This is a genomic window from Geodermatophilus sp. SYSU D00867 (assembly GCF_054050315.1).
In genome coordinates this window covers 220,649-335,991 of sequence record NZ_JBJGZC010000001.1, presented here as the reverse complement: position 1 = coordinate 335,991, position 115,343 = coordinate 220,649, and the positions used below count along the sequence as shown (strand labels likewise).

91 protein-coding genes and 1 pseudogene (2 of these 92 running past the window's edge) are annotated in these 115,343 nt (G+C 75.9%); 30 read left to right on the top strand and 62 right to left on the bottom strand.

The window, feature by feature from the left end:
* From ACI8AK_RS01660 to ACI8AK_RS01645, 4 genes are all read right to left on the bottom strand, one after another.
* Positions 1-81 carry the 5' end (the start) of a DNA-3-methyladenine glycosylase family protein gene (locus ACI8AK_RS01660; protein ID WP_456954915.1) on the bottom strand. Its footprint begins 888 nt before the window's first position, so only the first 81 of its 969 coding nucleotides appear in the window; its start codon is at positions 79-81; the stop codon falls past the left edge of the window.
* A 16-nt stretch (positions 82-97) separates the two neighbouring features.
* A complete protein-coding gene (locus tag ACI8AK_RS01655; RefSeq protein ID WP_387991463.1) occupies positions 98-868 on the bottom strand; it encodes an SDR family NAD(P)-dependent oxidoreductase in 771 nt (256 codons plus the stop codon).
* Positions 869-964: 96 nt separating this feature from the next.
* The gene (locus ACI8AK_RS01650) at positions 965-2,062 is read right to left on the bottom strand and encodes a mannose-1-phosphate guanylyltransferase (RefSeq protein ID WP_456954914.1); all 1,098 of its coding nucleotides are present in this window, start codon (positions 2,060-2,062) and stop codon (positions 965-967) included.
* Positions 2,059-2,985 carry a glycosyltransferase family 2 protein gene (locus ACI8AK_RS01645; protein WP_456903299.1) on the bottom strand — a complete coding sequence of 309 codons (927 nt, stop codon included), beginning with the start codon at positions 2,983-2,985 and terminating at the stop codon, positions 2,059-2,061. Before ACI8AK_RS01645 ends, ACI8AK_RS01650 begins: the two co-directional genes overlap by 4 nt.
* A 149-nt stretch (positions 2,986-3,134) precedes the next feature.
* Here ACI8AK_RS01645 and ACI8AK_RS01640 point away from each other — a divergent pair, with 149 nt between their 5' ends.
* Both ACI8AK_RS01640 and ACI8AK_RS01635 read left to right on the top strand, forming a co-directional pair.
* Positions 3,135-3,686: a hypothetical protein gene (locus tag ACI8AK_RS01640; protein ID WP_456954913.1), complete on the top strand. Its 552-nt coding sequence runs from the start codon at positions 3,135-3,137 to the stop codon at positions 3,684-3,686.
* Positions 3,683-6,106, top strand: a complete 2,424-nt coding sequence (locus ACI8AK_RS01635) for a hypothetical protein (RefSeq protein WP_456954912.1) — start codon at positions 3,683-3,685, stop codon at positions 6,104-6,106. The genes ACI8AK_RS01640 and ACI8AK_RS01635 overlap by 4 nt, the downstream gene beginning before the upstream one ends.
* 117 nt (positions 6,107-6,223) lie before the next feature.
* Here ACI8AK_RS01635 and ACI8AK_RS01630 read toward each other — a convergent pair whose 3' ends face one another.
* From ACI8AK_RS01630 to ACI8AK_RS01590, 9 genes are read right to left on the bottom strand one after another with little or no spacing between them, the layout of a single operon-like run.
* The gene (locus ACI8AK_RS01630; protein WP_456954911.1) at positions 6,224-8,578 is read right to left on the bottom strand and encodes a hypothetical protein; all 2,355 of its coding nucleotides are present in this window, start codon (positions 8,576-8,578) and stop codon (positions 6,224-6,226) included.
* Positions 8,575-10,959 (bottom strand): hypothetical protein, encoded by a 2,385-nt coding sequence (locus tag ACI8AK_RS01625; RefSeq protein ID WP_387991446.1) that lies wholly within the window; start codon positions 10,957-10,959, stop codon positions 8,575-8,577. The genes ACI8AK_RS01630 and ACI8AK_RS01625 overlap by 4 nt, the downstream gene beginning before the upstream one ends.
* The gene (locus ACI8AK_RS01620) at positions 10,956-11,705 is read right to left on the bottom strand and encodes an HAD family hydrolase (RefSeq protein ID WP_456903304.1); all 750 of its coding nucleotides are present in this window, start codon (positions 11,703-11,705) and stop codon (positions 10,956-10,958) included. The genes ACI8AK_RS01625 and ACI8AK_RS01620 overlap by 4 nt, the downstream gene beginning before the upstream one ends.
* Positions 11,702-13,795, bottom strand: coding sequence for a hypothetical protein (locus ACI8AK_RS01615; RefSeq protein ID WP_456903305.1), 2,094 nt, complete (start codon positions 13,793-13,795; stop codon positions 11,702-11,704). Before ACI8AK_RS01615 ends, ACI8AK_RS01620 begins: the two co-directional genes overlap by 4 nt.
* A complete protein-coding gene (locus ACI8AK_RS01610; protein WP_456903306.1) occupies positions 13,786-14,376 on the bottom strand; it encodes a hypothetical protein in 591 nt (196 codons plus the stop codon). Before ACI8AK_RS01610 ends, ACI8AK_RS01615 begins: the two co-directional genes overlap by 10 nt.
* Positions 14,373-15,092 (bottom strand): glycosyltransferase family 2 protein, encoded by a 720-nt coding sequence (locus ACI8AK_RS01605; RefSeq protein WP_456903307.1) that lies wholly within the window; start codon positions 15,090-15,092, stop codon positions 14,373-14,375. The genes ACI8AK_RS01610 and ACI8AK_RS01605 overlap by 4 nt, the downstream gene beginning before the upstream one ends.
* Positions 15,085-15,507 carry a GtrA family protein gene (locus ACI8AK_RS01600; RefSeq protein ID WP_387991432.1) on the bottom strand — a complete coding sequence of 141 codons (423 nt, stop codon included), beginning with the start codon at positions 15,505-15,507 and terminating at the stop codon, positions 15,085-15,087. Before ACI8AK_RS01600 ends, ACI8AK_RS01605 begins: the two co-directional genes overlap by 8 nt.
* Before the next feature lie 37 nt (positions 15,508-15,544).
* Positions 15,545-17,227 (bottom strand): NTP transferase domain-containing protein, encoded by a 1,683-nt coding sequence (locus ACI8AK_RS01595; protein ID WP_456954910.1) that lies wholly within the window; start codon positions 17,225-17,227, stop codon positions 15,545-15,547.
* On the bottom strand, positions 17,224-18,168 hold the full coding sequence (locus ACI8AK_RS01590) for a class II aldolase/adducin family protein (protein ID WP_456954909.1): 945 nt from the start codon (positions 18,166-18,168) through the stop codon (positions 17,224-17,226). The genes ACI8AK_RS01595 and ACI8AK_RS01590 overlap by 4 nt, the downstream gene beginning before the upstream one ends.
* 154 nt (positions 18,169-18,322) lie before the next feature.
* Here ACI8AK_RS01590 and glf point away from each other — a divergent pair, with 154 nt between their 5' ends.
* Positions 18,323-19,510, top strand: a complete 1,188-nt coding sequence (gene glf / locus ACI8AK_RS01585; protein WP_456903308.1) for a UDP-galactopyranose mutase — start codon at positions 18,323-18,325, stop codon at positions 19,508-19,510.
* Between the two features lie 19 nt (positions 19,511-19,529).
* Positions 19,530-21,497, top strand: a complete 1,968-nt coding sequence (locus ACI8AK_RS01580; protein WP_387991422.1) for a glycosyltransferase — start codon at positions 19,530-19,532, stop codon at positions 21,495-21,497.
* A gap of 69 nt (positions 21,498-21,566) precedes the next feature.
* On the opposite strand, the gene glfT1 is transcribed toward ACI8AK_RS01580, so the two are convergent.
* The 4 genes from glfT1 to ACI8AK_RS01560 form a co-directional block, all read right to left on the bottom strand.
* Positions 21,567-22,475, bottom strand: coding sequence for a galactofuranosyltransferase GlfT1 (gene glfT1 / locus ACI8AK_RS01575; protein WP_456954908.1), 909 nt, complete (start codon positions 22,473-22,475; stop codon positions 21,567-21,569).
* Entirely contained in the window at positions 22,472-23,254 is a 783-nt protein-coding gene (wzt, locus tag ACI8AK_RS01570; RefSeq protein WP_456903309.1) for a galactan export ABC transporter ATP-binding subunit Wzt/RfbE, read from the bottom strand. The genes glfT1 and wzt overlap by 4 nt, the downstream gene beginning before the upstream one ends.
* Complete coding sequence (wzm, locus tag ACI8AK_RS01565; RefSeq protein WP_387991416.1) at positions 23,251-24,084, bottom strand: galactan export ABC transporter permease subunit Wzm/RfbD; 834 nt, start codon at positions 24,082-24,084, stop codon at positions 23,251-23,253. The genes wzt and wzm overlap by 4 nt, the downstream gene beginning before the upstream one ends.
* Positions 24,085-24,180: 96 nt before the next feature.
* Positions 24,181-27,135 (bottom strand): N-acetylmuramoyl-L-alanine amidase, encoded by a 2,955-nt coding sequence (locus ACI8AK_RS01560; protein WP_456954907.1) that lies wholly within the window; start codon positions 27,133-27,135, stop codon positions 24,181-24,183.
* A gap of 244 nt (positions 27,136-27,379) precedes the next feature.
* Here ACI8AK_RS01560 and ACI8AK_RS01555 point away from each other — a divergent pair, with 244 nt between their 5' ends.
* The 6 genes from ACI8AK_RS01555 to ACI8AK_RS01530 all read left to right on the top strand — a co-directional run bounded on the left by ACI8AK_RS01555 (position 27,380) and on the right by ACI8AK_RS01530 (position 34,602).
* Positions 27,380-28,939 (top strand): LCP family protein, encoded by a 1,560-nt coding sequence (locus ACI8AK_RS01555; protein ID WP_387991410.1) that lies wholly within the window; start codon positions 27,380-27,382, stop codon positions 28,937-28,939.
* Positions 28,940-29,253: 314 nt separating this feature from the next.
* Complete coding sequence (locus tag ACI8AK_RS01550) at positions 29,254-31,452, top strand: acyltransferase family protein (RefSeq protein ID WP_456954906.1); 2,199 nt, start codon at positions 29,254-29,256, stop codon at positions 31,450-31,452.
* On the top strand, positions 31,449-32,234 hold the full coding sequence (locus ACI8AK_RS01545) for a TIGR03089 family protein (RefSeq protein ID WP_387991405.1): 786 nt from the start codon (positions 31,449-31,451) through the stop codon (positions 32,232-32,234). The genes ACI8AK_RS01550 and ACI8AK_RS01545 overlap by 4 nt, the downstream gene beginning before the upstream one ends.
* Positions 32,235-32,277: 43 nt before the next feature.
* Positions 32,278-33,096, top strand: a complete 819-nt coding sequence (locus tag ACI8AK_RS01540) for a CoA transferase subunit A (protein ID WP_456954905.1) — start codon at positions 32,278-32,280, stop codon at positions 33,094-33,096.
* Positions 33,093-33,761, top strand: coding sequence for a CoA transferase subunit B (locus tag ACI8AK_RS01535; RefSeq protein WP_387991399.1), 669 nt, complete (start codon positions 33,093-33,095; stop codon positions 33,759-33,761). The genes ACI8AK_RS01540 and ACI8AK_RS01535 overlap by 4 nt, the downstream gene beginning before the upstream one ends.
* Before the next feature lie 19 nt (positions 33,762-33,780).
* Entirely contained in the window at positions 33,781-34,602 is an 822-nt protein-coding gene (locus ACI8AK_RS01530) for a DUF1028 domain-containing protein (protein ID WP_387991396.1), read from the top strand.
* Positions 34,603-34,611: 9 nt separating this feature from the next.
* Here the strand turns inward: ACI8AK_RS01530 and ACI8AK_RS01525 are convergent, their stop codons facing one another.
* A complete protein-coding gene (locus ACI8AK_RS01525) occupies positions 34,612-35,604 on the bottom strand; it encodes a decaprenyl-phosphate phosphoribosyltransferase (RefSeq protein ID WP_387991393.1) in 993 nt (330 codons plus the stop codon).
* Positions 35,605-35,745: 141 nt separating this feature from the next.
* A complete protein-coding gene (locus tag ACI8AK_RS01520) occupies positions 35,746-38,868 on the bottom strand; it encodes an arabinosyltransferase domain-containing protein (RefSeq protein WP_456954904.1) in 3,123 nt (1,040 codons plus the stop codon).
* A 124-nt stretch (positions 38,869-38,992) separates the two neighbouring features.
* Between ACI8AK_RS01520 and ACI8AK_RS01515 the strand changes: the two genes are divergently transcribed.
* Together ACI8AK_RS01515 and ACI8AK_RS01510 are read left to right on the top strand one after the other, a co-directional pair.
* Complete coding sequence (locus ACI8AK_RS01515) at positions 38,993-40,288, top strand: hypothetical protein (RefSeq protein ID WP_387991387.1); 1,296 nt, start codon at positions 38,993-38,995, stop codon at positions 40,286-40,288.
* Positions 40,285-41,442: a glycosyltransferase family 4 protein gene (locus tag ACI8AK_RS01510; RefSeq protein ID WP_387991385.1), complete on the top strand. Its 1,158-nt coding sequence runs from the start codon at positions 40,285-40,287 to the stop codon at positions 41,440-41,442. Before ACI8AK_RS01515 ends, ACI8AK_RS01510 begins: the two co-directional genes overlap by 4 nt.
* On the opposite strand, the gene ACI8AK_RS01505 is transcribed toward ACI8AK_RS01510, so the two are convergent.
* The 5 genes from ACI8AK_RS01505 to ACI8AK_RS01485 form a co-directional block, all read right to left on the bottom strand.
* Positions 41,390-42,202 carry an alpha/beta fold hydrolase gene (locus ACI8AK_RS01505; RefSeq protein ID WP_387991382.1) on the bottom strand — a complete coding sequence of 271 codons (813 nt, stop codon included), beginning with the start codon at positions 42,200-42,202 and terminating at the stop codon, positions 41,390-41,392. The genes ACI8AK_RS01510 and ACI8AK_RS01505 overlap by 53 nt on opposite strands.
* Positions 42,203-42,335: 133 nt before the next feature.
* Complete coding sequence (locus ACI8AK_RS01500) at positions 42,336-43,505, bottom strand: acyl-CoA dehydrogenase family protein (RefSeq protein WP_456954903.1); 1,170 nt, start codon at positions 43,503-43,505, stop codon at positions 42,336-42,338.
* 9 nt (positions 43,506-43,514) lie between these two features.
* Positions 43,515-44,039, bottom strand: coding sequence for a 5-(carboxyamino)imidazole ribonucleotide mutase (gene purE, locus ACI8AK_RS01495; protein WP_456901334.1), 525 nt, complete (start codon positions 44,037-44,039; stop codon positions 43,515-43,517).
* Between the two features lies 1 nt (position 44,040).
* Positions 44,041-45,300, bottom strand: coding sequence for a 5-(carboxyamino)imidazole ribonucleotide synthase (locus tag ACI8AK_RS01490; RefSeq protein WP_456954902.1), 1,260 nt, complete (start codon positions 45,298-45,300; stop codon positions 44,041-44,043).
* Positions 45,301-45,331: 31 nt separating this feature from the next.
* The gene (locus tag ACI8AK_RS01485) at positions 45,332-45,994 is read right to left on the bottom strand and encodes an SGNH/GDSL hydrolase family protein (RefSeq protein WP_456954901.1); all 663 of its coding nucleotides are present in this window, start codon (positions 45,992-45,994) and stop codon (positions 45,332-45,334) included.
* Between the two features lie 121 nt (positions 45,995-46,115).
* Here ACI8AK_RS01485 and ACI8AK_RS01480 point away from each other — a divergent pair, with 121 nt between their 5' ends.
* Both ACI8AK_RS01480 and ACI8AK_RS01475 read left to right on the top strand, forming a co-directional pair.
* Entirely contained in the window at positions 46,116-46,634 is a 519-nt protein-coding gene (locus ACI8AK_RS01480; RefSeq protein WP_387991371.1) for a GtrA family protein, read from the top strand.
* Between the two features lie 106 nt (positions 46,635-46,740).
* A complete protein-coding gene (locus tag ACI8AK_RS01475; protein WP_456901337.1) occupies positions 46,741-47,223 on the top strand; it encodes a hypothetical protein in 483 nt (160 codons plus the stop codon).
* A 39-nt stretch (positions 47,224-47,262) separates the two neighbouring features.
* Here the strand turns inward: ACI8AK_RS01475 and ACI8AK_RS01470 are convergent, their stop codons facing one another.
* The 4 genes from ACI8AK_RS01470 to ACI8AK_RS01455 form a co-directional block, all read right to left on the bottom strand.
* Positions 47,263-50,223 carry an AAA family ATPase gene (locus ACI8AK_RS01470; protein WP_456954900.1) on the bottom strand — a complete coding sequence of 987 codons (2,961 nt, stop codon included), beginning with the start codon at positions 50,221-50,223 and terminating at the stop codon, positions 47,263-47,265.
* Complete coding sequence (locus ACI8AK_RS01465; protein WP_456901339.1) at positions 50,220-51,371, bottom strand: exonuclease SbcCD subunit D; 1,152 nt, start codon at positions 51,369-51,371, stop codon at positions 50,220-50,222. The genes ACI8AK_RS01470 and ACI8AK_RS01465 overlap by 4 nt, the downstream gene beginning before the upstream one ends.
* Before the next feature lie 61 nt (positions 51,372-51,432).
* Positions 51,433-51,981 carry a PH domain-containing protein gene (locus ACI8AK_RS01460; protein WP_387994349.1) on the bottom strand — a complete coding sequence of 183 codons (549 nt, stop codon included), beginning with the start codon at positions 51,979-51,981 and terminating at the stop codon, positions 51,433-51,435.
* 31 nt (positions 51,982-52,012) lie between these two features.
* The gene (locus ACI8AK_RS01455; RefSeq protein ID WP_456954899.1) at positions 52,013-52,867 is read right to left on the bottom strand and encodes a biotin--[acetyl-CoA-carboxylase] ligase; all 855 of its coding nucleotides are present in this window, start codon (positions 52,865-52,867) and stop codon (positions 52,013-52,015) included.
* An 18-nt stretch (positions 52,868-52,885) separates the two neighbouring features.
* Between ACI8AK_RS01455 and ACI8AK_RS01450 the strand changes: the two genes are divergently transcribed.
* The 5 genes from ACI8AK_RS01450 to ACI8AK_RS01430 all read left to right on the top strand — a co-directional run bounded on the left by ACI8AK_RS01450 (position 52,886) and on the right by ACI8AK_RS01430 (position 58,066).
* Positions 52,886-54,511: an acyl-CoA carboxylase subunit beta gene (locus ACI8AK_RS01450; RefSeq protein ID WP_456901341.1), complete on the top strand. Its 1,626-nt coding sequence runs from the start codon at positions 52,886-52,888 to the stop codon at positions 54,509-54,511.
* 14 nt (positions 54,512-54,525) lie between these two features.
* On the top strand, positions 54,526-54,741 hold the full coding sequence (locus tag ACI8AK_RS01445; RefSeq protein WP_387994340.1) for an acyl-CoA carboxylase subunit epsilon: 216 nt from the start codon (positions 54,526-54,528) through the stop codon (positions 54,739-54,741).
* 73 nt (positions 54,742-54,814) lie between these two features.
* Positions 54,815-55,423 (top strand): Maf family protein, encoded by a 609-nt coding sequence (locus tag ACI8AK_RS01440; protein ID WP_387994337.1) that lies wholly within the window; start codon positions 54,815-54,817, stop codon positions 55,421-55,423.
* A 56-nt stretch (positions 55,424-55,479) separates the two neighbouring features.
* Positions 55,480-56,214, top strand: a complete 735-nt coding sequence (locus tag ACI8AK_RS01435) for a class I SAM-dependent methyltransferase (protein WP_387994335.1) — start codon at positions 55,480-55,482, stop codon at positions 56,212-56,214.
* An 88-nt stretch (positions 56,215-56,302) separates the two neighbouring features.
* Positions 56,303-58,066, top strand: a complete 1,764-nt coding sequence (locus tag ACI8AK_RS01430; RefSeq protein ID WP_456954898.1) for an acetyl/propionyl/methylcrotonyl-CoA carboxylase subunit alpha — start codon at positions 56,303-56,305, stop codon at positions 58,064-58,066.
* Between the two features lie 16 nt (positions 58,067-58,082).
* Here the strand turns inward: ACI8AK_RS01430 and ACI8AK_RS01425 are convergent, their stop codons facing one another.
* The 4 genes from ACI8AK_RS01425 to ACI8AK_RS01410 all read right to left on the bottom strand — a co-directional run bounded on the left by ACI8AK_RS01425 (position 58,083) and on the right by ACI8AK_RS01410 (position 67,544).
* Positions 58,083-61,514 carry a S8 family serine peptidase gene (locus ACI8AK_RS01425; protein WP_456954897.1) on the bottom strand — a complete coding sequence of 1,144 codons (3,432 nt, stop codon included), beginning with the start codon at positions 61,512-61,514 and terminating at the stop codon, positions 58,083-58,085.
* 65 nt (positions 61,515-61,579) lie between these two features.
* The gene (locus tag ACI8AK_RS01420) at positions 61,580-64,240 is read right to left on the bottom strand and encodes a reprolysin-like metallopeptidase (protein ID WP_456954896.1); all 2,661 of its coding nucleotides are present in this window, start codon (positions 64,238-64,240) and stop codon (positions 61,580-61,582) included.
* A gap of 49 nt (positions 64,241-64,289) precedes the next feature.
* The gene (locus ACI8AK_RS01415) at positions 64,290-65,984 is read right to left on the bottom strand and encodes a reprolysin-like metallopeptidase (protein ID WP_456954895.1); all 1,695 of its coding nucleotides are present in this window, start codon (positions 65,982-65,984) and stop codon (positions 64,290-64,292) included.
* Between the two features lie 105 nt (positions 65,985-66,089).
* A complete protein-coding gene (locus ACI8AK_RS01410; protein ID WP_456954953.1) occupies positions 66,090-67,544 on the bottom strand; it encodes an NAD(P)H-quinone dehydrogenase in 1,455 nt (484 codons plus the stop codon).
* A gap of 68 nt (positions 67,545-67,612) precedes the next feature.
* Here ACI8AK_RS01410 and ACI8AK_RS01405 point away from each other — a divergent pair, with 68 nt between their 5' ends.
* Positions 67,613-68,071 carry a gamma-glutamylcyclotransferase family protein gene (locus ACI8AK_RS01405; RefSeq protein ID WP_387987518.1) on the top strand — a complete coding sequence of 153 codons (459 nt, stop codon included), beginning with the start codon at positions 67,613-67,615 and terminating at the stop codon, positions 68,069-68,071.
* A 100-nt stretch (positions 68,072-68,171) separates the two neighbouring features.
* Here the strand turns inward: ACI8AK_RS01405 and ACI8AK_RS01400 are convergent, their stop codons facing one another.
* The 6 genes from ACI8AK_RS01400 to ACI8AK_RS01375 all read right to left on the bottom strand — a co-directional run bounded on the left by ACI8AK_RS01400 (position 68,172) and on the right by ACI8AK_RS01375 (position 76,860).
* The gene (locus ACI8AK_RS01400) at positions 68,172-69,071 is read right to left on the bottom strand and encodes a hypothetical protein (RefSeq protein WP_456954894.1); all 900 of its coding nucleotides are present in this window, start codon (positions 69,069-69,071) and stop codon (positions 68,172-68,174) included.
* Positions 69,072-69,236: 165 nt separating this feature from the next.
* A complete protein-coding gene (meaB, locus tag ACI8AK_RS01395; RefSeq protein WP_456954893.1) occupies positions 69,237-70,226 on the bottom strand; it encodes a methylmalonyl Co-A mutase-associated GTPase MeaB in 990 nt (329 codons plus the stop codon).
* A gap of 14 nt (positions 70,227-70,240) precedes the next feature.
* Positions 70,241-72,448, bottom strand: coding sequence for a methylmalonyl-CoA mutase (scpA, locus tag ACI8AK_RS01390; protein ID WP_387987522.1), 2,208 nt, complete (start codon positions 72,446-72,448; stop codon positions 70,241-70,243).
* Positions 72,445-74,358 (bottom strand): methylmalonyl-CoA mutase subunit beta, encoded by a 1,914-nt coding sequence (locus tag ACI8AK_RS01385; RefSeq protein ID WP_456954892.1) that lies wholly within the window; start codon positions 74,356-74,358, stop codon positions 72,445-72,447. The genes scpA and ACI8AK_RS01385 overlap by 4 nt, the downstream gene beginning before the upstream one ends.
* 40 nt (positions 74,359-74,398) lie before the next feature.
* Positions 74,399-75,658 carry an amidohydrolase gene (locus ACI8AK_RS01380; protein ID WP_387987526.1) on the bottom strand — a complete coding sequence of 420 codons (1,260 nt, stop codon included), beginning with the start codon at positions 75,656-75,658 and terminating at the stop codon, positions 74,399-74,401.
* Entirely contained in the window at positions 75,655-76,860 is a 1,206-nt protein-coding gene (locus ACI8AK_RS01375; protein ID WP_387987528.1) for a glutamate--cysteine ligase, read from the bottom strand. The genes ACI8AK_RS01380 and ACI8AK_RS01375 overlap by 4 nt, the downstream gene beginning before the upstream one ends.
* A 174-nt stretch (positions 76,861-77,034) precedes the next feature.
* Here ACI8AK_RS01375 and ACI8AK_RS01370 point away from each other — a divergent pair, with 174 nt between their 5' ends.
* Entirely contained in the window at positions 77,035-77,286 is a 252-nt protein-coding gene (locus ACI8AK_RS01370) for a hypothetical protein (RefSeq protein ID WP_456954891.1), read from the top strand.
* Positions 77,287-77,352: 66 nt separating this feature from the next.
* Here the strand turns inward: ACI8AK_RS01370 and ACI8AK_RS01365 are convergent, their stop codons facing one another.
* Both ACI8AK_RS01365 and ACI8AK_RS01360 read right to left on the bottom strand, forming a co-directional pair.
* Positions 77,353-81,702, bottom strand: coding sequence for an nSTAND1 domain-containing NTPase (locus ACI8AK_RS01365; RefSeq protein WP_456954890.1), 4,350 nt, complete (start codon positions 81,700-81,702; stop codon positions 77,353-77,355).
* Positions 81,703-81,860: 158 nt separating this feature from the next.
* Positions 81,861-83,342 carry a hypothetical protein gene (locus ACI8AK_RS01360; RefSeq protein WP_456954889.1) on the bottom strand — a complete coding sequence of 494 codons (1,482 nt, stop codon included), beginning with the start codon at positions 83,340-83,342 and terminating at the stop codon, positions 81,861-81,863.
* Between the two features lie 159 nt (positions 83,343-83,501).
* Here ACI8AK_RS01360 and ACI8AK_RS01355 point away from each other — a divergent pair, with 159 nt between their 5' ends.
* The 3 genes from ACI8AK_RS01355 to ACI8AK_RS01345 are packed head-to-tail and all read left to right on the top strand — an operon-like array spanning position 83,502 to position 86,625.
* Entirely contained in the window at positions 83,502-84,302 is an 801-nt protein-coding gene (locus ACI8AK_RS01355; protein WP_387987536.1) for a purine-nucleoside phosphorylase, read from the top strand.
* Positions 84,299-85,930: a phospho-sugar mutase gene (locus ACI8AK_RS01350; RefSeq protein WP_387987538.1), complete on the top strand. Its 1,632-nt coding sequence runs from the start codon at positions 84,299-84,301 to the stop codon at positions 85,928-85,930. The genes ACI8AK_RS01355 and ACI8AK_RS01350 overlap by 4 nt, the downstream gene beginning before the upstream one ends.
* A 2-nt stretch (positions 85,931-85,932) precedes the next feature.
* Positions 85,933-86,625, top strand: a complete 693-nt coding sequence (locus ACI8AK_RS01345) for a haloacid dehalogenase type II (protein WP_456954888.1) — start codon at positions 85,933-85,935, stop codon at positions 86,623-86,625.
* A gap of 6 nt (positions 86,626-86,631) precedes the next feature.
* On the opposite strand, the gene ACI8AK_RS01340 is transcribed toward ACI8AK_RS01345, so the two are convergent.
* The 6 genes from ACI8AK_RS01340 to ACI8AK_RS01315 all read right to left on the bottom strand — a co-directional run bounded on the left by ACI8AK_RS01340 (position 86,632) and on the right by ACI8AK_RS01315 (position 90,328).
* A complete protein-coding gene (locus ACI8AK_RS01340; protein ID WP_456954887.1) occupies positions 86,632-86,895 on the bottom strand; it encodes a hypothetical protein in 264 nt (87 codons plus the stop codon).
* Between the two features lie 25 nt (positions 86,896-86,920).
* On the bottom strand, positions 86,921-87,058 hold the full coding sequence (locus tag ACI8AK_RS01335; RefSeq protein WP_387987544.1) for a hypothetical protein: 138 nt from the start codon (positions 87,056-87,058) through the stop codon (positions 86,921-86,923).
* Positions 87,059-87,096: 38 nt separating this feature from the next.
* Positions 87,097-87,576 (bottom strand): DUF805 domain-containing protein, encoded by a 480-nt coding sequence (locus ACI8AK_RS01330; protein ID WP_387987546.1) that lies wholly within the window; start codon positions 87,574-87,576, stop codon positions 87,097-87,099.
* Positions 87,577-87,690: 114 nt separating this feature from the next.
* Positions 87,691-88,581 carry a Gfo/Idh/MocA family protein gene (locus tag ACI8AK_RS01325; RefSeq protein ID WP_387987548.1) on the bottom strand — a complete coding sequence of 297 codons (891 nt, stop codon included), beginning with the start codon at positions 88,579-88,581 and terminating at the stop codon, positions 87,691-87,693.
* A gap of 2 nt (positions 88,582-88,583) precedes the next feature.
* Positions 88,584-89,207: a uracil phosphoribosyltransferase gene (upp, locus tag ACI8AK_RS01320; RefSeq protein WP_387987549.1), complete on the bottom strand. Its 624-nt coding sequence runs from the start codon at positions 89,205-89,207 to the stop codon at positions 88,584-88,586.
* 17 nt (positions 89,208-89,224) lie between these two features.
* Complete coding sequence (locus ACI8AK_RS01315) at positions 89,225-90,328, bottom strand: calcium:proton antiporter (RefSeq protein WP_387987551.1); 1,104 nt, start codon at positions 90,326-90,328, stop codon at positions 89,225-89,227.
* 81 nt (positions 90,329-90,409) lie between these two features.
* Between ACI8AK_RS01315 and deoC the strand changes: the two genes are divergently transcribed.
* The 4 genes from deoC to ACI8AK_RS01295 are packed head-to-tail and all read left to right on the top strand — an operon-like array spanning position 90,410 to position 95,287.
* Complete coding sequence (gene deoC / locus ACI8AK_RS01310; RefSeq protein WP_387987553.1) at positions 90,410-91,405, top strand: deoxyribose-phosphate aldolase; 996 nt, start codon at positions 90,410-90,412, stop codon at positions 91,403-91,405.
* Complete coding sequence (locus ACI8AK_RS01305; protein ID WP_387987555.1) at positions 91,405-92,856, top strand: aldehyde dehydrogenase family protein; 1,452 nt, start codon at positions 91,405-91,407, stop codon at positions 92,854-92,856. Before deoC ends, ACI8AK_RS01305 begins: the two co-directional genes overlap by 1 nt.
* On the top strand, positions 92,853-93,719 hold the full coding sequence (locus ACI8AK_RS01300; protein WP_456954886.1) for an aldehyde dehydrogenase family protein: 867 nt from the start codon (positions 92,853-92,855) through the stop codon (positions 93,717-93,719). The genes ACI8AK_RS01305 and ACI8AK_RS01300 overlap by 4 nt, the downstream gene beginning before the upstream one ends.
* A gap of 44 nt (positions 93,720-93,763) precedes the next feature.
* On the top strand, positions 93,764-95,287 hold the full coding sequence (locus ACI8AK_RS01295; protein ID WP_456954885.1) for a hypothetical protein: 1,524 nt from the start codon (positions 93,764-93,766) through the stop codon (positions 95,285-95,287).
* 288 nt (positions 95,288-95,575) lie between these two features.
* On the opposite strand, the gene ACI8AK_RS01290 is transcribed toward ACI8AK_RS01295, so the two are convergent.
* From ACI8AK_RS01290 to ACI8AK_RS01245, 10 genes are all read right to left on the bottom strand, one after another.
* Positions 95,576-97,021 carry a DEAD/DEAH box helicase gene (locus ACI8AK_RS01290; RefSeq protein ID WP_456954884.1) on the bottom strand — a complete coding sequence of 482 codons (1,446 nt, stop codon included), beginning with the start codon at positions 97,019-97,021 and terminating at the stop codon, positions 95,576-95,578.
* 225 nt (positions 97,022-97,246) lie between these two features.
* Positions 97,247-98,323 carry an adenosine deaminase gene (locus ACI8AK_RS01285; RefSeq protein ID WP_456954883.1) on the bottom strand — a complete coding sequence of 359 codons (1,077 nt, stop codon included), beginning with the start codon at positions 98,321-98,323 and terminating at the stop codon, positions 97,247-97,249.
* 9 nt (positions 98,324-98,332) lie between these two features.
* Entirely contained in the window at positions 98,333-99,160 is an 828-nt protein-coding gene (locus tag ACI8AK_RS01280; protein WP_387987564.1) for an ABC transporter permease, read from the bottom strand.
* Positions 99,157-100,065, bottom strand: coding sequence for an ABC transporter ATP-binding protein (locus ACI8AK_RS01275; RefSeq protein ID WP_387987566.1), 909 nt, complete (start codon positions 100,063-100,065; stop codon positions 99,157-99,159). Before ACI8AK_RS01275 ends, ACI8AK_RS01280 begins: the two co-directional genes overlap by 4 nt.
* A gap of 155 nt (positions 100,066-100,220) precedes the next feature.
* Positions 100,221-101,501 (bottom strand): thymidine phosphorylase, encoded by a 1,281-nt coding sequence (locus ACI8AK_RS01270; RefSeq protein WP_456954882.1) that lies wholly within the window; start codon positions 101,499-101,501, stop codon positions 100,221-100,223.
* Positions 101,501-101,917, bottom strand: a complete 417-nt coding sequence (locus tag ACI8AK_RS01265) for a cytidine deaminase (RefSeq protein WP_387987570.1) — start codon at positions 101,915-101,917, stop codon at positions 101,501-101,503. The genes ACI8AK_RS01270 and ACI8AK_RS01265 overlap by 1 nt, the downstream gene beginning before the upstream one ends.
* Positions 101,918-103,195, bottom strand: coding sequence for an ABC transporter permease (locus ACI8AK_RS01260; protein WP_387987572.1), 1,278 nt, complete (start codon positions 103,193-103,195; stop codon positions 101,918-101,920).
* The gene (locus tag ACI8AK_RS01255) at positions 103,192-104,403 is read right to left on the bottom strand and encodes an ABC transporter permease (protein ID WP_456954881.1); all 1,212 of its coding nucleotides are present in this window, start codon (positions 104,401-104,403) and stop codon (positions 103,192-103,194) included. The genes ACI8AK_RS01260 and ACI8AK_RS01255 overlap by 4 nt, the downstream gene beginning before the upstream one ends.
* Positions 104,400-105,968: an ABC transporter ATP-binding protein gene (locus tag ACI8AK_RS01250; protein WP_387987576.1), complete on the bottom strand. Its 1,569-nt coding sequence runs from the start codon at positions 105,966-105,968 to the stop codon at positions 104,400-104,402. Before ACI8AK_RS01250 ends, ACI8AK_RS01255 begins: the two co-directional genes overlap by 4 nt.
* Before the next feature lie 234 nt (positions 105,969-106,202).
* Positions 106,203-107,267, bottom strand: a complete 1,065-nt coding sequence (locus ACI8AK_RS01245; RefSeq protein ID WP_387987578.1) for a BMP family lipoprotein — start codon at positions 107,265-107,267, stop codon at positions 106,203-106,205.
* A gap of 247 nt (positions 107,268-107,514) precedes the next feature.
* On the opposite strand from ACI8AK_RS01245, the gene ACI8AK_RS01240 reads away from it, so the two are divergent.
* Positions 107,515-108,846, top strand: a complete 1,332-nt coding sequence (locus tag ACI8AK_RS01240; RefSeq protein WP_456901359.1) for a D-alanyl-D-alanine carboxypeptidase family protein — start codon at positions 107,515-107,517, stop codon at positions 108,844-108,846.
* A 31-nt stretch (positions 108,847-108,877) separates the two neighbouring features.
* On the opposite strand, the pseudogene ACI8AK_RS01235 reads toward ACI8AK_RS01240, so the two are convergent.
* From ACI8AK_RS01235 to hisC, 4 genes and pseudogenes are all read right to left on the bottom strand, one after another.
* Positions 108,878-109,567, bottom strand: a pseudogene (locus ACI8AK_RS01235) (YihY/virulence factor BrkB family protein); the annotation flags it as partial.
* 222 nt (positions 109,568-109,789) lie between these two features.
* Positions 109,790-110,359 (bottom strand): 2'-5' RNA ligase family protein, encoded by a 570-nt coding sequence (locus tag ACI8AK_RS01230; RefSeq protein WP_456954880.1) that lies wholly within the window; start codon positions 110,357-110,359, stop codon positions 109,790-109,792.
* Positions 110,356-111,375: a tryptophan--tRNA ligase gene (gene trpS, locus ACI8AK_RS01225; RefSeq protein ID WP_456901360.1), complete on the bottom strand. Its 1,020-nt coding sequence runs from the start codon at positions 111,373-111,375 to the stop codon at positions 110,356-110,358. Before trpS ends, ACI8AK_RS01230 begins: the two co-directional genes overlap by 4 nt.
* Before the next feature lie 15 nt (positions 111,376-111,390).
* On the bottom strand, positions 111,391-112,527 hold the full coding sequence (gene hisC / locus ACI8AK_RS01220) for a histidinol-phosphate transaminase (protein ID WP_387987586.1): 1,137 nt from the start codon (positions 112,525-112,527) through the stop codon (positions 111,391-111,393).
* Between the two features lie 42 nt (positions 112,528-112,569).
* On the opposite strand from hisC, the gene galE reads away from it, so the two are divergent.
* A complete protein-coding gene (galE, locus tag ACI8AK_RS01215; RefSeq protein ID WP_387987588.1) occupies positions 112,570-113,526 on the top strand; it encodes a UDP-glucose 4-epimerase GalE in 957 nt (318 codons plus the stop codon).
* A gap of 6 nt (positions 113,527-113,532) precedes the next feature.
* On the opposite strand, the gene ACI8AK_RS01210 is transcribed toward galE, so the two are convergent.
* Both ACI8AK_RS01210 and ACI8AK_RS01205 read right to left on the bottom strand, forming a co-directional pair.
* Positions 113,533-114,852 (bottom strand): hemolysin family protein, encoded by a 1,320-nt coding sequence (locus ACI8AK_RS01210; RefSeq protein WP_387987590.1) that lies wholly within the window; start codon positions 114,850-114,852, stop codon positions 113,533-113,535.
* A 131-nt stretch (positions 114,853-114,983) separates the two neighbouring features.
* On the bottom strand, positions 114,984-115,343 hold the 3' portion of the coding sequence (locus ACI8AK_RS01205; protein WP_456954879.1) for a hypothetical protein. Its footprint extends 483 nt past the window's final position; only the last 360 of its 843 coding nucleotides appear in the window; its start codon lies off the right edge, out of view — the gene reads right to left on this strand; its stop codon occupies positions 114,984-114,986.

The window sequence follows — 115,343 nt, the reverse complement described above, 5'->3', positions numbered from 1 at the left end:
GCAGTCGGTGAAGTCGGCGCCGGCGAGGACGGCGGGGGGTGCGGGTGCCGGCGGGGTCGGGGCCGGCGGTGCAGCGGTCACGCGGGTCTCCGGGGAGTCAGCGGGGGGCCATGCGCAGCGCGCCGTCCATCCGGATGACCTCGCCGTTGAGGTAGCCGTGCTCGACGATGGCGAGCGCCAGCTGGGCGAAGTCGTCGGGGCGGCCGAGCCGCTTGGGGAACGGGATGCCGTTGGCCAGCGCGGTGCGGGCCTCCTCGGGCAGGCCGCCGAGCAGCGGGGTGTCGACCAGGCCGGGGGCGATGGTGCACACCCGCACGCCGACGCTGGACAGGTCCCGCGCGGCCGGCAGCGTCATGCCGACGATGCCGCCCTTGGAGGCGCTGTAGGCCACCTGGCCGATCTGGCCGTCGTAGGCGGCGATCGAGGCGGTGTTGACGACGACGCCGCGCTCCCCGTCCTCCTCCGGCTCGGTGGCGGCCATGGCGGCGGCGGCCAGGCGCAGCACGTTGAAGGTGCCGACCAGGTTGACCATCACCGTGCGGAGGAACGGGTCGAGGTCGTGCGGGGTGTTGCCCTTGCCGACCGTGCGCTGCGCCCAGCCGATGCCCGCGCAGTTGACCGCGACGCGCAGCGGCCGGTCCTTGCCGGTGGCGTCCTCGATCGCGGCGGCCACCTGGGACTCGTCGGTGACGTCGGTGCGGACGAAGGTGGTGTGCCCGCCGAGCTCGTCGGCCAGCGCCTTCCCGCGCTCCTCGTTGAGGTCGACGATGGTGACCGCGGCACCGCGCGCGGCGAGCGCGCGGGAGGTGGCCTCCCCGAGACCGGAGGCCCCACCGGACACGACAGCTGCGACGTCGAAGTTCTTCATGACCGGCATCACACCACGCACACGGTGACGTGCTGGACCGGCCCTCCTGCAGGGGCCCGCCGCGAGCCCCCGAGCGGTGGGGGGCAGGAGGGTCCTTCAGCTGAAGCGGGCACCGTGCCGCTCCTCCACGGCGGACAGCAGCTGCTTGACCCGCTCGGCGTCGGACACCGGGCAGACCATCGTGACGTCGGCGGTGGCCACGACGACGCTGTCGCGGACCCCGACCAGCGCCACGAGGTGCTCCGGGTCGTCGCTGAAGACGATGTTGGCCGCGCTGTCGAGGGTCACCGCGAGCCCGCCCACGGCGTTGCCGTCGGCGGCGGCCAGCGTCTGCGCCAGCGCCGGCCACGAGCCGACGTCGAGCCACTCGACGTCGAGGTCGGCGACCAGCACCCGGCCGGGCTCGGTGGCCGCGGGCTCGAGGACGGCGTAGTCGACGCTGGTCTTCGGCAGCGTCGGGAACACCTCGGCGAGGACGGCGTCGCGCTCCGCGCCGGCCGGCGCGGCCACGATCCGCGCCAGCCCCTCCGCCGACGCCGGCAGGTGGTCGGCCAGCGCGTCGAGGACGGTGCGGGCCCGCCAGACGAACATGCCGGAGTTCCACAGGTACTCACCCGACGCCAGGTAGGCCTCGGCGGTGGCGCGGTCGGGCTTCTCCTTGAACGCGGCGGCCTCGGCGACCCCGGGCACCTCGGTGGCCGGGCCGCGGCGGACGTAGCCGAAGCCGGTCGCCGGGGCGGTCGGCGTGATGCCGAGGGTGACCAGCGCCCGCGGCCGCGCGGTCACGGCGTCGAAGGCGGTGGTCAGCGTGGCGGCGAACCGCTCGACCGGGCGGATCACGTGGTCGGCGCTCACGACGGCCAGCTCGGCGTCGGGGTCGGCCTCGGCGACCAGGGCGGCGGCCAGCCCGACGGCGTTGGCGGTGTCGCGGGCGACCGGCTCGAGCACCAGCCGGTCCGGTCGCAGCCGCGGCAGGGCCGCCCGCACCTGGGCGCCGTAGCGGGCCGCGGTGCAGACCCAGATCCGCTCGGCCGGGAGCACGGCCTCCAGCCGGGTGAAGGCCTCGGCCAGCAGGCTGTGCGGAGGGCCGTCGCCGTCCTGGAGCACGTCGAGCAGCTGCTTGGGCCGGGCGGCGCGCGACAGCGGCCACAACCGGGTCCCGGAGCCTCCCGCCATGACCACCGCGTGCCTCATGCCGCACCTCCTCGACGGGCCCGGCCGACGTCGTCGGCGCGGCGCTGGAAGCGGGCCCCGGCGGCGACCCGCCCGCTGACGTAGGACACGAGCATCCGGCCGCCGAGGCCGGCCCGGAGCGCGGCCCGCAGCGGGGCGTTGCGGGGGCCGGGGTACTGGCCGGACAGGTACCGCAGCGCGCTGGTGTGGTGCACCCGCTGCATGCGGTGCGGCTCCCGGCGGGTGGCGTGCCCGCCCTCGTGGACGACGACGGCGCTCGGCGCGTAGACGTGCAGCCAGCCCGCACGCCCCAGCCGCCGGCCGAGGTCGACGTCCTCGAAGTACATGAAGTAGCCGGGGTCGAAGCCGCCCACCGCCCGGAACGCCTCGAGGTCGACGAGGAAGCAGGAGCCCGACAGCCAGCCGGCGGTGCGCTCGCGCGGCGCCTCGCGCTCGCGGCGGTAGCGCGCCGTCCACGGGTTGCCCGGCCACGCCCAGCCCACCAGCGCGTGGCCGGCGCCGGTGGACAGCCGCGGCAGCTCGCGCGCCGACGGGTAGAGCTCGCCCTCGGGGGTGCGGATGGCCGGGCCGACGGTGGCCGCGCGCGGCCAGCGGGCGGCGACGGCGAGCAGCTCGTCGACCGACCCGGGCTCGAAGCGGACGTCGGGGTTGGCCACCAGCGCGTACCGGCCCGGGGCCCCGGCCAGGCCGGCGTTGACCGCCGCGCCGTAGCCGACGTTGCCGCCCGTGCGCAGCAGCCGCACGTGCGGGTGCGCGGCGGCGACCCGCTCCGGGACGCCGTCGGTGGACCCGTTGTCGGCCAGCACCACCTCGACGGGCCGGGTCGTCGCCTCGGCCAGCGAGGACACGAAGCCCTCGAGCGCCTCGCCGGGCGAGTAGGTGACCGCCACGACGCGCAGGGGTCCCGACGGCGGTGCGCTCACGCCTCCCAACCTAGATGCGCCTCCCCGCGGACCTCCGCGCGAGGGAGGCGACCGGGGTGGGTGAGGCGTCCGGGACGACTGTGACGGGACGTTCCCACCCCGCCGCCGAGGTCCCCGGGACTCAAGGACCGGCTCCCTACGGTCGATGGGTGTCTGTGCGCAAGTACCTCCTCACCCACCGTTGCGCCGCCGTCCCGCTCGCGCTGACCTGTGGCCTGCTCGTGCTCGGCGGCTGCAGCACCGGCGGGACCCAGGCGGACACGACCACCACCGCCGACGGGACGACCTCCGCCGGCGCCACCGGCTCCCCGGCCGACCCCACCGCCGGCACGCCCGCGACGGACGGCTCGCCGGCGGTGGACACCGACGCCGTGCAGACCGACGCCCCCGTGGACTCCGCCTCGCTGGTGCTGGCCCGCGCCGAGTGGTCGCCCGGCCTGCCCGGCATCGAGGCCGCCGCGTTCGTCCAGGGCCTGGTCGAGACCGGCGGCGAGTGCACCGCCGTCGCCGAGCCCGCGGACGGCGGCGACGCGGTGTCCAGCGAGGCCACCGAGGCCGAGCCGGGCCCGGCGACCACCGAGTGCGGCGCGCTCGCCGTCGTCCTGCCCGAGGGCAGCACCGGCGCGTGGGCGGTCACCGTGACCTACACGTCCGGCTCGACGGAGCTGGAGTCCGAGACGGTGACGGTGGACGTCCCGTGAGCGGCCGCTCCGTCCCCCGGCGGGCGCGGCTGCTGCTGGCGCTCGCCTGCGTGCTGGCGTCCCTGGCCGGCCTCGGCGTCGTGCAGGTGACCACCGCTGCGCCCGCGCAGGCGGCCAGCGCCGCGGACTTCCGCGCCGGCAACATCATCAGCGACGCCGTCTTCTGGGACGCCTCCACGATGGCGCCCTGGGACGTGCAGGCCTTCCTCAACGGCAAGGTCTCGTCCTGCCAGGCCGGCTACACCTGCCTGAAGGACTACCGGGAGAACACCTGGACCCGGCCGGCCGACGCCCAGTGCGCCCAGTACAACGGCGTCGCGGGGCAGACGGCCGCCGACATCATCTGGAACGTCGCCCAGGCCTGCCAGGTCAACCCGCGGGTGCTGCTGGTCCTCCTGCAGAAGGAGACCAGCCTGGTCACCAAGACCAACCCGACGTGGGACAACGCCTACAAGAAGGCCACCGGCTACGGCTGCCCGGACACCGCCCCGTGCGACGCGCAGTACTACGGCTTCTACAACCAGGTCTACAAGGCCGCCTGGCAGTACCGGCGGTACGCGGTGAACTGGAGGAACTACTCGTACCAGGCCGGCCGCTGGAACACGATCCAGTGGCACCCGAACGCCGCCTGCGGGACGACGTCGGTCTACATCGAGAACCAGGCCACGGCCGGGCTGTACATCTACACGCCCTACCCGCCCAACCAGGCGGCGATGAACAACCTCTACGGCACCGGCGACGGCTGCTCGTCCTACGGCAACCGCAACTTCTGGCGGATGTTCACCGACTGGTTCGGCAGCACGCAGTACTCGGTGGTCGGCGAGATCGACGCCCTCTGGCAGCGGATGGGCGGGGTCGGCGGCGCCCTCGGCGCGCCGGTGGGCGCGCGGTACCCGACGTGGGGCAACGGCTGGACGCAGGGCTTCCAGAACGGCCGCATCCACTACTCGCCGGCGACCGGCGCGCAGGCGGTGCTGGCGCCGATCTCGTGGGCCTACGACCCGCTGATGGGCGAGTCCGGCCCGCTCGGCTACCCCGTCGGCCCGCGCTACGCGACGTGGGGCAACGGCTGGACGCAGGGCTTCCAGAACGGCCGCATCCACTACTCCCCCACCACCGGCGCGCACGCGGTCCTGGCGCCGATCTCCGCCGCCTACGACGCGCTGCTCGGCGAGTCCGGCCCGCTCGGCTACCCGGTCGGCGACCGCTACCAGACGGCGGGCAACGGCTGGGTGCAGGGCTTCCAGAACGGCCGCATCCACTGGTCCCCCACGACCGGCGCGCACGCCGTCCTGGCGCCGATCTCCCCGGCCTACGACGAGCTCCTGGGCGAGTCCGGGCCGCTCGGCTACCCGGTCGGCGGCCGCTACCAGACGGTGAACAGCGGCTGGGTGCAGGGCTTCGAGAAAGGCCGGATCCACTACTCGCCGGCCACCGGGGCGCACGCCGTCATCGGCGGCATCTCCACGGCCTACGACACGCTGCTCGGCGAGTCGGGCCCGCTGGGCTACCCGACGGGCGACCGCTACCCGACGCCGGGCAACGGGTTCACCCAGACCTTCCAGAACGGGCGGATCCACTGGTCGCCGGCCACCGGCGGGCACGCGGTCGTGGCGCCGATCGCGGCGACCTACGACACGCTGACCGGCGAGTCCGGCCCGCTGGGCTACCCGGTCGGGTCGCGCTACGCGACGCCCGGCGGCGGGTGGACCCAGGCGTTCCAGAACGGCCGCATCCACTCCTCCCCGGCCAGCGGCACGTTCGCGGTGCTCAGCCCGATCTCGACGGCCTACGACCCGCTGCTCGGCGAGTCCGGCCCGCTCGGGTACCCGGTCGGCGCGCGCTACCGGACGTGGAACGACGGCTGGACCCAGGCCTTCCAGAACGGCCGCATCCACTACTCCCCCACCACCGGCGCGCACGCCGTCCTGGCGCCGATCTCGGCGACCTACGACGCGCTGCTCGGCGAGTCCGGGCCCCTCGGCTACCCGGTCGGCGACCGGTACCAGACGGCCGGCGGCGGGTGGACCCAGGCGTTCCAGAACGGGCGCATCCACTGGTCCCCCACCACCGGCGCGCACGCCGTCCTGGCGCCCCTCTCCCCGGCCTACGACGCGCTGCTCGGCGAGTCCGGTCCCCTCGGCTACCCGACGGCGGACCGGGCACGGGCGGCCGGGAGCGGCTGGGTGCAGGTGTTCGAGAACGGCCGGATCTACTGGTCCTCCACCACCGGTGCGCACGCCGTCCGGGGGCCGGTGGCGCAGGCCTACGCCGCCGCCGGGGCCGAGTCCGGCGAGCTGGGCTACCCGACCGGGGACCTGGTGACCGAGCCCGACGGGGCGCAGCGCCAGGACTTCCAGCACGGCTCGATCCGCTGGACCAGCGCCGACGGGGCGACGGTGACGCTCACGACCGACTGACCGGCGCGCGGTACGACGCGGACGGCCCCGGGACACCACGGTGTCCCGGGGCCGTCCGTCGTCCGGGGCCCGCCGGTCGGGCGGTGGGGCCGGGTGGCGCGTGCCGGGCGGTGCCGGTCAGGCGGTGCGGCGGCGCCGGACGACGACTTCGACGGCCACCGCCAGCGCGAGCAGGAGCACCCCGGCGCCGGCGGCGGGCACCAGCAGCCGGTCGGCCAGCGGGTCGAAGTACAGGTCCACCCGGGCGTCGTCGAGGTCCCCGGGGAGCTCGATCGTCAGCAGCGTGTCCTCCACCGAGCCGACCTCGACCGCGGTGCCGTCCACCTCGGCCCGGAAGCCCGGCCAGGCGGGGATCCGCAGCACCAGCCGGCCGCCGTCAGCGGGCGTGGAGACCCGCAGGGACTCCCCCGGCTCGCCGCTGCGGAAGGCCGCGGCCGTGTCCCCCGCGGCATCGTCCCCGGCGGCCTCGACGGAGACGCCGTCGGAGGCCCAGGTGACCCGGCCGGGCAGGCCGTCGTCGCGGACGAAGCGGCCGTAGACGCCGGCCAGGCCCGCCTCGGTCCACGCGCCTCCGTCGCGGAAGTGCTCCTCGACGGCGTCCGGGGCGTACGGCGAGAGCAGCACCTGGTCCGAGGAGAGGGCGTCGATCCACCGCAGGTCGGTGCCGGGCACGCGCTCGAGCAGCCCGTCGGTGCACTCCTCGGTGGACTGCACCTGACCGAACAGGTCCTGGCACAGCCGCTCGGTCCACGCGTCGTGGCCGACCGCCACGTAGCCGAAACCCGGGCGCAGGCCGGCGACGAGGTTCGCGTTGCCGGGGAGCACGCCCCAGTCCCAGCCCTGGTCCTGGACCTCGCGGCCGACGTCGTCGAACCCGCCGAAGACGTACACGGTGAGCGCGGTGTCCGTCGCCACCGAGCGGTCGCGGAAGGCGGCGACGTCGTCCCCCCAGGCCGGGCGCAGCGCCATGTTGCGGAACGGCAGCCCGGTGGCCGGCAGCTCCGCCTGCTCGTCGGCCCGCGCCTGCGCCAGCGTGGTCGAGCCGACCGGGGCGAGGTCGGCCGCGACCGCCAGCGCCACCAGCACCGGACCGGCCACCCGCGGCAGCCAGGCGCGCAGCGCTCCCCCGGCCGCGGCGGTGCGCCGGCGCAGCAGGAGCGCCAGCGCCGCCACCGCCGCCGCGGCCAGCACCGCGGCGAGCAGGTGCCACGCCCACAGGGCCGGCGAGCGCACCAGGGCGAGCCCCAGCTGGGCACCGACCAGGCCGAGGGCGGCGAGGACGCGGCGGCGCGTGGGCCGGGCGACGGCGGTCAGCGCGACGGCGGCGAGCACGGCCAGGGCCGGGCCGGACACGGCGAGGTAGCGGAACGGGTAGCGCAGCTGGCCGACGTCGGTCGGCATCTGGGTGAGCACCAGCGCCGCCCCGAGCAGGACCATCCCGGTGAGCACCCCGCGCCCGCGCAGCGCCCCCCGCCAGTCGACCAGCGCGAGGGCGGGCAGGGCGAGGACGGCGGTGGCGGCCAGCGGCGGCGTCCAGAGGTACCCGCCGGCGGCGCCGGAGACGCTGGGGGTCAGCGTGCTCCCGCCGAGCACCGCGTCGAGCAGGTTCGGGATGAGCGAGCCGACGTTGGCCAGCACCGTCTCCGGCGGCTCGCTGCGGGTGGAGGCCTCGGCCATCTCCTGCGACGCGAGCAGCCCCGGCGCCCCGGCGACCAGGCCGGCGGCCCCGGCGGCCAGCCGGGACAGCACCGGCGCGGTGCTCCGGCCCTCCCGCCGGCGGCGGCGCTGCTCGAGCAGGTGCCCGGCGACCAGCGCCCCGGCGGGGACCAGCACGTACGGGTAGCCGGAGGCGGTGAGCTGCCAGGCGGCCAGCGCGGTCACGACCGCGCCGGGCCAGCGGCGCAGCACCAGGCCGAGCCACAGCCAGGGCAGCCACGCGGTGCCCCACATCAGCGGCCACCAGGACCCGCCGACCCACAGGAACAGGCCGGTGCTGGCCGCCCCCACCGCCGCGGCCGCCGCCAGCGCGGGGCGCACCCGCAGCGCGACCAGCAGCAGCACCAGGCCCAGCCCGAGGACCAGGGTGGCGCCGGCGCCCAGCAGCCAGCCGGCGTCCCGGAGCGTGTCGAGGCGGGCGACCGCCGCGCTGATCAGCCAGTGCGTGGGGTCGAGGACGCCGTACTGGGGGTCGGCGACGAAGTTGCCGCCCGAGCCGAGCTCGGGGTCCAGCAGCGGCGGGCGGACGCCCGGGGACCGGCCGAGGTGGCCGAAGCCCGGCACGTACTGCGCCTGCTGGTCGTCGAGCCAGAAGAACCGCGGGACGAGCGCGCGGAGGGCGGCGAGGAAGGCGACCTGGGCCACCAGGTACCCGCCGACGGCGAGCGCCGCGTCACGGACACGGCGACGGCCCGCGGGGCCGCGGGGAGCCGCGATCGGGGCCGTCTCGGACCGGTGTGCCTGCGTCGCGGTCATCCCGCCGGGTTCCGCCTCCTCGTCAGCCGTCGCTCCAGCCCGGCGGTCGCGCCGAGGCCCGCGGCGAGGGCGAGGACCGAGAGCACGGCGCCGGCGCCGACGGCGACGGTCCCGAGCCCGGCCCGGGGCCGCTCGTACGCGATCTCCAGGGTGCCCTCCCCGCCGCCGGCGGGCAGCACGACCTCGACGGCGGTGCCGTCGACGACCTCGACGTCGACCGGCTGCCCGTCGACCCGCGCCACGTAGCCCGGCCACCACGGGATCCGGGTGAACACGCGGGCGTCGTCGCCGGACCAGCTCACGCGGTAGCTCTCCTGCTCGAACCCGACGTCGATGGCCTCGACCGAGTCGACGCCGTCGCTGACCCAGGTGACCCGGCCCGGCGTGGCCTCGCGGCGCTCGTAGCGCAGCAGCCCGCGGTCCTCGCCGGTGCGCTCGTAGGAACGGTCCAGCGCCGCGCGGATCTCGGCCGGCGCCCGCTCGTCGAGCAGGACGACGTCCTTCGACAGCGCCTCGAGCCAGGTGACGTCGGTGCCGGGAACCTGCGCGAGCAGCCGGTCGACGGGGTCGGGGCAGTCGCCCACGACGCCGACGAAGCTCGCGCACCACCGGTTCGCCCACCCGGCCTGGCCGAGCGAGGTGTAGGCGTAGCCGGGCCGGATGCCGGCGAGCAGCGCGGCGTTGCCGACGGCGGCCCCGCGCAGCGCGCCGCGGTCCTCCCCCGGCTCGCCCCACCAGAGGACGGTCGCGTTGAGCCCGACGCCCTGGCTGGCCTCCTCGAAGTCCGAGACCAGGGACGGCCAGACCGTGGTGTCGTAGATGCCGCGGGCCGGCAGCCCGGTGGGCTCGGCGCCGTGGTCGCGGGCGTCGATGCGCTGGTAGGTGATCGCCGCGCCGATGCTGGCCAGCGGCGCGGCCGCGGTGGCCACCAGGGCGAGCACCGCCAGGACGGCGCCGGCGCGCGCCCGGGCGGGGGTCCCGCCGTCCCCGGCCGGCTCGGCGTCGCGGGCGGCGCGCCGGGAGGCGAGCACCCCGGCGACGGCGAGGACGACCAGCCCCCAGAAGACGACGAAGGCGTGCCACTTCCACATGACCGGCGTGCGCGACCAGGCCAGGACGCCCTGGGCGACCAGCAGCCCGGCGGCCAGGGCCAGCCGCCGCCGGCCGAGGTCCAGCCCGCAGCGGCTGGCCAGCACGGCGACCAGCACCGGCGAGACGACCTGCAGGACGACCACGTAGCGCCACGGGTAGCGCAGGTCGAACAGCACCGTCGGGCTCTGCGTGGCCACCACCGCGACGACGCACAGCGCCACCGCCGGCAGGACGCCCGGGGTGCGCCAGAGCCGGACGCCGTCGGGGCGGACCCGCCACCGGACCAGCGCCAGCACGGGCAGCACGAACCAGGCCAGCGCCATGACCGCCGGCTGCATCCGGTCGCCCCACCAGCCGAGCACCGACGGCGAGAGGGTCGCGCTGCCGAGGAGGACGTCGAGCAGGTTGGGGATGTGCTCGCCGGCGTTGCCGAACGCGTCGCCGGCGCCGCCGAGGCTGCGCTGGCTGAAGGGGGTGAGGGCGCTCGCGGTGAGCAGGCCCGGCGCGCCGAGCAGCGCGCCGCCGGCACCGGCGGCCAGCCGGACGACGAGGTCGCGCACGCCGCCCTCGGCGCGCGGCTGCTGCAGCCGGACCAGCGCGACGCAGGCGACCACGATCGCCGAGAAGGGCAGCGCGTACGGGTAGCCGGAGGTGATCGTCATGTAGGCGGCCACCACCGCACCGGGCACCGCCCAGCGGCTGCGGCTGGACAGCGCCCACCACAGCCACGGCATCCAGGCGGTGCCCCAGCCCGAGGGCCACCAGGACGTCGCGTACCAGAGCATGAAGCCGGAGTTGACCGCGCCGAGCGCGGCCGCGGCCGCCCACACCGGGCGGGCGCCGAGGTGGGTGGCCAGGACCGTGGTGCCCAGCCCCATCACCGCGACGACCAGGATCTTCATCCCCCACGCCGCGGCGTTGAGGTCCTGCGCCGAGCCGACGACCTGGGCCAGGAGCCAGTGCACCGGGTCGAGCACGCCGTACTGGAGGTCGGCGACGAAGGCGCCGCCCGAGCCCTGGTCGGGGTCGATCAGCGGCGGCGTCCCCGGCTGCCGGCCGAACCAGGAGAAGACCGGCAGGTACTGCGCCTGCATGTCGTCGATGTAGAAGAACCGCGGCTGCCACAGCCGCACGACCAGCAGCAGGACGGCCTCGGCGGCGACGAACAGCCCCGCCGCGACCAGGCCGGCGCGTGCCGGGGAGCCGGGGCGGCGCAGGCCGGCGCCCGGGGACTCCGGCGACCCGGGCGGCGTGCCCGGCCGGTCGAGCACGGACGCCCGGGAGCTCATGCGGAGGCCTCCCGCCCGCCGGGGATCAGGTCGTGCAGGGCGTCCTCGATCTGCTCCATGCGGGACCAGGTCAGCGCGCTGGTCGGGGCGTCGCCGCGGCCGGCGAGCAGCCAGCCGGTGCCGGACTCGATGAGCTTGTCCGCCACCAGCCGGTCGATGCAGGAGACGTCGGGCACCGAGTCCCCGACGAACCAGACGTGGCTGGACTCCTGCCGGGGCAGCCGGTCGAACAGCACCCGGAACGGCTCGAGGGTGACCTTGTCGCCGGTCGCCTCCTCGGAGGTGACGACGTGGTCGACGACCTGGTCGAGCTCCAGGTGCACCAGCTTGCGGAACTGGATCTGGGCGGTCAGGTCGGTGACGATCGCGATCGGGATGTTGTTGTAGCGCAGCGAGCTGAGCAGGTCGCGGGCGCCGGGGCGCAGCTTGGCCGCCAGCAGGTACTCCCGCCAGTACTCCTGCTCCAGCGCCAGCGCGAGCGCCGGCTGGCTGCGCAGCCCCAGCATCTCGATCGCCTCGTGCCCGTAGAGCAGCCGGCTGTGCGAGCTGCCGGTGTCGCCCAGCCGCGCCTTGACCCGCTTGCGCGCGCCGTCCCAGACGTCGAGGAACGCCCGGTCCTTGACGCCCAGCTCGCGGGCGGCGAAGGCCACCACCGCCGCGGTCCCCGCCCGGTGGCAGGGCTCGTAGGGGTAGAGCGTGTCGTCGAGGTCGAAGATGACGAGCGACGGCAGGCGTGGGGTGGTCATCGGAGGGTCGACTCCAACCGGTTGCGGCGACGCTCGAGCATCGCCAGGACGAGGATCAACTGCATGAGGCCGCGGCTGCCGCCCAGCCACACCGGCTCGCTGACGAACAGCTCCTCCGGCCGGTCGAGCAGGTGGCGGGCGAGGCTGCGCACGTCCCGGGGGGTGAGCGGGGACGGCGAGACGGTGAGCTCCACCGCGCCCGGCTCGTTGAGGTACTCCAGGCGCGAGGGGACGCCGCCCACGGAGATCAGTGCCCGGCTCAGCCGCTCGGCGAACGCCAGGCCGCGCAGCCGGGCGACCACGCGCAGGGACAGCGGGGCGTCCAGCGGCTGGTCCTCCGGCGGCAGGCACCGCTCGGACTCCAGCCGCAGGACGACGTCGGCCAGCGGGCGCTGCGGGAGGATGTAGCGGTCGCGGTCGGGCTCGCGCCGGTCGATCGAGGCCTGCACCGAGGTCAGTGCGTGCCCGCGCTCACCGACGTCGCGCTCGATCTTCAGCCGGCGCCGCAGCGGCTCGTCCATGTCGGTGAAGACCGTGAGGTCCACCTTGGCCCGGACGTCGCCGCTGGTCAGCGCGTGCAGCCCGCTGACCACCACGAGCTCGCGGTGGGCGATCGGGCGCTGCTTGGTGAACCGGCCGCGGGCGTGGTCGTAGTGGCGGCACCACACCTCCTCGCCGGCCAGCAGCCGGAAGGTGTCCCGGGTGAGCCGGGGCAGGTCGTTGGCCGCCGGGTCCAGGTGGGTGGTGACGTTCCACAGCGGCGCGTGCCGCTCGTACAGGTGGTAGTCGTCGCCCATGAGGAACGACGTCGCCTGCTCGCCGAAGACGTCGGACAGCGAGATGCACAGCGTGTCCTTGCCGGTGCCGCTGTCGCCGGCGACCGCCATCGACAGCGGGGCCCGGGAGAGCCGGTAGACGTCGTACTGCTGCAGCGCCCCGCGCAGCACCATCGCTAGGGCGATGGCACCGGCGACGACGGCCGTGGTGGCCAGCAGGTCGAACAGCCAGGCCGGCAGGTCGAAGGCGGTGCGGTCGACGTCCCGGAAGGTCATCCCGAGCGCCGGCGCGTCCCACCGCGGCGCCGCGCCGCTGGCCGACACCGCCTGCGAGGCGGTGACTGCGACCCAGAAGCAGAAGACGGCGGCGCGCACCCGCGGGCCGGTGCCGGCGGCGATGACGGCCAGGAAGGGCACCGACCACAGGAACCAGCCCGGCGAGGCCGGGGTGAGCAGCGCGACCGCGGCCAGGGCGACCGCGGTCACGGTGAAGACCAGGTCGGGGTTGGCCCGCCGGAACCGCCACAGCACCGCCAGCAGCGCGGCGTAGACCACCGGCAGCAGCACCAGCTGCAGCCCGGGCCCGAGGGTGATGACGTAGTCGACGGCGGCGCCGAAGGTCGGCGTCCCCAGGACCATCTCCCGGTAGCCGCCGGAGACCGCCGGCAGGAAGAGCAGCACCAGGCCGGGCAGCAGCCCGGTCAGGTACGGGACGAGGGCGGCCCGGTAGCGGCTGTTGCGCAGCAGGAACAGCAGCGCGAACGGCACGATCAGCACCGAGCTGGCCTTGACCGCGACCGCGAGGCCCGCGGCCACGCCGGCGGCGGACCACTGCCGGCGGCGGAAGGCCAGCACGGAGGCGAACATCAGCAGCGTCGGCACCAGGTCCAGCTGGCCGTGCACGTACGCGGCGTAGACGAGGATCGGCGAGACGGCGGCGAGCACGACCGCGCGGCCGGGGCGGGAGCCGCCGGTCCGCAGCAGCAGCCAGGTGATCAGCAGGTCGGCGACCAGGACGCCGACCGCCATGCCCAGCTGCACCGCCCACGGCACCGGCAGCCACGAGGTCAGCAGCCCGAAGAAGCCGAACCAGACGAGCATGAGCGGCCCGTACGGGAAGGCCTGCTCGACGCCGCCGTCGGCCAGCCACTCCGACCACGGGGTGAACGAGGGCTGGTCGAGGAAGTGCTCGACGAAGGGCGCGAACCAGGCCCGCTGCACCGCCGGCACCAGCACGGCCAGCAGCGCGACGCGCACCGCGAACCCCGCGGCGAGCAGCAGCTTCTGCCGGGGGCCCAGTTCCCTCAGGCCCACAGTGCGGGCCTCTTCGTGCAGACGGCGTCGAGCTCGAGGCCGGCCTCGGCCAGCGCGCGGCGGATGCCCGCCACCTCCGGCTCGGGGTCGCGGGCCTGCAGCTCGGGGCTGACCACCATCACCCGGTACCCGGTGCCGGCCAGCGCGGCGAGGTCCTCGCGCGGGGGCAGGGCGCCGGTGAAGGAGTCCAGCCACACCCACTGGGCGCGCGGCTGCAGCGCCAGCACGGTGTGCACCGACTCGTACTCCGAGATGCGCGCCATGCAGCGGCTCTCGCCGCGGCGCAGCGTGCGCACCATGAAGGGGAAGGACTGGTCGAGGTAGGTCCACTCCTCGACGCCGCGGGCGGCCAGCGCGGCCTCGACCCGCTCCTCGAGGCCCTCCTCCTTGACGTTGGCCACGAGGAAGGCGTGCGCGTAGGCGTCGAGCCACTCGTCGAGGTCCACGCCCGGGTCGAACGGCTCGTGGGTGACGACGAGCCGGTCGCCGTAGGACCGGATGTCCATCTCGATGCCCAGCTCGCGCGGGGTGTCGGCCAGCTCGGCCGGCAGGTTCCGCCGGTGGGCCACGACGAGGGTCACAGCTGCTTCCTCAGCGCCAGGCTGAAGTCGACCGTGCGCTTGATGAACTTCCGCTTGGCGGCGAGGTCGACGTTCCAGGACGAGGTGCCGAAGCGCCGGGGCGCGAAGACCACCGGCACCCGGCGGATGTCGAAGCCCCGCTCGGCGGCGGTGTACATGGCGAACAGGTCCAGCGAGAAGTCCTTGGGCGGGGTGCCCCACTGGTCGAGCAGCTGGCGGGAGAACATCGTCGGCTGGGCGTTGATGTCGGTGAGCCGGCGGCGCAGCAGCACGGTCTCGAAGACGCTCATGCCCGCGGTGAACACCCGGTCGGCGACGGGCCGGCCGTAGCGGCGGCCCTTGACCAGCACCGGGCCCGCGGCGCCCTCCATCGCGGCGACGGCGCGCAGCGCGTCGGCGGGGTCGGTCTGCAGGTCGGCGTGGGTCCAGCCGACGATCGGCGCGCGCGCCACCGCCAGTCCGGACGTGATCCCCCAGCCGTAGCCCTCGTTGGGGTCGACCCGGATCGACCGGACCCGGTCGTCGGCGGGGTCGAGCAGCCGGGCGAGCACCTCGGGGGTGTCGTCGGTGCTGCCGTTGTCGACCAGGATCACCTCGCCGTCACCGGCCTCGGCGGTGAAGCGGGCGCGCAGCACGAGCTCGGGCAGCGAGCGGGCCTCGTTGTAGCAGGGGACGACGAGGCTGAAGGCGGGCGTGGGCCGGGTCGGCTCAGCCATGCGGGGAGGCCACCTCTCGGGGCTCGGGGCCGCGCACGGGCGACCGGAAGACGAAGCGGGCCATGCCCACGAAGTTCCACGCGGCCGACAGGCCCGTGGCCACCAGGAAGCCGACGGCGACCTGCCAGGTCCGGCCGTCGTCGAGGACGGCCAGGACCAGGGCGTTGGCACCGACGTTGATCCCGAGGGCGCACAGGTAGACCACCACGAACGCCACCAGCGACCAGCGGTGCGACTGCCCGCGGAAGGTGAACCGCCAGTTCGCGACGTAGGCGAACACCGCGCCGGCGATGAAGCCCAGCGCCTTGGCCCAGCCGTGCCCGACCCCGCCCCACAGCAGCAGCTGGTAGACGACGGCGTCGATGAGCACGGTGGTGCCACCGACCAGCACGAAGCGTGCCAGCGAACCCCTCATGACCGGTTCCCCCCTCCGGCGACGGTCACGGGACCGGTCAGGTCCACGTCCGGCCGCTCGCGGCCGGGACGAAGGCACGGAAGGCGCGGTCGAGGTCCGCGCGCGCCGTCGGCGGGACCATCGGGTCGGCCGCCAGCGCGTACGGGTGGTGCACCCACTTGTGGAAGCAGCTCTGCCAGTAGCGGAAGGTCTCGTACTCGTCGGGCGTGCCCAGCGAGACGAAGCTGTCCAGCAGCAGCGCGACCACCGGGCGGCCGGCGGCGGTGAACCGCCGCACCAGGCTGTCGAGGTAGTACTCGCCGTTGACCGTCTCGTCGCTGGCCAGCAGCTCCTCGACGCCGGCCACCGCGCCCCGGGTGGTGGGGAACGTGAACGTCCCGATGATCACGCCGGCGGTGGCCGGGTCGTCCGGGGCCTCCTTGAGCCAGGTCCGCTGCACCAGGCCGACCTGCTCGCCGGCCTGCTCCCAGGTCACCCAGCCGTACTGCTGGGGCCGGCGGCGGGCCAGCCGGTAGCCGGGGGCGACCCACACGACCAGGCCGTCCTCGCCGGCCGCGGCCAGGGCGGCGTCGAGCGCGCCCGGCGCCGGGCGGGGCACCGCGTCGCACGCGGTGACGGTGACCGGCTGCTCGGCGGCGCCGTCGAGCAGCGGGCGCAGGCCCTGGAGGGCGGAGTCGGCCTGCCCGCGGGACAGCTTCTCCAGCTCCACGACCTCCGCGCCCTGGGCGCGGGCCAGGCGGGCGACCTCGCCGCCGTCGCCCAGGTCGGCGCGGGTGACCACGACCGACCGGGAGCCGGGGACGGCGAGCAGCGCGTGCTCGAGCAGGGTCCGCCCGGCGACGTCGAGCAGCGGCTTGGGCCGGTCGTAGCCGAGGTCGGCGAAGCGCCTGCCGGCGCCGCTGGCGAGCACCACGCGGGCGGCGCCCGGCTGCGGCGCGGCCGGGCCGCGGGTCCAGTGCGCGAGGGCCGTCGACCACTCGCGGTACTCCTCGAGGTCCTGCGGGGTGCCCCACTGCATGAAGTGCTGCAGCTCGTACACGCCGATGGTCAGGCCCATGTCGAGGACGCTCTTGTAGGTCAGGCTCAGGTAGTACTCGCCGTTGAGGTCGTAGCCGTGCTCGACCTGGTGGGCCAGGGCGTCGAGCAGCACCTGGCCGCTGGCGAACCCGTAGGTGCCCGAGGAGGCGAACTCCTTCGCCGGGTCGTCGGTCCAGGGCTTCTTCTCCTGGATGTCGACGACCCACTCGCCCTCGAGCCTCGGGTAGGCGTAGGACGTCGAGTGCAGCATGTGCGGGTGGAAGCCGCGGTAGGCCGGGATGGCCCCGCCGGTCACCACGCCCGAGGACAGGTAGTCGGCGAAGTCGTCGGCGTCCCAGTAGCAGGTGAAGTCGCAGTAGTTGACGACGACCGGCTTGTCCCGGGCGATGTGCTCGGCGGCCTCCAGCACGGCGTGGCCGGGGCCGAGCTTGTGCGCCGCCACCTCGACGACCTTCCCGTTCGGCCGGCGCTCGAGCAGGCGCTCGCGCAGCCGCAGCCGGGGGTCGGCCAGGTGGTCGGCGTTGCAGATGAACACGACGTCGTCCCACCCGGGGAACATGTCGACGACGTGGTCGATGACCGTCTCGCCGTCCAGCTCGATCAGCGCCTTGGGCCGGTCGTAGCCGGCGGCGGTGAACCGCGAGCTGATCCCCGTCATGGGGATCACCAGCTGCGGGGTCACCGCTCCATCCCGCGTCGCCACTTCTCGGCCTCCCAGTCCACGAGGTCCGCGACCTCGTCGTCGTCCAGATAGCGCACGGGGGCCGACGGGTCGGCGTGCCGCGCCATCGCCACCAGTCCCCGGCCGATCTCCCGGGCGTCCGCCGAGAGGGGTCCGTCCACGACGACGCCCCCGTCGGGCGTCACCACGAGCGGGCTGCCCTGCCCCGGCGCGGTCCCGAAGGGCCGGCTGCCCAGGAACACCGCCGAGTCGGGCGTGAGCACGCCCCCGGTCAGCAGCCGGGTGGCGTCCGCATCGAGTGTCCCCGCCGGGGCCAGTGTCGTCTCGTCGTCGTCGCCGGCGACCGGCCGGTCGTCGCGGCGGAGCGCGGCCTCGGCCCGGTCCACGAGCTCCCGGGCGCGGTCGGCCGTGGGGGCCGCGGTCAGCAGGCCGTGGTTGCCGAGGAGGAACACCGTCTCCTCGGTGGGCCCGGCGGCCTCCTGGGCGGCGAGGACCGCGCGCGCCAGGGCGATGCCGGGCTTGGCGTAGGGCACCCAGCCGACCGGCGCGACCTCGCGCAGCCGGTCGAGCACGGCGTCCGGCCGGCGCTGGGCCGCGGCCGCGACGGCGCCCACGGAGTGCACGTGGAAGACGAAGCGGTGCGGCAGCAGCACGTGCAGGGCGGTCTCGATGGAGGGGCGGGAGGCCCGCTCGTCGGCCAGCTCGACGACGACGTGCCGCAGGTCCTCGACCTGCAGGACGTCCACGCGGGCGCGGGGGCCGTCGACGCCGACGAAGATCGGGCGCTCCAGCGCCTCGGCCAGCTTCGTCCCGGAGGCCTTGACCCAGACCAGGTCGCCGTCCTTGCCGCTGAGGTTGCCGCCGGCCCCCTGGACCAGGCGCAGGTCGTCACCGATGGCGGCGGCGTGCCGGTTCAACTCGGCAAGCGTCTCGCTCGTCACGTGGCGGCAACCTACCCGACCGGGTGTCACCCCCCGGTGACCCACGGGACTCGGCGGCACCCTCGGGGCGGCTGTGACGAACGGGACGGGTCCGTACCAGGAATCGGCCGCGACGGCGGGAGCCGGGGGCACCGCGACGGTATCGTCGCGAGTCGTGACCTCAGCGAGACCTGACCTCGTCGTCGTCGGTTCCGGCTTCTTCGGACTGACCGTCGCGGAGCGGGTGGCCAGCCAGCTGGACAAGCGCGTGCTCGTCCTCGACCGACGCGACCACATCGGTGGGAACGCCTACTCCGAGCCCGAGCCCGAGACCGGCATCGAGATCCACCGGTACGGCGCCCACCTGTTCCACACGTCCAACGAGCGGGTCTGGCGGTACGTCAACCAGTTCACCGAGTTCACCGGCTACCAGCACAAGGTCTACTCCATCTACCAGGGGAAGACCTACTCGCTGCCGATCAACCTGGCCACGATCTGCCAGTACTTCGAGCGCAGCTACTCCCCCTCCGAGGCCCGTGCGCTGGTGGCCGAGCAGGCCGGTGAGATCGACACCGCCGACGCGCAGAACCTCGAGGAGAAGGCGGTCTCCCTGATCGGCCGCCCGCTCTACGAGGCGTTCATCCGCGGCTACACCAAGAAGCAGTGGCAGACCGACCCCACCGAGCTGCCGGCCGCGGTCATCGCGCGCCTCCCCGTGCGCTACACGTTCGACAACCGGTACTTCAACGACACGTACGAGGGCCTGCCGAAGGACGGCTACACCGCGTGGCTGCAGAAGATGGCCGACCACCCGAACATCGAGGTGCGGCTGTCGACGGACTGGTTCGACGTCCGGGACGAGCTGCCCGCCGACGTGCCGACGGTCTTCACCGGCCCGATCGACAAGTACTTCGGCTACGAGGCCGGTGAGCTGGGCTGGCGCACGCTGGACTTCGAGACCGAGGTCCTGCCGATCGGCGACTTCCAGGGCACCTCGGTGATGAACTACGCCGACGAGGACGTGCCCTTCACCCGGATCCACGAGTTCCGGCACTTCCACCCCGAGCGGGACTACCCGGCCGACAAGACGGTCGTCGTCCGCGAGTACTCGCGCTTCGCCGAGACCGGCGACGAGCCGTACTACCCGATCAACACGCCCGAGGACCGCGCCAAGCTCGAGCGCTACCGCGAGCTGGCCAAGAAGGAGGCCGCCGAGAAGCGTGTGCTCTTCGGTGGCCGGCTGGGCACCTACAAGTACCTGGACATGCACATGGCGATCGGGTCGGCGCTGAGCATGTTCGACAACCGCATCCGCCCCTTCTTCGACGAGGGTGGCTCGCTCGACGGCCGCCTCGACGACTGAGCCGAGGACTGATCCCTCCATGACGACGACCGCACCCCAGGTCGCTGACGCGCCGGTCAAGCCGGACACCGTCAGCGAGCCGGCGGACACCGAGCTCACCCCGGACAAGGCCGTCACGCTGGTCCAGCGGGTCCTCATGCCGCGACCGGCCGACCCGCTGAAGGTCCGCAGCCTCTACCTCGACGAGGAGAACTCCCCGGTGCGCGTCCGGCAGGACGGGCGCCACTCCGGCACCATCGTCGCCGGCGCCGAGGTCTCCTTCGCCACCTACTTCAACGCCTTCCCGGCCAGCTACTGGCGCCGGTGGAGCGTGCTGGACTCGGTGGTGCTGCGGGTGACCGTGTCGGGCACGTGCCGCATCGACGTCCACCGCTCCAAGGCCGACGGCGAGTCGATGCACGTCACCGGCGTCTCGCACGTGGGCGACGACGAGCGCACCGTCGAGCTCGAGCTGGACCTCGCGCCGTTCATCGACGGCGGCTGGTACTGGTTCGACGTCACCGCCGAGAGCGACACGGTGGTCCGCGAGGCCGGCTGGTACGCCCCGCAGGCGCCGGCCGAGGAGCCGCGCCTGGCGATCGGCATCTGCACCTACAACCGCCCGGTCGACGCGCTGGCCGCCGCCCGCGCGCTGGTCGAGGACCCCGCGGTGCTCGAGCGCCTGTCGCTGGTGACCATCGCCGACCAGGGCAACAACCACGTCAAGGACGCCGCCGGCTACGCCGAGGTGAAGGCCGCCCTGGGCGACCGGCTGCACGTGGTCGAGCAGCCCAACCTCGGCGGCAGCGGCGGGTTCGCCCGCACGATGCACGAGGCGTTCACCCGCAGCGACGCCACGCACGTGGTGCTGCTCGACGACGACATCATGATCGAGCCCGACAGCATCCTGCGGGCCCGCGCCTTCGCCGCCTACGCCAAGAGCCCGATGCTGGTCGGTGGCCAGATGCTGGCGCTGCAGAACCGCTCGGTGCTGCACAGCATGGGCGAGATCGTCGACCGCGAGACGTTCTTCTGGACCAACGCGCCGAACACCGAGTACCACCACGACTTCGGCAAGGAGACGCTGCGCGAGTCGCCGGACCTGCACCGGCGCATCGACGTCGACTACAACGGCTGGTGGATGTGCCTCATCCCCCGCGCCGTCACGGAGAAGATCGGCATGCCGCTGCCGGTGTTCATCAAGTGGGACGACGCCGAGTACGGCCTGCGGGCCTTCGCCGCCGGCTTCCCGACCGCGTCGCTGCCCGGCACCGCCATCTGGCACCTGTCCTGGGGCGACAAGGACGACGCCAGCGACTGGCAGGCGTACTTCCACATCCGCAACCGGCTGATCGCCGCGGCGCTGCACTCGCCGCACAAGCACGGCGGCAAGCTGTTCCGCGAGATGCTCAAGGCCGACCTGCGGTTCCTCATCAACCTGCAGTACTCCACGGTCGAGCTGCACCACCGGGCCTACCGCGACTTCCTCGCCGGCCCGGAGGCGCTGTTCAGCAGCATGCCGCAGTCGGTGGTCACCGCCCGCGAGGTGCGGGCCACCCACGCCGACGGCAAGGTGCTGCCGTCGTCGGCGGACCTGCCGCTGCCCTCGATGCCGACGGCGAAGGCGGTGCGCTTCCGCCGGATCCCGGTCAACCCGCTGCAGATCGGCAAGACGCTGGTCAAGGCGCTGGTGCACAACGCCCGGCCGGTGGACCCCGAGAACATGGACACCCCGCAGCTGAACCTCGCGTTCCAGGACGCGCAGTGGTTCCTGCTGTCCCGGCTCGACAGCGCGACCGTGGGCACCGCCGACGGCCGCGGGGTCACCTTCCGGCGCCGCGACCCGGCGACCTTCCGCCGGCTGGCGGCGACGTCGGTGCAGCTGCTGCGCCGCATGTCCGCCGACTTCCCGGAGCTGCAGCGCCGCTACCAGGCCGCGGCCGGCGAGCTGACCTCCATGGACCGCTGGACCGAGGCGTTCGAGGAGTGGGGCTACCAGCGGGTGTAGCCCGCGCCTGCACGAGGAAGGGCCCCGACCGGATCCCCGGTCGGGGCCCTTCTCGCGTGAGGGCGGGCGTCAGGGGCGGGTGAAGCGCTCCCGGCGGCCGGCGCGGGTCAGCCGCAGCCACTCCCGCCAGCCGGCGCGGTCGCGGCGGGACACCAGGAAGAACCAGCCGAAGCGCACGGTCTCCAGCGGGCGCAGCCAGCGCATGCCCGGCTGGGCCATGAGGTAGCCGCGGTTGCGGTAGGTGAAGTACCGCTTGACCTCGTCCGCCGGGTACTGCGCCGACAGCCGCCCGCCGAGGATGGGGGCGAACTCCGTCGTCCCCTCCGGGTGCAGGTAGGCCGCCTGCGGGCAGGTGCCGAAGGGCAGGCCCGCGCGCAGCAGCCGCCGGTGGATCTCGGTCTCGTCGCCGCGGAAGAACAGCCGGTAGTCCGGGACGCCGACGACGTCGAGGGCCTCGGCGCGGAACAGCGCCCCGTTGAACAGCGAGGCGTAGGACGGCAGCAGGTCCAGGCCGGCGAAGTCGCTGCGCCGCCGCCGCCAGCGCAGCCCGCGGCGCAGCGGGAAGGCCAGCCGGTCCGGGTCGGCCATGTCGGTGACCAGCGGGCTGACCTCGGCCAGGCCGTGCCGCTGCGCGGCGTCCAGGAGGGTGGCGAGCACGGTCGCGTCGGCGGGCCGGCCGTCGTCGTCGGCGCACCAGACCCAGTCGGCGCCGAGCGCGAGGGCGTGCAGCATGCCGTAGGCGAAGCCGCCGGCGCCGCCGAGGTTGCGCCGGCTGGGCAGGTGGGTGGCCGGCAGCCCGCTGGCCGCGACGACGTCGGCGGCCGACTGGTCGGGCCCGTTGTCGACGACGACGACGTGGTCGACGCGGCGGGTCTGGGACGCCAGCGCGGCCAGGCTCTCGACGAGCAGCTCCCGCCGGTGCCGGGTGACGACGACGGCGACGACGCACTCCCCCGCGGCCGGGACCGCGGCGCTCACGCCGGCAGGCCCTTGTAGGCCCGCAGCACCTCGTCGAGGTCGCCCTGCTGCTTGATCCGGCCGTGCTCCATCCAGATGGCGGTGTCGCAGAGCTCGCGCAGGAACTCGTCGGAGTGGGAGGCGAACACCAGCAGGCCCGAGCGCTCGACGAGCTCGACCAGCCGCTGCTTGGACTTCTCGAGGAAGGCGGCGTCGACGGCGCCGATGCCCTCGTCGAGCAGCAGGATCTCGGGGTCGATGCTGGTGACGACGCCGAGGGCCAGCCGCACCCGCATGCCGGTGGAGTAGGTGCGCAGCGGCATGTGCAGGAAGTCGCCGAGCTCGGTGAAGTCGGCGATGTCGTCGACCCGCTCCTGCATCTGCTTCCGGCTCATCCCGAGGAACAGCCCGCGGATCATGATGTTCTCGAGGCCGGAGATCTCCGGGTCCATGCCGACACCGAGGTCGAACACCGGCGCGACGCGGCCGCGCACCTCGGCGTGGCCGCGGGTCGGCTCGTAGATGCCCGACAGCAGCCGCAGCAGCGTGGACTTGCCCGCGCCGTTGTGCCCGACCAGGCCCACCCGGGCGCCGTGCTCGAGGGTGAGGGTGATGTCCCGCAGGGCCTCGATGACCGGCACCTTGGCGCCGCTGTCGATGTTGCCCCCGACCAGGCCCATGACGGTCTTCTTCAGCGACCGGCTCTTGGCGTCGAAGATGGGGAAGTCGACGCACGCGTCCTTGGTCGTGATCCCGATCGGGCCGTCGGTGCCGGCCCCGTTGACGTCGTTCACGCTCACACCCAGTAGGAGACGCGGGACCGGTAGCGGCGCAGCACGAACATCGTGAAGGCCCAGCCGGCCACCGTGATGGCGAGGACGACCACCCAGTACCGCAGCTCCTGGTCCTGGCCCAGGAGCGGTCGCCGGATGATCTCCACGAAGTGCAGGAAGGGGTTGAACTCGGCCAGCCGCGCCCGCTCGGCGATGGCGGGGTTCGGGCTGTTGACCAGCTCGTCGTAGATCCACACGATCGGCGTCAGGAAGAACGCCAGCTGCACGACGCTCTGCGTGATCGGCAGGATGTCGCGGAACCGCGCGGTGATGACGCCGACGGCGAGGGAGACCCAGGCGCCGTTCAGGGCGAGCAGCACGAAGGCCGGGACGACGGCGACGGCCGTCCACCTCAGCGGCTGCGGGAACACCAGCAGCATGACCAGGTAGACGATCATGTTGTGGGCGAAGAACAGCGTCTGCCGCCACACCAGGCGGTAGACGTGCACCGACAGCGGCGCGGGCAGGTGCTTGATCAGGCCCTCGTTGGCGATGAAGACCTCGGAGCCCTCGTTGATGCACCCGCTGACGAAGTTCCAGACGATGAACCCGACGAGGACGTGCGGCAGGAACCGCGACAGCTCGATGTCGAACAGCCCCGAGTAGAGGATCCCGAGCGCCACGGCGGTGACCGCCATGCTGATGGTGATCCAGATCGGGCCGAGGACCGAGCGGCGGTACCGCTGGCGGATGTCCTGCCAGCCGAGGTGCCCCCAGAGCGTCCGCTGCTCCCAGCCGCGCCTGAGGTCCGCGACGGCTGCGGCGAGCGTCCGTCCGGCCGGTTGTGCGAGTGCCACGGCGGTCCACGCTACCTGCGCGCGGCGGACCGGCCCTGGTACGGACCGGTCCGCCGGGACGGCGGGGTCGGGTGGGACCGCTGTGCCGGATGGGGGTCAGCGGTAGGCGACCGTCGTCTGGCCGGTGGCGCGGTCGTGGGTGATCGAGCCGCCCTGGAAGTCGGTGCGCCAGCCGGTGGGCGTGGGGATCGAGCCCGACACCGGGTAGCCCAGCCGGGAGTGCTCCCAGCCCAGCTGCACCCACCGCTGGTGCACCGGGCCGACGATCTCGTGGGTGCCGGTGGCGGGTGACCAGTACACGGCTCCCCCGCTGAACAGCGTGTAGCGCCCGTCGCCGTTGCGGGTCGGCAGCTGCTCGCCGGTCGGCACGCCGAGCACGCCGCCCTCCGCGCCGAGCGCCGCCCACAGCCGGGCGGTCTCGCCGGGCAGCACCCGGGTGCCCGACGGCGTCCGCACGATCGCGCCGCCCTCGAAGGTCTGAACCTGCTGGACGGCGGTGCCGCCCGCCAGCCGCCGCGGGTCCGACGTCGGGTAGCCGAGGGGGCCGTGCTCCCAGCCCTGCGCGATCCAGCGGAGGTACACGTCGCCGGTGAGCACGTGCACCCCGGTGCGGGAGGCGTAGATCGCGCCGTGCTCGAACTGCTGCCACGTCGCGTCGCCCCCGCCGGTGGGCAGGACGTCGCTGGTGGGCAGGCCGAGCGGGCCGGCGTCCGCGCCGCCGGCGTTCCAGGCCACCCGGATCGGGCCGGCGACGACGTGCACCCCGGCCTCGCGGCTGGCGTAGACCGCGCCGCCCTGGAAGGCCGTGAACCGGCCGACGCCACCGGGCGCGGGCAGGTCGTCCGAGGTCGGGTAGCCCAGCGGCCCCGCCTCGTACCCCTGCGCCGCCCAGCGCCGGTGGACGTCACCGACGAGGAAGTGGGTCCCGGCCGGGGACGCGTAGAGGGCGCCGTTCTCGAACGCCTGCCAGGTGGCGTCCCGCCCGGCGGTGGGCAGGGCGTCCGCGGTCGGCCAGCCCAGCGGACCCTCCTCCGCGCCGGACGCCGCGTAGGCCGTGGCCAGGGTCCCCAGCAGGACGCGGACGCCGTGCGCCGGGGTGGCGTAGACCGAGCCGCCCTGGAACACCGAGAAGGCCCCGTCCCCACCGGCGGTGGGGGCGGTGTCGGTGGCCGGGTAGCCGAGCGGGCTGCCCTCCCAGCCGAGCTCGACCCAGCGGGCGTGCACGTCGCCGGTCAGCAGGTGGACGCCGGCCGGTGAGTCGTAGACCGCGCCGTGCTCGAACAGCTGGTAGGTCGCGTCGCCCCTGCTGGTCGGGAACGGGTCGCCGGTCGGGTAGCCCAGGGGCCCGTGCTCGTGGCCGGAGGCGGCCCAGGCCGTGAGGATGCGGCCCTGGACGATGCGCACGCCGTTGCGCGGCGTCTCGTAGAGGGCTCCGCCCTGGAAGCCGGTCCACCGGGCGTCGCCGTCACGGGTCGGGAGGGTGTCGGTGGTCGGGTAGCCGAGGGAGCCGTGTTCCCAGCCCAGCTCGACCCAGCGCCGGTGGATCGCGCCCAGCACGAACCGCGGGCCGGTGGCCGGCGAGGAGTACATGGCGCCGTTCTGGAAGAGGTTGTAGCGCCCGTCGCCCCCGCCGGTCGGGAGGGTGTCGGAGGTCGGGTAGCCCAGCGGGCTGCGTTCCCAGCCGAGCTGCGCCCAGCGGGTGTAGAGGTCGCCGAGGACGAACCGGGCCCCGGTCGGCGCCGACCAGTACATGGCGCCGTTGACGAAGAAGCGGTACCGGCCCTCCCCGCCGACGGTCGGCCACTCCGCCGTCGTGGCCGGGCCCAGCGCGGCGCGCGCGCCGGGGTCGGAGTCGTACCGGTCGGTGACGGGGGTCTGCGCCCCGGCGAGCAGCCGGGCCGCCTTCTCGCGGATCTCGCCGAGGCGGGCGTAGCCGTACCGGCCCGGGCAGGCGGTGGCCCCGACGTCCCGGTGCCCGAAGACCGTGGGCAGGGTCACCCGCACCCCGGCGGCGTAGCGCGAGGTCCCGCCCCCGCTGGAGGTGAGCGTCGTGGTGCCGCGCGGGTCGATGCGGAACAGCGAGAACTTCCACGCGATGATCGCGGCCACGGAGTCGACCACGACCTGCGGCGTCGCGGCGACGTCGAAGTTCCCGAGCATCGAGACGCCGAAGGTGCTGGTGTTGAACCCGCCGGCGTGGGCGCCCATGACCGTCGACGCCAGGCCGCCGTAGCGGCCCTCCCAGCGCCGGCCGAACCGGTCGACGATGACGTTGTAGCCGATGTCGCCCCAGCCGAGGCTCACCGTGTGGTAGCGGTAGATCGACCGCATGATCGCCGGCACCTGGTCGGCGGAGTAGCCGTTGGCGTCGGCGGTGTGGTGCAGGGTCGCGGCCTTGAGCGTGCTCGCGTACTGCGGCCGCCAGGTGCGGATCCGCTCGTCGGCGCCCCACTGTGCCCGGGAGTAGACGTCGGGCATCGCCATCGCGGCCTCGGCGGTGTCCTGGATGTCGGGAGCGCCCGGCGAGTCGTCGGCGTCGCTGGTCCCGGGGTCGACCAGGTCCAGCCGGACGTCGGCCGGCTGCGCCCCCGCCCGCGTCACCAGCTCCACCTGCACGCCGGTGCTCGGGCCGGTCCACAGCGGGGCGGTGCCCTGACGGGCCCCGGCGCCGCTACCGGGCTCGGCGTCCTCGCGGCCGACCTCGGTCCAGCCGCCCCAGTCCCCGTCCTCGTCCTGCACGCGGACCTGCACGAGCGTGTCGGTGACCGCGGGGTCGGCCCGCCAGGTGACGCCGACCAGCGAGAACTCCGCGACGTCGGTCTCGGTCAGGGTCAGCGTGGGCGCGCTGCCGGGGACGCCGGCCACCGGGTCCGTGGTGCCCTGCTGCACCTCGGCCCCGCCCTCCGGCGCGCTCACCGAGCCCAGCTCCAGCTGCTCGGTCGAGGTCTCGACGGGGACCGGCTCGGGCCCCGGGGCGGCGTAGACCGGCAGCACGAGGACCGTGCCGGTCAGGGCGACGAACGCGACGGAGCCGGCGAGCAGTCGGCGCACCGAGATGCCTCCTCTGGTCCTCGGACCGGGACACCGGTCCGGTCCTGGAGGTTCGTCACCGAGGAGCCGGTTGTTGAGCCGGGCCGCTCCGGCGCACCCGGGACCGGTGTGACGGCCGTGCCGGGTGGGGTCGCGCGCGACCAGACGGGCAGCAGGTGCGCGACGGGCACCCGCGACCCGGGACGGAGCGTTCCCCCGTGTCGCGCGACCACCGGCCGCTCCACCCGCCCCTAACCTCGGTCGGGTGAGCCGAGACCGCAACGAGCAGGGTGGAGCCCCGGGACGCCCGATCCCGGCGCGGCTCGACCCGCGCGCCGGCCGTCCCTCGCGCCCCCGCGGCCGGGGTGCCGGCGAGACCGCGGGGCGCCGTGCCGACCGCGGGACCGCCGCGCCGCGCCGCCGCCGGGGCGCCGGTGTCGCCCGCGGCGTGGCCGCCGTCCTGTCGGTGGTCCTGCTCGGCGCGAGCGGCTGGGGCTGGTACCTGGGCCGGGTCGCCGAGGCGACGGTCAACCGCACCGACGCGATCCCGACGGCCGGCAACTCCGACGCCGGGGACGCCACCGAGGCGATGAACCTGCTGCTGGTCGGCAACGACAGCCGCGCCGACCTGACTCCCGACCAGCTCGCCGAGCTCAACGCCGGCGAGGACTCCGGGATCAACACCGACACGATGATCCTGGTGCACGTCCCCGCCGACGGGTCCCGCGCGTCGTTCGTCTCGTTCCCGCGCGACTCCTACGTCGAGATCCCCGGCTACGGGATGGACAAGCTCAACGCCGCCTACGCCTACGGCTACGCCGAGGTCGACGACGCCGCGCCCGAGGCCGACCGGCAGGCCGGCGGCGCCCAGCTGCTGGTCCAGACGATCAGCCAGCTCACCGGCCTGCAGATCGACCACTACGCCGAGGTCGACCTGCTCGGCTTCTTCAACCTCACCAGCGTCGTCGGCGGCGTGGACGTCAACCTCTGCGAGGCCGTGGACGACTCCGCCTACTCCGGCGCGGTCTTCCCGGCCGGGCAGCAGACCATCTCCGGCGCGGACGCGTTGAAGTTCGTCCGGCAGCGGCACGGGCTCCCCCGCGGCGACCTGGACCGCATCGTCCGCCAGCAGGTGTTCATCGGCGGCGTGCTCCGCAAGATGCTGTCCGAGGACGTCCTGCTGGACCTGGGCAAGCAGCGCGAGCTGATCCAGGCGGCGTCGGAGTCGCTGACCATCGACCAGGACCTCGACCTGCTCGACCTCGCCCAGCAGATGCAGTCGGTGACCGCCGGCAGCATCGAGTTCCAGACGATCCCGATCGTCGGCGACGACCGGGACGAGCAGGGCCGGTCGATCCTGCGGCTGGCCGACGAGGACGAGTTGCACGACTTCTTCGCCGAGCTGTCCGCCGAGCCCGAGGCGGCCGCCCCTGAGGCCCCCGCGGCGCCGGTCACCGTGGCGCCCGCGGACGTGTCGGTCGCGGTCTACAACGGCTCGGGCACCCCGGGCCTGGCCGCGGAGGCGGCGTCCTCGCTCGAGACCGTCGGCTTCACGGTCACCAGCACCGGCAACGCCGACAGCACCGACTACGAGCAGACGACGATCCGGCACGCCGCCGGCGACGAGGCGCTGGCCGCCACCCTCGCCGGGCAGATCCCCGGCGCCGTCCCCGAGGTCGCCGACGACGCCACGTCCGGCACCGTCCAGCTCGTCCTGGGCTCGGACTTCAACGGCATCGGCCAGGCGACCACCCCGCCGACGGCGTCGCCGAGCGCCCCCGTCGAGCCGGCGCGCACCGCGGCCGACACCAGCTGCATCTACTGAGGGAGGACCCTCCTGCCCCCCACCGTGGACGGCCCCCTGCAGGGCCACCCGCGACGGCACCAGGTCCCCCACCGCGTCCGCGCGGTGGGGGCCTCGTCGTTCCCGGACCGGGCGCAGGCGGGCCGCGGACACGCCCGTGACGGGTGGTGCGACAGGGGCCGGGAACAGACCCGTCCGTCACGGTCGTCAGTTCTTGCCATCCCTGGACGTCTCGGAACCGTTACACACTTGGCCTGCACTTCCGCGCGGTCCGGTCGAGGGGCCGCGGTGTGACCCGCGGGCCGGGCAGGGCCGCGCGGCCGAGATGGGGGACGATGAGCGCGACGCTGGACCACACCGGCAGGGCCGGTGTGGAGGACACGACCGTCCTCGCACAGCCGACGCCGCCCGTCCCGCGGCCGCGGGGCCCCCAGCCGCCCGCCCGTCCCGCCGAGCGCGGCATGCGCGTCGAGATCCAGGGCCTGCGCGCGCTCGCCATGGCCCTCGTGGTGCTCTACCACGTCACCCCGCTGCGCGTGCCCGGCGGCTACGTGGGCGTCGACGTCTTCTTCGTCGTCTCCGGTTTCCTCATCTCCGGCCACCTGCTGCGCGAGGTGGAGCGCACCGGCCGCATCCGGCTCGGCCGGTTCTGGGCCCGCCGCGCCCGCCGCCTGCTGCCGGCGGCGCTGCTGGTCCTGCTCACCAGCGCCGTCGTCACGTTCCTGTTCGTGCCGACGACGCTGTGGGCCCAGTTCCTCCGCGAGATCGGCGGCTCGGCGCTCTACGTCGAGAACTGGTTGCTGGCCGGCGACGCGGTGAACTACCTGGCCGCGGCCAACGTCGCCTCCCCCGCCCAGCACTACTGGTCGCTGTCGACGGAGGAGCAGTTCTACCTCGTCTGGCCGCTGCTCGTGCTCGCGGCGGTGTGGCTGGCCGCCCGGCTCTCCCGCGGCCGCCGCGCCGTGCTGGCCGCCGTCCTGGGAACGGTCACGGTCGCCTCGTTCGGCTACTCCCTCTGGGCCACCACCCACTCGGTCTCCTACGCCTACTTCGCCACCCCGGCCCGCGCCTGGGAGTTCGGCGCCGGTGCCCTGCTGGCCCTGCTGTCCACCACCACCGGCCGCGACGGGCTGCGCCGCCTGGTCTCCTGGGCCGGCTTCGGCGCCATCGCCTACGCGGCGTTCGGCTACTCGCACGACACGCCGTTCCCCGGCACCGCCGCCCTGCTGCCGGTGCTCGGCACCGTCGCGGTCATCTGGGCCGGCTCGCCGCGCGGCGACTGGAGCCCCACCCGGATCGCCGAGTTCGGCCCGGTCCGCTTCCTCGGCGACGTCTCCTACTCCGCCTACCTCTGGCACTGGCCGCTGGTCGTGCTGCTCCCCTTCGTCCTCGGCCACCCGCTCGGCACGGTGTCCAAGATCGGCATCGTCGCCGCCACCGTGGCCGCCGCCTGGCTGACCAAGGTCCTCGTCGAGGACCCGGTGCGCACCAACCGGTTCCTGGACCGGCGCGGGTCGGGCACCACCTACCTGCTCACCGCCGTGGCGACCGGCGCCCTCGTGGCGACGACGGCGTCCGGGTCCTGGCACCTGCAGTCCCAGGTCGACGGCGCCCGCGCCGCCTCGGTCGCGCTCGCCGGCACGCCCTGCTTCGGCGCCCCGGCCATGGACCCGGCCAACGGCTGCTCCGACGTGCACGCCGTCACCGACACGGTCAACCCGCTGTTCGCCAAGGACGACCTGTCGGCGGGGATGTTCTGCCTCACCAACGACACCTCCACCGAGGTCGCGCCCTGCCGGCACGAGGTGGCGGGGGCGACGAGCGAGGTGGCCCTCATCGGCGACTCGCACGCCGCGTCCTGGTGGGAGGCGGTGCAGGGCCTGGCCGACGACCAGGGCGTCGACGCCTCGCTCTACGTCCACTCCGGCTGCCCGGCGCTGGCCACCGCCTCGTTCACCGGGCCGAACATGAACCCGGCCCAGCCGGCCGCCTGCGCGGAGTGGGGCCGCGACGTCATCGCGACCGTCGCCGCCGACCCGGCGGTCACCACCGTGTTCACCAGCTACCGCTCCGACGTCTACAAGTTCGTCGGGCCGGAGGGCCGGCTGCTCAACCAGTGGCCCGCCGAGGTCGTGCAGGACGCGCTGCGGCCGCTGGTCGACGCGGGTAAGCAGGTGGTCGTGCTGCGCGCCGTGCCCACCACCAACGGGGTCTCCCCCGACGGCGTGCTGGGCAACCAGGAGGTGCCCGTGCCCGACTGCCTGGCCACCACCGACGCCGGGACCGACCCGTGCGCCGGCCCGCGCGACCTGCGCGTCACCCCGGACTCCATCGCCGACGGCGTGCAGGACCTGCCCGGCGCCTCGGTCGTCGACCTCACCGACTCCTTCTGCGACGCCGACACGTGCCACGCGGTCGTCGGCGGGGCGGTCGTCTACTGGGACGGCAGCCACCTGACCAGCACCTTCTCCCGGTCGCTGGCCCCGGCGCTGACCGAGGCCTGGCTGGACCTGCAGGACGGCCGGGACCGGTGACCCCCGCCGACCTGCTCGCCGGAGCGCTGCGGCGCGGTGCCGCCGCGCCGCTGGTCACCGCCTACGACGACGCGACCGGCGAGCGGGTCGAGCTGTCCGGCACCACCCTCGCGAACTGGGTGGCGAAGACGGCGAACCTGCTGCAGGACGAGTTCGACGTCGGCCCGGGCAGCACCGTCGCCGTCGCGCTGCCGGTGCACTGGCAGACCGCCGCGGTGCTGCTCGGCGTGTGGAGCTGCGGCGCGGCCGTGCTCGACACCGCCGTCGAGGACGACGGCGGGCTCGACGCCGCCGACGTCGTCCTCGCCGCCCAGGACCGGCTGGCGGCGCTGGAGGAGCAGGAGCCGCCCGAGCTGCTCGGCCTCTCGCTGCACCCCCTGGGCCTGGGCATGACCGGCTACGCCGGCCCCGCGCGCGACTTCGCCCTCGAGGTGCGCGCGCACGGCGACTCCTTCACCCCCTACGTGCCCCCGGACCCGGCCTCCCCCGGCCTGCTGGCCGGCGGGCTGGAGCTCACCCTCGGCGGGCTGGCCGAGGCCGCCACCGCGCTCGCCGGCCGGCTCGGCGTCGCGGCCGGCGACCGGGTGCTCGTCGACGACGCCACCGCGGCCGAGGCCGGGCCGGTCGCCTGGCTGCTCGCACCGCTGGCCGCCGGCGCCTCGATCGTGCTGTGCCGCAACGCCGACCCCGCCGCCCTGGGCGGCCGGGCGGAGGCCGAACGGGTCACCGCTACGCTCGGCCTCCGGATCGAGGGCGTCCGCGAGCTGGGCAGGCCCGCCTGAGGGGGCGGGTGCCCGCCGCGCCGGAGGAGACGGTGGTCGACTGATGGACAAGGTCGTGGCGAGCGCCCGGGAGGCGGTGTCCGACGTCGGCGACGGCGCGGTGCTCGCCGTCGGCGGGTTCGGGCTCTGCGGGGTGCCGGTGGCGCTGATCGACGCGCTGCTCGAGCAGGGCACCAGGGACCTGACGACGATCTCCAACAACTGCGGCGTCGACGACCAGGCGCTGGGCGTGCTGCTCTACGCCGGCCGGATCCGCCGCACCATCAGCTCGTTCGTCGGCGGCAACAAGGAGCTCGCCCGGCTGTACCTCTCCGGCGAGCTGGAGGTCGAGCTCACCCCGCAGGGCACGCTGGCCGAGCGGCTGCGCGCCGGTGGCGCCGGCATCCCCGCCTTCTACACCCCCACCGGCGTGGGCACGATGGTCGCCGACGGCGGCATCCCGGTGCGCTACGACGCCGAGGGCAACGTCGTCGAGACCAGCGCGCCGAAGGAGACCCGGGTCTTCGACGGCACCGAGTACGTGCTGGAGACCGCGCTGACCGCCGACTACGCCCTGGTCCGGGCCTCGGTCGGCGACCGGCACGGCAACCTCGTCTTCCACGAGTCGGCGATGAACTTCAACCCGCTGGCCGGCATGGCCGGGCGGATCACGATCGCCGAGGTCGAGGAGCTCGTCGAGCCCGGCGAGATCCGCCCCGAGCACGTGCACCTGCCCGGGGTCTTCGTCGACCGGGTGGTCGTCGTCGGCGCCGAGGGCAAGAGGATCGAGAAGCGCACCACCCGCCCACGGCCCACCACGGGCACGGAGCCCGCCCCGCCGGCCGCTGCCGGCGAGGAAGCCACGGAGGAGCAGGCCCAGTGACCCTGACCCGCGACGAGCTCGCCGCCCGGGTGGCGCTCGAGCTCGAGGACGGCGCGTACGTCAACCTCGGCATCGGCATGCCGACCCTGGTGCCCAACTTCGTCCCCGACGGCGTGCACGTCGTGCTGCACTCGGAGAACGGCATCCTCGGCGTCGGCCCATACCCGTACGACGGCGAGGAGGACCCCGACCTGATCAACGCCGGCAAGGAGACCGTCACGGTCCTGCCGGGCGCCAGCTTCTTCGACTCGGCGACCAGCTTCGCGATGATCCGCGGCAAGCACCTGGACCTCGCCATCCTCGGCGCCATGCAGGTCAACCCCCGCGGCGACCTCGCCAACTGGCTGATCCCCGGGAAGATGGTCAACGGCATGGGCGGCGCGATGGACCTCGTCCACGGCGCCAAGCGCGTGATCATCATGATGGAGCACGTGGCCCGCGACGGGTCCCCGAAGCTGGTCGAGGAGTGCTCGCTGCCCCTGACCGGCAAGGGCTGCGTCGACCGGGTGGTCACCGACCTCGCCGTCGTCGACGTCACGCCCGAGGGCTTCGTGCTGCGCGAGGTCGCGCCCGGCGTGTCGGTCGACGAGGTGGTCGAGAAGACCGGCGCCCCGCTGGGCGTGCCGGGCGACGTCCCCACCATGGCGCTGCCGGCCGCGGTCTGAGCGCGGCACCGCTCCCCCGGTGACGTTCTCGGTCGTCGCCCGCGACCCGGTCACCGGGGACATGGGCATCGCCGTCTCCTCCTGCATCCTCGCCGTCGGCCGGGCGGTGCCCAGCGCCCGGCCCGGGGTGGGCGTCGTCGCGGTGCAGGCGCGCAGCCCGCGCGGCACCGGGCACGTGCTGCTGTCCGGGCTCGCCGAGGGGACCGCGCCGTCGGTGCTGGTGCGCCGCGCGGCGCACGCCGCCGAGGACCAGGACCGGCAGCTCGCCGTCCTCGCCCCCTCCGGCGCGGTCGCCGCCGACACCGGGCCGGGCTCCTTCCCGGTCAGCGGCCACCTGCTCGGCGAGGGCTGGAGCGTGCAGGGCAACATGCTCACCTCGCCGGAGGTGCTGCCGGCGATGGCGGAGGCGTACGAGGCCGCCCGCGGCGGCCTCGCCGACCGGCTGCTGGCCGCCCTGACCGCGGGCCAGGACGCCGGCGGGGACCTGCGCGGCCGGCAGTCCGCGGCGCTGCTCGTGGTCAGCGGGGAGCCGGCCACCGAGGAGGACGACGGCGTGCGGACGGACCTGCGCGTCGACGACTCCGGCGACCCGGTCGCGCAACTGCGGGTGCTGCGCAACCTGCAGCGCGCCTACGACGAGCGCGACTACGAGACCCTCGCCCTGTTCGCCCCCGAGGGCGCGCGCGACCTCTACGCCGCGCTGGCCGCCTCCCGGCGGGGCGACCGCGCGGCGGCGCGGGCCGCGCTGGAGGCCGTCCGCGCCCGTCCCGGCTGGTCGGCGTGGCTGGCCTCGATGGCCGGCGACTCGCGGCTGGCCGCGGTCTCCCGCCTGCTCGGCTGAGCGGGCCGGTCAGCCGGTCCAGACGCCGAGGGCGACGGTGACCGCCCAGACGGCGCCGAGCAGCAGCAGCCCGCGGTCGCGCAGCACGACCTCCTCGGGCGCGCCGGTGCTGCCGCGGTCGACGTCGACGGCGTAGCGCAGCAGGGCCAGGACGAACGGCGCGACCGAGATCGTGGTCCACGGGATGCCGCTGTCACTGCGCATCTCGAACGCCCACAGGCCGTAGGTCGTGCAGGTGACGGCGGCCGACAGGCTCCACACGAACCGCAGGTAGCTCGCGGAGTACTCGCGCAGGCTGCGCCGGGTCTCCGCCTGCTCACCCAGCGCCAGGAGCTCGGCGTACCGCTTGCCCGCCACCATGAACAGCGCGCCGAACGCCGCGACGAGGATGAACCACTGCGAGAGCGCGACGCCGGCCGCCGCGCCCCCGGCCACGCCGCGCAGGACGAACCCGGAGGCGACGCAGGCCAGGTCGATCACCGGCTGGTCCTTGAGCGCCAGGCTGTAGGCCAGCGAGATGCAGACGTAGGTGGCCAGGACCGCGGTGAGCGCCGGCCGGGCCAGGACCGCCGCCGTCCCCAGGGACGCCGCCAGCAGGACACCGCCCGCGACGAGCGCGACCCGGACCGGCACCGCGCCGGAGGCCACCGGCCGGGTCCGCTTGCGCGGGTGGCGGCGGTCGGCGTCGACGTCGCGGACGTCGTTGAGCAGGTAGAGGCCGCTGGCCGCGACGCAGAACAGGGCGAAGGCCAGCAGGGTGGCGGCCAGGACGTCGGGCCGGACCACGGTGCCCGAGGCCAGCGGCGCGGCGAACACCAGCAGGTTCTTCACCCACTGCCGGGGCCGCATCGTGCGCCCCAGCCCGGCGAGGACCGTGCCCGCGGTGCGGCGCGCGGGGCGGGCCGGGGCGCCGCCGGTCACCCGGGGCAGGTCCGCCGCGACGTTCCCGGTGAACGCCGTGTGCACCGCACGGGGCCGGAGCTGCTGGTCCTCGACGTCCATGCGGCCTCCCCGACGCTGCCGGAACGCACCGGACGGCCAGCGCGGGCTCGGCGGCCGTCCTCCGGGGCGGGACATGCTCCGGGAGCCTGGCCGGGAAACCCGCCCCGGACAATCCCCCGCGCGGTCCCGGGACGGAACGGTTCAGTCCGGGGCTGGGCCGGCCCAGCCGGGCCGGGTCACGCGGGAACGCTCCAGGTCGTACGCGTCCCGGGCGTAGGGCACGTCGAAGCGCAGCACCTGCACCTGGCGGACCCCGGGCGTCCCGCGCAACCGGACGCCGAGCTCGGTGACGGCGGAGGTGCGCTCGACCGGGGCGAACACGCCGCCGCGGAACACCTGCCAGGTGTTGTCGACCAGGCCGTCGGTGCTGCCGTCCGGCCGCCACACGATGCCGTAGGCGGCCGGCTCGGTGACGCCCGAGCGCACGACGGGCTGGCGCTGGCACGGGAAGAGGAACGAGATCTGCCAGGCCACGGCCACCGGCGCGTCCGCCGGGAGGAGCTCGGTCAGGGGCACCTGCGGCAGCACCGAGGGTCCGGTGAACGCCAGCCAGCCGCCCCGGCCGACGCTGCGGTCGTCGGCCACCAGGCGCACGAGGCCGGCGCCGGCGTCGCGGGCGCCGCGGGCGTCCAGGACAAAGGTCCGCCACCGCGGGGAGTCCAGGCCGTCGGCGAGGTCCTGGGTGCGCAGCACGCGTGGCGCACCACCGTCGCCGGCCGGCTCGGCGTACTCGACGCGCAGCCCGTTGGCGCCGACGAGGCGGCCGGCGGCCAGCACGGCCGCCTCCTCGTCGCCGGCGGGCTCGGGCAGCGGGAACCAGGGCGTGACCTGCCCGCCGGTGGTGTCCTCGCCCCCCGGCCCGGTGAGGCTGCCCCAGCTCCAGGTGGCGACCCCCTCCCCCGGCGGCGGCCCGGCGGCGAACCAGCCGCTCCCGGCGGCGAAGTCCGCGGGCCCCTCGGACGCCGGCCCTCCGGGCACCGGCGCCAGCGGCCGGGCCGCGGCGACGTCGAGCACGTCGACGTCGCCGGCGGCGCCGCAGGAGCGGGCGAGCGGGTCGGTCAGCGCGGCGGCGCCCGGGGACCAGGTGTCCAGCGTGCGGAGGCCGGCCAGCGCGAAGCTCCCGACCAGGTACCCCACCGAGGTGAGCAGCAGGACCAGCGCGAGGGCCGGCACGGCCGCCGCCCAGCCCGCCCCGGCGCGCCGCCCGAGACCCCGGACGGCGGCGAGCACGACCAGCGCCACGACCGCCCAGGTCAGCAGGTCGTCCAGCGCCACCGGGCCGACCGACGGCGGCTCGTCCGGGTTCGGCATCCCGGGGAGCCAGGTGTAGGGCCAGCTGTTCGGCCCGCGCATGGCCAGGGCGGCGACGACGACCCCCGAGCCCAGGGCGAGCGCCGGGACCGCCGGGGACACCGGACGGTCGCGGGTGACCGCCCGGACCAGGCCGGGCACCGCGACGAGGAACAGCGCGAGGAACAGCGGCCCGAGCCCGGACAGCGCGCCGAAGTGGTGCGTCCACTTGCTCGGGGTGAACCACAGCAGCAGCAGGGCCGCGCCGAGCGACCCGCCGGCCAGCAGCAGCGTGGGCGGGACCCGGACGTCGCGCGCCCGCGCGGCCACCGCCAGGACGAGGAACCACAGCAGCGCCACGATCCCGGCGAGCACCGCCGTCCGCCGGGCGTAGGAGCCCATCGGGATGGACTGGAACAGGAAGGCGTAGCGCTGCCACTCGTCGTACCAGGCGTCCTGCCGCTGGATGGACAGGAAGATCTCCTGGCCGCGGCGGAAGTCGTTGAGGGTGCCGTCGGCGAAGGCGGCGCAGACGGCGAACGCCCCGGGGGCGAGGACCAGCAGCGTCCGCCCCGCCGCCTCCGTGCGCCCGCGCCCGGCCGCCACCAGCCGGGCCAGCCGCGGCAGCGTGGCGACCAGCGGGGCGAGGGCGACGAAGCCGGTCGGGTGGCAGGCCACCGCCAGCCCCGCGGCCCCGAACGCGAGCCCCACCGGCAGCAGCCGGCCGGTGCGCAGCGCGGCGGCGACCGCCACCAGCGTGGCGAGCGCGAGCACGCCCACCACGGCCTCGGGCCGCACCCCGATGCCGTAGGGCAGCCACCAGGCGAGGAACGCGGCGGCCAGCAGCAGCCGCGCGGCGACCGGGCCCCAGGCGGACGCCGCGACCGCCGGCGGCAGCGCGCCGGCGCGGGCCACCAGCCGGCGCAGGAGGACCCAGGTCACCAGCCCGGTGACCAGCGACGGCAGGCGCAGCAGCGTCGGTGAGTCGCCCAGCTCCTGCCACCAGCCCAGCAGCCGGTAGAACCAGGTGAACGGCGTGAACGACTGGTTGAGCAGCTGGTAGTAGTTCCCGACGAACCCGGTCTCCTGGGCGTTGCGGGCCATCGCCGCGTAGTAGCCGTCGTCGTCGGACGTGGGCGCGATGAACAGCCACAGCAGCGCCGTCGCGACGACGGCGACGTCCACCGCGCCCCCCGCCCACCGGGCGGCCCCCCGCGGACGGGCGGCGCGCGGCTCCGGTGCCCGCGGGCCGGACGGGGGGCCGCGGCGCCGGTCGGCCGCGGCGAGGGCGAGCAGCGCGACGAGCGCGGCGACCAGCACCAGCCCGGTGAGCGCCAGCTTCGCCGGCGTCGGCGTGGTGTCGAACTGGTCGTCCACGGTGAGCGAGACCCGCAGGTCGCCGTCCGGGAGGGCGGTCAGGCCGGTGGCGAGGACGTCCACGTCGGGCAGCACCGTCCCGCCGTCGGGCGGCGCGAGGCCGGCCACGCGGGTGCCGTCCCGCTCCACGGTGAGGCCGTCCGCGTCCGCCGTCACCCGGTAGGTGCAGTCGCCGGCGGGGACCGGCTGGTCGAGCACCTCGGTGCCGCGGTCGACCACCCGGACCCGGCCGTCCGAGGAGGTGACCAGCAGGCCGTCGGTCCCGGCCGCGGGGTGCTCCGGCACGATCGTGGAGAACACGACCCCGCCGGGGACGTCCGCCGCGGCGCGGACCGCGGCGCAGCCGACGCGCAGGTCCAGGGCCAGCGGCTCCTGGTTGGTCAGCTCGAGCATCGTCGACTCCGGCCGCGCGGGGTCCTGCGGCCAGGTGACGGCGGGGGTGCTCATGCGGACGGGGGCCAGCGGCAGGAGCACCGCGCCGAGGACGGCGACCAGCGCGGCCAGGACCCCCAGGCGGGAGAGGCCCCGGGAGCGCGGCGGCGGGGGTGGTCCCGGGTCCGCCACCGGGCGCGGGCGCGCCTCCCCGACGACGTCCACACGCTCCCCCTGCTGATCGCTGTTGACCGGCTCCGGCCAGTGAACACCCCGAGCGGGTGCCGCGTCGCCCCCCACCAGGCGTTCCCGGCGCGCCCGGCACCCTCCGGAGCACTAGCGTCGGCCCGTGCCCCAGCGCGGCCGGGATCGGACACCGGCACCCCGCGGTGCGCGCCGCCTCGTCCCGTCGCTGAGCTGGGTGGCGCTGTGCGTCGTCGTCTCCGGCGTCCTGGTCTACGTCTACCTGGCGCTGGTGGCCCGCGCACTGCCCGCCGGGGAGTACGCCGGGTTCGGCGCGTACTGGTCGCTGTCCCTGCTGCTCGGCTTCGGCCTGTTCCTGCCGCTGGAGACCGAGATCGCCCGGCTGGTGCACCTGGGTCCCGGCCGCGGCCTGCCCCGCGGCACACTGCGGGTGGCCGCCGTCCTGACCCTGGCCGGCCTCCTCGCTGTGGCCGCCGCGATCCCGCTGCTGCTGCCGACGCTGGGCTCGGCCGGCCTGGTCGTCGCGCTGGCGGCGGTCTGCCTGGTCTCCCCCGGACAGTTCGTGCTGCGCGGGCTGCTGGTCGGCACCGGCGGCTACCGCAGCTACGGCGTCGTGCTGCTGGCCGACGCCGTGCTGCGGGTGCTCGGCGCCACCGTCGTCGTCCTGCTCGCCGGTCCCGCGGGGCCGGCCGCCCTCGGGTGGACGCTGGTCGCCGCGCTGGCGCTGGCGCACCTGCCGCTGCTGGCGTGGCGGCTGCGGCGCCGGCCCCCGGCGCCGCCCGGCGTCCCGCGGCTGGCGCCCGGCGCCGTGGCACACCTGGTCGTCGGCACGGTCTGCGCCCAGACGCTGCTCAACGCCGCGCCGGTGCTGGTGACCGCCGGGACCGCCGGACGGACCGCGGCCGCGGCCTTCGTCGCGGCCTTCACCCTCGTGCGGCTGCCGCTGTTCGTGGCGGTGCCCCTGCAGGGTGCGCTGCTGCCGGCGCTGGTCGACGCCGGCTCGGGTCCCCCGCGGGCGCGGGCCCGGGTGGTGCGCCGGCTGCTCGCCGCGGTCGGCGCGCTGGCCGCGGCGGCCGCGGTCGTCGGGGCGCTGGCCGGCCCGCCGGTGGTGGGGCTGGTGTTCGGCGAGCGCTACGAGCCCGCGGCCGCCGACGTCGCCGTCCTGGCCGCCGGCAGCGTCGTGCACCTGGCCCTGCTGGTGGCCGCGCAGGCGGTGGTGGCCGACGCGCGCCACCGCGACAGCGCGCTGGCCTGGGGAGCGGGGCTCGCCGTGGCGGCCGTCGTCGCGCTGGTGGTGCCCGGCACCGCGGGGGCGGCGTGGGCGTTCGCGGGCGGCTCGGCGGCGGCGCTGGCCTGGTGCGCGGTCGTGCTGACCCGCCGGGGCACGGGGGCCGCGCCGGTGCCGCCGGTCCCCGCGGGGTCGACGGGAGGAGCGCGGTGAGCGACCGGCTGGACCTGGTGGTGGCGCTGGACTACTACGCGCCCTACGTCAGCGGCCTCACCAACGTGGCGCGCGACGTCGCCGAGGGGCTCGCCGCGCGCGGGCACCGCGTCCGGGTGCTCACCAGCCGGCACGACCGGGCCCTGCCGGAGCGGGAGGTGCTGCGCGGGGTCGAGGTCGAGCGCGCGCCGGTCGTGGCGCGGCTGGGCAAGGGCGTGGTGAGCCCGGCGCTGGTGCGGCGGGTGCGCGCGGCGGGCCGGACCGCCGACGTGGTGGACCTGCACCTGCCCATGCCGGAGGCGGGCCTGCTCGCCGTCGGGACGCGGACGCCGCTGGTCAGCACCTACCACTGCGACGTCAGCCTGCCGCCGGGCGCGGTCAACCGGGCGCAGACGCTCGGCGTGGACCTCGCCAGCCGCGCCACGCTGCGGCGCAGCGCCCGCGTCGTGGTGTCCAGCGAGGACTACGCGCGGTCCAGCCGGCTGTGGCCGGCGATGGCCGGGCGCACCGCCGCGATCCCGCCGCCGTGCCGCGAGCGGCCGGCCGGGCGGCCGCGGTTCCGCGACGGCAACGGGCTGCACGTGGGGTTCCTCGGCCGGATCGTCGAGGAGAAGGGGCTGCAGTACCTGGTGCGCGCCTTCCTCGCCCTCGGGGACCCCGACGCGCGCCTGCTCATCGGCGGGGACTTCGCCGACGTCGCCGGCGGGTCGGTCGTCGAGGAGGTGCGGCGCGCGGCCGACGGCGACCCGCGGGTGCGGCTGCTCGGCTTCCTGCCCGAGGAGCAGATCGCCGACCTCTACGCCTCGATCGACGTGTTCGCCCTGCCGTCGGTGAACTCCTTCGAGGCGTTCGGCATCGTGCAGGTGGAGGCGATGATGGCCGGCGTCCCGGTGCTGGCCAGCGGCCTGCCCGGCGTCCGGACGCCGGTGCAGGAGACCGGGTTCGGCGTCGTGGCACCGCCGCGCGACGTGCCCGCGCTCACCGAGGGGCTCCGCCGGCTCGCGGCGGCGCCGCCGGACCGCGACCGGGGCCGGGCCCGGGCGCGGGAGCGCTACGCCCTGGGCACCGTCCTCGACGCGTACGAGGAGCTGTTCGCCGAGGTCAGCGCGGGAGGTCCGGGACCTCGCGCCAGAAGGCGTCGAGCCGGCGGTTGAACTCCTCGGGCACCTCCTCGAACGGCGCGTGCGCCTGGCCCTCGATCAGCTCGAAGCGCGCTCCCGGGACGGCCTCGGCCACCGCCCGGCCGTAGTCCGGTGGGGCGATGGGGTCCGCGCTGCCGGTGAGGACCAGCGTCGGGACGGCGATCCGCGGCAGCCGGTCGAGGGTCGCGTGGTCCCAGAAGGCGTCGGCGAAGCGCTGGAAGGACTCGCTGGACTGCGGGTACGGGAAGGCCAGCGCGGCCTCGATCGTCCGGTCGACCCGCCCGTCCTCGTGGGCGCGGTGGGTGTAGGCCCAGGCGAAGAAGGCCTCGAGGAACGCCCGCTCGCTCGGCGCCCGCTCGGCCATCCAGAGCCAGGAGCCGACCACGTGGTGCCAGCGGACGTCGGGACGGCCCCAGGTGCCGACCAGCACGAGGCTGCGGACGGTGTCCGGGTGCCGCAGGGCGAGCTCCTGCGCGATCACGCCGCCCCCGGAGTAGCCGACGACGTGGGCGGGGCCGGCTCCGCACTCGAGCAGCACGCCGGCCGCGTCGTCGGCCAGGTCGGCCACCGTGTAGGCCAGGTCCGGGCGGGTCGAGCGGCCGACGTCGCGGTTGTCGAAGGCGATCAGCCGGTAGCGGTCGGACAGCCCGTCGAGCTGGGCCTGCCAGGCCTCGAGCGGGTCACCGCCGCCGTTGACGAGCAGGACCTCGGGCCCGCTCCCCCGCTGCTCGACCCACAGCCTGACGTCGCCCGCTCGCACCGCTGCGCCCATCGGTCCGGCCCTCCACTGCATGGGGCCGGACGGCTCCCGGCCCGGGCTGGGAGCTGCCATCGTCGCGCGCCGCGGGAGCCGGTGGGCGGGTCCCGTGCCCCGTGGCGGCGCGCCGTCACGGGGCGGGAGAGCCCTACCTCAGGAGGCTGCGGGCGATGACCATCCGCTGGATCTGGTTGGTGCCCTCGTAGATCTGGGTGATCTTGGCGTCGCGCATCATGCGCTCGACCGGGAAGTCCTGCGTGTAGCCGGCGCCGCCGAACAGCTGGACGGCGTCGGTGGTGACCTTCATGGCGACGTCGGAGGCGAAGGCCTTGGCCGCGGCGCACAGCCGGCCGAGGTCGGGGTCCACCTTGCCGCCGGAGTGGCCCGCCTCGCCGCGGGCAGCGGCGACGTAGACCAGGTGCCGGGCGGCCTCGACCTGCATGGCCATGTCGGCGAGCATGAACTGCACGCCCTGGAAGTCGCTGACGGCCTTGCCGAACTGCTTCCGCTCGCGGGTGTACTCGACGGCGGCGTCGAGGGCGCCCTGGGCGACGCCCACGGCCTGCGCGCCGATGGTCGGGCGGGTGAAGTCCAGCGTCCGCAGCGCGGTCTTGAAGCCGGTGCCGGGCTCGCCGATGACCCGGTCGGCCGGGATGGCGCAGTCGGTGAAGTAGAGCTCGCAGGTGGGCGAGCCCTTGATGCCCATCTTCCGCTCCTTGGGGCCCACCGCGAAGCCCGGGTCGTCGCGGTGGACCACGAAGGCGGAGATGCCGTTGGCGCGCTTCTCCGGGTCGGTGACGGCCATGACCGTGTACCACTCGGAGACGCCGGCGTTGGTGATCCAGGCCTTGGTGCCGTTGAGCACCCAGGTGTCGCCCTCGAGCCGGGCGCGGGTCTTCATCGAGGCGGCGTCGGAGCCGGCCTCCCGCTCGGAGAGGCCGTAGCTGATCATCGCCCGGCCCTCGGCGATCGACGGGAGCACCTTCCGCTTGAGGTCCTCCGAGGCCGACAGGATGACGGGCATCGACCCGAGCTTGTTGACCGCCGGGATGAGCGACGCCGAGACGTCGACCCGGGCGACCTCCTCGATGACGATGCAGGTGGCGATCGCGTCCGCGCCCTCGCCGCCGTACTGCTCCGGGATGTGCGTGGCGTGGAAGCCGGCCGCCGTCAGCGCCTTCTGCGCCTCGATCGGGAAGCGGGAGTTCGCGTCGACGTCCGCGGCGTGCGGGGCGATCTCGCGCTCGGCGATGTCGCGGACCGCGGCCCGGATCGCGTCGTGCTCCTCGGTCAGCTGGTACAGCCCGCTCGTACTCACGGGTAGATGCTAGGACGTCCCAGCAGATCCGCCGTCGCCGGTCAGCCGGGCCCGCAGCGCCGCGTCCCGCGCCACGACGGAGTCGGCCAGGTCGGCCTGGAACCGCTCGACGGCGGCCCGCAGCCCCGGGTCGCCCGCAGCGAGGATGCGCACCGCGAGCAGGCCGGCGTTGCGGCCGCCCCCGATGGACACCGTCGCGACCGGCACGCCCGCGGGCATCTGCACGATCGACAGCAGGCTGTCCAGGCCGTCGAGGCGGTCCAGCGGCCGCGGCACGCCGACCACCGGCAGCGGGGTGGCCGCGGCGAGCATCCCCGGCAGGTGCGCCGCTCCCCCGGCGCCGGCGACCAGCACCCGCAGCCCGCGCCCGGCGGCCGAGCCGGCGTAGTCGAGCATCCGCTGCGGAGTGCGGTGCGCGGACAGCACGTGCACCTCGTACGGGACGCCGAACTCCGCGAGCGCCTCCGCGGCCGGCTCCATGGTGGGCCAGTCCGAGTCGCTGCCCATGACGATCCCGACCAGCGGCTCGCTCACGTCAGTGCTCCTCGGGGAAGGCGAACGCGGGGTCGACCACGCCGTCGGCGAGGTAGCGGGCCGCGGCGACGGCGCGGGCGCGCACCTCCGCGAGGTCCTCCCCCAGCGCCGTCACGTGGCCGAGCTTGCGCCCGGGGCGCTGGCCCTTGCCGTACCAGTGCAGCTTGACGTCGGGCCAGTGCGCCATCAGGTGGTGGACGCGCTCGTCGAGGCCGGGCCCGTCCCAGCCGGGCTCCGACGCGCGGCCGCCGAGGACGTTGGCCATGACGACGGCGGGCGCGGCCATCGCCGTCGACCCCAGGGGGTAGTCGAGGACGGCGCGCAGGTGCTGCTCGAACTGGCTGGTGCGCGCGCCCTCGATCGTCCAGTGCCCGGAGTTGTGCGGGCGCATCGCCAGCTCGTTGACCAGCACGCCGTCGGGGGTCTGGAACAGCTCGACGGCCATGACGCCGACGACGCCGACCCGGTCGGCGACCCGCACGGCGAGCTCCTGCGCGGCCGTCGCGGTGTCCTCGTCGAGGTCCGGGGCCGGCGCGAGGACCTCGGTGTTGATGCCGTCGCGCTGCACGGTCTCCACCACCGGCCAGACGGCGACCTGCCCGAACGGCGAGCGGGCCACCAGCACCGCGAGCTCGCGGACCAGCGGCACCCGCTCCTCGACCAGCAGCCGGCCGTGCGCCTCGAGCAGGCCGGCGGCCTCCTCGGCCGCGCCGACGACGAACACGCCGCGGCCGTCGTAGCCGCCGCGCGGGGTCTTCACGACCACCGGCCAGCCCACCGACTCCGCGAGGTCGGTGATGCCCTGCAGGGTCTCGACCTCGGCCCACGCCGGCTGGGGCTCCCCGGCGGCGGCGAGGGCGCGGCGCAGGACGAGCTTGTCCTGGGCGTGCACGAGCGCGTCGGGGCCGGGGGCGACGCGGACGCCCTCGGCGGCCAGCGTCCGCAGGTGCTCGGTGGGCACGTGCTCGTGGTCGAAGGTGAGCACGGTGGCGCCGTCGGCCACGGCGCGCAGCGCGTCGAGGTCGCGGTGGTCGCCGATCCGGACGTCGGCGGCGACCAGCGCCGCGGACTCGTCGGGACCGGTGGACAGCACGCGCAGCGACTGGCCGAGCGCGATCGCGGCCTGGTGGGTCATCCGGGCGAGCTGGCCCCCGCCGACCATCGCGACGACGGGGAGCCCGGTCCGGGGGTCGGTCGGGGCGGGTGGCGGCGAGGCGGGATCGGGCGAGGCGGGATCGGGCGAGGCGGGATCGGAGGACATGGCAGGACGAGGCTAGCCGGGGCCGGCCGGCTCAGTTCCCGGCGAGGTCGAGCAGCGCCGCCCGGATGCGGGCGCCGACCAGGTCCGCGACCGCCTGGGTCGGGTGCACGCCGTCCTCGGAGGCGCCCGGGGCGAAGGTGCCCTCCCCGGTGTCGACGTCGGTCCACGGGTCCAGGTGCGCCCAGCCCTGCTCGCCGGCGAGCTCGACCAGCCGCGCGTCGAGCTCCTCCCGCCCCTCCGGGTCGACGTCCAGCGGCGGGACGGCGACCAGGACGACCCGCTGCACGCCGGCGGTGGCCACGGCGTCGAGCAGGTTCTGCCGGGTCTCCTCCCACGGGACGGAGTGGAGCACGTCGTTGGTGCCGGCCAGGACGACCAGGACGTCGGCCTGCACCGGCCGGACGCCCGCGCTCATGTCCGCCGTGCGGGCACCGGGTACCGCCCAGCCGCCCCGGAACTCCAGCGGGGCGACGTCGGCCGCGCGCACCCACGAGTTCCGCCCGCGGACCTCGGTGCCCTCGACGGGGGCGTCCAGGCCGGCGGTGATCGAGTCCCCGACGACGGCGAAGCCCACGGTCTGCGTCGTCCCCTCCGGCGCGGTGCCCGCCTGGGGGGCCGGCGCGGTGGCGCTCGCCGACGGGGGAGCCTCGTGGGCGGCGCCGCAGCCGGCGGTCAGGAGGGCTGCGGCGAGCACCGCGGCCGCCCACCGGCGTCCCGGCCACCGGAGGGACGGGGACCCGAGGGAGCTGCGCACGATGCCCGAGTATCCCGTGTGTCCCGGCGTCCGCCGCGCCGCGACCCGTACCCTCGGGTCCGTGCTGGCCCCGGGACGTCGACGTCGCCGCGGCGCCCTCCTCCAGCGGCTGCGCGGCACCTGGCGGGTGCTGCTGCGGGAGCTGTCGGCGTTCGGCGTGGTGGGCGGGGTCTCGTTCGTCCTCGACCTCGCGCTGTTCCAGTACCTGTACGCGCACGCCGGTGCCGGCGCGGTGGTGGCGAAGCTGGTGTCCACCACGGTGTCGACGTCGGTGGCGTTCGCCGGGCACCGCTGGTGGTCCTTCGCCGGCCGGGCGCGCACCGGGCTGCGCCGCGAGTACCTCGCCTTCGCCGTGGTCAACGCGGTGACGCTGCTGCTCGGGCTGGCGATCGTCTACGTGGTCCGGCACCCGCTCGGCCAGGAGAGCGCGCTGGTGCTGCAGGCCGCGAACGTCGTCTCCATCGCCGTCGGCACGGTGATCCGCTTCGTCAGCTACCGCACCTGGGTGTTCCCCGCCGCGCCGGCCCCGCGCGCGCCGGCGGGCCTGGCGACCGGCCGCCTGTCCCCCGCGGACCGGTAGCCGCGCCGCGGACCCGGCAGACTGGGGGCGTGCACGCACCGCTCCCCGCACCCGCCCGAGCGCAGCGCCGGGACCCCCGGCCGACGGCCCTCCCGGGAGGGGAGGCGTGACGGCGGTCGAGGCCCCGGAGTGGGAGGCCGCCGTCGGGCGGCTGGTCGCGGCGGCGGCGTCGGCGGAGCGGGCGGTGTCCCGGCTGGCGCGGGCGCTGTCCGGCATCGACCGGGTCGCCGCGCCCTACCTGCTCCCGCTGGAGCTCGACGCGCTGGTCCGCCTCATCCGCAACCTCATGCCGCTGCGCGTCCGGGACCGCCGGCTCAACGACGACGTCGTCGACTGGACCCACCAGGTGCGCAAGCTCTACGCGGTGCGCACGACCGTGGTGCACACGGTGTGGGAGCCGGCGCACGGCGAGCCCGGCATGCGGCCGGCGTGGTCGAACGCCGGCGTCGCCGAGCACCCGCTCACCGTCGCCGAGCTCACCCGGACCGTCGACCGGATCGCCACCCTGTGCGGCGACCCCCTCGACCGGCTGCTGCAGCGGATCGCCGAGGCCGCCCCGGCCCTGGCGGCGGCGGCCGAGCCGCGCTGACCCGGCCGCCGGCCCCGCTGACCCGGCCGCCGGCCGCGCTCAGCCGGCCAGCCGCGACCCCGCCCGCCCCGCGACGACCTCGAGGCGGGTGGGGATGCGGGTGCGCAGCTCCTCCAGGTGGCTGATCACGCCGACGGTCCGCCCGCCGCGGCGCAGCTCGTCGAGCACGCCCATGACCGCGTCGAGCGCCTGCGCGTCGAGGGTGCCGAAGCCCTCGTCGACGAACAGGGTGTCCATCTGCACCCCGCCGGCCTCGGCGGTGACGACGTCGGCCAGGCCCAGGGCCAGGGCGAGGGAGGCCATGAAGCTCTCCCCGCCCGACAGGGTCTTCGTCGGCCGCCGCACGCCGGTGTACTCGTCGAGGACGTCGAGGCCCAGGCCGCCGCGGGCGCCGTGGCGGCCCAGCGCGTCGCTGTGCAGGAAGGTGTAGCGGCCGCGGGACATCTCCTGCAGCCGCCTGCTGGCCACCTCGGCGACCTGCTCGAGCCGAGCGGCGAGCACGAACGACTGCAGCCGCATCCGCAGCGTGTTCGCCCCGCGCCCGCCGACCAGGTCGGCCAGGCCCGAGACCTGCTCGGCGCGGGCCCGCCGCTCGGCCAGCTCGACCTCGGCCGAGACGACGTCGCCGGCCAGCGCGTCGAGGGCGTCCGCGCAGCGGCGGGCCTGGTCGAGCGCGGTGACGGCGTCCTCGCGGCGGGCGGTCAGCTCCGCGCAGCGCTGCTGCCCGGCCGCGACATCGGGGCGCTCGCCGAGGTCGGCGAGCTCGGGGTCGGCGAGGGTGGCGACGACCACGGCGTGCGCCTCGTCGTGGTCGCGCAGCCGACGGTCCAGCGCGGCCAGCCGGCCGTCCTCCAGCAGGGCGGCGGCCGCCTCCCCCACGCCGGCGAACCCGGCCGCGGCGGCGCGCTGCTCCGCGGCGTCCCGGGCCTCCCCGGCGGCGGTGCGGGCGCGGCCCTCCTCCTCGGCGGCGGCGACGGCGGCCTCGCAGCGGGCGGCCTCGGCGGTGAGCCGCGCGACGCGGGCCGGCAGGTCCCGGTCCTCCCCGCGGGCAGCGTCGAGGCGGGCGGCCAGCTCGGCGTGGGACTCGGCGCGGGCGGCGTGCTCGGCGGTGACCCGCTGCAGCGCCTCGCGGTCGGCGGCCAGCGCCGTGGCGGCGGCGTCGCGCCGCTGCTCGGCCGCCGCCAGCTCGCGGCGGGCGGCCTCCACCCCGCGGGCCAGCGCCGCCACCTCGGCGCGCTCGGCCGCCGCGGCCGCCGCCCGCCCGGCCAGCTCGGCGGCCGGCAGCTCCCCGGCCTGCACGCGCAGCACCGCGAGCCGCCGCTCGAGCTCCTCGACCGCCCGGCCGGCGGCGGTGCGCCGCTCCTCGGCGGCGTCGACGGCGGCGCGGGCGCGCTCCTCGTCGTCGGCGGTGACCGCGGGGCCGGCCGGCACCGCGGGGCGCGGGTGCTCGGCCGAGCCGCAGACCGGGCAGTCGGCGCCGTCGGTCAGCCCGGCGGCGAGCTCGGCGGCCATGCCCTCCAGCCGGGCGGTGCGGACCTCGACCAGCCGCTCGCGGGCCTCCAGCCAGCCCAGGCGGGCGGCGTCGGCGGCCTTGGCGGCGCGGTCGAGCCGGCCGGTCACCTCCGCGGCGCGGGTGGCCGCCTCCAGCGCGGCGCGGGCGGCCTCGTCGGCGGCGGTGAGGCCGGGCAGGCGGGCGGCCGCGGCCTGCGCCGCGTCGAGCCGCGCCTGCGCCGCGGCGACCCGGGCGGGCTCCTCCTCGACGGCGCGGGCGCCGGCGGCGACCCGGCCGGTGAGCCGTTCACCCTCGCGGGCCAGGCGGGCGACCTCGGCGGCCAGGTCCGCGGCGCGGTCGGCCTCGGGCAGCAGGGCCCGCACCGCGGCGGCGGCGTCGCGCAGCTCCCGGGCCGGCTCCGGGCCGGCCGGGCGCCCGCCGGAGACCGCGGCCCAGGCGGCCTCGGCGGCCTCCCGGGCGGTGGCGGCCTGCTCGGCGGCGCGGGCGGCGCGCCCGGCGGCGCCCAGCACGTCGCGCAGCACCTCGGCGCGGCGGCCGGCGTCGGCCCGGTCCCGCAGCGGCGCCAGCTCCGGCTCGCGCGCGGTGAGCCGCTCCAGCTCGGCGCGGGCCCGGTCGCGGCGGGCGTGCCGGTCGGCCAGCGCCCGGGCGGCGGCGAGCTCCGCCTCGGCCCGGGTGCTCGCGGCGGCGGCGTCGTCGGCCTCGGCGGCCGCGGCGACCAGCCGCTCGGCCGCCCGGCCCCGCACCCCGGTCACCCAGGCGCCGACCGAGGCGCCGGGGCGGGCGCCGACCAGCTCGGGGGCGAGCTCCTCGGGCACCTCGACGTCGGCGATCTGGGCGACGCGGTGCAGCAGCGTGCTGACCCGGTGCCGGTCGGCGCGCAGCTCCTCCTCGGCGGCCCGCCGCTCCCCGGCCAGCCAGTCCTCGGCGCGGGCGAACCGGTCGACGTCGAACAGGGTGCGCAGCAGCCGGCCGCGGTCCTCGGGCTCGGCGCGCAGGAAGCGGGCGAAGTCGCCCTGGGGCAGCAGCACCACCTGGCAGAACTGCTCGGCCGACAGGCCCAGCCGCACCCGCAGGTACTCCGAGCCCTCGTCGATGCGGGTGCTCACCGGCTCCCAGCCGTCGGCCGTGTGGCGCTGCACGGTGAGCTTGGCCTGCTCGGTGGTCTCCCCGGTGCCGCGCTTCTTCGGCCGGGTCTGCTCCGGGCGGCGGACGACCAGCAGCCGCTCGCCGGCGAGGGTCAGCTCGCAGGAGACCTCGGTGCGGGTGGCCGCGTCGGCGTGGTCGCTGCGCAGCCGGCGGGCCTCGCCGCGGGCGCCGGGGACGGTGCCGTAGAGCGCGAAGACCACGGCGTCGAGCAGCGTCGTCTTGCCCGCGCCGGTGGGGCCCCAGAGCAGGAACAGCCCGTCGCGGGCCACCTCGTCGACCCGGACGGTCTCGGTGCCGGCGAAGGGCCCGAAGGCGGTGAGGGTGAGGGTGTGCAGCCTCACCGGGCGAGCTCCTCGCGGCCCGCGGCGCCCAGCGCCCGGGCCAGCAGGTCGCGCTCGGCGGGTGTGACGCCCACCCCGCCGCGGACGTGCGCGACGAACTCCCCCGCGACGTCGAGGTCGTCCCGGCCGCGCAGCCGCTCCTGGTAGCTGCGGCCGTCGCCGCCGGCGGTGCCGCCGATCCACTCCAGGTGCACGCACTGGCCGAACCGGGTGCGCAGCGCGCGCATCGGGTCGGCGGGGCGGACGGGGTCGGTGAGCCGGGCGGACACCCATGCCTCCTCGGCGGCGGTGTGGGCGGGGTCGGCGAGCAGGTCGTCGAGGGTGCCGGTGAGCACGGTCAGCGGCCGGGGCGCGGGCAGCGGCACGGACCGGACGCCGGCCAGCCCGCCGGCGTCGAGGTCGACCAGCCACACCTGCTTGTCCTGCCCGGCCTCGCCGAAGGAGTACCCCAGCGGGGAGCCGCTGTAGCGCATCCGGTCGCTGAGGGTCTGCGGGCGGTGCAGGTGCCCCAGCGCCACGTAGTCGACGCCGTCGAACACCGGCGCCGGCACCACGTCGACCCCGCCGACGCAGATGTCGCGCTCGCTGTCGCTGGCCACCCCGCCGCCGACGAAGGCGTGCGCGAGCACCACCGAGCGGGTGCCGGGGCGCAGGAACAGGTCGGCGCGCACCCGGTCCATCGCCGCCCGCAGGACGCCCTCGTGGCTGCGCGCGTCCGGCACGCCGAGCTCGTGCCGGGCGATCTCCGGCTCGAGGTAGGGCAGCCCGTAGACGGCGACCTCGCCGTGCGCGTCGGCCAGCAGCACCGGCTCGTCCAGCCGCGCGGTCTCGGCGCGGACGTGCAGCCCGGCCTTGGTCAGCAGCGAGGAGAAGGTGCCCAGCCGCCGCGCCGAGTCGTGGTTGCCCGGGGTGAGGACGACCGTGGCGCCGGCGCCGACCAGGCGGCCGACCACCCGGTCGAGCACGGCCTGCGCGTCGGCCGAGGGCACCGCCCGGTCGTAGACGTCCCCGGCCACGACGACGGCGTCGACGCCCTCGTCGGCCACGACCCGGGCCAGCCCGGACAGCACCGCCTCCTGCTCGGCGAGCAGCTCCGCGCCGTGCAGCGACCGCCCGATGTGCCAGTCCGAGGTGTGCAGCAGCCGCATGGGCGCGCAGGGTAGGTCGGGGGTACGACAGAACCGGGCCAGGCTCGCCGTGACCGGTCGGTCACACCCCGGCGTCGTCGTACCCGTACCGGTCGGCGGCAGCGCCGGCCCAGGGGTCCCCGTCCGCGTCCTCCTCGACCAGCCGGACCAGCAGCTGCTGCACGTCGGCGCAGGCGGGCAGGCGCTCGAGCACCACCGGGCCGCCCTCGCCGGCCGTCTCGACGGTCAGCGTCCCGGAGCGCAGCACCCGCTGCCCGAGCGTCTGGTGGATCGAGACGTCGGTGACGCGCGACAGCGGCACGTCCCGGCCACGGCGGGACAGCACGCCCGAGCGGACCAGCAGCCGGTGCGTGGTCACGACGGTGTGCGTAGTCCGCCAGCGCAGCACCGGACGCACGACGAGCACGACGAGGGCGACCAGCACCGCCGCCAGCAGCGCCGACCGGAGCACGCCCTGCTGCCGGCCGGCCGGGACGAGGGCGGCGAGGTAGGAGCCGGCGCCGACGACGGCGAGGAGCCCGACCACGGGCCAGAACAGCGTCGTCCAGTGCGGGTGCAGGTGGACGACGACCTCCTCGTCGTCGGCCAGCAGCCTGTCGGGGTAGGGCACCTCGCCAGGATGACCGAGCGCGGACCGCGCGTCAGGCTCCGGCGGGGCGTGTCCGGACGTGCTGCACGTCCCCGCTGGCCAGCTCCACCGTGCCGCCGTCGGTGCGGACCACCAGCCGGCCGTCCCAGTCGACGGCGGTCGCGGTCCCCGACAGCGCCGACCCGTCGGGCAGCGTGACGGTCACCTCGGCGCCGACCGTCGAGCACCAGGCGAGGTAGTCCGCGGCCAGGCCGGTGGCGACCGGGTCGCCGAGCGCCGCCGTCCAGGCGAGGTAGCGCCGCTCGAGCGCCCGCAGGTAGGCCAGCAGGACCGGCCCCCGGTCGACCGGGGCTCCGGTGACCAGCGCCAGTGACGACCCGGTCGGCGGCAGCTCCTCGCGGCGGGTGCCGACGTTGAGCCCGGTCCCGACGACGACCGCGGGGCGGGCGGGGGCGGACACCGCCTCGGCCAGGATCCCGGCGAGCTTGGCGCCGTCGACCGCGAGCAGGTCGTTGGGCCACTTGAGCGAGGTGCGCACGCCGGTGACCTCGCCGACGGCCTCGGCCAGCGCCACGCCGGTGAGCAGCGGCAGCCAGCCGCGGCGGGCGGCCGGGACGTCGGGGCGCAGGAGCACCGAGACGGTGAGCCCGGCCCGCGGCGGGGAGGTCCAGGTGCGGTCGAGCCGGCCCCGCCCGGCGGCCTGGTGCTCGGCGACGAGGACCGCGCCCTCGGGCAGGTCGTCGTCGGCGGCCCGCTCCGCGAGGACCGCGTTGGTGGAGCCGACCTCCTCGACGACCTCCAGCGAGCGCCACAGCCGGCTGTCCCTGGTGAGCGCGGCCTGCAGCGCCGCGGCGTCGAGCGGGGGGCGGTCCAGCTCCGACCAGCGGGCGGAGGGCGTGTCGGGCACTCCCCTACGCTACGGGCCGTGAGTGCGGCTGAACTGGAGAGCGCCGGCGAGCACGTCCCCGGCGACATCGACATCCACACGACCGCCGGCAAGCTGGCGGACTTCGAGCGCCGCGTCCAGGAGGCCACGCACGCCGGCTCCGAGCGGGCGGTGGAGAAGCAGCACGCGGCGGGCAAGATGACCGCCCGCGAGCGGATCGAGGCGCTGCTGGACCCGGGCTCGTTCACCGAGCTCGACGAGTTCGCCCGCCACCGCTCCACCAACTTCGGCATGGACGCCCGGCGGCCGTTCGGTGACGGCGTCGTCACCGGCTACGGGACGGTCGACGGCCGCCCGGTGTGCGTGTTCTCCCAGGACGTCACCGTCTTCGGCGGCAGCCTCGGCGAGGTCTACGGCGAGAAGATCGTCAAGGTCCTCGACCTGGCCGTCCGCAACGGCTGCCCGGTCATCGGGATCAACGAGGGCGGCGGCGCGCGCATCCAGGAGGGCGTGGTCTCCCTCGGCCTCTACGGCGAGATCTTCCGGCGCAACGTGCACGCCTCCGGCGTCGTCCCGCAGATCTCGCTGGTCATGGGCGCCGCGGCCGGCGGGCACGTCTACTCCCCCGCGCTCACCGACTTCATCGTCATGGTCGACCAGACGAGCCAGATGTTCATCACCGGTCCCGACGTCGTGAAGACCGTGACCGGCGAGGACGTCACCCTCGAGGAGCTCGGCGGCGCCCGCACGCACAACACCAGGTCCGGCGTCGCGCACTACCTGGCCGAGGACGAGGCCGACGCGCTCGACTACGTCAAGGCGCTGCTGTCCTACCTGCCGAGCAACAACCTCGACCCGCTGCCGGCCGTCGAGGTCGCCCCGGCCGACACGACGCCGGACGGCGTCACGGACTCCGACCACGAGCTCGACACGGTCGTCCCGGACTCGCCGAACACCCCCTACGACATGCACACCGTCATCGAGCACGTGCTCGACGACGGCGAGTTCCTCGAGGTGCAGGCGCTGTTCGCGCCGAACATCGTGGTCGGCTTCGGCCGGGTCGAGGGCCGGCCGGTCGGCGTCGTGGCCAACCAGCCCACCCAGTTCGCCGGCACGCTGGACATCGACGCCAGCGAGAAGGCGGCCCGGTTCGTGCGCACCTGCGACGCCTTCAACGTCCCGGTGCTCACCTTCGTCGACGTCCCGGGTTTCCTCCCCGGGACGTCGCAGGAGTGGGAGGGGATCATCCGCCGCGGCGCGAAGCTCATCTACGCCTACGCCGAGGCCACGGTCCCGAAGATCACGGTCATCACGCGCAAGGCGTACGGCGGCGCCTACGACGTCATGGGGTCCAAGCACCTCGGCGCCGACCTGAACCTCGCCTGGCCGACCGCGCAGGTCGCCGTCATGGGCGCCCAGGGCGCGGTGAACATCCTCTACCGGCGCGAGCTGGCCGACTCCCCGGACGCCGACGCCCGCCGCGCGGAGCTCATCACCGAGTACGAGGACGCGCTGCTGTCGCCGTACATCGCGGCCGACCGCGGGTACGTGGACCAGGTGATCCGCCCCTCGGAGACCCGCATCGAGATCACCAAGGCGCTGCGGCTGCTGGCCAACAAGCGCCAGACGCTGCCCCCGAAGAAGCACGGGAACATCCCCCTGTGAGCGGACATCGGCCTGTGAGCGAGGAGCAGCGCCCGCTCCTGCGGGTGGTCCGCGGCGAGCCGACCGACGAGGAGCTCGCCGCCCTGACCGTCGTCGTGGCCGCGCTCTCGCAGCGCCGGCCGCGCCGGCGCCCGACCCCGGTCGGTGCGTGGGCGAGCCGAGCCGACGCGCACCGGCAGCCGCTGCAGCCCGGCCCCGGCGGCTGGCGCGCGTCCGGGCGCTTCGCGTGAGCGAGCTCGCGAGCTCGTGCGGACCACGGGCAGAGCCGCGGCTGCGGACGACGAGCGCCGGCGAGGAGAACGCATGACCGGGACCCGCCGGCTGGTGCTGGCCTCGGCGTCCCCGGCCCGGTTGGCGCTGCTGCGCCAGGCGGGCCTCGCGCCCGAGGTCGTGGTCAGCGACGTCGACGAGACCACGGTGACGGCGCCGCGCGTCGCCGAGCGGGTCGCCCTGCTGGCGTCGGCCAAGGCGTCGGCCGTCGCCGCGCGGGAGGAGGACGCCCTGGTGGTGGGCGCGGACTCGCTGCTGGAGTTCCGCGGCCAGCCGATGGGCAAGCCGGCTGACGCCGCGGAGGCGCGGGAGCGGTGGCGGCGGATGTCGGGCCGCTCGGGCGTGCTGCACACCGGCCAGGCCCTGCTCGACGTCCGCGGCGGGGTGGTCGAGTCCCGCGACGTCGTCGTCACCTCGACCGTCGTGTACTTCGCCACCCCGACGGCCGCGGAGGTCGAGGCCTACCTGGCCACGGGCGAGCCGCTGGCGGTCGCGGGCGCGTTCACCCTCGACGGCCTCGGCGCCCCGTTCGTGCGCCGGGTCGAGGGCGACCCGGCGTCGGTGGTCGGGCTGTCGCTGGCCGCGCTGCGGGAGCAGCTGCGCCGCCGCGGGCTCACGGTCACCGACCTCTGGCGGCGCTGACCAGCACGGATGCCGCGGCGCTGGCTGCCACCCACCGACCGGCCTAGGGTCCGGCCGTGGACACACGCTCCCTGCGCACGGCGTGGGACACCTTCGGCTCGCGGGACCCGATGTGGGCGGTGCTCACCGAGCCCGACCGCCGCGGCGGGCGCTGGGACCCCGAGGAGTTCTTCGCGACCGGTGTCCGCGTGGTCGACGACGTCATGGCGCTGGCCGACTCCCTCCGGCTGCCGGCCCGGCGGGAGACGGCGCTGGACTTCGGCTGCGGGGTGGGCCGGCTGACCCAGGCCCTGGCCCGGCACTTCGACCGGGTCACCGGGGTGGACATCGCGCCGTCGATGCTCGCCGAGGCGCGCCGGCACGACCCCGAGGGCCGCTGCACCTTCGTCCACAACGAGGCGGCGGACCTGTCGGTGTTCCCCGACGACAGCTTCGACCTGGTGCTGTCGACGATCGTGCTGCAGCACATGCCGCCCGAGCTGTCGCTGCGCTACGCCGAGGAGTTCGGCCGGGTGCTGCGGCCCGGCGGGCTGGCGGTCTTCGCCGTCCCCACCGGCCCGTCGGACACCCTGGTCGGCCGGCTGTACCGGACGGTGCCCCGGCCGCTGGTGCACGCCTACGTCCGGCGGCGGTTCGGTGCGGTGCTGCAGATGCACGGCCTGCCGATGGAGGTCCTGCTGCCCCGCCTGACCGAGCGCGGCCTGGTGGTGCTGCGGGTCCAGCCCGACGACAGCCCGGGGCCCAACTGGCGGGGGTTCCGGTACGCCGTCACCAAGCCGGCCGCCGGCTGAGCCGCGCTCGCGGCTCCCCGCCCTACTGCGGGCGGGCGGGCGGGCGCTGGCTAGAGTCCGACCGGTCCGTCTTCGAGGGAGTACGCCGGTGCAGAAGGTCCTGATCGCCAACCGCGGGGAGATCGCGGTCCGGGTCGCCCGCGCCTGCCGGGACGCCGGGCTGACCAGCGTCGCGGTCTACGCCGAGCCCGACCGCGACGCCCTGCACGTCCGCGTCGCCGACGAGGCGTTCGCCCTGGGCGGGACGACGCCCGGCGACTCCTACCTGGTCATCGACAAGGTCGTCGACGCCGCGAAGCGCTCCGGCGCCGACGCCGTCCACCCCGGCTACGGCTTCCTGTCGGAGAACGCCGACTTCGCCCAGGCAGTCCTCGACGCCGGGCTGACCTGGATCGGCCCCTCCCCCGAGTCGATCATCGCCCTCGGCGACAAGGTCGCCGCGCGGCACATCGCCACCAAGGCCGGCGCGCCGCTGGTGCCCGGCACCAAGGAACCGGTCTCCGGCGCCGACGAGGTGCTGGCCTTCGCCCGGGAGCACGGCCTGCCGGTGGCGATCAAGGCCGCGTTCGGCGGTGGCGGGCGCGGCCTGAAGGTCGCCCGCACCGAGGAGGAGATCCCGCACCTGTTCGACTCCGCCGTCCGCGAGGCCGTGTCGGCCTTCGGCCGCGGCGAGTGCTTCGTGGAGCGGTTCCTCGACAAGCCGCGGCACGTCGAGGCGCAGGTCCTGGCCGACACGCACGGCAACGTGGTCGTCGTCGGCACCCGCGACTGCTCGCTGCAGCGGCGCAACCAGAAGCTCGTGGAGGAGGCCCCGGCGCCGTTCCTGACCGACGAGCAGCGGGCGCGCATCCACGAGTCGGCCAAGGCGATCTGCCGGGAGGCCGGCTACCACGGCGCCGGCACCGTCGAGTACCTCGTCGGCGTCGACGGCTCGATCTCCTTCCTCGAGGTCAACACCCGTCTGCAGGTGGAGCACCCGGTCAGCGAGGAGACCAGCGGCATCGACCTGGTGCGCCAGCAGTTCCGCATCGCCGAGGGGCTGCCGCTGGAGATCACCGAGGACCCGGCCCCGCGCGGGCACAGCATCGAGTTCCGGATCAACGCCGAGGACGCCGGCCGCAACTTCATGCCGGCCCCCGGCCCGGTCACCCGGCTGGAGATCCCCCAGGGCCCGGGCGTTCGCTGGGACTCCGGCGTCGAGACCGGCGGCGAGGTGGCCGGCGCGTTCGACTCGATGCTGGCCAAGCTGATCGTCACCGGCGCCAGCCGTGCGGAGGCGCTGCAGCGTGCCCGCCGCGCACTGGACGAGCTGGTCGTCGAGGGCATGCCCACCGTCATCCCGTTCCACCGCGCGGTGGTCCGCGACGAGGCGTTCACCAGCGAGCCGTTCACCGTGCACACCCGCTGGATCGAGACCGAGTGGGACAACCAGGTCCAGCCCTACGGCGCAGCGCCGGCCGGGGCCGACGAGGAGGAGCCGCGGCAGACCGTCGTCGTCGAGGTCGGCGGGCGGCGGCTGGAGGTCTCCCTGCCCGCCGGGCTGGCCGCGGGCGGCGGGGCGCCGGTGGCCGCCGGCGGTGGCGCCAAGCCGCGCAAGCGGGGCTCGGGCCACGGCGGTTCCGCGGTGTCCGGCGACTCCCTGACCTCGCCGATGCAGGGCACGATCGTGAAGGTCGCCGTCGAGGACGGTGACACCGTCGAGGCCGGTGACCTCGTCGTCGTCCTCGAGGCGATGAAGATGGAGCAGCCCCTCACCGCGCACAAGGCGGGCACCGTGACCGGGCTGTCGGCCGAGGTCGGCGCCACCGTCACCAGCGGCGCGGTCATCTGCACGATCGCCGACGCCGAGTAGGGGCCGCGCGGCCGGGTCAGCCCAGGCTCACCGTCACCTGACCGCCCCGCACCGTGATGCGGCCGCGCTGGAACGCCTGGCTCACGCTGCCGTCGGCGGCCGTGACGGCGTTGCCCAGCGGATAGCCGAGCTGCCCGGACTCGCCCCAGTGGGAGTCGTAGACCGGGGAGATCGGCTGCAGCACCGCGTACGCGCCGGTGGCCGGCGAGGTGTGGATCCGGCCGAACTGGAACGCCTGCGTCCACCCGTTGCCCGGCGTCGGGTACCGGGCCCCGACGGGGTAGCCCAGGACGCCGGACTCGCCCCACAGCGGGTCGTAGGCCTTCGAGATGTCCCCGTACACCGCGTGCGCGCCCGTCCCCGGGGACGTGTGGATCCGGCCGAACTGGAACGCCTGCGTCCACCCGTTCCCCGGCGTCGGGTACCGGTCGCTGATCGGATAGCCGAGCACCCCGGACTCGCCCCACAGCGGGTCGTAGGCCCTCGAGATGTCGCCGTACACGGCGTGCGCGCCGCTGGCCGGCGAGGTGTGGATGCGGCCGAACTGGAACGCCTGGGTCCAGCCGTTCCCGGGCGTGGGGTAGCGGTCGCTCACCGGGTAGCCGAGCACCCCGGACTCGCCCCACAGCGGGTCGTAGGCCCTCGAGATGTCCCCGTACACGGCGTGGGCGCCCGTTCCGGGTGACCAGTGGATGCGCCCGTTCTGGAAGGCCTGGGTGATGCCGCCCCCGGCCGTGCCGTAGCGGGCGCCCACCGGGTAGCCCAGCACCCCCGACTCCCCGCGCAGCGCGTCGTAGGCGCCCGAGACCGGGCCGTACACCGCGTGCGCGCCGCTGGCCGGCGAGGTGTGGATCCGGCCGAACTGGAACGCCTGGGTCCAGCCGTTCCCGGGTGTCGGGTAGCGGTCGCCCACCGGGTAGCCGAGCACCCCGGACTCGCCCCACAGCGGGTCGTAGGCCTTCGAGATGTCCCCGTACACCGCGTGCGCGCCCGTCCCCGGGGACGTGTGGATCCGGCCGAACTGGAACGCCTGCGTCCACCCGTTGCCCGGCGTCGGGTACCGGTCGCCGATCGGATAGCCGAGCACCCCGGACTCGCCCCACAGCGGGTCGTAGACCCTCGAGATGTCCCCGTACACCGCGTGCGCCCCCGTGGCGGCCGACCAGTGGATGCGTCCGTTCTGGTACGCCTGGGTCAGGCCGCCCCCGGTGGTGGCGTAGGCCGCGCCGACGCGGGCCCCCAGCGGGCCGGTGCTGCCGCCGGTGGCCGCGTACGCCGCGGCGACGGCACTCGTGCCGGCGTCGGCCCCCGACGGCGTGACGGCCGTGCTCGGCCCGCCGGCCGGGCCGGTGCCGACGGCGTTGGTGGCGGTCACCGTGAACGTGTAGGACGTGCCGTTGGTCAGGCCGGTCACCGTCGCGCTCGTCGCCCCGGTGGTGGTGGCGGTGGCGCCGCCGGGCGCGGCCGTGACGGTGTAGCCGGTCACCGGGCTGCCGTTGTCGGCGGCCGGGGACCAGGACACGGTCGCCGACCGGTCGCCGGCCGTGGCGGTGACGCCGGCCGGGGCGCCGGGACTCGTCGCCACGGTGGACGAGACCGTCACGGTCACCTCGGGACCCGCCTGCCCCCAGGCGTCGACGACGGCGACCGCGTAGTCGCGCGACGTCCCGGCCGGCGGGGCGGCGACCGCGGCACCGGCCGTCTGCGGGGTGGCCACGACGGCGCCGTCGACGGCGACGCGGTAGGTGTACGCGACGCCCACGTCGTCCCAGGTGAGCAGGGCGCGGTCGCCGTCGGTCCGGCCGGTCAGGCCGGTGACCGCCCCGGGCGGGGCGGGACGTCCGCTGCCGGTGACCACGGCCTCGGAGAAGCCGGACTGGCGGCCGAGGTCGTCCACCCCGCGCAGCTGCCAGCGGGTCTCCTGGGTGGGCATCGCGCCGATGCCGATGCCGACCGTCCGCGGTGTACCGGTCAGGCTCACGGCGTAGACGCCGATGCTGACGCCGTCGCGGTAGAGGGCCACCTTCGGCACCGCGGGGCCGGCGACCGACGCGGTCACGTCGAGGACCGCGCTGGTGGCGGTGCCCCGCAGCGTCGCGGAGTGCAGCGTCGGCGTCGCGGGGGCCGCGGGGCCGACCGTGGCGAGGGCCGCCGCGCTCCGCGCCCCGCCGTCGGCCTGGACGTCGACGGCGACCTGGTTGCCGTCGGTGAGCCCGGTGACCCGCGCCGTGGTGCCGGTGACGGTGGCCCGCACAGCGCCGTCGACGCGCACGGTGTAGGAGGTGGCCCCGGCGACCGGCGCCCAGCTCACGTCGAGGGTGCCCGGGGACGGCACGACCGTGGGCGCGGCGCCGGCGCGGTCGGCGGCGGCGAAGGCGGCCGGGACCGACAGGCGGCCGGCGCCCCAGGCGCGGTCCCACGTGCCGCTGCTGTCGGCGCCGGCCTGCAGGGCCGCCTGCACCTGCTCGGGCGTGATGCCGGGGTGGCTCGCCCGCAGCAGGGCGACGGCGCCGGCGACGGCCGGACCGGAGAACGAGGTGCCGCTGCCGCTGCCGTACCCGTCGCCGGGCATCGGCAGCAGGACGCTCTCGCCGACGGTGGCGACGTCGGCCTGCCAGCCGTGCACCGCCCAGTCGGCCGGGGCCCCGGTCGGCGTGGTGGCGGAGACGGCGACGACCCCGCTGTTGGCGGCCGGGTACATGACCGGGTTGCCGTTGAGCCCGTCGTTGCCGGTGGAGGCCACGACCGGGACACCCCGGTCGAGGGCGTAGCGGATGGCGACCCCGGTGACGTCGGAGTAGCCGGCGCCGGCGAGGGACATGTTGACGACGTCGGCGCCGTGGTCGACGGCCCAGAGGATCCCGCGGGCCACCGCGGCGGAGGGGCAGCTCGGCGCGCACACGCGGACGGGCATGATCCGCGCCTCCGGGGCCATGCCGGCGCTGCCGATCCCGTTGTCGGCGCGCGCGGCGATCACGCCGGCCACGCCGGTCCCGTGCCACTCGCCGTCGGGTGCCGCGCCGGTCGTGTCCGTACCCGGGACGAACGCGCCCGCGAGGTCGGGGTGGGTGGTGTCGACGGTGGTGTCGAGGACGGCCACGACCTGGCCGGCCCCGCGGGTCCTCGGCCACACGTCCCGGACGGCGCCGACCTGCTGCGGGTCGTCGGCCTCCCAGAACGGGTCGCCGCCCTGCGGCCGGTAGGTCACCGACGGGCTCGCCTCGACGACGTCGGCGCGCGCCTCGAGGGAGGCCTCCGTCCGGTCGGCGCTGCCGCCGGGCACGGAGACGGTCTCGACGACGTACTCGCCGTCGACGACCTTGAGCACGTCGATGGTGACCGGCTCGTCCGCCGCGTGCGCAGGAGCCGCGACGAGGACGAGCAGCGTGGTGGTGACCGCCCCGGTCAGGGCGGCGCCGAGCCGGGACAGGCTCCGGGTACGCGACATGGCACGCGTATCGGCACGGGTCCGTCCGTGGCTGAGGTGTCGCCGGCGTCCGTCCCCCGAGGGGGTCAGGAGGCGTAGGTGACCCGCGTCCCGAGGGACGAGGAGGTGACGCTGCCGCCCTGGAAGTCCTGCCGGTACACGTCGGGGCGGATCCAGGCGCCGTGCCGGACGGGATAGCCCAGCCGGCCCGCCTCCCCGCCCACGGCGTCGTACGCGCGCGAGACGGCACCGGTGACCGGGATGGCGCCGGTCGCGGGCGACCAGTGGATCCGCCCGTTCTGGAAGGCCTGCGTCACCCCGCCGCCCACCGTCGGGTACGGCTCGGTGACCGGGTAGCCCAGCACGCCGGACTCGCCCCAGAGCCGGTCGTACTCGAAGCGGCCGGGGCCGTGCACGGCGTGCGCCCCGGTGCCGGGCGACCAGTGGATCCGCCCGTTCTGGAACGCCTGCGTCCAGCCGCCCTGCGCGGTCGGGTAGCGGGCCGCGACCGGGTAGCCGAGCACGCCGGACTCGCCCCACAGCGGGTCGTAGGCCCGGCCGATCACCGACAGCACCGCGTGCCCGCCGGTCGCCGGGGACCAGTGGATCCGCCCGTTCTGGAACGCCTGGGTCACCCCGCCGTTCGCCGTGGGGTAGCGGTCGGTGACCGGGTAGCCGAGCACCCCGGACTCGCCCCACAGCGGGTCGTAGGCCTTCGAGACCTCGCCGTGGACCGCGTGGCCCCCGGTCGCGGGCGACCAGTGGATGCGGCCGTTCTGGAACGCCTGGGTCACGCCGCCGTTGGCGGTCGCGTACCGCTCCCCCACCGGGTAGCCCAGCACGCCGGACTCGCCCCACAGCGGGTCGTACGCGCGGGAGACGTCGCCGTACACCGCGTGTGCCCCCGTGGCGGCCGACCAGTGGATCCGCCCGTGCTGGAACGCCTGCGTCGCGCCGCCGTTCGCTGTCGCGTACTGGTCGCCCACCGGGTAGCCGAGCGGACCGGACTCGCCCCACAGCGGGTCGTACGCCGCGCCGATGACCGCGCCGACGAGGTGCGCACCGGTCGCCGGGGACCAGTGGATGCGGCCCCACCGGAACGCCTGCGTCCACCCGCCGTCCCGGGTCGCGTACTGCTCCCCGGTCGGGTAGCCGATGCCGCTCCCGGAGGAGTCCCCCCGCCGGCGGTACTCCTCGAGCAGGACGCCGCGGACGACGTGCGCGCCCGTCGCCGGCGAGTGGTAGACGCTGCCGCCGGGGAAGTGCTGCACGCACCCGCCCCACGGCAGCCCGCAGGTGGCCGGCCAGCCCGGGGTGCCGAGCCCGCCGTCGGCCGCCGCCGCGGCCGCGATCGCCGCCGGGCCGGCGGGCACGACCTCCACCGTGGCCTGCTCGGGGGTGACGGCCCGGACCGCGACGGTGACGTCGCCGCCCGAGACCGGGACCGCGCGCCCGTCCGCGGGCAGCACGACCTGCACGTCGGCGCTCCAGCCACTGCTCGCCGACGGCGTGCCGTCGAGCAGGAGCGTGTCGTCGTCCTGCCCCGGCGCGGTGCGGCGCAGCAGCACGCCCGGCTGCGGCGCGGCGGGACCGAGCTGCCCCAGCCAGCTGTCGCGGCCGGTGCCGCCGGCGGGCCGGTACTCCAGCCAGTAGACGGCGCCGTCAGCGTCGGTGAACCGCAGCGCGTGGGCCCGGTCGGCGGTCCTCGCGTCCCAGCGCGGGAGGACGTAGGTGCCGCCGTCCGGGCCGACGTCCATGGCGGGGAGGTACGACACGACCTGGGCGACGTGCGGCGCGGACAGCGAGCCCAGCCGCTCCCACGAGAAGCCCATGACGTCGTAGTAGTCGGCGTAGGACGAGGTCCGGCAGGTGCCGGTCTCCACCGAGCGGTCGCACTGCAGCGCCGAGGCGTGCCCGAGGCCGAGGTTGTGGCCGAGCTCGTGGGCGATGACCGAGGTGCCGGTGTCCTGGACGTAGGCCACTCCCCCCTCGGCCATCGACCCGCTGACGGTGCCCAGGCCGTAGGCGCAGCCGGGCGCGTCCCGCGGCACGTAGACGAGCAGGTGCTCCCCGCGGTACGGGGTCCAGCCCGCCGCCCGGGCCGCCGCGTCCCACAGGGCGAAGGGGTCCTCGCAGGTGGCGGTGCTGGGGATCCAGTCCGTCCGGCTCACGACGCCGAACCGGATGCTGCCGCCGGTCTGCTGCGACCAGTAGTCGGCCACCGGGCCGTCCACCGCGGCGACGACGTCGGCGAGCGTGGTGGGGTCGGCCGCCCGCTGGGCCGCGGCGTCGGCCGGCTGCACCATGACCACGCGCACCGGGTGGTTGACCGGCTCCGTCGCCGGGGCGGTCGGCGGCCGGTCGGCCGCGGCGACCACCTCGGCGGACAGCACCTCGTGTGCGGGCTCCAGGCCGTCCTCCGAGGCGGCGTCCTCGACGGGACCGCCCAGGGTCACCTCGACGGTCGCGCCGGCCTCGGCGCCGCCCAGGTCCTCGGTGGGGACGCGCACGGTCTCCCCCGGCGCGGTCCGGATCCAGCTCAGCAGCCCGGGGTCCTCCGCCGCGCCGTGGTGGCGCCCCGGCGTCTCGGGGTCGGCGTAGGCCTGGACCAGCCGGCCGACGACGGTGTCGCCGGCGGCCGGGGCCCCGTCCTCCGCCCGGGCGGCCGGGACGCCGCCGACCAGGGAGAGGACGGCCGCCACGGCGACGGCGGCGGCTGCGAGGCGCGGACGGCGGTCGACGTGCACGGCTCCTCCATCGGCAGCCGCGGCGCCGGACCGCACCCGGACGGGCAGGTCAGCCGCGGCGCAGCCGCGGGAGGACCCGCCGGGTGGCCAGCACGGTCCCGCCGAGGCCGGCGACGCCGCCGGCCGCGAGCGCCGGGGTGGCCCAGCCGCTGCCGGCGGGCTCGGTGGCGGCCGCCTCGACCGGTGCCGCGGCGACCGGGGCGGGGTCCTCGACCGCGGGCGCCGGGGCCTGCGGCGCGACGGCGGGTGCGGGCGGCGCGACGGGGGGTGCGGGCGGCGCGGCCGGGACGGCGGCGGGCGCGGGGGCGGCCGCCCCGGGGCTGCCGGGCAGGACCTGCGGCGCTGGGGCGGCCGGGGCGGGGGCCGGGACGGCGGCCGCCGCGGACGTGCGGACGACGGTCACCGTGGCGCCGGCCGGGGTGACCGCGTCCAGGGTGACGGTCAGCGCGCCGCCGGCGACGGCGACCGGCACGCCCGGCACCAGCGCCGTCTGCAGGTCCGTCTCCCAGCCGGCCGCGGCCGACGGGCTGCCGTCGAGCAGCAGCGAGGTGTCCGGCATCCCGCCGGCGCGGTGCAGCAGCACGCCGCTGTCGAGCCGGTAGCGGTTGTCCGAGGTCAGCCACGCGTCGCGGCCGACGGCGGTGCGGTACTCCAGCCAGTAGTCGGTGCCGGCGGCGTCGGTCAGGCGCAGCGCCCGGGTGCCGGTACCGCCGCCGAGGGGCGCGAGGGTGGCCGTCGTCGTCCCGTCGCCTGCGGTCTGCACGGCCGCGGCCGGGAGCACGCCGAGCCGGTCGGCCTGGGTGGCGGTGAGCGCGCCGATCCGGTCCCAGGAGACGCCCATGACGTCGTAGAAGTCGCGGTAGGCGGCGGTGCGGCAGGCGCCGGTCTCGACGGTGCCGTCGCACTGCAGGGCGCTCGAGTGGCCCAGGCCGAAGTTGTGGCCGAGCTCGTGGGCGACGACCGAGGCCAGGTCGTCACGGACGTAGAGCCGCCCGCCCGAGGCGGGACCCGTACCGACCTGCCCCAGGGCGTAGGAGCAGCCGGGCAGGTCCTGCGGCCGGCTGCTGACGTAGAGCAGCAGGTGCCGGCCGGGGCCGGCCTGGAAGCCGACACGCGCGGCGACCTCGTCCCACAGCGCGGTGGGGTCGGCGCAGCCGGAGGCGGTGGTCATCCAGTCGTGGGCGGCGGTGACCCCGACGGTCACCGCGCCGCCGGTCTGCTGCGCCCAGAAGGCCGCGACGTCGCCGTTGACCGTGTCGACGACGTCCGCGAGCGCGGTGCCGTCCGGGGTACCGCCGGCGGGCGCGACCATCGCGACGGTCACCTGGTTGGTGACCGAGCCGGCCGGGACCGTGGTCGCCGCCCGCGCGGTGCGCACGACCTGCGTGTCGAGCACCTCGAGCGCCGGCTCGTAGCCGTCCTCGGCGGCCTCGTCGTCGGCGGTGCCGCCGACGGTCACCTCGACGGTGCTGCCGACGTCGATGCCGGCGACCGCGTCGGTCGGCACGCGCACCGAGGTGCCGTCGGCGCCCTCGACGAAGGTCAGCGGCTGCTCGTGCGACTCCCCCGCGTGCTGGCCCTCGAGCGAGGTCTCCGGCCAGGCCTGCACGAGCTCCCCGACCACGGTGGTGGCACCGGCGTCGGCCTGCGCCACGGCCACCGGCCCGGTGCACAGCGCGACGACGGCGCCGGCGAGGGCGATGGCGCGCGGGAGGGACCGCGACAGGACTCGGGAGGCGTGCATCCCTCCCGGCATCGGCGGGCCGGCGTCCCAGGTGCACCACCCGGGACCCCACCCGTCACAGGCGCCGCGACGGCCCCGTCCCGCGCGCCCCGGCCGTCACGGGCGTCACGCCAGCGCGTCGGCCCCCATCAGCCTCCGGCCGGCCTCGGTGATCGAGCCCGACAGCGACGGGTAGATGGCGAAGGTGTGCGCGAGGTCGCTCACGGTCAGGCCCTTGGTGACCGCGAGCGCGATCGGCAGGATCAGCTCGCTGGCGCCGGGCGACACGACCACCCCGCCGACGACGACGCCGGTGGCCTTGCGGGCGAACAGCTTCACGAACCCGGCGTGCAGGTCGCTCATCTTCGCCCGAGCGTTGGTGGCCAGCGGCAGCCGGACGACGTCGAGGTCGTGGCCCTCGGGCAGCGTCTTCTCCTGCACGCCGACCGTGGCGATCTCCGGGTGGGTGAACACGTTGGCGGCCACCGTCTTGAGCCGGATCGGCTGCACCGCCTCGCCGAGCGCGTGCCACATGGCGATCCGGCCCTGCATGGCCGCGACGCTGGCGAGCTGGAAGACGCCCGTGACGTCACCGGCGGCGTAGATGCCGGGCACGTTGGTGCGCGACACCCGGTCGACGACGACGTGGCCGGACTCGCGCAGCTCCACGCCGCACGCCTCGAGGTTCAGGCCGGCGGTGTTCGGCACGGTCCCGACGGTCATCAGCGCGTGCGAGCCCTCGACGGTGCGCCCGTCGGTGAGCTCGACCAGCACGCCCTTCTCGGTGCGCGTCACGGACGCGGCGCGGCCGCGCTCGGCGATCCGCCCGCCGCGGGCCTGGAAGACCTCGGCGATGACGTCGGCGGCGTCGGCGTCCTCGCCGGGCAGCACCTGGTCGCGGGAGGAGACGAGGGTGACCGGCACGCCGGCCTCCAGGTAGCCGGAGGCGAACTCCGCGCCGGTGACACCGGAGCCGACGACGACGAGGTGCTCCGGCATCTCGTCGAGGTCGTAGAGCTGGCGCCAGTCGAGGATCCGCTCACCGTCGGGCTCGCTGCCGGGCAGCACGCGTGGGTCGGCGCCGGTGGCGATGAGGACGACGTCGCACTCCAGCGTCTCCCGCACCCCGCCGTCGCGGTCGAGGACCTCGACGCGGTGCTCGACCAGCCCCCGGACGTCGTCGGCGAGCCGGCCCTGCCCGGAGACGAGGCGCACGCCCTCGGCCTCGAGCCGGGCGTGGATGTCGGCCGACTGCGCGACGGCCAGGCCCTTGACGCGGGCGTTGACGGTGGCGAGGTCGAGGCCGACGGTGGCCAGGTCGGCGCCGCGCAGGCCGAGGACGTTGGAGTCCCGGACCGACGTCATGGTGCCCGCGGCGGCGATGAAGGTCTTCGAGGGCACGCAGTCGGTGAGGACGCTGGCGCCCCCCAGGCCGTCGCGTTCCACGACGGTGACCTGCGCACCGAGAGAGGCGGCCACCAGCGCGGCCTCGTAGCCGGCCGGGCCGCCGCCGATGATGACGATGCGGGTCATGCGGGTCTCCTGCGTCGTGGACCGGGGGTTCGCCGTCCATCCTCCCAGCCCGGGCGGGCGGTGTCGGCAGGCTCACGGGGTCGCGCGGGCCACAGCGGCCGTAGGCTCGGTCGGCGATGGGTCTCTACGCCGCGTACGGGTCCAACATGGACCCCGAGCAGATGCTGCGCCGCTGCCCGTCCTCACCGCACGTCGGCACCGGCTGGATCCGCGGCTGGCGGCTCGCCTTCGGCGGCGAGGAGTACGGCTGGGAGGGTGCGCTGGCCACCCTCGTGCCCGCCGAGGACCGCGAGGCGCCCGGCGTGTTCGTCGCCCTCTACGACCTCACGCCCGCCGACGAGCGCGAGCTCGACGCCTGGGAGGGCGCCGACCGCGGGCTCTACCGCAAGCTCAACCTGCGGGTGCACACCCTCGGCGGCGACGTCGTCGCCTACGTCTACGCGCTGGACGCCTTCGAGGGCGGGCTGCCCTCGGCGCGGCACCTGGGCGCGATCGCCGACGCCGCCGAGGCCGCCGGTGCACCCGACGACTACCTCGCCGAGCTCCGCGCCCGCGACTGCCGCTCCACCTTCTGACCACTTCTGCCGCACCCTCGCGGCCGGTTCCCCCGCGATCACGGAGTTCGCGTGGCGACACGCCGTCGCCGTCCGGTGTGTCGCCACCGGAACTCCGTGATCACCGCCGGACGGGCAGCCGGAGGGCCCGCGCCACCTCGGCGACCATCCGCCGGTGCTCGCGGTGGACGTCCGCAGCCGTGACGTGCAGCAGGGTCCAGCCGCGCTCGGTGGTGCCGTTGTGCCGGCGCCGGTCGTCGCGCAGCTGCTCCGGCGTCGTGTGCGCCGCGTGCCCGTCGTACTCGGCGGCGACCCGCTGCTCCCGCCAGCCGGTGTCGAGGTACCAGCTGCACCCGTTGCCGAGGACCCGGACCTGGACGTCGGGCGCCGGGAGCCCACCCTCGATGAACCGCCAGCGCATCCGCGACTCCATCGGCGACTCGGCCAGCCCGTTCGCGTGGGGGACGAGACGCCGCAGCCGGACGACCTCGCGCAGTCCGCGCTGCCGCTCGACCTCCGCGGCCAGCTCCGCCCGGGTGCACCCCCTAGTGCCCAGCGCCGCGTCGAGCGTCGCCAGCCCGTCGATCGGCGCGGTCGCGCGAACCACGTCGCAGGCGGTCCGCGCCGGCGGCGTGCACCAGACGCCGTCGAGGAGCACCGCGTCGTCGGTTCCGAGGACCGACGGGTGCACCCGGATGCCCGGGCGGCTCCGGTTCGCCACGGACGGCGGGCCGAGGAAGTGCAGCGTGTCGTCGCCGAGGACGTCGAAGCCCCACAGCGCCGCGGCTGTCGAGTGGCACGCGACCAGGTCGGCGCCCACCACCAGCGCGGCCGCGCGCACCTGCGACCCGAGGGAGTCCGGCAGCTCGGCGTCGGCCAGCACGCCGCGCCAGCGGGTGCGCCGCCAGCGCCCGGAGTCGACCAGTCGCCGGACCTCCCACTCGGTCAGCCCCTCGCGGGCCTGCGTGACTGTGGAGACGCCACCCTGGCGCGCGATCGTCCGGTACAGCGCGAAGTCCACGCCGCGACCCTCGGGGCGGACGGCGCCGCCGGGCGCCGCCGCGGACCGGCTGTGGACGCCCGCCCGGCTGTGGACCGCCCGCGATCATGGAGCTGCGGTGGCGACACACCAGTGCATCGGCGACGTGTCGCCACCGGCGCTCCATGATCGCGGGGGCGGGGACTCTCAGGCGTCCGGGGTGCCGAGGAAGGTCTCCAGGATCTGCCGGGCGGCCAGGGCCGGGGTGAGCTCGCCGGCCAGCACGGCCTTCTCCAGCTCCGGCGTCGACGACCGGACGGCGGGGTGCGCGCGCAGCCGGTGCTCGAGCCCGTCGCGCACGAGCTGCCAGGTCCAGCGCACCTGCTGCGCCCGGCGACGCTCGTCGAACGCCCCCGAGGCCCGCGCCCGGTCCTGGTGCTCGACCAGCTTGGCCCACACCTCGGCCAGCCCCTCGCCGGTGAGCCCCGCGCAGGTCAGCACCGGCACGTCCCACTCGGAGTGCCCGCGCAGCATCCGGATCGCCCCGGCCAGCTCCCGGGCGGCCTTGCGCGCGTCGGCGGCGGCCGGCCCGTCGGCCTTGTTGACGGCGATGACGTCGGCGAGCTCGAGGATGCCGCGCTTGATCCCCTGCAGCTGGTCGCCGGTGCGGGCCAGCGTCAGGAACAGGAACGAGTCGACCATCTCCGCGACGGTGACCTCCGACTGCCCGACGCCGACGGTCTCCACCAGCACGACGTCGTAGCCGGCCGCCTCGACGACGACCATCGACTCCCGCGTCGCCTGCGCGACCCCGCCGAGCGTCCCCGCGGTCGGCGCGGGACGGATGAAGGCGTTCCGGTCGACGGCCAGCCGCGCCATCCGGGTCTTGTCGCCCAGGATCGACCCGCCCGAGCGCGCCGACGACGGGTCGACCGCCAGCACCGCCACCCGGTGCCCGGCAGCGGTGAGGTCGACGCCGAGCTGGTCGATGAACGTCGACTTCCCCACCCCGGGCACGCCGGAGATGCCGACCCGCCGGGCGTCCCCCGCGTGCGGCAGGAGCTCGACCAGCAGCTCCTGCGCCCGCTCGCGGTGGTCGGCGCGGCGGGACTCGACCAGCGTGATCGCCCGCGCCAGCGACCGGCGGTCGCCGCCCAGCACCCCCTCGACGAGCGCGGGGACGTCCGGTGCGGGCATCAGTGGCCCATTCCCTAGTGACCGAGGCGCTGGGACAGCGTCCGCAGCAGCTCCTGCGCCGCCTCGGCGATGACCGTGCCCGGCGGGAACACCGCGGCCGCGCCCATCTCCTCGAGCCGCGGCACGTCGTCGGGCGGGATGACCCCGCCGACCACGACCAGGACGTCGTCGGCCCCGAGCTCGGCCAGCGCGTCGCGCAGCGCCGGCACCAGCGTCAGGTGCCCGGCGGCCAGCGACGAGACGCCGACGACGTGCACGTCGGCCTCGACCGCCTGCCGCGCGACCTCCTCCGGCGTCTGGAACAGCGGACCGACGTCGACGTCGAAGCCGAGGTCGGCGAACGCGGTGGCGATCACCTTCTGGCCGCGGTCGTGGCCGTCCTGGCCCATCTTGGCGACCAGGATGCGGGGGCGCCGTCCCTCCGCCTCCTCGAACGCCTCGGTCATCCGGCGGGTCTCCTCGAGCGGTCCCGAGCGGCCGGCCTCGTCGCGGTACACACCGGAGATGGTGCGCACCTGACCGGAGTGCCGCCCGTAGACCTCCTCGAGCGCGTCGGAGATCTCCCCGACGGTCGCCTTGGCCCGCGCCGCGTCGACGGCGAGCTTGAGCAGGTTGGAGTCGAGGTCGCGCCCGCGCCGTCCCTCCGCCGCGGCGCGGGCGGCGTCGGTGAGCCGGCGCAGCGCGTCGCGCACGGCGGAGTCGTCCCGGGACGCCCGGAGCTCGGCGAGCTTCGCCTTCTGCTGGGCGAGCACGTCGGCGTTGTCGACGCGCAGCACCTCGATCGCCTCGTCGGCCTCGACCCGGTACTTGTTGACGCCGATCACCGGCTGGCGGCCGGAGTCGATGCGCGCCTGCGTGCGGGCGGCGGCCTCCTCGATGCGCAGCTTCGGGATGCCGTCGTCGATGGCCTGCGCCATGCCGCCGTGCTCGGCGACCTCCTGGATGTGCGCCCAGGCGCGGCGGGCCAGGTCGTAGGTCAGCTTCTCCACGTACGCCGAGCCGCCCCACGGGTCGATCACCCGCGTCGTCCCCGACTCCTGCTGCAGCAGCAGCTGGGTGTTGCGGGCGATCCGCGCGGAGAAGTCGGTGGGCAGCGCCAGCGCCTCGTCGAGGGCGTTGGTGTGCAGCGACTGGGTGTGCCCCTGGGTGGCGGCCATCGCCTCCAGGCAGGTGCGGACGACGTTGTTGTAGACGTCCTGCGCAGTCAGCGACCAGCCCGAGGTCTGCGAGTGGGTGCGCAACGACAGCGACTTGTCCTTCTGCGCGCCGGCCTCCTTCACCAGCCGCGCCCACAGCAGCCGCCCGGCGCGGAGCTTGGCGACCTCCATGAAGAAGTTCATGCCGATGGCCCAGAAGAACGACAGCCGCGGCGCGAACGCGTCGATGTCCAGGCCCGCGGCCTTGCCCGCGCCCAGGTACTCGACGCCGTCGGCGAGGGTGTAGGCCAGCTCCAGGTCGGCCGTCGCCCCGGCCTCCTGGATGTGGTAGCCGGAGATGGAGATCGAGTTGAAGCGCGGCATCTCCGCCGAGGTGAAGGCGAAGATGTCGCTGATGATCTGCATCGACGGCTTCGGCGGGTAGATGTAGGTGTTGCGGACCATGAACTCCTTGAGGATGTCGTTCTGGATGGTCCCCGTGAGCTGGTCCGGCCTCACCCCCTGCTCCTCGGCGGCGAGGACGTAGAGCGCCAGGACCGGCAGCACCGCGCCGTTCATGGTCATCGAGACGCTCATCCGGTCCAGCGGGATGCCGTCGAACAGCTGCCGCATGTCCAGGATCGAGTCGATCGCCACCCCGGCCATGCCGACGTCGCCGACCACCCGCGGGTGGTCGGAGTCGTAGCCGCGGTGGGTGGGCAGGTCGAAGGCGACCGACAGGCCCTTCTGCCCGGCGGCGAGGTTGCGCCGGTAGAAGGCGTTGGACTCCGCCGCGGTGGAGAAGCCCGCGTACTGGCGGACCGTCCACGGCTGGGTCGTGTACATGGTCGGGTAGGGCCCGCGCAGGTAGGGCGGCAGGCCGGGGTAGGTCTGCAGGAAGTCCAGCCCGGCCAGGTCGGCCGGGGTGGCCAGCGGCGGGACGGCGATGCCCTCGGGGGTCTCCCAGGTCGCCTCCTCCACGCCGCGCCCGGTCGCCTCCTCGAACGCCTTGGCCCAGTCGTCGGCACCGGCGTGCGCCGCCGGGCGGCCCAGCTCGACGCCGCCGAAGTCGGGGATCCCGCTCATGCCCGCTCCTCCTCCGAGGAAGCGGCAGAGACGGCCGTCTCTGCCGTCAAGCCGAGTTGCCCGTGCACGGTCCTGAGCACCTCGAGTGCGTCACACCCGGCGTACACGTACCCGTCCACGCCGTCCACCCCGAGCGAGGGCTTCCCGGCCAGCCACACGTGCTCCGCGCCGGCGGCCCGCAGCTCGGCGGCCAGCGCGGCGGCGGCCTCCGCGTAGTCGGCGTCGGTGCCGCAGATGCAGGCGACCGTCGTCCCGGCGTCGGCGAACCCGGACGCGCCGTCGGCGGCCGGGGTGGCCACGCCGCCGGCCTGGAACAGGTTGCCGGCGAAGGAGGCCCGCGCGGTGTGCCGCGCGATCGGTCCGATGGTGGCGAGGTACACCTGCGGCCGCCGGCCGGCGGCGTCGGCGCGGTCGCGCAGCTCCTCGTACTCCTGCGCGGCCCGCACCCGGGGCAGCCCGCCGGTGGGGTGCAGGTCGGCCGCCGGCTGCCGCTCGGGCAGCTTCTCGGTCAGGTCGGGGAACTCGCTGACGCCGGTGATCGCGTCGCTGCGCGTCGCCAGCCGCTTCGCGCGGGCGTCCCAGGCGGCGGCCAGCCGGTCGCGGACCAGCCCCGAGGCCAGCGCCGCGGCCAGCCCGCCGGCCCGCTCGACCTCGGTGAACCAGGCCCACGCGGCCTGCGCGAGGTCCTCGGTGAGCGCCTCGACGTACCAGGAGCCGCCGGCCGGGTCGAGCACGCGGGCCAGGTGCCCCTCCTCGACCAGCAGGCTCTGGGTGTTGCGCGCGATCCGCCGGGAGAAGGCGTCTGGCAGGCCGAGCGCGGCGTCGAAGGGCTGCACGGTGACGACGTCGGCCCCGCCCACGCCCGCGGCGAAGCAGGCGACGGTGGTGCGCAGCATGTTCACCCAGGGGTCGCGCCTCGTCGTCATCACCGACGACGTCACCGCGTGCTGGCGCTGCGCCCGGGCCGCCTCCGACGCGCCGCTGACCTCGCCGACCCGGTCCCACAGCCGGCGGGCGGCGCGCAGCGCGGCGATCGTCGTGAACTGGTCGGCCGGGGCGGAGTAGCGGAACTCGATGCGCTCGAACGCCTCGTCCACGGCCAGCCCGCCGTCGGTGAGCGCCCGCAGGTAGGCCACCCCGGCGGCCAGCGAGCAGCCGAGCTCCTCGACGGCGGTCGCGCCGGCGTCGGCGTACACGGTCGCGTCGACGACGACGGTGCGCCAGCCCGCGGGGGTCCGCCGGGCGACGTCGGCCAGGACGGCGAGGTCCTGCTCCTCCCCCGAGGCGGCCTGGTCGCCGAGCGGGTCGAGACCCAGCGAGCCGCCGGGCGCCAGGTCGATGCGGTCGCCGGCCAGCGCCAGCAGCGCCTCGGCGGCCGGGAGCCCGCCGGAGACGGCGACCGGCGCGAGGTCGAGGTAGACGTCGGCGAGCACGTCGCCGAGGGCGTCCACGGGCACCGCGCCCTCGCCGAGGTGCAGCCACAGCGAGGTGACGCCGTTCTCCAGGTCGGCGGCGACCGCCTCCCGCGTGACCGCGACGTCGGGGTGGGCGTGCCGCTGCCGGACGTCCCAGCCCGCGGGCACGCCGCTGTCGGGCGAGGAGCCGGCGCGGGCGCCGCGGACGAACGGCGGCAGGCCGGGCACACCGACCGCCGTCGGGAGGTCGCCGGCGTCGTCGGCGGTGTAGAGCGGCGCGACGCTGACGCCGGTGGCCACCGTGCGGCGCAGCGCGTCCTCGACCGGGTCGGGCAGCTCCTCGCGGCCCGCCTTGCGCAGGACCCCGGCCACCAGCTCGCGCCACTGCTCGCGGCCGACCGGCGGGAAGTCGCCGGCGAGGGACAGCTCGTCGGGCACCTCGTGCTCGGCGGGGACCTCGTCCTCGCCGGGCGTCGCGGTGTCGGTGGCGCTCATCGGTGAACTCCCCGCATCGGATGCTCGGTCGGGGAAGGTTCTACCGGCGCTCCCCCGACCGTGGACGCGCGGGGTGGCCCGGACCGGGCGCCCCGGCGGCCGACCCCGACGTCCCGGCGGCGGCGGTCAGCGCCTGCAGCGCGGTGCGCACCATCAGCCGGATGCCGACCCCGATGGCCCGCTCGTCGACGTCGAAGGTGCCGCGGTGCAGGTCCAGAGGCGCGCCGCCGCCGTGGGTGCCCAGGCGGGCCAGCGCGATCGGCAGCACGTCGGCGAACCAGCCGAAGTCCTCCCCGCCCATGCTCTGCGGCGACTGGCGCAGGTTCTCGCTGCCGACGGTCTGCAGCGCCGCGGTGCGCAGCAGCGCCACCGCGCGCGGGTCGTTGACCACCGGCGGCACGCCGGGCACGTACTCCACCTCGACGCCGGCGCCGGTGGGCGCCACCACCTGCTCGACCAGCCCGCGCAGCAGCCCCTCGGCGCGCTGCCACTCGTCGCGGTCGAGCACCCGCACGGTGCCGCGCAGGGTGCCCCGCTGCGGGATGGCGTTGGCCGCGACCCCGGCGTTGACCGCGCCCCAGACCAGCGAGAACCCGGCCCGCGGGTCGACCTTGCGCGACAGCAGCCCGGGCAGCCCGGTGACCAGGCGGCCGAGGGCGTCGACCAGGTCCACGGTCAGCTGCGGGCGGGCGGTGTGCCCGCCGGGGCCGGTGAGCGTGACGTCGATGCGGTCGCAGGCGGCGGTGATCGAGCCGGTGCGCAGGCCGACGGTGCCCGCCGGGATCGCCGGGTCGCAGTGCAGCGCGAACGCCCGGGACGCGCCGTCGAGGACGCCGGCCGCCACCACGTGCGTCGCGCCGCCGGGGACGGTCTCCTCGGCCGGCTGGAACACGCAGCGCACCGTGCCGGGCAGGTCGTCCAGCGCGGCCAGCGCCAGCGTGGCGCCGAGCAGCACGGTGGTGTGCACGTCGTGGCCGCAGGCGTGGCACATGCCCTCGCGGGTGGAGGCGTAGGGGACGTCCTTGAGGTCGGCCAGCGGCAGCGCGTCGATGTCGGCGCGCAGCACCACCGTCGGGTCGCCGGACCCGACCTCCACCACCAGCCCGGTCCCGCTGGGCAGCCGGCGCGGCGCGAGCCCGGCGCCGGCGAGCCGCTGCTCGAGGAACGCCGTCGTCTCCACCTCGGCGAAGGCCAGCTCGGGGTGCATGTGCAGGTGCCGGCGCACGCCGACCAGGGAGTCGTTGCGGTCGGCCACCCACGCGTCGAGCCCGGCGGCCAGTTCCTCGGGGGTCCGGGTCATGCGGCGTGGCCGCCGGCGCACGCCGCCGGGCCGGGGACGGGACCGTCGGGGCCGGCGGCCGGCCCGGAGGTGGGCAAGCCGTCCCGGAGCTCGGCGAGCAGCCCGTCGACGACGGCGCGCAGGTCGCCGCCGGACGCCAGCGCCGCGGCCCGCTGCCGCTGGTAGGAGGCGCCGACGGCGAGCACCCGCTCGACGCCCGCGAGCTCCGCCTCGCAGCCCAGCCGCTTCGCCGTCGGGCCCAGCTCCTCGGCGAGGTCGAGCAGCGCCTGCCGCACCGGGCGCACCGTGCCCTTCTCGTCCACCACCACGTCGGCGTCCAGGCCCCAGCGGGCCGCGCGCCACTTGTTCTCCTTCACCACCCAGCTCGGCGGGGTGGGCAGCGTGTAGCCGCGGTCGAGCTGGGTGTCGAACTGCTCGACCAGGCACTGCGACAGCGCCGCGACGACGCCGACCTCCTCGAGGGTGGGCAGGCCGTCGCAGATGCGCAGCTCCACGGTGCCGAAGCCCGGGTGCGGGCGGATGTCCCACCACACCTCGCGCACGCTCTCGATGGCCCCGGTGGAGATCAGCGTCTCCATGTAGGTCTCGAAGCCGGCCCAGTCGGGCAGCTGGGTGGGCAGCCCCGCCGTCGGCATGGCCTCGAAGACCTTGCTGCGCGCCGAGGCCAGCCCGGTGTCGCAGCCGACCCAGAACGGCGAGGACGCCGACAGCGCGAGGAAGTGCGGCACGTACTGGGTGAGCGCGTTGACGATCGGCATCGCCTTGTCCGGCGAGCGGACGCCGACGTGCACGTGGACCCCGAAGATCTGCAGCCGCCGGGCCAGCCACTGCATCCGCTCGACCAGGTGCAGGTACCGCTCCTTGGGCGAGATCAGCTGGGTCTGCCAGTCGGTGAACGGGTGGGTGCCGGCGCACAGCAGGCCCAGGCCGCGGCGGTCGGCGGCGGCGGCCACCTCGGCGACCGTGCCGGCGAGGTCGGCGGTGGCCTCCTCGACGGTGGTGCATACGCCGGTGATGACCTCGACGGTCGACTGCAGCAGCTCGTGCTTGGCCTTGGGGTGCTCCTCGGCGCCGTCGGGGCGGATCTCCTCGAGGATCTCCGTCGCCCCGGCGGTGAGCTCCCGGCTCTCCCGGTCCACGAGCTGCAGCTCCCACTCCACACCCAGGCTGGAGCGTTCCGAGGAGGAGAACGGGATCTGCACGCTGCCGAGGATAGGGAGGACGGCGCTCCCGCACCCCCTGAACAGCGCGGATCCCTCGTCGGCGTGCACCGCAACCGCACCACAACCGGCGGAGGTCCGACCGCAACCGCCGCGGCCTGTCCTGGGACGTGAGCCGGGACCGCCCCGGCTCCGCGTCCCGGGAGGTCACCGGTCATGTCCGTCCGCACCCGCTCCGTCGTCTCCGTCGTCGGCGCCCTCGCCGCCGGGATCGTCCTCGTGCCGTCGGCGGCACTGGCCGACCCTCCCGCTCTCGACGACCGCTCGCCGTCGTGCGCCGCCGTCCTCGCCCGCGCGGTCGCCTTCCCCGGCACCGTCCCCACCCCGTCGGGCACCCAGCGAGTCGTCTCCGACGCCTACGTCAGCCACCTGCTGCGGTCGGAGGAGTGCGCGCCGGCCGGGGACTGACCGACCCCGGTCCGGCCGGCCGCCGCCCCCGGCTCCCCGCCGGGGGCGGCGGTGCGCTCCGGCGCCTCAGTCGAGGTCCGTGCAGGTGGGCCGCCACTCGCGGGCGGGGAGGAAACGCTCCCACTCGGCCCGGGTCAGATCCCGTCCGGCCAGGTCGCAGGCGGCCCGCAGCCACTCGTCGGGGTCGAGCGGGTACCGCCGCCCGGGGACCTCGCCGCTGAAGGCGACCAGCTCGTCGTCCGGTCCGGGGAGCAGGTGCGTGTGCGTCGCGGTCCCGGTCGCCGCGGCCCGCACCGGTCCGGTGCGCGGCAGCCCGCGCTCGACGTCGAAGAGCGCCACGGTGCCGTCCGTCGCCGCCGTGGCCACGGTCCGGCCGTCGGGCAGCCACTCCGCCTGCAGCAGGCTGCTCGGTGAGACGGCGACCGGCTCCCGCGCCCGGCCGGTCCCGACGTCCACGACGTGCAGCAGTCCCGCGTCCCCGACCACGGCCAGCAGCCGGCCGTCCGGCGACCAGGCGACGTCGAAGGGCCGGTCGCTGTCGAGCAGGTCGACGGTGGTGGCCACCTCGAGGGTGTCGGCGTCGAGCAGCACGACCTGCTCGGTGGTGGCGCTGGCGACCGCCAGGAGGGCCCCGTCGGGACTGGGCGAGATGGCCTGGGCGCTCACGCCGACGTCGCGCCGGTCCTCGACCTCCCCGGTCGCGGGGTCGACGACCAGCAGTCGCGCGCCCTCCCCGGTGTCCGGGTCCCCCTCCGTGCCGAGGAGCAGCCGTGAGCCGTCGCGGGTCCACCCCGCGGACCAGATGACGGTGGCCGGCAGCGGCACCCCGTCCCACAGGTGGCCTTCCGGGGGGAGGACGACGTCGGGCACCAGGCGGCGCCCCTGCCCGTCGAGCACGGAGGCGCCCAGCCCCCAGGTCACGGCGACCGCGCCGCCGTCGGGGCGCACGGCGACCGACGAGCCGAAGAACACCTGCGGCGCGGTCTCGCCGAGGGGTACCTCGTGCACCACCGCGCCGCTCTCGGGGTCGAGGAAGGTCGCTGCGACGGACCGCGTGTCGTCGGGTGTGTCGAGGGGGTCGGCCCCGGTGACCCGGGTGACCGGCCGGGTCGGGACGACGACCGTCCCGGTGGTCCCGAGGACGCGCGGCCGGTTGGACACCCAGCGCCCGTCCAGGGCGGGGTAGTCGGCACCGAAGGCGCCGTCCGGGCGCAGGTCCCAGACGACGGCGGTGTCGTCCAGGCCGGCGGTCACCAACCGCTCCCCCGTCGGGTCGGCCTCCGCGACCACCACGTCCCCGCGGTGGCCGGTCAGCACCTCGGGCCGCGACCACTCCCGGGTGACGGGGTCCACGTCCCACCGCACGACCACCCCGTCGTCCCCGGCGGTGACCGCCCACCCCGCCGGGGAGACCGCGACACGGTGGACCGGTGCGGTGTGCGCCTCGAGCTGCTGCTCCACCCGACCGTCGCGGCCGTGGCGGGTCACGCCGCCGTCGTCCCAGAACTGGACGACGCCGTCGCCCACCAGCTGGAAGCCGACGCTCGTCGCGTCCCGCGCGTCGACGGGGAGCGGCGTCTGCCCACCCGATGCGAGGTCGACCAGGACGGCCGGGCCGCCGCCCCGGCTCCAGAGGACGGCCAGGCGCGACCGCGCGTCCAGGTCGACCTCCAGGTCGCCGAGCGCCGCGGGGGCGGTACCGGAGACGCCCGTGTCGGCCGGGGGGCCACCTCCCGCGGGGACCGTCCGGAGCCGCCACGCGGCCGGGCCCTCGGGGTCCCCGGGCGGCGGTGTCGCCACCAGCACCGCGAGGGCCTCGCCACCGGAGGTGTGGGACACGGCCAACGGGGACCCGCCGACCCCGCTGCCCTCGAGCAGCCGGGTCACCCGGCCGTCAGCGCCGACGAGCCGCACCCAGGGCTCCCCGTCGCCGGACACCCCGGAGGTGGCGAGCGTGTCGGTGCCCGGGGAGGGGTCCGCGCCCATCCAGTCACCCCAGGTCCCGTCGAGGTGGACCACCACGCGCGGCATGCCCCCGCCCGTCACGGGCCAGGTGACGATGCGGTCGCCGACCCCGAGCCAGAGGGTCCCGGCGCCGTCGACCCGGCCGCCCATGACGCGGCCGGGGAAGGGCACGGCCCGGACCACCCGCTGGTGCTCGGCCAGCAGGGCCAGCAGTCCGTCCTGGGTCTCCGGGGTCTCCGCGAGCCGCACGGCGGTCGCGGCCAGCAGGACGGCGGTGTCCAGGGAGGGCGCCACCCCGGTGCGCGAGGCGAGCCAGTTGGCGTCGGCCACCCGAGAGGCCCGCTCCGCCTCGGTCGCCCGGTCCTCGGCGTCCCGCTGGAAGGACACGGCCAGGCCCGCGGCCACCAGCGCGAGGACCAGCACCGCCGCGAGGCCGACCGCCAGCCGGCGGGTGCGCCGGCGTCGGCGGACCTCGAGCCGGGCCTGCTCGCGGGCGTCGGCCAGGTCGCGCTCGGCGTGCGCGCGGGACGCCGCGAGGAACGCCTGCTCGACCGGGGTGGGCTCGTCCCCGGCGCCGGCCGCCCAGTCCAGCGCCGCGGTCAGCCGGGCGCCGCGGTAGAGCTCGTCGTCCGGGCGCCCGGCGGCGTCCCACTCCCGCGCGGCCGGGGTGAGGTGCCGGCGGACGGCTCGCCCGGCGGCGTCCTCCTCCAGCCAGCGCACCAGCCGCGGCCACGCCGTCAGCAGCGCCTCGTGGGTGACCTCCAGCCGGTCGGCGTCGACCGACAGCAGGCGCCGGGCCAGGAACTCCTCCGCGACGGCGCGGCGCGGCCCATCCGGCCCCAGGTCCGCGGTGGGCAGCGGCCGCCGGACCAGCGCGCCGGCGTCGTCGACGTCGGCCAGCCGGACGAACAGCCGGCGGGCGAGCTCGCGGGCCGGCTCGTCGAGCGCGGCGTACGCGGCCTCGGCGGAGCGCGCCAGCGCGCCGGCGACCCCGCCGGCGGCCACGTAGCCGGCCAGGGTCAGCAGGTCCCCGCGGCGTCGCTCCCAGGTGCCGACCAGCGCCGTCGACAGCAGCGGCAGCGCCCCGGGCCGGCCCAGCCCGTCGGCCACCACGGCGTCCACCAGGTCGTCCTCCACCCGCAGCCCCACCGCCGCCGCCGGATCGCGGACGACGGCCCGCAGCTCGGGGTCGGTCATGGGCGGCACCAGGACCAGAGCCGGCCCGAGCCGGTCGACGAGCCCGGGGTGCTCGGCCAGCCGGCCGACGGCGTCCCCGCGGACGACGACCACGCAGCGGGCCACGAACCCGTCGTCCAGCAGCGCGAGGACGGCGTCGAGGAACGCCGTCCGCTCCGCCGGGTCGACCCCGGCCGCCCACAGCTCCTCGAACTGGTCGCAGACCAGCAGCACCGGGCGCGACGGCGGGTCCTCACCCGTCAGGTCCGCGAGCGCGTCCACCGGACGACGGCCGGGCAGCAGGACGACGGGCTGCCAGCCGGCGCTGCCGGGCAGCGCCCCGGCAGCGAGAGCGGGCACCAGTCCCGCGCGGACCACGGACGACTTCCCCGCCCCGCTGGGCCCCGACACGGCCAGCAGCGGCGCGTCCACCAGCCGGGCCGCCAGCGTGGCGACCACCCGCTCACGCCCCGCGAACAGCGGGGCGTCCTCCGCCCGGTAGGCCCGCAGCCCCATGTACGGGCAGGCCCCGGACGCCGGCGCGGGCACCGGGACCGGGACCGGGTCGAGCGCGGGGTCCTGGGCGAGGACGGCGGCCTCCGCCGCGCGCAGCGCCGGCCCCGGATCCGCCCCGAGCTCCTCGGCGAGCACCGACCGCGCCCGGCGCGCGGCACCGAGGGCGTCCGCCTGCCGCCCCGCGCGGTACAGGGCCAGCACCAGCAGCCGCCACCACTCCTCGCGCAGCGGCTGCTCGGTGACCAGCCGCTCCAGGTCCGGGACGAGCGCGGCGGCCTCCCCCAGCGCCAGCCGGGCCTCGGTGCACGCGGTCAGGGCACCGTCGCGGAGCTCGGTCAGCCGGCGGCGCTCGGCCTCGGCGAAGGGCGCGTCCGGCCAGTCGGCGTACGGGTCGCCCCGCCACAGGCGCAGGGCCGCGCCGAGCAGCTCCGCCGCCGCGGCCGGGTCCCCCGCGGCGAGGGCGGCCCGGCCGCGGGTCGCGAGGTCGCCCAGGGCCAGGGCGTCGAGGTCGCCCCGCTCGACTGCCAGCGCGTAGCCGGGTCCGCGGCGGACGACGTGCCGGCCCGTGGAGCCGCGGGGACGGTCCGGCTCCAGGGCGCTGCGCAGCCGCACGAGGTGCGCCTGCAGCGACTTGCGGGCGGAGGCGGGCGGGTCGCCGTCCCAGAGCTCCTCGACGATGCGGTCGGTGGGGACGACGGCGGGCGCTCCGGCGGCGAGGACGGCGAGCAGCAGGCGTTCCTTGGCCCCGGGTACCGCCACCGGCGTCCCGTCGTCCCCCCGGACCTCCAACGGTCCGAGAACCGCGATCCGCACCGGGTCACGGTAGGGACGACCGGTCCCGGGCCGTCCCCGCCGCCGTCCGGCCGGCCCGGCCCCGGGCGCCACGTCGGCGCGTGGCGGCGGAGAGTGACGAGGGGTCAGCCGACGGGGACGGTGTCCGGCTCCGGGGTCCGCGGCCGCGGCAGCAGCGCGGCGGGCGGCACCCGGCCGGTGACCGCCGCGACGGCGCGGCGCCCGTACAGGTCGGGGTGGACGCGCACACCGCACAGGTCGCGGCCGACGACGGAGACGCCGCGGCCGTCGTCGGTGGGCACCACGGCCTCGACCCGCGACCACGGGATGCCGTGCACGTCGCCGTCGGCGTCGGTGTGGGCGAGGCCGTCCTCGGAGACGACCAGGGCCACCCGCGCGGCCGGGTCGAGCAGCCGGCGCAGCAGCGGCGGGCGGAACACCGTGCCGGCCGGCAGCTCCGGGAGGGTGCCGCACAGCGGGCGGCGGGCGACGCCGGCCGGGCCGTCCCAGGCCGCGGTGTCGGGGACGCCGAGGACGGCGGTGGCCGCGGCGCGGCGCAGCGCCGCGGTCACCCGCGCCGGCGTCACCGCGCGCCAGGCGGCGAGGGTGTCCGCGGCCGGGCGGAACGGCAGGCCGGTGGCCGCGCAGTAGGCGGCGTCGGCCAGCTCCGTGCCGACGGCGTCCTCGTCGTCGAGCTCGGCCTCCAGTCCCGCGACGGCGTGCGCGACCTCCGCGGCGTCCGGCCCGTCGGCGCACAGCCCGGCGAACGTCTCCCACAGCAGCCCGGCGACCTCGGCGCCGCGGCCGGTCCGGGCGTCGACCACGACCGCCACCTCGCGCCGGCCGGGCGCGAGGTCGAGGGTGAGGGAGTCGACGCCGTAGGACAGCCCGCGGCCGTGCCGCGCCCGCTCGCGCAGCCGGTCCTCGAGCACGTCGACGCCGATCGCCAGCGCGGGGTCGCCGGGGGTGTCGGTGGCCAGCAGCAGCCCGACGCCGGGGGCGTCGGTGTGCGTCCAGACCGGCCCGTCCTGCGGGCGCGGCGCCGGCACCCGGCGCACCGGGCGCGGCCCGTCGGGCAGCGGCAGCCGCAGGCCCTCGGGCAGCGGGCCGTGGCACCACAGCGCGGCGTTGGAGCGGACGAACCAGCGGGCGGCGTGCGCCCGGACGGTCTCCTCGGTCAGGTACTCCGGGCCCGGCCCCGCCGACACGGTCAGGCCCGGGCCGGTCAGGCCATAGCGCGCGGCCCACAGCGCGCTGACCGTGGAGGAGCCGGTGCCGCAGCCCTCGGCCTGCAGCACGCCGGCCTCGGCGGCCAGGCGCTCGGTGGGCAGGTCGGCCAGGGCGCGGCAGACGCCCTCGAGGAAGGCGGCGACGGCGTCCGGGCGGCCGGTGGCGAAGAAGGCGGTGCTGTCGACGTCGGTGACGGCGTTGCAGCGCAGGTGCGTGCGCGGGAGCGCGGCCATGGCCAGGTGCTCGACGAGGTGGGTGACCTCGATGGTCGAGAACGTCTCGTCGCGCAGGCCGACGCCGAACACCAGGGCCGCCGTCGTCCGCTCCCGCCCGCCGGCGGTGAACACCGGGACGCCGTCGATGACCGTTCGCTGCACCGAGCCATGGTCCGGGAGCCGGCCCGTCGTCCCCGGCCGACACGCGGCCGGGGACGACTGGGACGAGTGGTTCGACGGCGGCCGCGTCCCCGGTGACCGCCTCGGCCGGCGGGGACGTCGGCCGGGGTCGCCGCGACGGCGCTGGGTTAGCGTCGCCCGGTGAGCGCACCCGATCCCGCGGCCCTGGCCGCCACCGCCGCCGCCGACCTGACCGCAGCCCTGGGGAACGGCCACGACGTCGCCGTCGTCATGGGCTCGGGCTGGGCCCCCGCGGCCGACGCCTTCGGCGAGCCCGCGGCCTCCGTCGCCATCGGCGAGCTGCCCGGCTTCGCCGCCCCCACGGCCGTCGGGCACGGCGGGCAGGTGCGGTCGGTGCGCGTCGGCGACCGGCGGGTGCTGCTCTTCCTCGGCCGCACGCACCTCTACGAGGGCCGCGGCGTCGAGCCGGTGGTGCACGGGATCCGCACCGCCGCCGCGGCCGGCGTGCGCACCGTCGTCCTCACCAACGCCGCCGGCGGGCTGGCGCCCGACCACCGGGTCGGCCAGGCGGTCCTCATCAGCGACCACCTCAACCTCACCGCCCGCTCGCCGCTGGTCGGCGCCACGTTCGTCGACCTCACCGACCTGTACTCCGCGCGGCTGCGCGAGCTGGCCCGCTCCCTCGACCCGGACCTCACCGAGGGCGTCTACGCCGCGCTGCCCGGCCCGCACTACGAGACGCCGGCCGAGATCCGCATGCTGCGCGGCCTCGGCGCCGACCTGGTGGGCATGTCCACGGCGCTCGAGGCGATCGCCGCCCGCGCCGCCGGGATGGAGGTGCTGGGGCTGTCGATGGTCACCAACGCCGCGGCCGGCATCACCGGCGAGAAGCTGGACCACGAGGAGGTGCTCGCCGCGGGCAGGGCGGCGGCCGGGCGGCTCGGCGAGTTCCTGGTCGAGTTCATCGGGCGCCTGCCGTGACCGGCTCGGTCGTGGACGCCGCCCGGGCCTGGGCCGCGGCCGACCCGCACCCCGGCGACCGCGCCGAGATCGAGGCCCTGGTCGCCGCCGGGGACACCGCCGAGCTCGAGCGCCGCTTCGCCGGGCCGCTGACCTTCGGCACCGCCGGGCTGCGCGGGCCGCTGCGCGCCGGGCCGGCCGGCATGAACGCCGCCGTCGTCACCCGGGCGGCCGCCGGGCTGGGCGCCTGGCTGACCGCGCACGGGCACGGCGGCGGGGCCGTCGTCGTCGGGTTCGACGCCCGGCGCCGCTCCGACGAGTTCGCCCGGGTCACCGCCGCGGTGCTGTCGGCCGCCGGGTTCGCCGTCTCGGTGCTGCCGCGGCCGCTGCCCACGCCGGTGCTCTCGTCGGCGGTCCGGTCGCTGGGCTGCGTCGCCGGCGTGATGGTCACCGCCAGCCACAACCCGCCGCAGGACAACGGCTACAAGGTCTACCTCGCCGACGGCGCCCAGCTCGTGCCGCCGGCCGACCGGGAGATCGAGGCCGCGATCGCCGCCGTCGGCCCGGCGGGCGAGGTGCCCACCTCCGACGCGTGGACGACCCTCGGCGACGACGTCGAGGCCGGGTACGTGGCCGCCGTCGTGCGGGCGCTGCAGCCCGAGCGGGTGGACGCCGCCGCGCGGGCCGGCCTCACCGTGGCCTACACCGCGATGCACGGCGTCGGCGCGGCCACCACGCGGGCGGTGTTCGCCGCCGCCGGGTTCGCCCCGCCGGTCAGCGTCCCCGAGCAGGACGCCCCCGACCCGGCGTTCCCGACGGTCGCCTTCCCCAACCCCGAGGAGCCCGGCGCGGTCGACCTGCTGCTCGCGCTGGCCGACCGCTGCGGCGCCGACGTCGCCATCGCCGAGGACCCCGACGCCGACCGCTGCTCGGTGGTGTGCGACGGCCGGCAGCTCACCGGCGACGAGGTGGGCGCGCTGCTCGCCGACTGGCTGCTGCGCCGCGGCGTGCGCGGCACCTACGCGGCCTCGCTGGTCAGCGGCTCGCTGCTGGCCGCGCTCGCGGAGGCGCACGGCGTGCGGTTCGCCGAGACGCCGACCGGCTTCAAGTGGATCATCCGCGCCGGCACCGACGCCGAGCCGCTGGTGTTCGGCTACGAGGAGGCCCTGGGCTACGCGGTCACCCCGGAGGTGGCCCGCGACAAGGACGGCATCTCCGCCGCCCTCGCCGTCGCGCTGCTGGCCGCCGAGCTGGGGCAGACCGGCCGCACCCTGGTCGACCGGCTCGACGAGCTGGCCCGCGAGCACGGGCTGTTCGCCACCGGCCAGCTGTCGGTGCGGGTGGAGGACCTGTCGCTGATCTCCGACGCCATGGAGCGGCTGCGCGCCGACCCGCCGGCCCGGCTGCTCGGCCGCGAGGTCACCGCCACCGACCTGCTGGCCGAGGACCCGCCGGTCGACGCCGTGCGGCTGCTCGGCGACGGCGTCCGCGTGGTGGTCCGGCCCAGCGGCACCGAGCCCAAGCTCAAGGCGTACCTGGAGACGGTGGTCCCGGTGCACGACGACGCCGGGGTCATCGCCGCCCGCGGCCGCGGCGCGGACGAGCTCGACCAGCTGCGCGGCGAGATGGCGCACGCGCTGGGGCTGTAGCCGTGGACGTCGGCGCGCTGGCCTTCGACGTGTTCGGCACGGTCGTGGACTGGCGCGCCGGCGTGGCCCGGGAGGCGGCCCGGCTCCTCGGCCCGGACGTCGACGCGCACGCGTTCGCCGACGCCTGGCGGGCGCGGTACCGGCCGTCCATGGAGGAGGTGCGCTCCGGCGGGCGGCCGTTCGTCCCGCTCGACGTGCTGCACCGCGAGTCGCTGCCGGAGGCGCTGGCCGAGGTGGGCGCGGGCCCCGTCCCCGACGACGTCGCCGCCGAGCTGGTGCTGGCCTGGCACCGGCTCGACCCGTGGCCGGACGCGGTGCCGGGCCTGACCCGGCTGCGGCGGCGGTTCGTGCTGGCGCCGCTGTCCAACGGCGGGGTGCGGCTGCAGGTGGACCTGGCGCGGCGGGCCGGGCTGCCCTGGGACCTCGTGCTCGGCGCCGAGGTCGTCGGCCGCTACAAGCCCGACCCGGAGGTCTACGACGCGGCGGCGCGGCTGCTCGCGCTGCCGCCGTCGGCGGTGCTCGTGGTGGCCGCGCACGTCGACGACCTGGCCGCGGCGCGCGCCCGCGGCCTCCGGACGGCGTACGTGCACCGGCCCGACGAGTTCGGCGGGACGCGCGTGCCGCCGGAGCTCGACCCCGACGCCGACCTGTCGGTGTCCTCGCTCGAGGAGCTGGCCGGCGCGCTCGGCTGCTGAGGTCCGTCAGTCCCCGTGCCGGGGCCGGGTGCCGGTGCCGCGCCGCCCCGCGGCCACGGAACCCCCTCCGGAGAGCACTCCGAGGACCAGCCAGCCGATCCCGGTGAGCAGGCCCCGCTGCTCCCCGGCGGCGTCGCGGGTCTCGACCCACAGCACCACGGCGGCGGTGCCGAGCAGCCACAGCAGCACCGGCAGGGGGCGCCAGCGGCGGAGGTCGGCCATGACGACGACCGGCGCCAGCACGACCGCCCCGACCAGCACGATGATCACGCCCGGAGTGTGCCGGACGGGTCCCTCACCTGCGGCGTCGCCCCGGGCGGGCCTGCGGCGGGGACCACTCGAGGGTCCAGCTCTCCCCCACCGGCAGCGCCCGCCGGCGCCGCGCGGGGTCGGCCAGGGCGGCCGCGGCGGCAGCCGGCCGGGAGGAGGTCATCCGCACCCCTCCGGGCCGGCCCGTCCGGTCAACCGGTGTCACCGGGTCGCGAGCCGCGGCTCCCGCCGGACCGGGTACGGGGTCCCGTCGTACTGGTTGCGGCCGGGCTCGCCCGCCGAGAAGCCGAGCACCACGAGCAGGACGATCGCGCCGGCGACCGGGACCAGGCCCCACAGCAGGAACCAGCCCGAGCGGCCGGTGTCGTGCAGCCGGGTCACCGCCGCGCTGATCGAGGGCGCGAACAGCGCCAGCGAGACCAGCAGGGTGATCGGCCCGCCCGAGAAGCTGACGTCGGCGCTGTAGGAGTAGTAGCCGTAGGACTCGTAGCCGGCCGTGTACCAGGCGGTCCCCAGGGCGATGTCGGCCCAGACCGCCGCGACGCTCGCCGCCCACAGCGGCAGCGCGTAGTGCAGCCAGTAGGTGCGCCGGTCGATCCGGCCGCGCCGCACGTACCAGCTGCCGTGCGAGGAAGCCTGCGGGTTCGCGCGGTCGTGGCCGAGGTACGGGTACTCGCTCATGTCGTCTCCCTGTCCGGCCCCGGGTGCCGGGGCTCCCTGTCGTCGGGGGAGACGGTGTCGGCCGGTGCTTGTCCGGCCCTTGCGCGCGACTGGAGGCCGCGCCGCAAGTCGGGCTCAGGCGGGGACGTCCTCCCGGCAGCCCGAGGCCAGCGCCCGCTCGGCGGCGGCCAGCACGACGACGACCTCGCGGCCGAAGCCGACGTCGCAGGGGTGCGTGCCGCCGGTGACCGCCGCCGCGGTGAGCTCGTCGACCGCCGCCGTCAGCGACGCGACCGGGCTCTCGGTGTCGGGCAGGAGCACCAACCGCCCGGCGTCGCCGTGGACGGAGAACTCGATGCCGGTGGCCAGCGGCGCCACCGTGTGCGACAGCGTGACGGTCGAGGCCACGCCGGGGGTGGCGTGCTGGAGGACCAGGTGCACGGTGTCGCCGGCGCCCGCGCCCGCCTGCACCGACACCACCGGGCCCAGCGCCGGCACCAGCAGCGACAGCGCGTGCGGGCCGATGTCCCACAGCGCCCCGTACCGGCGGCGCCAGGCCGAGTCGAACGGGCTCCCGGCCAGCGCCGACAGCCACGAGGCGGCGCCGCCGGCCAGCCGGGTGCGGCCCGCCTGGGCCAGCCACGACGTCGTCTGCGCCTGGAACCGGAAGGTGAAGAACACGACCGAGGCGACCCCCGCGGACCGCACCGCCGTCACCACCCGGTCGGCCTCGTCGACGGTCAGCCCGATCGGCTTCTCCAGCAGCAGGTGCCGGCCGGCGGCGGCCGCCTGCTCGGCCAGGGGCACCTGCACGTCCGGCGGGACGGCGACCGACACCGCGTCGACCCGCTCCAGCAGCGCCGCGAGGTCGTCCGTACCGGGGACGTCGAACTCCGCGCCCACCTCGGCGGCCTTGCCCGCGTCCCGGCCCCAGATCCCGGCGAGCTCCGCGGTGGGGTGCGCGGCGATCGCCGCCGCGTGCACGGTGCGGGCCCAGTGACCGGTGCCCAGGACGGCGAACCGCACGGTCAGACCGCGCCGAACTGGCGGTCCCCGGCGTCGCCGAGGCCCGGGACGATGTACGCCTTCTCGTTGAGGCCCTCGTCGACGCTGGCGGTGAACACCCGCAGCGGCAGGCCGCTCTGCTCCAGCCGCTCCAGGCCGACCGGCGCGGCCAGCGCGCACAGCACGGTGATCTCGGTGGCGCCGCGGTCGGTGAGCAGCGTGCAGCAGTGCACCAGGGAGCCGCCGGTGGCCAGCATCGGGTCCAGCACGAACACGTGCCGGCCGACCAGGCTCTCCGGCAGCGAGGCCATGTACGCCTCGGGCTGGAAGGTCACCTCGTTGCGCGCCAGGCCGACGAAGCCCATCTGCGACTCCGGCAGCATCCCGTGCGCGGTGTCGGCCATGCCCAGCCCGGCCCGCAGCACCGGGACGATCAGCGGCGGCGCGGCCAGCCGGTAACCGGTCGTCGTCGTCACCGGGGTGGTGATCGGCTCCTCGGCGACGGCGAGGTCGCGCGTGGCCTCGTACACCAGCATCTGGGTCAGCTCCCGCAGCGCCGCCCGGAAGGCGGCGTTGTCGGTCCGCTCGTCGCGCATCCGCGACAGACGGGCACGGGCGAGCGGGTGGTCGACGACGGTCAGCTGCACGGGCGCCACCGTAACGGTCAGGGCGCGACGGCCAGGAACAGGAAGCCGGCCAGCAGGACCAGGTGGACCACGCCCTGCAGCCGGGTCGCCCGGCCGGGCACCACGGTGAGCACCGCGACGACGACGGTCACCGCGAGCAGCACCATCTGCGTGGCGCCGAGCCCGAGCAGCAGCGGCCCGTCCAGCCAGATCGAGGCCACCGCGATCGCCGGGATGGTCAGCCCGATGCTCGCCATCGCCGACCCGAACGCCAGGTTCAGGCTGGTCTGCAGCCGGTTGCGGCGGGCGGCGTTGGCGGCCGCGAGCGTCTCGGGGGCCAGCACGAGCAGCGCGATCACCACGCCGACGAACGACTGCGGGAAGCCGATCGCGGCCACCCCGGCCTCGATGGCGGGCGACTCCACCTTCGCCAGCCCGACGACGGCGACCAGCGCCACCAGCAGCAGCCCGAGGCTGGTCAGCGCGGTCCGGTTCGACGGCGGCTCGGCGTGCTCGTCCTCGTCGTCGCGGCTGCCGTCGACGGGCACGGGGAGGAAGAAGTCGCGGTGCCGGACGGTCTGGGTGACCACGAACGCGCCGTAGAGCACGAGCGAGGCGAGCGCGGCGAAGGTCAGCTGCGCCGTCGAGAACTCCGGCCCGCTGACGCTCGTGGTGTAGGTGGGCAGGACCAGGCACATCACCGCGAGGGTGAGCACGGTCGCCAGCGCCGCCCCGGCCCCCTCGCGGTTGAAGACGACGACGTCGTGCCGCAGCGCCCCCAGCAGCACCGACAGCCCGAGGATGCCGTTGCAGGTGATCATCACCGCGGCGAACACCGTGTCCCGCGGCAGGGACGCCGCCTCGGGCCCGCCGGACGCCATCAGCGTGACGATCAGCCCGACCTCGATCACGGTGACCGCGACGGCGAGCACCAGCGACCCGAACGGCTCCCCCACCCGGTGGGCGACCACCTCGGCGTGGTGGACGGCGGCCAGCACCGCGCCGACGAGGGCGACCGCGTCGACCACCACCACGAGCGCCCCGGGGTCCCCTCCCCAGGTGAGCGCCAGGAGGACCACCGCGGCCACGGGCGCGACGGTGGTCCAGGACAGCAGGGCCGGTCTCGTCGTCGTCGTGGCCATGTCCCCACGCTGCCATGCCCGGCCGGCTCCCCCGGGTGACCGCGGTCCCGGAGTGGCCGATCGCACTGGGAGGATGGGCGCATGACCCACGTGCTCGATCCCGGGACGCTGGCGGCCGGGACCCGGCCCGGCCCGGGGCCCGGGGCGCCGTTCGACGACGTGACCCGCTCGGACGCCGCCCTCCGCGCCTTCCTGCACGGCCTGCCCGGCGTCGACCAGGTGGGGGCCGAGCAGCGCGCCGCCACCCTCGGCACCCGCTCGATCAAGACCACGGCCAAGGCCTGGGCGATCGACACCGCGATCTCGATGGTCGACCTGACCACCCTCGAGGGCGCCGACACCCCCGGCAAGGTCCGCTCGCTGGCCGCCAAGGCCCGCCGCCCCGACCCCGAGGACCCGACCGCCCCGTCGGTCGCCGCCGTCTGCGTCTACGGCGACCTGGCGGGCGTCGCGCGGGAGGCCCTGGCGGGCACCGGCATCCACGTCGCCGCCGTCGCCACCGCCTTCCCCAGCGGCCGCGCCAGCCGGGAGGTCAAGCTCGCCGACGTCCGCGACGCCGTGGGCAACGGCGCTGACGAGATCGACATGGTCATCGACCGGGGCGCGTTCCTGTCCGGCCGCTACCTGGAGGTGTTCGACGAGGTCGTCGCGGTCAAGGAGGCGTGCGGGGACGCGCACCTCAAGGTCATCCTCGAGACCGGCGAGCTGGTCACCTACGACAACGCCCGCCGCGCCTCGTGGCTGGCGATGCTCGCCGGGGCCGACTTCATCAAGACCTCCACCGGCAAGATCTCCCCCGCGGCCACCCTGCCGGTGTGCCTGGTGATGCTCGAGGCGGTCCGCGACTTCCGCGCCGCCACCGGCCGGCAGGTCGGCGTCAAGCCCGCCGGCGGCATCCGCACCACCAAGGACGCGATCAAGCACCTGGTGCTCGTCAACGAGACCGTCGGCGCCGACTGGCTGTCCCCCGACTGGTTCCGCCTCGGCGCCTCCAGCCTCCTCAACGACCTGCTCCTGCAGCGGCAGAAGCTGCGCACCGGCCACTACTCCGGCCCCGACCACGTGAGCGTCGACTGATGACCACCAGCCCCCTGTTCGAGTACGCCCCCGCCCCCGAGTCCCGGTCGATCGTCGACGTCGCGCCGTCCTACGGCCTGTTCGTCGACGGCGAGTTCGTCGACGGCTCCGGCGAGACCATGAAGACGGTCAACCCGGCCACCGAGGAGGTGCTCAGCGAGGTCGCGGTGGGCACCGAGGCCGACGTCGACCGTGCCGTGAGGGCCGCCCGCCGCGCGTACACCCGCGTGTGGGGCCCGATGCGCCCGGCCGACCGCGGCAAGTACCTGTTCCGGATCGCGCGGATCCTGCAGGAGCGGGCCCGCGAGTTCGCCGTCCTGGAGTCCCTGGACAACGGCAAGCCGATCCGGGAGTCCCGCGACGTCGACGTCCCCCTGGCCGCGGCGCACTTCTTCTACCACGCGGGCTGGGCCGACAAGCTCGCCTACGCGGGCCTCGGGACCGACCCGCGGCCGCACGGCGTGGCCGGCCAGGTCATCCCGTGGAACTTCCCGCTGCTGATGCTGGCGTGGAAGGTCGCCCCGGCGCTGGCCACCGGCAACACCGTCGTCCTCAAGCCGGCCGAGACCACCCCGCTGACCGCGCTGCTGTTCGCCGAGGTGTGCCGGCAGGCCGACCTGCCGCCGGGCGTGGTCAACGTCGTCACCGGCGCCGGCGACACCGGCCGGGCCGTCGTCGAGCACGAGGACGTCGACAAGGTCGCGTTCACCGGCTCGACCGAGGTCGGCCGCTCGATCGCCCGCGCCGTCGCCGGCACCCGCAAGGCGCTGACCCTGGAGCTCGGCGGCAAGGCGGCCAACATCGTCTTCGACGACGCCCCGATCGACCAGGCCGTCGAGGGCATCGTGCGCGGCATCTTCTTCAACCAGGGCCACGTCTGCTGCGCGGGCTCCCGGCTGCTGGTGCAGGAGTCGGTCCACGACGAGGTCATCGCCTCGCTGCAGCGGCGGATCGGCACGCTGCGGGTGGGCGACCCGCTGGACAAGAACACCGACATCGGCGCGATCAACTCGGCCGAGCAGCTCGCCCGCATCCGGGAGCTGTCGGAGATCGGCGAGGCGGAGGGCGCGCAGCGCTGGCAGCCGGCCTGCGACCTGCCCGACCGCGGCTTCTGGTTCCCGCCGACGGTGTTCACCGACGTCTCCCCCGCCCACCGGATCGCCCGCGACGAGGTGTTCGGCCCGGTGCTGTCGGTGCTGACCTTCCGCACGCCCGACGAGGCGGTGGCCAAGGCCAACAACAGCACCTACGGGCTGTCGGCCGGCATCTGGACCGAGAAGGGCTCGCGGATCCTCGCGATCGCCGACCGGCTGCGCGCCGGCGTGGTCTGGGCCAACACGTTCAACCAGTTCGACCCGACGTCGCCCTTCGGCGGCTACAAGCAGTCCGGCTACGGCCGCGAGGGCGGCCGGCACGGGCTGGCCGCGTACCTGAAGGAGAGCTCCCGGTGAGCGACCGTCTCGCGGTCCGCAAGACCTACAAGCTGTACGTGAACGGGGCCTTCCCGCGCTCGGAGTCCGGCCGCACCTACGAGGTCGCCGACGCCCGGGGCGCGTTCCTCGCCAACGCGGCGCTGGCCTCCCGCAAGGACGCCCGCGACGCCGTGGTCGCCGCGCGGGCCGCGTTCGGGAAGTGGTCGCGCGCGACCGCCTACAACCGCGGCCAGGTCCTGTACCGGGTCGCGGAGGTGATGGAGGGCCGGCACGCGCAGTTCTGCGAGGAGGTCGCCGCCGGCGAGGGGCTGTCGGCCGGCCGCGCCCGCGCCGTCGTGGACGCCGCCGTCGACCGCTGGGTCTGGTACGCCGGGTGGACCGACAAGCTGGCCGCCGTCCTGGGCAGCGCCAACCCGGTCGCGGGGCCGTTCTTCGACTTCTCCCTGCCGGAGCCGACCGGCGTCGTCGCGGTCCTCGCCCCGCAGCGCTCGTCGCTGCTCGGCCTGGTCAGCGTGCTGGCGCCGGTGCTCGCGGGCGGCAACACCGCCGTCGTCGTCAGCTCGCACGAGCGCCCGCTGCCGGCGGTCACCCTCGGCGAGGTGCTGGCCACCAGCGACGTCCCCGGCGGCGTGGTCAACCTGCTCACCGGCGACGCCGGCGAGATCGGCCCCTGGCTGGCCGAGCACGACGACGTCGACGCCGTCGACCTGACCGGCGCGCCCGCCGGCCGGGCCATGGAGCTCGAGCGGCTGGCGGCCGGCAGCATCAAGCGGGTGCTGCGCCCGCCGGCGGAGGAGCCGGACTGGACCGCAGACCCCGGCACCGGCCGGATGACGCGGTTCCTGGAGACCAAGACGGTGTGGCACCCGAAGGGGGTCTGAAACCCCCGGGTGCGCTCCCGGGCGCACCGGGCAGGATGGGCTCCGTGGCCAGGCCCAGCATCGTCCCCATCGCCCTCACCGTCGACGACCGCACGGGCTACACCCTGTGGGCGCCGCCGTGGGAGGAGGACGGCGAGGAGTGGCAGGCCTTCCTCGGCACCTCCGAGGGGGAGACCGCCACGGTCCACCTCTTCCCCACCCCGGCCGCACTCGCCGCGTTCTGCCGCACCGCCACCGACCACGACCTCGCCGACCACCCGGTCTGGCCGGTCGTGGTCGGGCTGGGCGCGGCGGACCTGACGCCCGACGACGACCACCGCTACGACCTCGACGGCGTCTACGACATCGCCGCCGAGAACCCGGACCGGTGGGCGGTCGAGGAGCTCGCGGCCACCATCGACATCGTCAGCCGGCTGGCCGAGTGCCTGGACACCGCCGGGGACGACGACGAGGACGGCGCGACCTCCTCGCGGGCCGGCGCGGACGACGACGAGGACGCCGACGAGGACACCGACGAGGACACCGACGAGGACACCGACGAGGACACCGACGAGGAGACCGAGTTCCCCTCCCTCGCCGAGCTGGTGGCCCGGCCGGAGATCGGGTCGCTCGGCCTCGGGGTCGACGCGTTCGTCGGCCGCTCGGGCGAGGACGCCTGGATCGGCGTCGGCGGCGCGCTCGACGAGCTGTGGGAGGACGTCCTCGAGGAGCTCTCGGCGCACCTCGACTGGACCGGCGCCGGCACCACCACCCTGGAGGCCTACCCCTCGGCCGCCGACGAGGACGAGACCGACGACGAGGAGCTGACCGACGAGGACCTGACCGACGAGGACCCGTCCGAGGCCGCGCGCGCCGGCCGCGGCGCGGGGGCCACCGTCGCGCGGGGCCCGGACGGCTCGGGCGACCGCCCGGCCGCGGGCGCGGTGGCCGCCGCACCGGCGGAGGCGGCCACCGCCGGGGTGAGCACCATCCGCGGCGGCAGCCGGATCACCGCCACCCCCGCCGCGGTCACCGCGGCGGCGGAGTTCTGGGAGGCCGTCGGCATCCTCCCGGTCGAGCTCGTCGTCCCCGAGGGCGCCGGCGTGACGCTGCGCTGCTACGTGGAGGACGTCGCCCGGTTCCTCGGCCGCGACGGCGAGGTCTACCTGTTCGACACCCCGGCCGACCTCGCCCGGTTCTGCGCCGGCGACGAGCAGCACGACCTCACCGAGATCGCATCCTGGCCCGAGGTGGCCGACACCGACGTCATGCCGCTGCCGGCCGAGCAGGACCGCTACGACCTCACCGAGCTGTCCGAGGTGCTCGCCGAGGTGGCCGGGGGCGCGGCGGGCCTGGTCGACCACCGGGTGTTCGCCCAGCCGGTCGAGGGCGTGCGCGACGTCGCCGAGTACGCGGGCCTCACCCGGGTCGACGAGCTGCTCGCCCCCACCGCGCCGCTGGGCCGGGCGGTGGCGCGCGGCGAGCGGGAGCCCGGCGCCACCCTGCGCGCCGAGGACGCCGCTCCGCTGCGGGAGGCCTGGGACGAGGTCGTCGCCCAGGTCGGCGGGGCGCTGGTCTTCCGCCACTGACGGACGTGCCCCGGGCTCCGCACCCGGGCACGGCCAGGCGGCCGGGACCTCCCTGCCGTGAGCTCGTGCTCTGCCCACGGGTGGGGGCAGAGCACGAGCGTCCAGCGGAGCACTCCGCCTCTCCCCTTCGTGCTCTGCCCACGGGTGGGGGCAGAGCACGAGCGACCACGGAACAGCACAGCGGCCGGCCCCGGGAGTCCCGGGACCGGCCGTGGTGAGGTGCTGGAACGCCCCGCGTCAGGGACCCGCCGCGGGCGTGCCAGCGGTGGGGGGACGCGGGGTCCTCCGTCAGTCGCGCGCGGGCGCGGGGCGGTCGGACCGCCCGCCGCGGTGGCCCTCGCCGGGGCCGCGGTAGCGGTCGCGGTCGCCGGAGGGCCGGCGCGGCCGGTCGTCACGGCGGCCGCGGTCGCCCTCGCCGTAGGAGCGGCGGGGCCGGTCGCCGTCGCGGCGCGGACGCCGGCCGCCGGGGCCGCCGTGCGGGCGGCGCAACTCGCGGGCCGGCCGCTCGACCGGCTCCACCGGCACGCCGCTGGCGACGAGCTCGGCGATCGGGGCGTCGCCCGGCCGGATGCGGTCGACCTGCGGGTCCACCTTCGCCTGCCGGAACCGCCGCTTGGCCTGACCGACCTGGTCGGGCAGCAGCAGCGAGACCACGACGCCGCCGGCGCCGGCGCGGGCGGTGCGGCCCGAGCGGTGCAGGTAGGTCTTGTGGTCGGCCGGCGGGTCGTAGTGCAGGACCAGCGAGACGTCGTCGACGTGGATGCCGCGGGCGGCGACGTCGGTGGCCACCAGCACGGGGCTGCGGGCGTCGGTGAACGCCTCGAGCGCCCGCCGGCGGGCCGACTGCGGCAGCCCGCCGTGGATCGCCTCGGCCTTGATGCCGACGGCCTGCAGGTTCTCGGTGAGCCGGTCGACGCCGAGCTGGGTGCGGGCGAACACGATCGTGCGGCCCGGCCGCGCGGCCAGCTCCTGGGTCACCGGCACCTTGTCGCGGAAGGCGACGCTGTAGGCCAGGTGCTCGGCCGGCGGGGCGTCGTCGCCGGCGCGCTTGACCTCGTGCCGCGCGGGGTCGGTCAGGTAGCGGCGGACCAGCGTGTCCACCTCGCCGTCCAGCGTGGCCGAGAACAGCAGCCGCTGGGCGTCGGGACGGGTCTGGTCGAGCAGCTCCTGCACGACGGGCAGGAAGCCGAGGTCGGACATGAAGTCGGCCTCGTCGACGACGCTGACCTCGACGTCGGCGAGGGTGACCTCGCGCTGGCCGATCAGGTCCTGCAGCCGGCCGGGGGTGGCGACGACGACGTCGACGCCGCGGCGCAGCTGGGAGATCTGGCGCCCCATCGAGGCGCCGCCGTAGACGGTGGCGAACTGGGCACCGACGGCCTGGCCGAGCGGGGCCAGGTTGTCGGAGACCTGCTGGGCGAGCTCGCGCGTGGGCACGAGCACCAGCGCGCGCGGGGCGCGGGGGCCGCGGCGGGCGGTGAGGCCCATGCGGGCGAGCATCGGCAGGCCGAAGGCCAGGGTCTTGCCGGACCCGGTCGCCGCCTTGCCCAGCACGTCGCGCCCGGTGAGGGCGTCGGGCAGGACGGAGGCCTGGATGGCGAAGGGCGCGCGGATGCCGCGCCGCTCGAGGGCGGTCACCAGCTGCTGGGGCAGGCCCAGCTGGGCGAACGTGGGGCCCGCCGGGGCGGGGGTGTCGAGGGTGCTCTGGACGTCGACGGTGTCGGACGTGGTCATGCGGGGGTGGGGACTCCGATACAGCTCGGGCGCGTCCCGTGGTGGTGCGCGGGCGCCGTCAGTCGGCGTCCTCACTGGCGATCGCGGGCGTCGTGGGACGCGGCGGATCTGCACGGATGCGCTCATGCCCGGACGGACCGTCCGGGAGGATGTCCGGCGAGTGCCGGCACACCCACGGTAACAGCGGCGGCCGGTCCGCCCTTCCGCAGCGGGCGGTGGCCGTGATCACCCGCGGAGGGCGGCGTACCCCGGGCGGACGACGTCGTCGAGCAGCCGGGCCCGCTCGGCGTCGTCGGTGAACGCCGCGGCCAGCGCCCGCTCGGTGACCGTCTGGAGGTCGTCCCAGCCCCAGCCGTGGGCGGCGGCGACGTCGGTCAGCTCGCTGGTCACCGAGACGCCGCTCATGAGCCGGTTGTCGGTGTTCACCGTGACGGCGAAGCCCAGCCGGTGCAGCCGACCCACCGGGTGCCGCGCGATCGAGGGGTAGGCGCCGGTCTGCACGTTCGACGACGGCGCGACCTCCAGCGGCACCTGCTCGTCGAGGACCCGCCGCGCCAGCGGGCCGAGCGGGCCCTCCATCGGCACCTCGTCGGCGATCCGCACGCCGTGGCCGAGCCGCTCGGCGCGGGCGCCGTCCAGCGCGGCCCGAATGCTGTCGACGCCGGCCGCCTCGCCGGCGTGGACGGTGCGGTGCGCGCCGGCGCGGTCGAGCAGCGCGATCGCCCCGGGGATCCGGTCCGGCGGGAAGCCGATCTCCGGCCCGGCCAGGTCGAAGCCGACGACGCCGGCGTCCCGGTACCGGACGACGAGGCCGGCGACCTCCTCCCAGCGGTCCTCCTGCCGCATCGCGCACAGCAGCGCGCCGACCGTGATCGGCGTCCCCGCCACGGCCGCCTCGGCGCTGCCCGCGGCGAACCCGTCGAGGATCGCCTCCACGGCCTCCTCGATCGGGGTGCCGCCCGCCGTCACCAGCTCCGGCGCCATGCGGACCTCGGCGTACACGACGCCGTCGGCGGCGAGGTCGAGGGCGCACTCGCGGGCCACCCGCCGCACCGCCTCGGGCCGCTGCATCACCCCGACGGTGTGCGCGAACGTCTCCAGGTACCGCACCAGCGAGCCGGAGTCGGCGGCCTCCCGGAACCAGGTCCCCAGCGCCTCCGCGTCGTGGGCGGGGAGGGCGCGGTAGCCCGCCTCGTCGGCGAGCTCGAGCACCGTCTGCGGACGCAGCCCGCCGTCGAGGTGGTCGTGCAGGAGGACCTTGGGCGCGCGGCGGACCGAGTCGGCGTCGAGTGGTGCGGGCACCACCCGACGCTATCTCGTGCCGCGCTCCTGCCAGCGGAAGGTCAGGACGCAGAGCACCAGACCGGCGGCGCACCACACGGCCAGCACCAGCGCCACCCGCCCGAGCTCCCAGGACCCGGCCGGCTCCTGCGCGGCGAGCGCGTCGGGGAGGAAGACCGAGCGCAGGCCCTGCGCCATCCACTTGAGCGGGAACAGCGACGCGACCGTCTGCATCCAGCCCGGCACCTGGCTGAACTGGAAGAAGACGCCGGAGATGAACTGCAGCACCAGGGCGATCGGCGTGACCGTGGCCGACGCCGACCGGCCGTTGCGCGCGAGGCTGGACACGGCGATGCCGAGCAGCGTGCACGCCGCGGCGCCGAGCGCGGTCACCCAGGCGAAGGTCAGCCAGTCGCGGCCCGAGGGCAGGTCGACGTCGTAGAAGACCGCCCCGACCGCCAGCAGGACCACGATGATCAGCACCGTGACGGCGAGGACCTGCACGACCTTGCCGACGAAGTAGGCGCTGCGCGGCATCGGGGTGCCGTAGAGGCCCTTGAGCGTGCCGTCGGCGCGTTCGGTGGCGATCGAGATCGCCATGTTCTGCAGGCTGGCCCCGAGGATGCCGGCGGCGATCACACCGGCCAGGAAGTACTGGACGAAGCTGACCCCGCTGCCGAGGTCGTAGTCGAGCACCGCGCCGAACACCACGAGCAGCAGCACGGGGAAGACGAGGGTGAACACCACCGACTCGCGCTGCCGGAAGAACTCCTTGAGCTCCACCCCGGCGCGGGAGCGGTAGACGGCGGGCAGCGACGGCAGCGCCGTCCGCCCCCGGGTGACGGTTCCGGCGCTCACGCGCGGGCCTCCCCGATCATCTGCAGGTACACGTCCTCGAGGGTCGGGCGGGCCACCGCCAGGTCGGGCACCTCGCCGGGGAAGCGGGCGGACAGCGCGGAGACGAACGCCGTCGGGGTCGCGGTGGCCTCGCTGTGCCGGACGCCGTCCTCGGTCCAGCTGACCACCGCCGGCGCACGCCCGCGGCCGCCCAGCTCCGAGGGGACGGCGACCTCGGCCAGCCGCCCGTGCGCGATGACGCCGACCCGGTCGGCCAGTGCCTCGGCCTCGTCCAGGTAGTGGGTGGTGAGCAGCATCGTGGTGCCGAGGTCGCGCAGCGAGCGGATCAGCGACCAGAACTGCCGCCGCGCCTCGGGGTCGAAGCCGGTGGTCGGCTCGTCGAGGAACAGCAGCGAGGGGCGGCCGACGATGCCGAGCGCGACGTCGAGCCGGCGGCGCTGGCCGCCCGACAGCGAGCGGCCGCGGGCGCGGGCCTTCCCGGTCAGCCCGACCAGCTCGAGCACCTCGTCGGGGTCGCGCGGGTCGGGGTAGTAGGACGCCTGCGCGCGCAACAGCTCGCGGCAGGTCAGCTGGCTGTCCCCGGCGCCGGACTGCAGCACGATGCCCAGCTGCGCCTTCCACCGGCGCCCGCCCGAGGCCGGGTCGGTGCCGAGCACCCGCACCTCGCCGCCGTCGCGGTCGCGGAAGCCCTCGCAGATCTCGACCGTCGTCGTCTTGCCGGCGCCGTTGGGGCCGAGCAGCGCGAAGATCTCGCCGCGCCGGATGTCGAGGTCCAGGCCGTCGACGGCGGTCGCGGTGCCGTAGCGCTTCACCAGCCCGCGGACGGAGATCGCCGCGTCCGGATCGAGGGGCTCCCCGGCGCGCGGGGCGGCGGTGGAGGTCGGTACCGCGGACGTGCTGGTCACGAGGACCCAGTGTCCTCTCCGATCGCGGCCCCGCGCCGACCGCCCTGGCCCGGCCCTCCTGCGGGGGCCCGCCGCCGGCCCCGTCCCGAGGCTCACCGCGAGCCTGCGAGGGGTGAGGAGGACGGGGTCCTTCTGGGGTGGGGCAGGAGGGCCCCTCAGGCGGAGATGCGGTCGATCAGCAGGGGCAGCGGCTCGTCGCCGGTGTCGACGCCGAGCGCACCCTCCAGCGCCTCCAGCGCCCGCGGGATGCGCGCGGCGTCGTCGGTGTGCAGCTCGAGCAGCGGCTGGCCCTCGGTCACCCGCTCCCCCACCGTCGCCGTCCAGGTGACGCCGGCGGCTGCGGAGACCGGGTCCTCCTTGCGTGCGCGGCCGGCGCCCAGCCGCCAGGCGGCGACGCCCAGGGCGTAGGCGTCCAGGCGGGTGAGCGTGCCGGTGGCCGGGGCGGTCACCACGTGCTTCTCCGCCGGCTGCGGCAGCGGCGCGTCGGGGTCGCCGCCCTGCGCGGCGACCATCCGCCGCCACACGTCCATCGCCCGGCCGTCGCGCAGCGCGTCGGCGGGGTCGACGTCGGGGCGCCCGGCGCCGGTGAGCATCTCCCGCGCCAGGGCCAGGGTCAGCTCGACGACGTCGGCGGGGCCGCCGCCGGCGAGGACCTCCACCGACTCGGCGACCTCGACGGCGTTGCCGGCGGCGCGGCCCAGCGGCCGGTCCATCGCGGTCACCAGCGCCACGGTGCTCACCCCGGCCGCCTCGCCGAGGCCGACCATGGTGCGGGCCAGCTCGCGGGAGGACTCGGGGTCCTTCATGAACGCCCCCGAGCCGGTCTTGACGTCGAGCACCAGCGCGTCCGCGCCCTCGGCGATCTTCTTGCTCATGATCGAGCTGGCGATCAGCGGGATCGACTCGACCGTCGCGGTCACGTCGCGCAGCGCGTAGAGCTTCTTGTCCGCCGGCGCGAGGTCGTGCCCGGCGGCGCAGATCACCGCGCCCACCTCGGCGAGCTGCCGCAGGTAGGCCTCCTCGTGCACGTCGGCCCGCCAGCCGGGGATCGACTCGAGCTTGTCCAGCGTGCCGCCGGTGTGGCCCAGGCCCCGGCCCGACAGCTGCGGCACCGCGACGCCGCAGGCGGCGACCAGCGGCGCGAGCGGCAGGGTGGTCTTGTCGCCGACGCCGCCGGTGGAGTGCTTGTCGGCGGTCGGCCGGCCCAGCGGGGACAGGTCCTTGCGCTCGCCGGAGTCGATCATCGCCTGCGTCCACACCGAGAGCTCGCCGGCGGACATGCCCCGGAAGAACACCGCCATGAGCAGCGCGCTCATCTGCTCGTCGGGGATCGTGCCGTCGGTGTAGGCGCTGATCACCCAGCGGATCTGCTCGTCGGTGAGCCGGTCGCCGTCGCGCTTGGCGCGCAGCACGTCGATGGCGTCGAACGCGGCCATCAGCCCTGCCCCCGCTCCGCCGCGGCGACCAGGTCGTCGGGGCCGAAGGCGTCGGGCAGCACCTCGCGCATCGGCACGATGCCCAGTGACACCGTCTCGATGAGCATGTCGGCGCCGCCGTGCTCCCACAGCAGCTGCCGGCACCGGCCGCACGGCATGAGCGGCTGCCCGTCCCCGCCGACGCAGGCCACCGCGACCAGCCGGCCGCCGCCGGTGCGGGCGAGGTCGCTGACCATCCCGCACTCGGCGCACAGGCCCAAGCCGTAGCTGGCGTTCTCGACGTTGCAGCCGGTGACCACCCGGCCGTCGTCGACCAGCCCGGCCACGCCCACGGGGAACCGCGAGTACGGCGCGTAGGCGTGCGTCATGGCCTCCCGGGCCGCGCCGCGCAGCGCGTCCCAGTCGACGTCCGCCATCTAGTGCTCTCCTCTTCGGTAGACCAGCCCGTCGGCCTTGGGCATCCGCAGCCGTTGGGACGCCAGCGACAGCACCAGCAGCGTGGTCAGGTGCGGGGTGAAGAAGACGATCCCCTCCGGCAGCCGGTCGATGGTGAGGAACCCGACCAGCGAGGCGGCGGCGAAGACCCCGGCGATCCCGGCGACCAGCCACCTCCCGCGCCGCGCCTGCACGACCGCCAGGACGGCGAGGAGGACGGCGATGAGCAGCAGCAGGGCCACCACCGCGGTCTGGCTGCGCAGTTGCAGCGCGTCGGCGAACCCGAACAGGCCCGCCCCGGCCGCCAGCCCGCCGGGACGCCAGTTGCCGAAGATCAGGGCGGCCAGGCCGATGAAGCCTCGGCCACCGGTCTGACCCTCGCGGTAGATGCCCGCGACGAACACGAGGAAGACGCCGCCGAGGCCGGCCAGCGCGCCGGAGACGACCACGGCGAGGTACTTCAGCCGGTAGACCGGCACGCCCAGGGAGTCCGCGGCGGCCGGGTTCTCGCCGCACGAGCGCAGCCGCAGGCCGAAGGCCGTCCGCCACAGCAGCAGGTACGACACCGGGACCAGGAGCACGGCGAGCAGGGTCAGCAGTCCCACGCCGCTGGTCAGCCCGCGCAGCAGGCCGGCCAGGTCGCTGACCAGGAACCAGTGCTGCCGTTCCAGGTCGCCGAGCAGGTCCGGTCCCGAGGACAGCACCGGCAGCGAGAACGACGGCGGGTCGCTGGCCAGGGACGGCGACTGCGTCGGGCCGCCGCCGGTCTCCTCGTTGAACAGCAGCTCGGACAGGAAGCGGACGACGCCCTCGGCGAGGATGTTGATCGCGACGCCGGAGACCACGTGGTCGACGCCGAACGTCACCGTGGCGACCGCGTGCAGCAGACCGCCGGCCGCGCCGAAGACCACGCCGCCGATGACCGCGCCGGCCCAGCCCCACTGGTAGCCGGCCCAGCCCGCGCCCCAGGTGCCGAGGACCATCATCCCCTCGAGGCCGATGTTCACCACGCCCGCGCGCTCGGACCACAGCCCGCCGAGCGCCGCCAGGCCGATGGGGACGGCGAGCAGCAGCGCGGCCCGGAGCGTCGAGGACGAGGTGAGCTCCTGCTCGCCCGAGACGACGCGGACCAGCGAGAACAGCAGCCACAGCCCGACGAGCACCCACAGCACCCGCCGCGCCGGGCCGCCGCCGGTCAGCAGGTCGGTCAGCGGGCCGCGGCTGGGCTGACCGGTACGGGTCGTCGCCGTCGTGCTCATGCTCGTGCTCCCTGCTGGTCCCCGGGCACACCGGCGCGGACCTGCTGCCCGCCGTCCGGGGCGGGAGGCGGCGGCACCGCTCCGTCCCCGCCGCCGTCCGGTCCCGGACCGGCCGACGCGCCGGCCCGCTCGGCCGAGCGCAGCGCCAGCCGCCGGGCGATCTCGTTGGCGATCACGACGGCGAGCACGATCGTGCCCTGGATGATCGTGACGACCGAGGACGGGATGTCGGCGAACTGCAGGGGCAGTGCCGCCCGGTCGAGGAAGGCGAACAGCAGCGCGGCCAGCGCGATGCCCACCGGGGTGCTGCGGCCCAGCAGGGCGACGGCGATGCCGAGGAAGCCGAGGCCGGCGGTGAACTCGGTGCCGTAGTCGTACTGCGAGCCGAGCAGGTCGGGCAGGCCGATCAGGCCGGCGATCGCGCCGGAGATGAGCATGGTCTTCACGACCATGCGCCGGGCGTCGACGCCGCTGGCGGTGGCCGCGGAGGGCGACAGGCCGGTGGCGCGCAGGTCGAACCCGAAGCGGGTGCGCTTGATCAGCACCGCGACGACGACCCCCACCACGATCGCGACCAGCAGGAAGCCGTAGAGACCGCTGCGCGGCGCGGCCAGGCCCAGCCCGGTGAGCAGCCCGTTGAGGCTCGGGAAGCGGCCGGACTCGGGGATCTCCGCGGTCGTGATGATCGAGGCGCCCGGCGGGCTGCCCCGCAGCGGGCCGGTCAGCAGGAACGACGCCAGGCCCAGCGCGATGAAGTTGAGCATGATCGAGCTGATGACCTCGCTGACGCCGCGGGTCACCTTGAGCACGCCGACGATGCCGGCCCACAGCGCCCCGACCACCATCGCGACGACCACGACGAGCAGCACGTGCAGCGGGCCCGGCAGCACGACGGCCGCGCCGACCGCGGCGGCCAGGATGGTGGCCAGCCGGTACTGACCCTCGACGCCGATGTTGAACAGGCCCATCCGGAACGCGACCGCGACGGCCAGCCCGGCGAGGAACAGCGGCACCGCCCGGTTGAGGATCACGACGATCGACTGCACCTGCTGCGAGGGGGTGGTGCCGAGGTCGACCATCACCCCGAACGCCTCGAACGGGTTCTGGCCGATGAGGGCGATGACCACCGCGGAGATGACCAGGGCGACCAGGACCGCGAGCACCGGGCCCAGCAGGGAGAGCCCCACCCGGCGGAGGACGCCGTTCACGCCGCACCCGCCGTCGTCCGCGCGCCGGTCATGTGCCCGCCGAGCTCCTCGGGGGTCACCCGCCGCGGGTCGAGGGTGGCCACCAGCCGGCCGCGGAGCATGACGTGCAGCGTGTCCGACAGGCCGATGAGCTCGTCGAGGTCGGCGGAGACGAGCACGATCCCGAGTCCCTCCGCGCGGGCGTCCTTGAGCAGCTCCCAGATCACCGACTGGGCGCCGACGTCGACGCCGCGGGTCGGGTGGGCGGCGATCAGCAGCCGCGGCGCGGCGCTCATCTCGCGCCCGACGATCAGCTTCTGCTGGTTGCCGCCGGAGAGGGCGACGGCCAGCGTGTCCGGACCGGGCGCGCGCACGTCGTACTCCCGCATGATCCGCGCGGTGTCGGCGCGGGCGCCGCGCCGGTCGATGAAGGGCCCCTTCACGGCCGGCGGGCGGGTCTGGTGGCCGAGGATGCGGTTCTCCCAGAGCGGCGCGTCCAGCAGCATGCCCTGGCGGTGCCGGTCCTCGGGGATGAAGCCGACGCCGGCCTCCCGGCGGGCGCGGGTGCTCCAGCCGGTGACGTCCTCCGTCCCGAGGACGACCGACCCGGCAGCCAGCGGGCGCAGCCCCATGATCGCGTCGACGAGCTCGGCCTGGCCGTTGCCCTCGACCCCGGCGATGCCGACGACCTCGCCCTCCCGCACGGTGAGCGTGACGTCGTCCACCACGGGGCGGTGCCCCACGTCGGTGACGGTGACGCCGGTCAGCTGCAGCACGGGGGTCTCGCGGACGGTGGACTCGCGGGTCTCCGGGGTGGGCAGCTCGGCGCCGACCATCAGCTCGGCCAGCTGCCTGGCCGTCGTCGTCCTCGGGTCGGCCGTGCCGACCGTGGTGCCGCGCCGGATGACCGTGATCGAGTCGGCGACGCGGCGCACCTCGTCGAGCTTGTGCGAGATGAAGATGACCGTCAGGCCCTCGCGCTTGAGCTCGGCGAGGTTGGCGAACAGCTCGTCGACCTCCTGCGGCACGAGCACGGCGGTCGGCTCGTCGAGGATCAGGGTCCGCGCGTTGCGGTAGAGGACCTTGGCGATCTCGACCCGCTGCCGGTCGCCGACGCCGAGGTCCTCGACCAGCGCGTCGGGCCGCAGTCCGAGGGAGTAGCGGTCGGAGATGTCGGTGATCCGGCGGCGCGCCTCGGCGAGGTCCAGCCGGCCGCGCCGGGTGGGCTCGCTGCCGAGGACGACGTTCTCCAGGACGGTGAAGTTGTCGGCCAGCATGAAGTGCTGGTGGACCATGCCGATGCCCGCCGCGATGGCGTCGGCCGGGCTGCGGAAGGTCACCTCGCGGCCGTCGACGAGGACCTGCCCCTCGTCGGGGCGGTGCTCGCCGTAGAGGGTCTTCATCAGCGTCGACTTGCCGGCGCCGTTCTCGCCCACGATGGCGTGCACCTCGCCGCGACGGACCCGCAGCTCGATGTCCCGGTTCGCCACCACGCCGGGGAAGCGCTTGGTGATCCCGCGCAGCTCGACGGCGAGGGGGACGTCACCCGCCGCCGGACTGTCTGCTGGCGAGTCCGCTGGTGCCATGCCGGCATCTCCTCGCTGTGGCCCGCCGGTGGGCGGGAGGTCACTTCGGACGGCTCCGGCGCGCGGGATCAGCCGCTGCGCCGGGCTTCGGGGCCCTGGGGCCGTGCGTATGGTGCCCTACCCACCGGGCTCCGTCCGAGCCCGGGGCGGCCCCGGCGCACCGCGGGCCCGGGCGTTCCCGCCCGGGCCCGCGTCGCAGGGTGGATCAGTCGTGCGGGCAGACCCGCACGAGGGTCACTCGATCGTCGTCGGGACCGTGATGGTGCCGTCGATGATCTGCTGCGCGTACCCGTCGATGTCCTGCTGGATGTCGTCGATGTAGCCGCCCGACGTGGACAGGCCCACGCCCTCGCCCTCCAGGTCGTAGCGGACGTCGGCAGCGCCCTCCACGGTGCCCTCGGAGAACTCGTTGATGAACGCCTCCACCGCGTTGTCGACCCGCTTGAGCATCGAGGTCATGATCACGGCCTGCAGCGCCGGGTCGTCGACCGTCTGGTACTGGTCGGAGTCGACGCCGATGGCGCGCTTGCCGGCGCTCGCGGCGGCCTGGAAGACGCCGACACCCGAGCCACCGGCCGCGTGGTAGACGATGTCGGCCCCGGCGTCGTACATGCCCTGGGCGACGATCTGGCCGCGGGCCGGGTCGTTGAAGCCGCTGAAGTCACCGGCCGGCGAGATGTACTGCCGGTCGATGACGATCTGCGGGTTGACCGCCTGGGCACCGGCCACGTAGCCGGCCTCGAACTTCTCGATCAGCGGGCTCTCCACGCCGCCGACGAAGCCGATGTGGGCGCTCTCGCTCTTCAGCGCGGCGGCGACGCCGGCCAGGAACGACCCCTGCTCCTCGGCGAAGACCAGCCCGGTGACGTTGTCGCCCTTGGCGCCGTCCTCGTTGGACCCGTCGACCTGCGCGAACGTGGTGTCGGGGAACTGCGGCGCGACCTCGGCGATGACGTCGTCGTAGTTGAAGCCGACGGCGATGACCGGGTTGAAGCCCTGCTCGGCCAGCTGGGTGAGCAGCTCGGCGCGGTTGGAGGCGTCGTCGTTGGGGCTGAGCTCCTGCAGCTCGCCGCCGAGGGCCTCGACGGCCGCCGACGCACCGGCGTAGGCGGAGTCGTTGAACGACCGGTCACCGCGGCCGCCGGTGTCGTAGGCGAGGCCGACGCGCAGCTCCTCGGTGGCGGTGCCGCCACCCTCGCCGCCGCCACCGGCGGCGGGCTCGTCGCTGGCACAGGCCGCCAGGGCCATGCTGCCGGCCAGCAGCAGCGCTGCGGCCTTCATCTTCCGCGCTCGGCGCAAGACGATCTCCTCTCTGGAGGGAGCTGCCCGCGCAGGACGCGGAGGGCGCTCCCGTGGGTCCTGGTCGCGGCCGCCCGCGGGCGGCCGCCCGGACGTGGACGACCCCGGCACGCTAACCGCGGTCTCCGGGCAGGCCGCCATGCCTGCGGCGGACCGAGACGGGATCGTTGTGAAGCGGCCCGGATCCGTGGCCCCCGCCACTGCGCCCGGTCCCCGCAGGTGCCCCCGCCGGGGCTAGCGTCCCCTCGTGCGGCGACGACGGGGTGCGCTCGCGGCCGTCCTGGCCGTGCTGGCCGTCCTCCTCGGGGGCGGCCCGGCGGTGGCCGCCCCGGACCCCGCGCGGCCCACCGCCGACCCCGCCGCCCCGACCCCGACCGCGCCGCTGCCCGGCGGCCCGCCGCAGGGCGAGGGCCCCGGTGGGGTCACCGTGGGCGGGGAGGGCCTGGACACCCGCGGCACGGTCGTCGTCGACGGCGCGCCACCGCTGCCGGCCGACGTCGTCGCGGCCGGGTGGCTCGTGGCCGACGCCGGCACCGGCGACGTCCTGGCCGCCCGCGACCCGCACGGCCGCTACTACCCGGCGAGCACGCTCAAGACGCTGACGCTGCTCACCCTGGCCCACCGGCTGGACCCGGCGGCGGTGGTCGCCGGCACCGTCGAGGACGAGGCGATGGAGGGCAGCAAGGTCGGGATCGTCGTCGGCGGCCACTACCCGGTCGGGCTGCTGTTCCAGGCGCTGGTGATGCAGTCGGGCAACGACGCGGCCAACGCGCTGGCCCGGGCGTTCGGCGGGACGGCGGCCACCGTGGACGCGATGAACGCCACCGCCCTGGAGATGGGCGCCTTCGACACGGTCGCGGGCTCGCCGTCGGGCCTCGACGTCGCCGGCCAGTCCTCCTCGCCCTACGACCTCGCGCTGTTCTTCCGGGCGCTGGTCGCCGACCCGTTCACCGCCGGGATCCTGCTGACGCCGACGGCGCAGATGCCCGGCGTCGAGGGCCGCTCGCCCGGCTTCCAGATCCAGAACGAGAACCCGCTGGCCGGCTACCCGGGGACCCTGGGCGGCAAGACCGGCTTCACCGACGCCGCCCGGCACACCTTCGTCACCGCCGCCGAGCGCGACGGGCGGCGGCTGGTGGTCAGCGTCATGGGCACCGAGAACGTGCCGCGCCGGGCCTCCGACCAGGCCGCGCTGCTGCTCGACTGGGGCTTCACGGTGCCGCCGTCGCTGGGCGGCGTCGGCACCCTGGTCGACTCCGCCGCCGACGTCGTCCCTCCCGAGCCGACGACGACCGCCGCCCCCTCCCCCGCCGGGCCGGCGGAGGTCGCCGCCGGCCCGGCGGACCCGGCTCCCCCGGCCGACGACGGCCCGCCGGCCCTGGGCGCGGTGGCGCTCGGCGCGGCGGCGGTCGCGGTGGTGGCCGCGACGCTCATCGGCCGGCGGCGGGCGGTGCGCCGGGCTCCGCGGGGACCGGCGGGTCCACAGGCCCGGCGGGGCGCTCGGGACCGGCGGGGACCTCCGGGGCGGTCGGGACCGTCCGCTCCAGGGCCGGGAGGGTCGCCGTCCACGCCGCGGTGAAGAACGCGAAGCGGGCCACGAGGTTGATCCAGACGAGGATGCCGACCGCGCCGCCGAACGCCGACGAGGTGACGCTGCCGGAGATCAGGGACAGGTAGAGGCTGCCGGCCAGCTTCATCAGCTCGAAGCCGGCCGCGCCGAAGAGCGCACCGGGCAGCAGCAGCCGCAGCGGGTGCGACGTCGAGGGCACCACCCGCAGCAGCCACAGGAACACCAGGACGTCGCCGGTGAAGGCGAGCACGATGCCGAGCACGCTGCTGACGGCGCCCCAGCCGGGCGCGTCCTCGACGCCGAAGACCGTCAGGACGCCGTCGGCGGCCTGGGTGGCGAACCCGGTCAGGCCGATGCTGGCCAGCCCGGCCGCGCCGAGGGCGACCAGCGCGACGAGGTCGGCGAGGTTGTCCCGCCAGAACTCCGGCTCGTCGACCGTCCCCTTCCAGATGCGCTCCATGCCGATCCGCAGCTTGTCCATCGCACGCAGCCCGGCGTAGAGGAAGCCCGCGACGCCGATCAGGCCGGTGAGGCCGGCCGCGCTGACGGCCGAGCGCAGCTCCCGGACGATCTGCTCCCCGGTCTCGTCGGGGAACGCGTCGCGGATGGCGCCGTAGAGCTCCTTCTGCAGCAGCGCGTCCCCGGAGAGCACCAGCGCGATGACCGACGCGACCAGCAGCAGCACCGGGAACAGCCCGAGGAACACGAAGTAGGTGACGCCGGCGGCCATGAGGTCGCCCTGGGTCCGGGTGTAGCGCCCGCCGGCGCGGGCCAGGTGGTCGAACCAGGGCCGGCGGCGGCGCTGGGCGTCGACGACGGCGGTGATCCGGGAGCCGAGGCCGGCGATGCGGGACCAGGGCGCGCGGACGACGTCGGCGGCGCGCGGCCGTCCGTCCCGGGGTCCACCCACCGGTCCGAGTCTGGTCCCTGGCAGGGGGTGCCGCGCGGGGGCCTAGTGCGGCGGGCCGGTGAGCGGGTACTCGCGGGCGACCGCCCAGGTGCCCTCCGGGGTCTGCTCGAACTCGGTGAACGAGGTGACGCGGAACTCCGCGGAGAGGTCGCCGAGGCTGGTGTAGGCCAGCTCGAGCATGTCGCCCGGCACGTCGTGGGCCACGGTCACGTGCGGGTGGTACGGGTAGGTCAGCGAGCGGGCCAGCGGGCCGGACCGGACGTCGGTGGCCAGCAGCTCGCAGTTGCCGATGCCGCGCGCGACGGCGACGAACACGACGTCCGAGACCGGCGTGAACGTGCCGGTGCCCGACAGGTGCATGTCGAAGGGCGGGTGCGCCGCGGCGACGCGCCCCAGGTGCTCGGTGATGGCCGCCCGCTCGACGCAGGGCACCTCGGTGGGCGGCAGCAGCGTGACGTGCGGCGGCACGAAGCCCGCCTGCGGGTCGCCCACCTTGGCGCGCCAGTCGGTCAGCAGCTGCGCCCACGGCTCGGGGATCGGCACCAGGACCCCGACGACGGCGGTCTCCGGCGGCGCCACACGGCTGCGCGGGACGAAGGTGTCGTCGTTCACGACTCCGCCACCGGTGCCAGGAAGCCGACCCGCTCGTAGACCGCGCGGACGGTCCCCGCGGCCACCTCGCGCGCCCGGGCGGCACCGGCGGCCAGCAGCCGCTCGAGCTCGGCGCGGTCGTCGAGCAGCTCGTTGGTGCGCTCGCGGACCGGCGTCACGAACTCGGCGACGACCTCGGCGAGCTCCTTCTTCAGGTCGCCGTAGCCGCGCCCGGCGAAGCGCTCCTCGAGCTCCGCGACCGGCGTGCCCGACAGCGCGCTGTGGATGGCCAGCAGGTTGGTGACCCCGGGCTTGTTGACCGGGTCGGCCACGATCTCCCGGCCGGTGTCGGTGACCGCCGAGCGGATCTTCTTCGCCGTCACCTTCGGGTCGTCGAGCAGGAACACGCAGCCGGCCGGCGGCAGGCTCTTGCTCATCTTCTTGTCCGGCGACTGCAGGTCCATGATCCGCGCGCCGCCGGCCGGGACGAGGGTCTCCGGCAGGGTGAAGGTCTCGCCGAAGCGGCTGTTGAAGCGGGTGGCGAGGTCCCGGGTCAGCTCCAGGTGCTGGCGCTGGTCCTCACCCACCGGCACCTGGTCGGCCTGGTAGACGAGGATGTCGGCGGCCTGGAGGACCGGGTAGGTGAACAGCCCGACCGAGGCCGAGGCGGTGCCCTCGCGCTGGCTCTTGTCCTTGAACTGCGTCATCCGGCCGGCCTCGCCGAAGCCGGTGAGGCACTCGAGCACCCACGACAGCTGCAGGTGCTGGGGCACGTGGCTCTGCACGAACAGCGTGCTGCGCTGCGGGTCGACGCCGAGGGCCAGCAGCTGGGCGGCCGAGACCAGGGTGTTCCGGCGCAGCTCCTCGGGGTCCTGCGGCAGCGTGATCGCGTGCAGGTCGACGACGCAGTAGAAGGCCTCGGTCGTCTCCTGCAGCGCGACCCACTGGCGGAGCGCACCGAGGTGGTTGCCGAGGTGGAAGGAGCCCGCCGTCGGCTGGATGCCGGACAGGACACGGGGAAGAGGCACGACGGCCATCAAACCAGCCGGGCGCTAGGCGACCGGCGCGCCGGGGCGCACCGTGTCGGGGGTCGTGACGGCGAGCACGTCGTCGAGCGCGGCGAGGAACAGGGCGTCCTCCTCGGGCGTGCCGACGGTCACCCGGATCCCCTCGCCGGCGAACGGCCGGGTGATGACGCCGCGGGCCTCCAGCGCCGCGGCGGTCGCGGCGGACGGCTCTCCCAGCGGCAGCCACACGAAGTTGGCCTGGCTGTCGGGCACCGCCAGGCCGCGCCCGCGCAGGGCCGCGGTGAGCCGGTCGCGCTCGGCGACGACGGCGGCCACGCGGCGGCGGACCTCGTCCTGGCTGCCGAGCGCGGCGACGGCGGCGGCCTGGGCGAGCACCGAGACGCTGAACGGCACGTGCGTGCGGCGGACGGCGTCGGCGACGGCGGGGTCCTCCGCGACCAGGTAGCCGACCCGCAGGCCGGCCAGGCCCCAGGCCTTGGAGAACGTGCGCAGCACCGCGACGTTCGGGCGCCCGCGCATCAGCTCCAGGCCGTCGGGCACGTCGGGGTCGGTGACGAACTCGCGGTAGGCCTCGTCGAGCACGACCAGCACCGTGCCGGGCACCCGGTCGAGGAACCGCTCGAGCTCCGCCCGCCGGACCGCGGTGCCGGTCGGGTTGTTGGGGTTGCACACGAACAGCAGTCGGGTGTCGTCGTCCACCGCGGCGGCCAGCGCGTCGAGGTCGTGGGTGTCGGGGGCACCGCCGGGGACCGAGGGCACCAGCGGCACCTGGACGCCGCGCGCGCCGGCGACCTGTGCCAGCAGCGGGTACATCTCGAACGAGCGCCAGGCGAAGGCGATCGCCGTCCCGGGGTCGTTGAAGGCCTGGGCGAGCTGCTGGCAGAGCATGACCGCACCGCAGCCGGGGACCACCTGCGCCGGGTCGACGCCGTAGTGCTCCGCCAGCGCGGCGGTGAGGACGGCGGCCCCGTTGTCGGGGTACCGGTGGGTCTCCCCCGCCGTCTCCGCCAGTGCCCGCACGACCGCCGGCAGCGGCGGGAAGGGCACCTCGTTGCTGGCCAGCTTCACGGCGCGGTCGACGCCGAGCTCGCGCGCCAGGTCGGCCGGGTTGCGGCCGGGCTTGTAGGCCGGCAGCGCCTGCACCGCCGGACGTGCGCTCACCACGGACAGGTCCTCCCGGGCGACGGCTCCTAGGGTGGCCCCATGCGCGTTCTCGTCGCCGGTGGGGCCGGCTACATCGGCAGCGTAGTCACCGCCGCCCTCCTCGAGGGCGGCCACGAGGTCACCGTGCTCGACGACCTGTCGACCGGGCACGCCGACGCGGTGCCCGAGGGCGCCCGGTTCGTGCGGGCCACGCTGCAGGACTCGGCGCCGGTGCTGGCCGAGGTGCGGCCGGAGGCGGTGCTGCACTTCGCGGCGAAGAGCCTGGTCGGCGAGTCGCAGGTCAGGCCGGAGATCTACTGGGAGCACAACGTCGGCGGGTCGCTGGCGCTGCTCGAGGCGATGCGGGCGGTCGACTGCCGGCGGATCGTCTTCTCCTCCACCGCCGCCACCTACGGCGAGCCCGAGCAGGTGCCGATCCGCGAGGACGCGCAGACGCGGCCGACCAACACCTACGGCGCCACGAAGCTCGCCGTCGACGCGATGCTGACCTCGTACGCGACCGCCTACGACTTCGCCGCGGTGAGCCTGCGGTACTTCAACGTGGCCGGCGCCGCGTACGGCCTGGGCGAGCGGCACACCACCGAGACCCACCTCATCCCGATCGCGCTGCAGGTGGCGGCCGGGAAGCGCGAGGCGATGACGATCTACGGCGAGGACTACCCGACGCCGGACGGCACCTGCATCCGCGACTACATCCACGTCTCCGACCTCGCCGACGCGCACCTGCTCGCGCTGACCGCCCCGGAGCCGGGCGAGCACCGGATCTACAACCTGGGCAACGGCACCGGGTTCTCCGTGCAGCAGGTGGTGGACGCCGTCCGCGAGGTCACCGGGCACCCGGTGCCGGTGGAGGTGGGTGACCGGCGGGCCGGTGACCCGGCGCAGCTGGTGGCCTCCAGCGACCGCATCCGGGCGGACCTGGGCTGGACGCCGCGGCACCCCGACCTGGCCGGCATCGTGCGCGACGCGTGGGAGGTCGCGCAGAAGCGGGGCTGACCGGCCTCAGCCGGCCGGGGTGTCCTCCCCGGCCGGCTCGACGTCGGGCGCCCGGGTGACCGACAGGCGGGCGATCCGCCGTCCGTCGAGCTCGAGGACGGTGAGCGTGCGGCCCTCGACCTCGACGGCGTCGCCGACGTCCGGCAGCCGGCCGAGCTCGGCGAGGACGTAGCCGGCGACCGTCTCGTACGGGCCCTCGGGCAGCCGCAGGCCGGTGACCTGCGCGAAGTCGTCCAGGTTGAGCAGCCCGTCGACGTCGTGCGGACCGCCGGGCTCCTCGCCGTCCTCGGGGGCGACCTCCTCGTCGTACTCGTCGTAGATCTCCCCGATGACCTCCTCGATGAGGTCCTCGAGCGTGACGATCCCGTCGGTGCCGCCGTACTCGTCGACGACGATCGCCAGGTGCTGGTTCTCCCGGCGCATCTCCGACAGCGCCGTCAGCACGCCCGCGGTGCCGGGCAGCCGCTTCACCTCGCGGGCGAGGTCGCCCACGGTCGCCGCGCGCCCGGCCGGGTGCGTGGGGAACAGCAGGTCGCGCACGTGCACGAACCCGACGACGTCGTCCTGGTCGCGGCCGGCGACCGGGTAGCGCGACCAGCCGGACTCCGCGACCTGCCGCGCGGCGCGGCTGACCGTCGTCGAGGCGTCGAGGAACTCGACCTCGGTGCGCGGGGTCATGACCTCGCGCACCTCGCGGTCGCCGGCGCGGAAGACCTCGTCGATGAGCCTCCGCTCGTCGCTGGACAGCGACTCGTGCGCGGCGACGAGGTCGCGCAGCTCCTCCTGGCTGATCGCCTCACCGCTGGCCTTCGGGTCCCCGCCGAGCAACCGGACCAGCACGTTCGTCGACGCCGACAGCAGCCAGATGACCGGGCGGGACAGCCGGGCGATGGTGTTCAGCGGCCGGGCGACGAGCAGCGAGAAGCCCTCGGCGCGCTGCAGTGCGAGCCGCTTGGGGGTCAGTTCCCCCACGACCAGGGACACGTAGCTGATCGCGACGGTGACCAGCACCAGGGCCAGCGGGTCGGCGACGCCCTCGCGGAGGCCGCGGCGCACCAGCCAGTCGCTGAACGGCTCGGCCAGGGTGCTGGCACCGAAGGCGGCGGACAGGAAGCCGGCGAGGGTGACGCCGACCTGGACCGCGGCGAGGAAGCGGTTGGGGTCGCCGAGCAGCCGGGCCAGCGCGCGGCCGCGGCGGCCCCGCTCCGACAACACCCGGACCTGGGCCTCGCGCAGGGACACGAGCGCGATCTCCGCACCGGCGAACACGCCGCCGATCAGCACGAAGACGACGACCATGACGATGTCGAGCCAGACGTCGCTCACCGGCGGCGCGCTCCTCGTGTCTCGGGGTGGTGGTCCGTCCATGCTGCCCGGACGGGGACCCGAAACCCACCGCGCGCCCCGGGAGACGTCCCCCACGACCCCGGCGCGACCTCCGTGTAACCTCGGTCACGTCACCCTCCCGGGTGACCTCCGGCTACGGCTACTCTGCACGAAGTCACAGAAAGCGACTTGTCGACTTCGTGAGGTAATCGCTCCGTGCGCCACCGGTCTTCCCCGCCGTCCGCCCGCCACGCCGCTCGGGTGGCACCCCAGCGCCCGCCGCGGCGCCGGGGCCGCGCCCGCCGCCTGCTGCCGGTCCTGCTGGTCGTCCTCGTCGTGGGCGGCATCGCGCTGCTCGTGCCGCTCATGGCCGCCGGCCGGGGCGGGCTGTCGACGGCGGAGTCCGCGGCGACCTCCGCGGCGGACGCGGTGGAGGACGGCGTGGAGGACGGCGCCGAGCGCACCGGCGTGGTGACGATGGGCGTGGACGG

Bases quoted from the DNA above. Each gene is read 5' to 3' on its own strand.
- ACI8AK_RS01655 (WP_387991463.1), bottom strand. From the start codon at position 868: ATGAAGAACTTCGACGTCGCAGCTGTCGTGTCCGGTGGGGCCTCCGGT.
- ACI8AK_RS01650 (WP_456954914.1), bottom strand. From the start codon at position 2,062: ATGAGGCACGCGGTGGTCATGGCGGGAGGCTCCGGGACCCGGTTGTGG.
- ACI8AK_RS01630 (WP_456954911.1), bottom strand. From the start codon at position 8,578: ATGACCGCGACGCAGGCACACCGGTCCGAGACGGCCCCGATCGCGGCT.
- ACI8AK_RS01625 (WP_387991446.1), bottom strand. From the start codon at position 10,959: ATGAGCTCCCGGGCGTCCGTGCTCGACCGGCCGGGCACGCCGCCCGGG.
- ACI8AK_RS01620 (WP_456903304.1), bottom strand. From the start codon at position 11,705: ATGACCACCCCACGCCTGCCGTCGCTCGTCATCTTCGACCTCGACGAC.
- ACI8AK_RS01605 (WP_456903307.1), bottom strand. From the start codon at position 15,092: ATGGCTGAGCCGACCCGGCCCACGCCCGCCTTCAGCCTCGTCGTCCCC.
- ACI8AK_RS01600 (WP_387991432.1), bottom strand. From the start codon at position 15,507: ATGAGGGGTTCGCTGGCACGCTTCGTGCTGGTCGGTGGCACCACCGTG.
- ACI8AK_RS01580 (WP_387991422.1), top strand. From the start codon at position 19,530: ATGACGACGACCGCACCCCAGGTCGCTGACGCGCCGGTCAAGCCGGAC.
- ACI8AK_RS01550 (WP_456954906.1), top strand. From the start codon at position 29,254: ATGAGCGCGACGCTGGACCACACCGGCAGGGCCGGTGTGGAGGACACG.
- ACI8AK_RS01540 (WP_456954905.1), top strand. From the start codon at position 32,278: ATGGACAAGGTCGTGGCGAGCGCCCGGGAGGCGGTGTCCGACGTCGGC.
- ACI8AK_RS01525 (WP_387991393.1), bottom strand. From the start codon at position 35,604: ATGGACGTCGAGGACCAGCAGCTCCGGCCCCGTGCGGTGCACACGGCG.
- ACI8AK_RS01505 (WP_387991382.1), bottom strand. From the start codon at position 42,202: ATGGGCGCAGCGGTGCGAGCGGGCGACGTCAGGCTGTGGGTCGAGCAG.
- ACI8AK_RS01490 (WP_456954902.1), bottom strand. From the start codon at position 45,300: ATGTCCTCCGATCCCGCCTCGCCCGATCCCGCCTCGCCCGATCCCGCC.
- ACI8AK_RS01465 (WP_456901339.1), bottom strand. From the start codon at position 51,371: ATGCGGCTGCTGCACACCTCGGACTGGCACATCGGGCGGTCGCTGCAC.
- ACI8AK_RS01440 (WP_387994337.1), top strand. From the start codon at position 54,815: ATGACCGGGACCCGCCGGCTGGTGCTGGCCTCGGCGTCCCCGGCCCGG.
- ACI8AK_RS01425 (WP_456954897.1), bottom strand. From the start codon at position 61,514: ATGTCGCGTACCCGGAGCCTGTCCCGGCTCGGCGCCGCCCTGACCGGG.
- ACI8AK_RS01415 (WP_456954895.1), bottom strand. From the start codon at position 65,984: ATGCACGCCTCCCGAGTCCTGTCGCGGTCCCTCCCGCGCGCCATCGCC.
- ACI8AK_RS01405 (WP_387987518.1), top strand. From the start codon at position 67,613: ATGGGTCTCTACGCCGCGTACGGGTCCAACATGGACCCCGAGCAGATG.
- meaB (WP_456954893.1), bottom strand. From the start codon at position 70,226: ATGCCCGCACCGGACGTCCCCGCGCTCGTCGAGGGGGTGCTGGGCGGC.
- scpA (WP_387987522.1), bottom strand. From the start codon at position 72,448: ATGAGCGGGATCCCCGACTTCGGCGGCGTCGAGCTGGGCCGCCCGGCG.
- ACI8AK_RS01385 (WP_456954892.1), bottom strand. From the start codon at position 74,358: ATGAGCGCCACCGACACCGCGACGCCCGGCGAGGACGAGGTCCCCGCC.
- ACI8AK_RS01380 (WP_387987526.1), bottom strand. From the start codon at position 75,658: ATGACCCGGACCCCCGAGGAACTGGCCGCCGGGCTCGACGCGTGGGTG.
- ACI8AK_RS01370 (WP_456954891.1), top strand. From the start codon at position 77,035: ATGTCCGTCCGCACCCGCTCCGTCGTCTCCGTCGTCGGCGCCCTCGCC.
- ACI8AK_RS01335 (WP_387987544.1), bottom strand. From the start codon at position 87,058: ATGACCTCCTCCCGGCCGGCTGCCGCCGCGGCCGCCCTGGCCGACCCC.
- ACI8AK_RS01330 (WP_387987546.1), bottom strand. From the start codon at position 87,576: ATGAGCGAGTACCCGTACCTCGGCCACGACCGCGCGAACCCGCAGGCT.
- ACI8AK_RS01315 (WP_387987551.1), bottom strand. From the start codon at position 90,328: ATGGCCACGACGACGACGAGACCGGCCCTGCTGTCCTGGACCACCGTC.
- deoC (WP_387987553.1), top strand. From the start codon at position 90,410: ATGACCCACGTGCTCGATCCCGGGACGCTGGCGGCCGGGACCCGGCCC.
- ACI8AK_RS01305 (WP_387987555.1), top strand. From the start codon at position 91,405: ATGACCACCAGCCCCCTGTTCGAGTACGCCCCCGCCCCCGAGTCCCGG.
- ACI8AK_RS01290 (WP_456954884.1), bottom strand. From the start codon at position 97,021: ATGACCACGTCCGACACCGTCGACGTCCAGAGCACCCTCGACACCCCC.
- ACI8AK_RS01270 (WP_456954882.1), bottom strand. From the start codon at position 101,501: ATGGCCGCGTTCGACGCCATCGACGTGCTGCGCGCCAAGCGCGACGGC.
- ACI8AK_RS01265 (WP_387987570.1), bottom strand. From the start codon at position 101,917: ATGGCGGACGTCGACTGGGACGCGCTGCGCGGCGCGGCCCGGGAGGCC.
- ACI8AK_RS01260 (WP_387987572.1), bottom strand. From the start codon at position 103,195: ATGAGCACGACGGCGACGACCCGTACCGGTCAGCCCAGCCGCGGCCCG.
- ACI8AK_RS01250 (WP_387987576.1), bottom strand. From the start codon at position 105,968: ATGGCACCAGCGGACTCGCCAGCAGACAGTCCGGCGGCGGGTGACGTC.
- trpS (WP_456901360.1), bottom strand. From the start codon at position 111,375: ATGGCCGTCGTGCCTCTTCCCCGTGTCCTGTCCGGCATCCAGCCGACG.
- galE (WP_387987588.1), top strand. From the start codon at position 112,570: ATGCGCGTTCTCGTCGCCGGTGGGGCCGGCTACATCGGCAGCGTAGTC.